Source organism: Amycolatopsis decaplanina DSM 44594 (genome assembly GCF_000342005.1).
In the GTDB taxonomy this organism is placed as follows: domain Bacteria; phylum Actinomycetota; class Actinomycetes; order Mycobacteriales; family Pseudonocardiaceae; genus Amycolatopsis; species Amycolatopsis decaplanina.
This window is the reverse complement of sequence record NZ_AOHO01000028.1, coordinates 1-115,343: the sequence shown is the minus strand read 5'-3', so window position 1 is coordinate 115,343 and position 115,343 is coordinate 1. Positions and strand designations below refer to the sequence as shown.

General features: G+C 68.8%; 106 protein-coding genes, 1 tRNA gene and 1 pseudogene (1 of these 108 running past the window's edge). 50 read left to right on the top strand and 58 right to left on the bottom strand.

Features of this window, described 5'->3' with window-relative positions:
* From H074_RS05925 to H074_RS05915, 3 genes are all read right to left on the bottom strand, one after another.
* A protein-coding gene (locus H074_RS05925; RefSeq protein ID WP_007029113.1) for an amidohydrolase crosses the window boundary here: on the bottom strand, positions 1–392 show its 5' end (the start). It extends 1,243 nt beyond the left edge of the window; the window shows 392 of its 1,635 coding nt (coding positions 1–392); it begins with the start codon at positions 390–392; its stop codon lies beyond the left edge, outside the window.
* 3 nt (positions 393–395) lie between these two features.
* Positions 396–1,187: a molybdenum cofactor biosynthesis F family protein gene (locus H074_RS05920; RefSeq protein ID WP_007029112.1), complete on the bottom strand. Its 792-nt coding sequence runs from the start codon at positions 1,185–1,187 to the stop codon at positions 396–398.
* 180 nt (positions 1,188–1,367) lie between these two features.
* Complete coding sequence (locus H074_RS05915; protein ID WP_007029111.1) at positions 1,368–3,233, bottom strand: primary-amine oxidase; 1,866 nt, start codon at positions 3,231–3,233, stop codon at positions 1,368–1,370.
* A gap of 122 nt (positions 3,234–3,355) precedes the next feature.
* Between H074_RS05915 and H074_RS05910 the strand changes: the two genes are divergently transcribed.
* Together H074_RS05910 and H074_RS05905 are read left to right on the top strand one after the other, a co-directional pair.
* On the top strand, positions 3,356–4,075 hold the full coding sequence (locus tag H074_RS05910) for an SDR family NAD(P)-dependent oxidoreductase (protein ID WP_039921615.1): 720 nt from the start codon (positions 3,356–3,358) through the stop codon (positions 4,073–4,075).
* A gap of 14 nt (positions 4,076–4,089) precedes the next feature.
* Positions 4,090–4,887, top strand: coding sequence for an SDR family NAD(P)-dependent oxidoreductase (locus H074_RS05905; RefSeq protein WP_007029109.1), 798 nt, complete (start codon positions 4,090–4,092; stop codon positions 4,885–4,887).
* 77 nt (positions 4,888–4,964) lie between these two features.
* Here H074_RS05905 and H074_RS05900 read toward each other — a convergent pair whose 3' ends face one another.
* The 9 genes from H074_RS05900 to H074_RS05860 form a co-directional block, all read right to left on the bottom strand.
* Entirely contained in the window at positions 4,965–5,660 is a 696-nt protein-coding gene (locus H074_RS05900) for an ABC transporter ATP-binding protein (RefSeq protein WP_007029108.1), read from the bottom strand.
* On the bottom strand, positions 5,657–7,360 hold the full coding sequence (locus H074_RS05895; RefSeq protein ID WP_007029107.1) for a branched-chain amino acid ABC transporter ATP-binding protein/permease: 1,704 nt from the start codon (positions 7,358–7,360) through the stop codon (positions 5,657–5,659). Before H074_RS05895 ends, H074_RS05900 begins: the two co-directional genes overlap by 4 nt.
* On the bottom strand, positions 7,347–8,207 hold the full coding sequence (locus H074_RS05890) for an ABC transporter permease subunit (RefSeq protein WP_039921673.1): 861 nt from the start codon (positions 8,205–8,207) through the stop codon (positions 7,347–7,349). The genes H074_RS05895 and H074_RS05890 overlap by 14 nt, the downstream gene beginning before the upstream one ends.
* Positions 8,208–8,264: 57 nt before the next feature.
* The gene (locus H074_RS05885) at positions 8,265–9,443 is read right to left on the bottom strand and encodes an ABC transporter substrate-binding protein (protein ID WP_007029105.1); all 1,179 of its coding nucleotides are present in this window, start codon (positions 9,441–9,443) and stop codon (positions 8,265–8,267) included.
* Positions 9,440–9,841 carry a nuclear transport factor 2 family protein gene (locus H074_RS05880; RefSeq protein WP_007029104.1) on the bottom strand — a complete coding sequence of 134 codons (402 nt, stop codon included), beginning with the start codon at positions 9,839–9,841 and terminating at the stop codon, positions 9,440–9,442. Before H074_RS05880 ends, H074_RS05885 begins: the two co-directional genes overlap by 4 nt.
* A gap of 9 nt (positions 9,842–9,850) precedes the next feature.
* Positions 9,851–10,618, bottom strand: coding sequence for a MoaF C-terminal domain-containing protein (locus tag H074_RS05875; RefSeq protein ID WP_007029103.1), 768 nt, complete (start codon positions 10,616–10,618; stop codon positions 9,851–9,853).
* Positions 10,619–10,658: 40 nt separating this feature from the next.
* Positions 10,659–11,657: an AraC-like ligand-binding domain-containing protein gene (locus H074_RS05870; RefSeq protein ID WP_007029102.1), complete on the bottom strand. Its 999-nt coding sequence runs from the start codon at positions 11,655–11,657 to the stop codon at positions 10,659–10,661.
* A 62-nt stretch (positions 11,658–11,719) separates the two neighbouring features.
* Entirely contained in the window at positions 11,720–12,202 is a 483-nt protein-coding gene (locus H074_RS05865) for a hypothetical protein (protein ID WP_007029101.1), read from the bottom strand.
* 112 nt (positions 12,203–12,314) lie between these two features.
* Positions 12,315–13,649 carry a cytochrome P450 gene (locus tag H074_RS05860; protein ID WP_007029100.1) on the bottom strand — a complete coding sequence of 445 codons (1,335 nt, stop codon included), beginning with the start codon at positions 13,647–13,649 and terminating at the stop codon, positions 12,315–12,317.
* Between the two features lie 127 nt (positions 13,650–13,776).
* Here H074_RS05860 and H074_RS05855 point away from each other — a divergent pair, with 127 nt between their 5' ends.
* The 4 genes from H074_RS05855 (at position 13,777) to H074_RS05840 (ending at position 19,308) form a co-directional block, all read left to right on the top strand.
* The gene (locus tag H074_RS05855; protein ID WP_007029099.1) at positions 13,777–15,057 is read left to right on the top strand and encodes a hemolysin family protein; all 1,281 of its coding nucleotides are present in this window, start codon (positions 13,777–13,779) and stop codon (positions 15,055–15,057) included.
* A 62-nt stretch (positions 15,058–15,119) separates the two neighbouring features.
* Positions 15,120–16,799, top strand: coding sequence for a dihydroxy-acid dehydratase (ilvD, locus tag H074_RS05850; protein ID WP_007029098.1), 1,680 nt, complete (start codon positions 15,120–15,122; stop codon positions 16,797–16,799).
* 50 nt (positions 16,800–16,849) lie between these two features.
* Positions 16,850–17,602, top strand: a complete 753-nt coding sequence (locus tag H074_RS05845) for an NPP1 family protein (protein ID WP_007029097.1) — start codon at positions 16,850–16,852, stop codon at positions 17,600–17,602.
* 587 nt (positions 17,603–18,189) lie between these two features.
* Positions 18,190–19,308 carry a helix-turn-helix domain-containing protein gene (locus H074_RS05840; RefSeq protein ID WP_007029096.1) on the top strand — a complete coding sequence of 373 codons (1,119 nt, stop codon included), beginning with the start codon at positions 18,190–18,192 and terminating at the stop codon, positions 19,306–19,308.
* Between the two features lie 3 nt (positions 19,309–19,311).
* On the opposite strand, the gene H074_RS05835 is transcribed toward H074_RS05840, so the two are convergent.
* Together H074_RS05835 and H074_RS05830 are read right to left on the bottom strand one after the other, a co-directional pair.
* Positions 19,312–21,573, bottom strand: a complete 2,262-nt coding sequence (locus H074_RS05835; RefSeq protein ID WP_235096668.1) for a LuxR C-terminal-related transcriptional regulator — start codon at positions 21,571–21,573, stop codon at positions 19,312–19,314.
* 141 nt (positions 21,574–21,714) lie between these two features.
* The gene (locus tag H074_RS05830; RefSeq protein WP_007029094.1) at positions 21,715–21,948 is read right to left on the bottom strand and encodes a hypothetical protein; all 234 of its coding nucleotides are present in this window, start codon (positions 21,946–21,948) and stop codon (positions 21,715–21,717) included.
* Positions 21,949–22,127: 179 nt separating this feature from the next.
* On the opposite strand from H074_RS05830, the gene H074_RS05825 reads away from it, so the two are divergent.
* From H074_RS05825 to H074_RS05805, 6 genes are all read left to right on the top strand, one after another.
* Positions 22,128–23,312, top strand: a complete 1,185-nt coding sequence (locus tag H074_RS05825) for a sensor histidine kinase (RefSeq protein WP_007029093.1) — start codon at positions 22,128–22,130, stop codon at positions 23,310–23,312.
* Positions 23,313–23,984 carry a response regulator gene (locus tag H074_RS05820; RefSeq protein WP_007029092.1) on the top strand — a complete coding sequence of 224 codons (672 nt, stop codon included), beginning with the start codon at positions 23,313–23,315 and terminating at the stop codon, positions 23,982–23,984.
* Between the two features lie 196 nt (positions 23,985–24,180).
* A complete protein-coding gene (locus tag H074_RS05815) occupies positions 24,181–24,756 on the top strand; it encodes a dihydrofolate reductase family protein (RefSeq protein WP_007029091.1) in 576 nt (191 codons plus the stop codon).
* A 172-nt stretch (positions 24,757–24,928) separates the two neighbouring features.
* On the top strand, positions 24,929–25,072 hold the full coding sequence (locus tag H074_RS41405) for a hypothetical protein (RefSeq protein ID WP_007029090.1): 144 nt from the start codon (positions 24,929–24,931) through the stop codon (positions 25,070–25,072).
* Positions 25,073–25,203: 131 nt separating this feature from the next.
* Positions 25,204–25,716 (top strand): DUF4232 domain-containing protein, encoded by a 513-nt coding sequence (locus tag H074_RS05810; protein ID WP_007029089.1) that lies wholly within the window; start codon positions 25,204–25,206, stop codon positions 25,714–25,716.
* A gap of 25 nt (positions 25,717–25,741) precedes the next feature.
* Positions 25,742–26,287, top strand: a complete 546-nt coding sequence (locus H074_RS05805; RefSeq protein ID WP_007029088.1) for a DUF4232 domain-containing protein — start codon at positions 25,742–25,744, stop codon at positions 26,285–26,287.
* A gap of 6 nt (positions 26,288–26,293) precedes the next feature.
* Here the strand turns inward: H074_RS05805 and H074_RS05800 are convergent, their stop codons facing one another.
* On the bottom strand, positions 26,294–26,707 hold the full coding sequence (locus H074_RS05800) for an ATP-binding protein (protein ID WP_007029087.1): 414 nt from the start codon (positions 26,705–26,707) through the stop codon (positions 26,294–26,296).
* Positions 26,708–26,861: 154 nt separating this feature from the next.
* On the opposite strand from H074_RS05800, the gene H074_RS05795 reads away from it, so the two are divergent.
* A complete protein-coding gene (locus H074_RS05795; RefSeq protein WP_007029086.1) occupies positions 26,862–27,212 on the top strand; it encodes an STAS domain-containing protein in 351 nt (116 codons plus the stop codon).
* A gap of 13 nt (positions 27,213–27,225) precedes the next feature.
* Here the strand turns inward: H074_RS05795 and H074_RS05790 are convergent, their stop codons facing one another.
* The 3 genes from H074_RS05790 to H074_RS05780 form a co-directional block, all read right to left on the bottom strand.
* Entirely contained in the window at positions 27,226–27,666 is a 441-nt protein-coding gene (locus H074_RS05790) for an STAS domain-containing protein (RefSeq protein WP_007029085.1), read from the bottom strand.
* A 430-nt stretch (positions 27,667–28,096) separates the two neighbouring features.
* Complete coding sequence (locus H074_RS05785) at positions 28,097–28,306, bottom strand: hypothetical protein (RefSeq protein WP_235096667.1); 210 nt, start codon at positions 28,304–28,306, stop codon at positions 28,097–28,099.
* Between the two features lie 112 nt (positions 28,307–28,418).
* The gene (locus H074_RS05780) at positions 28,419–29,405 is read right to left on the bottom strand and encodes a LysR family transcriptional regulator (RefSeq protein WP_007029083.1); all 987 of its coding nucleotides are present in this window, start codon (positions 29,403–29,405) and stop codon (positions 28,419–28,421) included.
* Positions 29,406–29,495: 90 nt separating this feature from the next.
* On the opposite strand from H074_RS05780, the gene H074_RS05775 reads away from it, so the two are divergent.
* Positions 29,496–30,911 (top strand): aminopeptidase P family protein, encoded by a 1,416-nt coding sequence (locus tag H074_RS05775; protein WP_007029082.1) that lies wholly within the window; start codon positions 29,496–29,498, stop codon positions 30,909–30,911.
* 78 nt (positions 30,912–30,989) lie between these two features.
* Here the strand turns inward: H074_RS05775 and H074_RS05770 are convergent, their stop codons facing one another.
* The gene (locus H074_RS05770) at positions 30,990–32,123 is read right to left on the bottom strand and encodes a hypothetical protein (protein WP_007029081.1); all 1,134 of its coding nucleotides are present in this window, start codon (positions 32,121–32,123) and stop codon (positions 30,990–30,992) included.
* A 236-nt stretch (positions 32,124–32,359) separates the two neighbouring features.
* Here H074_RS05770 and H074_RS05765 point away from each other — a divergent pair, with 236 nt between their 5' ends.
* From H074_RS05765 to H074_RS05730, 8 genes are all read left to right on the top strand, one after another.
* Positions 32,360–32,959 (top strand): XRE family transcriptional regulator, encoded by a 600-nt coding sequence (locus tag H074_RS05765; RefSeq protein ID WP_039921669.1) that lies wholly within the window; start codon positions 32,360–32,362, stop codon positions 32,957–32,959.
* Positions 32,960–33,037: 78 nt separating this feature from the next.
* Complete coding sequence (locus H074_RS05760; RefSeq protein ID WP_007029079.1) at positions 33,038–34,210, top strand: NAD(P)/FAD-dependent oxidoreductase; 1,173 nt, start codon at positions 33,038–33,040, stop codon at positions 34,208–34,210.
* Complete coding sequence (locus H074_RS05755; RefSeq protein ID WP_007029078.1) at positions 34,207–34,515, top strand: (2Fe-2S)-binding protein; 309 nt, start codon at positions 34,207–34,209, stop codon at positions 34,513–34,515. The genes H074_RS05760 and H074_RS05755 overlap by 4 nt, the downstream gene beginning before the upstream one ends.
* A complete protein-coding gene (locus H074_RS05750) occupies positions 34,512–35,879 on the top strand; it encodes an FAD/NAD(P)-dependent oxidoreductase (protein WP_007029077.1) in 1,368 nt (455 codons plus the stop codon). Before H074_RS05755 ends, H074_RS05750 begins: the two co-directional genes overlap by 4 nt.
* Positions 35,876–36,787, top strand: a complete 912-nt coding sequence (locus H074_RS05745) for a dihydrodipicolinate synthase family protein (protein ID WP_007029076.1) — start codon at positions 35,876–35,878, stop codon at positions 36,785–36,787. The genes H074_RS05750 and H074_RS05745 overlap by 4 nt, the downstream gene beginning before the upstream one ends.
* On the top strand, positions 36,788–37,789 hold the full coding sequence (locus tag H074_RS05740) for a proline racemase family protein (RefSeq protein WP_007029075.1): 1,002 nt from the start codon (positions 36,788–36,790) through the stop codon (positions 37,787–37,789).
* Positions 37,790–37,927: 138 nt separating this feature from the next.
* On the top strand, positions 37,928–39,370 hold the full coding sequence (locus H074_RS05735) for an amino acid permease (protein ID WP_007029074.1): 1,443 nt from the start codon (positions 37,928–37,930) through the stop codon (positions 39,368–39,370).
* Entirely contained in the window at positions 39,367–40,737 is a 1,371-nt protein-coding gene (locus H074_RS05730; RefSeq protein ID WP_007029073.1) for an aldehyde dehydrogenase (NADP(+)), read from the top strand. Before H074_RS05735 ends, H074_RS05730 begins: the two co-directional genes overlap by 4 nt.
* 58 nt (positions 40,738–40,795) lie before the next feature.
* On the opposite strand, the gene H074_RS05725 is transcribed toward H074_RS05730, so the two are convergent.
* From H074_RS05725 to H074_RS05715, 3 genes are read right to left on the bottom strand one after another with little or no spacing between them, the layout of a single operon-like run.
* The gene (locus tag H074_RS05725; protein WP_007029072.1) at positions 40,796–42,010 is read right to left on the bottom strand and encodes a metal-dependent hydrolase family protein; all 1,215 of its coding nucleotides are present in this window, start codon (positions 42,008–42,010) and stop codon (positions 40,796–40,798) included.
* Positions 42,007–42,447, bottom strand: coding sequence for a GAF domain-containing protein (locus H074_RS05720; RefSeq protein ID WP_007029071.1), 441 nt, complete (start codon positions 42,445–42,447; stop codon positions 42,007–42,009). The genes H074_RS05725 and H074_RS05720 overlap by 4 nt, the downstream gene beginning before the upstream one ends.
* On the bottom strand, positions 42,444–43,835 hold the full coding sequence (locus tag H074_RS05715) for an MFS transporter (RefSeq protein WP_007029070.1): 1,392 nt from the start codon (positions 43,833–43,835) through the stop codon (positions 42,444–42,446). Before H074_RS05715 ends, H074_RS05720 begins: the two co-directional genes overlap by 4 nt.
* A 135-nt stretch (positions 43,836–43,970) precedes the next feature.
* Between H074_RS05715 and H074_RS05710 the strand changes: the two genes are divergently transcribed.
* The 4 genes from H074_RS05710 to H074_RS05700 all read left to right on the top strand — a co-directional run bounded on the left by H074_RS05710 (position 43,971) and on the right by H074_RS05700 (position 46,678).
* Positions 43,971–44,897: a MurR/RpiR family transcriptional regulator gene (locus H074_RS05710; RefSeq protein ID WP_007029069.1), complete on the top strand. Its 927-nt coding sequence runs from the start codon at positions 43,971–43,973 to the stop codon at positions 44,895–44,897.
* A 79-nt stretch (positions 44,898–44,976) separates the two neighbouring features.
* Entirely contained in the window at positions 44,977–45,141 is a 165-nt protein-coding gene (locus tag H074_RS40925) for a hypothetical protein (protein WP_167333160.1), read from the top strand.
* A 96-nt stretch (positions 45,142–45,237) separates the two neighbouring features.
* Positions 45,238–45,540, top strand: coding sequence for a hypothetical protein (locus H074_RS05705; protein ID WP_007029068.1), 303 nt, complete (start codon positions 45,238–45,240; stop codon positions 45,538–45,540).
* Positions 45,533–46,678: a VanZ family protein gene (locus H074_RS05700; RefSeq protein ID WP_007029067.1), complete on the top strand. Its 1,146-nt coding sequence runs from the start codon at positions 45,533–45,535 to the stop codon at positions 46,676–46,678. Before H074_RS05705 ends, H074_RS05700 begins: the two co-directional genes overlap by 8 nt.
* Here the strand turns inward: H074_RS05700 and H074_RS05695 are convergent.
* Positions 46,607–47,302 carry an SDR family oxidoreductase gene (locus H074_RS05695; RefSeq protein ID WP_235096666.1) on the bottom strand — a complete coding sequence of 232 codons (696 nt, stop codon included), beginning with the start codon at positions 47,300–47,302 and terminating at the stop codon, positions 46,607–46,609. The genes H074_RS05700 and H074_RS05695 overlap by 72 nt on opposite strands.
* Positions 47,303–47,393: 91 nt before the next feature.
* Here H074_RS05695 and H074_RS05690 point away from each other — a divergent pair, with 91 nt between their 5' ends.
* The 3 genes from H074_RS05690 (at position 47,394) to H074_RS05685 (ending at position 49,447) form a co-directional block, all read left to right on the top strand.
* Positions 47,394–48,287 (top strand): LysR family transcriptional regulator, encoded by an 894-nt coding sequence (locus H074_RS05690; RefSeq protein ID WP_007029065.1) that lies wholly within the window; start codon positions 47,394–47,396, stop codon positions 48,285–48,287.
* 500 nt (positions 48,288–48,787) lie between these two features.
* A complete protein-coding gene (locus H074_RS40665) occupies positions 48,788–48,934 on the top strand; it encodes a hypothetical protein (protein WP_161630670.1) in 147 nt (48 codons plus the stop codon).
* Between the two features lie 84 nt (positions 48,935–49,018).
* Complete coding sequence (locus H074_RS05685) at positions 49,019–49,447, top strand: hypothetical protein (RefSeq protein WP_039921611.1); 429 nt, start codon at positions 49,019–49,021, stop codon at positions 49,445–49,447.
* Here H074_RS05685 and H074_RS05680 read toward each other — a convergent pair.
* Positions 49,420–50,511 (bottom strand): S1 family peptidase, encoded by a 1,092-nt coding sequence (locus H074_RS05680; protein ID WP_039921664.1) that lies wholly within the window; start codon positions 50,509–50,511, stop codon positions 49,420–49,422. The two genes, H074_RS05685 and H074_RS05680, sit on opposite strands and share 28 nt — an antisense overlap.
* Before the next feature lie 402 nt (positions 50,512–50,913).
* Here H074_RS05680 and H074_RS05675 point away from each other — a divergent pair, with 402 nt between their 5' ends.
* Positions 50,914–52,083 carry an LLM class flavin-dependent oxidoreductase gene (locus tag H074_RS05675; protein WP_007029062.1) on the top strand — a complete coding sequence of 390 codons (1,170 nt, stop codon included), beginning with the start codon at positions 50,914–50,916 and terminating at the stop codon, positions 52,081–52,083.
* Between the two features lie 3 nt (positions 52,084–52,086).
* On the opposite strand, the gene H074_RS05670 is transcribed toward H074_RS05675, so the two are convergent.
* The 6 genes from H074_RS05670 to H074_RS05645 form a co-directional block, all read right to left on the bottom strand.
* A complete protein-coding gene (locus H074_RS05670) occupies positions 52,087–53,022 on the bottom strand; it encodes a M56 family metallopeptidase (protein ID WP_007029061.1) in 936 nt (311 codons plus the stop codon).
* Complete coding sequence (locus H074_RS05665; RefSeq protein ID WP_007029060.1) at positions 53,019–53,381, bottom strand: BlaI/MecI/CopY family transcriptional regulator; 363 nt, start codon at positions 53,379–53,381, stop codon at positions 53,019–53,021. The genes H074_RS05670 and H074_RS05665 overlap by 4 nt, the downstream gene beginning before the upstream one ends.
* 37 nt (positions 53,382–53,418) lie before the next feature.
* Entirely contained in the window at positions 53,419–54,465 is a 1,047-nt protein-coding gene (locus H074_RS05660) for a C40 family peptidase (protein WP_007029059.1), read from the bottom strand.
* 312 nt (positions 54,466–54,777) lie between these two features.
* The gene (locus H074_RS05655) at positions 54,778–55,344 is read right to left on the bottom strand and encodes a vitamin K epoxide reductase family protein (RefSeq protein ID WP_007029058.1); all 567 of its coding nucleotides are present in this window, start codon (positions 55,342–55,344) and stop codon (positions 54,778–54,780) included.
* Entirely contained in the window at positions 55,341–56,009 is a 669-nt protein-coding gene (locus H074_RS05650) for a DsbA family protein (RefSeq protein ID WP_007029057.1), read from the bottom strand. The genes H074_RS05655 and H074_RS05650 overlap by 4 nt, the downstream gene beginning before the upstream one ends.
* A gap of 58 nt (positions 56,010–56,067) precedes the next feature.
* The gene (locus H074_RS05645; protein WP_007029056.1) at positions 56,068–56,436 is read right to left on the bottom strand and encodes a hypothetical protein; all 369 of its coding nucleotides are present in this window, start codon (positions 56,434–56,436) and stop codon (positions 56,068–56,070) included.
* A gap of 426 nt (positions 56,437–56,862) precedes the next feature.
* Between H074_RS05645 and H074_RS05640 the strand changes: the two genes are divergently transcribed.
* Together H074_RS05640 and H074_RS05635 are read left to right on the top strand one after the other, a co-directional pair.
* Positions 56,863–57,693 (top strand): AraC family transcriptional regulator, encoded by an 831-nt coding sequence (locus H074_RS05640; protein ID WP_007029055.1) that lies wholly within the window; start codon positions 56,863–56,865, stop codon positions 57,691–57,693.
* Between the two features lie 73 nt (positions 57,694–57,766).
* The gene (locus H074_RS05635; protein ID WP_007029054.1) at positions 57,767–58,378 is read left to right on the top strand and encodes a dihydrofolate reductase family protein; all 612 of its coding nucleotides are present in this window, start codon (positions 57,767–57,769) and stop codon (positions 58,376–58,378) included.
* A gap of 196 nt (positions 58,379–58,574) precedes the next feature.
* Here H074_RS05635 and H074_RS05630 read toward each other — a convergent pair whose 3' ends face one another.
* Both H074_RS05630 and H074_RS38715 read right to left on the bottom strand, forming a co-directional pair.
* A complete protein-coding gene (locus tag H074_RS05630; RefSeq protein ID WP_007029053.1) occupies positions 58,575–58,841 on the bottom strand; it encodes a GlsB/YeaQ/YmgE family stress response membrane protein in 267 nt (88 codons plus the stop codon).
* A gap of 276 nt (positions 58,842–59,117) precedes the next feature.
* A complete protein-coding gene (locus H074_RS38715; protein WP_007029052.1) occupies positions 59,118–59,624 on the bottom strand; it encodes a hypothetical protein in 507 nt (168 codons plus the stop codon).
* A 375-nt stretch (positions 59,625–59,999) separates the two neighbouring features.
* Here H074_RS38715 and H074_RS05620 point away from each other — a divergent pair, with 375 nt between their 5' ends.
* The 3 genes from H074_RS05620 (at position 60,000) to H074_RS05615 (ending at position 62,390) form a co-directional block, all read left to right on the top strand.
* Complete coding sequence (locus tag H074_RS05620) at positions 60,000–60,260, top strand: hypothetical protein (RefSeq protein WP_235096664.1); 261 nt, start codon at positions 60,000–60,002, stop codon at positions 60,258–60,260.
* A 770-nt stretch (positions 60,261–61,030) separates the two neighbouring features.
* Positions 61,031–61,264, top strand: coding sequence for a three-helix bundle dimerization domain-containing protein (locus tag H074_RS40115; protein WP_200865751.1), 234 nt, complete (start codon positions 61,031–61,033; stop codon positions 61,262–61,264).
* 571 nt (positions 61,265–61,835) lie between these two features.
* Entirely contained in the window at positions 61,836–62,390 is a 555-nt protein-coding gene (locus H074_RS05615; RefSeq protein WP_007029050.1) for a lamin tail domain-containing protein, read from the top strand.
* Between the two features lie 199 nt (positions 62,391–62,589).
* Here H074_RS05615 and H074_RS05610 read toward each other — a convergent pair whose 3' ends face one another.
* The 4 genes from H074_RS05610 to H074_RS40660 form a co-directional block, all read right to left on the bottom strand.
* Positions 62,590–63,087: a hypothetical protein gene (locus H074_RS05610; RefSeq protein ID WP_007029049.1), complete on the bottom strand. Its 498-nt coding sequence runs from the start codon at positions 63,085–63,087 to the stop codon at positions 62,590–62,592.
* A 158-nt stretch (positions 63,088–63,245) separates the two neighbouring features.
* Positions 63,246–64,079, bottom strand: coding sequence for a class I SAM-dependent methyltransferase (locus H074_RS05605; RefSeq protein ID WP_007029048.1), 834 nt, complete (start codon positions 64,077–64,079; stop codon positions 63,246–63,248).
* A gap of 37 nt (positions 64,080–64,116) precedes the next feature.
* Positions 64,117–64,986: an EamA family transporter gene (locus H074_RS05600; RefSeq protein WP_039921607.1), complete on the bottom strand. Its 870-nt coding sequence runs from the start codon at positions 64,984–64,986 to the stop codon at positions 64,117–64,119.
* 101 nt (positions 64,987–65,087) lie between these two features.
* Positions 65,088–65,243 carry a hypothetical protein gene (locus tag H074_RS40660; protein WP_161630669.1) on the bottom strand — a complete coding sequence of 52 codons (156 nt, stop codon included), beginning with the start codon at positions 65,241–65,243 and terminating at the stop codon, positions 65,088–65,090.
* Positions 65,244–65,799: 556 nt separating this feature from the next.
* On the opposite strand from H074_RS40660, the gene H074_RS05595 reads away from it, so the two are divergent.
* Genes H074_RS05595 through H074_RS05585 form a run of 3 tightly spaced genes read left to right on the top strand, consistent with a single transcriptional unit; the run spans position 65,800 to position 69,332 of the window.
* Positions 65,800–66,798, top strand: coding sequence for an NAD-dependent epimerase/dehydratase family protein (locus H074_RS05595; protein ID WP_007029046.1), 999 nt, complete (start codon positions 65,800–65,802; stop codon positions 66,796–66,798).
* Between the two features lie 18 nt (positions 66,799–66,816).
* Positions 66,817–68,130, top strand: coding sequence for a glycosyltransferase family 4 protein (locus H074_RS05590; RefSeq protein WP_039921605.1), 1,314 nt, complete (start codon positions 66,817–66,819; stop codon positions 68,128–68,130).
* The gene (locus tag H074_RS05585; protein WP_007029044.1) at positions 68,127–69,332 is read left to right on the top strand and encodes a cytochrome P450; all 1,206 of its coding nucleotides are present in this window, start codon (positions 68,127–68,129) and stop codon (positions 69,330–69,332) included. The genes H074_RS05590 and H074_RS05585 overlap by 4 nt, the downstream gene beginning before the upstream one ends.
* Positions 69,333–69,347: 15 nt before the next feature.
* Here the strand turns inward: H074_RS05585 and H074_RS05580 are convergent, their stop codons facing one another.
* The 4 genes from H074_RS05580 to H074_RS05565 form a co-directional block, all read right to left on the bottom strand.
* On the bottom strand, positions 69,348–70,397 hold the full coding sequence (locus H074_RS05580) for a methyltransferase (RefSeq protein ID WP_063705339.1): 1,050 nt from the start codon (positions 70,395–70,397) through the stop codon (positions 69,348–69,350).
* A gap of 11 nt (positions 70,398–70,408) precedes the next feature.
* A complete protein-coding gene (locus tag H074_RS05575) occupies positions 70,409–71,626 on the bottom strand; it encodes an aminotransferase class V-fold PLP-dependent enzyme (RefSeq protein ID WP_007029042.1) in 1,218 nt (405 codons plus the stop codon).
* Entirely contained in the window at positions 71,623–72,711 is a 1,089-nt protein-coding gene (locus tag H074_RS40655) for an adenine nucleotide alpha hydrolase family protein (RefSeq protein ID WP_161630668.1), read from the bottom strand. The genes H074_RS05575 and H074_RS40655 overlap by 4 nt, the downstream gene beginning before the upstream one ends.
* 325 nt (positions 72,712–73,036) lie before the next feature.
* Positions 73,037–73,390 (bottom strand): hypothetical protein, encoded by a 354-nt coding sequence (locus H074_RS05565; RefSeq protein ID WP_007029040.1) that lies wholly within the window; start codon positions 73,388–73,390, stop codon positions 73,037–73,039.
* Positions 73,391–73,555: 165 nt separating this feature from the next.
* Here H074_RS05565 and H074_RS05560 point away from each other — a divergent pair, with 165 nt between their 5' ends.
* Entirely contained in the window at positions 73,556–74,434 is an 879-nt protein-coding gene (locus H074_RS05560; RefSeq protein ID WP_039921600.1) for an MBL fold metallo-hydrolase, read from the top strand.
* Positions 74,435–75,192: 758 nt separating this feature from the next.
* Positions 75,193–75,960 (top strand): dioxygenase family protein, encoded by a 768-nt coding sequence (locus H074_RS05555; RefSeq protein ID WP_039921599.1) that lies wholly within the window; start codon positions 75,193–75,195, stop codon positions 75,958–75,960.
* Between the two features lie 282 nt (positions 75,961–76,242).
* On the opposite strand, the gene H074_RS05550 is transcribed toward H074_RS05555, so the two are convergent.
* Positions 76,243–76,485 carry a hypothetical protein gene (locus H074_RS05550; protein WP_007029037.1) on the bottom strand — a complete coding sequence of 81 codons (243 nt, stop codon included), beginning with the start codon at positions 76,483–76,485 and terminating at the stop codon, positions 76,243–76,245.
* 413 nt (positions 76,486–76,898) lie between these two features.
* Positions 76,899–77,147, bottom strand: a complete 249-nt coding sequence (locus H074_RS40110) for a hypothetical protein (protein WP_152521353.1) — start codon at positions 77,145–77,147, stop codon at positions 76,899–76,901.
* Between the two features lie 520 nt (positions 77,148–77,667).
* Here H074_RS40110 and H074_RS05545 point away from each other — a divergent pair.
* A pseudogene (locus H074_RS05545) lies at positions 77,668–78,219 on the top strand (helicase-related protein); the annotation flags it as partial.
* Between the two features lie 314 nt (positions 78,220–78,533).
* Here H074_RS05545 and H074_RS05540 read toward each other — a convergent pair.
* Positions 78,534–78,974 (bottom strand): hypothetical protein, encoded by a 441-nt coding sequence (locus H074_RS05540; protein ID WP_007029035.1) that lies wholly within the window; start codon positions 78,972–78,974, stop codon positions 78,534–78,536.
* Positions 78,975–79,503: 529 nt separating this feature from the next.
* Between H074_RS05540 and H074_RS40920 the strand changes: the two genes are divergently transcribed.
* Positions 79,504–79,650 (top strand): hypothetical protein, encoded by a 147-nt coding sequence (locus H074_RS40920; RefSeq protein WP_167333159.1) that lies wholly within the window; start codon positions 79,504–79,506, stop codon positions 79,648–79,650.
* Here H074_RS40920 and H074_RS38710 read toward each other — a convergent pair.
* Positions 79,645–79,944 (bottom strand): hypothetical protein, encoded by a 300-nt coding sequence (locus tag H074_RS38710; protein ID WP_051071889.1) that lies wholly within the window; start codon positions 79,942–79,944, stop codon positions 79,645–79,647. The genes H074_RS40920 and H074_RS38710 overlap by 6 nt on opposite strands.
* Entirely contained in the window at positions 79,944–80,303 is a 360-nt protein-coding gene (locus H074_RS38705; protein WP_051071888.1) for a hypothetical protein, read from the bottom strand. The genes H074_RS38710 and H074_RS38705 overlap by 1 nt, the downstream gene beginning before the upstream one ends.
* 266 nt (positions 80,304–80,569) lie before the next feature.
* Between H074_RS38705 and H074_RS41980 the strand changes: the two genes are divergently transcribed.
* The 3 genes from H074_RS41980 to H074_RS05525 are packed head-to-tail and all read left to right on the top strand — an operon-like array spanning position 80,570 to position 81,944.
* Positions 80,570–80,701, top strand: a complete 132-nt coding sequence (locus tag H074_RS41980) for a hypothetical protein (protein WP_007029034.1) — start codon at positions 80,570–80,572, stop codon at positions 80,699–80,701.
* Complete coding sequence (locus H074_RS41400) at positions 80,701–81,129, top strand: hypothetical protein (protein WP_235096663.1); 429 nt, start codon at positions 80,701–80,703, stop codon at positions 81,127–81,129. Before H074_RS41980 ends, H074_RS41400 begins: the two co-directional genes overlap by 1 nt.
* Entirely contained in the window at positions 81,018–81,944 is a 927-nt protein-coding gene (locus H074_RS05525) for a tyrosine-type recombinase/integrase (RefSeq protein ID WP_235096676.1), read from the top strand. Before H074_RS41400 ends, H074_RS05525 begins: the two co-directional genes overlap by 112 nt.
* Positions 81,945–82,166: 222 nt before the next feature.
* On the opposite strand, the gene H074_RS05520 is transcribed toward H074_RS05525, so the two are convergent.
* From H074_RS05520 to H074_RS05505, 4 genes are all read right to left on the bottom strand, one after another.
* Positions 82,167–82,240 (bottom strand) — tRNA-Pro (locus tag H074_RS05520).
* A 131-nt stretch (positions 82,241–82,371) separates the two neighbouring features.
* Positions 82,372–83,442 carry an alginate lyase family protein gene (locus tag H074_RS05515; RefSeq protein WP_007029033.1) on the bottom strand — a complete coding sequence of 357 codons (1,071 nt, stop codon included), beginning with the start codon at positions 83,440–83,442 and terminating at the stop codon, positions 82,372–82,374.
* 239 nt (positions 83,443–83,681) lie between these two features.
* On the bottom strand, positions 83,682–84,707 hold the full coding sequence (locus H074_RS05510) for a lactonase family protein (protein ID WP_007029032.1): 1,026 nt from the start codon (positions 84,705–84,707) through the stop codon (positions 83,682–83,684).
* 73 nt (positions 84,708–84,780) lie between these two features.
* Positions 84,781–86,997, bottom strand: a complete 2,217-nt coding sequence (locus tag H074_RS05505; protein ID WP_007029031.1) for a glycosyl hydrolase family 18 protein — start codon at positions 86,995–86,997, stop codon at positions 84,781–84,783.
* Positions 86,998–87,216: 219 nt separating this feature from the next.
* On the opposite strand from H074_RS05505, the gene H074_RS05500 reads away from it, so the two are divergent.
* Complete coding sequence (locus tag H074_RS05500; protein ID WP_039921595.1) at positions 87,217–87,819, top strand: RNA polymerase sigma factor; 603 nt, start codon at positions 87,217–87,219, stop codon at positions 87,817–87,819.
* A complete protein-coding gene (locus tag H074_RS05495; RefSeq protein ID WP_007029029.1) occupies positions 87,812–88,717 on the top strand; it encodes a CU044_5270 family protein in 906 nt (301 codons plus the stop codon). Before H074_RS05500 ends, H074_RS05495 begins: the two co-directional genes overlap by 8 nt.
* A 6-nt stretch (positions 88,718–88,723) precedes the next feature.
* On the opposite strand, the gene H074_RS05490 is transcribed toward H074_RS05495, so the two are convergent.
* Together H074_RS05490 and H074_RS05485 are read right to left on the bottom strand one after the other, a co-directional pair.
* A complete protein-coding gene (locus H074_RS05490) occupies positions 88,724–89,503 on the bottom strand; it encodes an enoyl-CoA hydratase/isomerase family protein (RefSeq protein ID WP_007029028.1) in 780 nt (259 codons plus the stop codon).
* 35 nt (positions 89,504–89,538) lie between these two features.
* Positions 89,539–90,429 (bottom strand): PaaX family transcriptional regulator, encoded by an 891-nt coding sequence (locus tag H074_RS05485; RefSeq protein WP_007029027.1) that lies wholly within the window; start codon positions 90,427–90,429, stop codon positions 89,539–89,541.
* 146 nt (positions 90,430–90,575) lie between these two features.
* On the opposite strand from H074_RS05485, the gene H074_RS05480 reads away from it, so the two are divergent.
* Entirely contained in the window at positions 90,576–92,213 is a 1,638-nt protein-coding gene (locus tag H074_RS05480) for an ABC-F family ATP-binding cassette domain-containing protein (protein WP_007029026.1), read from the top strand.
* A gap of 81 nt (positions 92,214–92,294) precedes the next feature.
* Here the strand turns inward: H074_RS05480 and H074_RS05475 are convergent, their stop codons facing one another.
* From H074_RS05475 to H074_RS05445, 7 genes are all read right to left on the bottom strand, one after another.
* Positions 92,295–93,125, bottom strand: coding sequence for a carbohydrate ABC transporter permease (locus tag H074_RS05475; RefSeq protein WP_007029025.1), 831 nt, complete (start codon positions 93,123–93,125; stop codon positions 92,295–92,297).
* Entirely contained in the window at positions 93,122–94,009 is an 888-nt protein-coding gene (locus H074_RS05470) for a carbohydrate ABC transporter permease (protein WP_235096662.1), read from the bottom strand. The genes H074_RS05475 and H074_RS05470 overlap by 4 nt, the downstream gene beginning before the upstream one ends.
* 7 nt (positions 94,010–94,016) lie before the next feature.
* Entirely contained in the window at positions 94,017–95,288 is a 1,272-nt protein-coding gene (locus H074_RS05465) for an extracellular solute-binding protein (RefSeq protein WP_039921591.1), read from the bottom strand.
* Between the two features lie 126 nt (positions 95,289–95,414).
* Complete coding sequence (locus H074_RS05460) at positions 95,415–97,532, bottom strand: alpha-galactosidase (protein ID WP_007029022.1); 2,118 nt, start codon at positions 97,530–97,532, stop codon at positions 95,415–95,417.
* 128 nt (positions 97,533–97,660) lie between these two features.
* Positions 97,661–98,098 carry a PPOX class F420-dependent oxidoreductase gene (locus H074_RS05455; protein ID WP_007029021.1) on the bottom strand — a complete coding sequence of 146 codons (438 nt, stop codon included), beginning with the start codon at positions 98,096–98,098 and terminating at the stop codon, positions 97,661–97,663.
* Between the two features lie 4 nt (positions 98,099–98,102).
* Positions 98,103–99,065, bottom strand: a complete 963-nt coding sequence (locus H074_RS05450; RefSeq protein ID WP_007029020.1) for an RNA polymerase subunit sigma-70 — start codon at positions 99,063–99,065, stop codon at positions 98,103–98,105.
* A gap of 100 nt (positions 99,066–99,165) precedes the next feature.
* Positions 99,166–100,113, bottom strand: coding sequence for a methionyl-tRNA formyltransferase (locus H074_RS05445; protein ID WP_007029019.1), 948 nt, complete (start codon positions 100,111–100,113; stop codon positions 99,166–99,168).
* 137 nt (positions 100,114–100,250) lie between these two features.
* On the opposite strand from H074_RS05445, the gene H074_RS05440 reads away from it, so the two are divergent.
* On the top strand, positions 100,251–101,594 hold the full coding sequence (locus H074_RS05440; RefSeq protein ID WP_039921590.1) for a lysine N(6)-hydroxylase/L-ornithine N(5)-oxygenase family protein: 1,344 nt from the start codon (positions 100,251–100,253) through the stop codon (positions 101,592–101,594).
* Positions 101,595–101,638: 44 nt separating this feature from the next.
* The coding region (locus tag H074_RS05435) for a non-ribosomal peptide synthetase (RefSeq protein WP_007029017.1) at positions 101,639–115,343 on the top strand (13,705 nt) is incomplete at its 3' end.

The following is a 115,343-nucleotide window of genomic DNA, read 5'->3' as shown; positions in this document are numbered from 1 at the left end:
CCGGCGGCTTCGTCGAGCGCGTGCCGGGCCGAAGCCCGCGAAAGGGCGCTGACCAGGGTGGACGCCCAAGCGCCGCCGACCACCCACTCGTCCGGCCCGAGCCCGGCGGCCCGCGCGCGGACCGCGGCGAGGATGTCGTCCAGGCCGGCGTCGAGACCGAAGTTCAGCTCGAACAGGGCCGCGCGCCCGGCCAGGGCGTGGTGGTTGTGCACGTCGACCAGACCTGGCATCACGAACGCGCCGCCGAGGTCGACGACCTCGGTGTTCGGCCCGCGTTCGATGTCCTCCAGGGACAGCACCTTGCCGTCCTTGATCGCCAGTGACGAGGCCCAGGGCCGGTGATCGTCCACTGTGTACACAGTGGCGTTGGTCAGGACGATGTCGGCGGTCAAGGCTCAGCTCCCGGCGGGGTCGTAAGCCTCGGGGTGCACGGTGGTGCTCAGCAGCCTGCCGTGCGCGCCGAAGGTGAAGTGGGTCGGGGTGTTCCCGGTGGCGTCCAGTCCGAAAAGGACACCGTGCGAGCGCAACCGTTTCGCGTCACGGTGGTCGGCGACGGTCACCGAGGCGCACGGGATCACCTTCTCCCGCCAGGCGAAGACGTAGATGCCCGGCCGCAGCTCGTAGACCGAGTTCTCGTCGGTGTCCGCGAGCCCCTTCTCCGGCCCGGCCAGGCACTGCCAGGTGTACCAGTGCGGGCTGAGGTACACGTGCTCGTAGGCGTGCGCGGTGCTGTACACCCACAGCACCCGGCGCCCGACCAGCGACGTGGTCGGGGCGAGCGACTCGCCGGTGGGCTCGATGCCGCCGATCGTGGCGGCCAGGAAAGTCTGCGTGACCCGGGGCGAGGTGTCGCCGATCCGGCTCAGTACGAGGAGGGCGCGGCCGCGGCGCAGGTCGAGCAGCAGGGTGAACGCCTCCTCCTGCCGTGCCCGCGGGTGGAACTGGACGTAGTACAGGTCGTCGTCGACCAGGAACGTCTCGCAGCGGTCGGTACCCGTGCCGTGGTAGGTCCATTCGATCCGGGTACCGGAGAAGGCCGCGGTGAACGTGGTGCCGTCTTCGCAGGCGAGTTCGAAGGTGCGGCCGTGCAGGTCGCCGACCGTGGGGGCCTTGTTCGCGTCGAAACCGGGGGCGAGGCCGTCCAGCGGCAGCCAGGTGGACGTGTCGGACAGGGTCAGTTCGGGCATCGAGAAGTCCTAGTGTCTGGTGGTGAACCCGCGTCCGCGATCGACGTCGGCAGGGCGGTCTGATGTCCATCTCAAGTTGGTCGATAAGGCGCCCTGCCACCGCGATAGCGGGGCCTTCGGCCGGGCGGGTTCACCCGTTGGTCATTTTTCGGGGTCGTCTTCAGCTCCGCCAACAGGCCTTCAGTGATCGTGGGCGGAACAGTGATCGTCGGTGGCGCCGGACGGCAGGTCGAGTGCCGGGTTTCGGTCCAGGAAGCCATAGGGGCGCAGGGAGAAACCGGAGTAGTCGACCGGCATGACCGGCCAGTCCTCCGGACGAGGGATGTGGGTCGGGCCGAACACGTGCCACAGCACGAGATCGGTGTCGGTGAGGTCGCGGTCGGCGGCCGTCCAGGCGGGCAGGCCCGCGCCGCCCGGATGCGCGTTCGGGCGGTCGCCCGCCGGAAAGCGTTCGTCCGCGCGGTACGGCGTCGCCCACAGGTGACGGGTGGCGAACGTCGCCCGCTGGTGGACGGTCGATTCCGGCTGCGCCATCAGGGTCGCGGACGGCCGGGGCACCAGCTGGTACGCCGTGGGCGTGCCGAGCCGGTTGGTCCGCTCCGCGCTGCGGATCTCCCAGACGCGCGCCTTGGCCGGATCCGCGAACCGCCGCGCTTCCAGCTCGGTCCGCAGCGGCGTTTCCTTCCAGGTGAACGCGTTTCCGTACGGGTTCTGCTCGCCCATCGGCACGCGTTCGACGTCGACCTCGACGAGCGAATTGCGCTTGCCGTCGATAGCCACGTCCAGCCGCGCGCAGAACAGGTGCTGGTGCACCGGTGCGAACAGGCCGGGCGCGATCTCGTTGGCGTGCGGGTGCTTCGTGCCCGCAGGCGCGGCGCCGGCGAACACGATGCCGGTGGCCTTCGCCTCCAGTTCCACGGTGCCGTCGAGGTAGAGGTACCAGAAGAAGCCGTAGTCGTAATTGCCGATGGTGGAGATCGACGAGATCACCAGCCGCCGCGAGCGGCGGACCTCGGCACGGCCGTCGAGATCCGTGTGCTTCCAGAGGATGCCGTAGTCCTCCTCGTGCATGCAGATCGCGCGCGGGATCTCGACCGGATGGCCGTGGTCGTCGGCGACGAAAGCGGGGAAGTAGTGGATGACGCCGAGGCAGTCACAGCCCAGCCGCAGGTCGTTGCCGTTCTTGCCGAGCAGGTACTCGCCCGCGTCGAAGTAGCTGATCCAGAACCGGCCGGGCGCGGTGTCGCCGTAGGGCACCACCATCTCGGGCACCGACGCGCGGTGGAGCACGGATCGGTCCTGGAAGCTGATCCGGTGCAGCGTCAGGCCCTCGCGGGCGTTGAAGCCGACCCGGAGCTTCCAGCCTTCCCAGGTGACCTCGTTACCGTCGACGGTGAAGCTCGGCCCCTCGGGCTGGGTGATCTCGATCGGTTTGAGGGTGGTGCGGGCCGGGCCGTCGCCGTAGCGGCCGTGCTCCGGCGGCACGGGCACGTCGCCCTCGTCCTCCACCCGGATGACGCGTTGCTCGGTCAGGTCGATGTGCACGATCAGGCCCTCGACCGGATGCGCCCACGGGCTGTCCGACGCGTCGTCGCGCAGGAACGTCAGCGAGCGGATCACTCGGCCGGTCTCGTCGGGCCTGCCGAAGAAGCCGGGCGCCAGTGGAGCGCAGAAGGCGTGCTCGATCCGGTCGGCGAGCCCGCGCCGCTCCATCGCGGTGTGCCATTCCGGTGACGCCTTGGTGATCGACGCGGCGAGGTCGTACTCCTCGAACAGGTACGCGGGCTGACCTTCGCCGCAGTCCTCGGTGGAAACCACTTCGCGTTTCGCCAGCGAGACGACCACGTCGCGAGCCTGACCGGTCGCGGTGTCCAGCAGCGTGTACTGGACGCGGCGGTCGGGGGCGGCGTCGCCCTTCTCGGGCTCCACCGGCAGTACGGCCGGGAACCGCGTGGTCGCGGTGAGCAGGCCTTCGGCGGCCAGGATCTCGCGGCCTGCGGTGAGTTCGTCGGCGGTCAGCGGGTCGAGCGGATGCGGCCTGGTCATGCTTCGCAGTCTTGCCGGTCCGCACCCGGGTGGAAAGACCGCGCGGCCGTCATGCGGCTGCCGACAAGAAGGATGCACTGATGGCCAACCTCCGGGAAAGGTCCGGACCGGAGGATGGCGTCATGGGACTGGATCTCGCGGGCAAGGCCGTGCTGGTGACCGGCGCGGCATCCGGTATCGGCCTTGCCTGCGTCCATGCCTTCCTCGCCGAGGGGGCGCGGGTCGGCGCTCTCGACCGGGCACCCGTGCCCACACTGGCGGACGGTCTCCTGGCGGTCCACGCCGACGTGACCGACGAGCCGTCGGTCGCCGCCGCCGTCGACGCCGTCGCGAGCCGGTTCGGCGGACTCGACGTCGTGGTCGGCTGTGCCGGGATCTCCGGTCCGGTGGGGACGCCGGTCACGGAAACCTCGGCGGTGGATTTCGCCGCGCTGATGGCGGTCAACGTCACCGGCCAGTTCCTGCTGGTCAAACACGCCGCGCCGTGGCTCACCGCGTCGGGTGGCTCGGTCGTGCTGCTGGCCAGCGACTCGGCGTTCACCAGCGCGCCCGGCATGGTCCCGTACTGCGCTTCGAAGGGAGCAGTGGTCGCGATGACCAGGGCGCTGGCGGTCGATCTCCCCGGCGTCCGGGTGAACTGCGTCTGCCCGTCGGTGGTCGACACCCCGATGGCGCGCGGCGATCTCGGCGAGGTGCTCGACGATCCCGCCTTCCCGGTGCAGGCTCCGGAAGAAGTCGCCTGGCAGGTGCTCCATCTCGCGTCCGCGCGTTCGCGGGCGGTCAACGGCCAGGCCGTGCTCGCCGACTTCGGCGTCTCGGCCCGCTCCGGTTTTCCCGCTTAGAAAGGACTCCGCAAGTGAAGAAGGTTGTCGCGATCACGGGTGGCGGTACCGGTATCGGCGCCGCGGTCGCCCGCCGGTACGCCGACGAGGGGGCCCAGGTGGTGGTGCTCGGACGGCGGCTCGAACCGCTGGAGAAGGTGGCCGCCGAAACCGGCGCGCACGTCATCGCGTGTGACGCCAGCGATCGCGAAGCCGCCGAGAACGCCGCGGCGGAGATCGTCGGCAAGTTCGGCAGGCTGGACGTCGTGGTGGCCAACGCCGGTGGGCACGGCCTGTCCTCGGTCACCGGCACCGGCGACGAGGAATGGGAACTGGCCCTGCGCTCGAACCTGTCCAGCGCTTTCGTGTTCTGCCGGGCCACGCTGCCCTCGCTCATCGAAACCGGCGGCCAGGTGGTCATCGTGTCCTCGCTGGCCGGGCTGTTCGCCGGGCCGAACGTCGCCGGCTACACGGTCGCCAAACACGCGCTGATCGGGCTGACCCGGTCGATCGCCCGCGACTACGGGCCGAAGGGCGTGCGTGCGAACGCGGTCTGCCCCGGCTGGGTGCGCACCCCGATGGCGGACGGCGAGATGGACCAGTTCGCCGCGGCCGCGGGCTTCGACGGCGGCCATGACGAGGGCTACCGCCGTGTCACCGCCGAGGTCCCGTTGCGCCGTCCTGCCGAACCCGAGGAGATCGCGTCGATCGTGCGGTTCCTGGGGTCTCCGGAGTCGTCGTACATCACCGGTGCGGTGATCGTGGCCGACGGCGGCGCGCACGCGGTCGATCTCCCGACGCTGGCCTTCGAACGCGCCGGCATGGGTTCTTAGGCACGCGACATTCCGTGAAGGCCTCCTTGAGGGACCCTGGGTCCCTCAAGGAGGCCTTCACGGACCACGGAAGCGCGTCAGGATTCCCCGAGGTAGGCCGCGTGCAGTGTGCCGGGGGAGTCCAGCAGGCCCTGCGCGGAACCCGCATAGGTGACGTGCCCCGAAGAGACCACAAGCGCGTCGCTCGCCACGCCGAGGGCCAGATGCGTGAACTGCTCGACCAGCAGGATCGCCGCGCCCTCCTCGGCGAAGCGGGTCACCATCGGCAGCAGCCGGGTGAACACCACGGGCGCGAGCCCCAGCGACATCTCGTCGATCAGCAGGAACGACGGCCGCGCGGCGAAAGCGCGGGCCAGCACCACCATCTGCTGTTCGCCGCCGCTGAGCAGCGCGGCCGGTGAGTCGCGGCGTTTCTCCAGTTCGGGGAACATCTCGAACAACTCGTCGGCCCGCGCGCGGGTGCGCGCGGTCAGCATCAGGTTTTCCAGCACCGTCAGGCCGCCGAACACCGCACGGCCCTGCTCGATATGCGCCAGGCCCCGCCGCGCGCGGGAGACCCTCGACTGCTTCGTGATCTCGTCGGATCCGATGTGGACGGTCCCCGCCGAGGCGGGCACGACGCCGGAGACGGCCTCCAGCAGACTGGTCTTCCCGGCGCCGTTCGGGCCGACGAGTGCGGTGATCCGGCCTGGCTCCAGGGTCAGGTCGACGTCCCGGATCACCGGCCCGGCGCCGCGGGTGACCGTCAGCCCCGCTATCCGCAAAGCGTTCACAGCATCTCCGTTTCACCCATGTACGCCTTGAGCACGGCCGGATCCGCGAGCACCTCGGCCTGGGGGCCGGAAGCCAGCACCCGGCCGAAGTCGAGGACCGTGATCGTGTCGCAGACCGAACGCACCAGGTCGAGGTCGTGTTCGATGAGCAGCACCGAGACCCCGAACCGGGCGGGGACCTGCCGCAGCCGTTCCCCGAACGCGACGTGCTCTTCGTGCGGAAGCCCGGCGGCCGGCTCGTCGAGGAGCAGGACGCGCGGTTCGGCCAGCAGATGCCCGACGACCTCGACCAGCCTTCGCGCGCCGACGTCCACTTGCGACAGCGGGGTGCGGGCGGCGGGGCAGCCGAAGAAGTCCAGGGCGTCGCCGATCTCGTCGGCGGTCAGCCGCCGCCTGGCGAGGAACTTGAGGTACGCCCCGACCGTCAGCCCCGGCGGGACGCGGTCCTGCTGGAACGTCCGGCGCAACCCGGCACGGGCCCGGTTCGACGGCGACCCGGTGAGCGGGCTGCCGCCGAGTTCGACCTCGCCTTCGGCGTTCGGCAGGAATCCGCTGATCGCGTCGACCAGCGTCGACTTGCCCGCGCCGTTCGGCCCGATGACGCCGAGCACCCCGTGTTCCGGCACCGATATGTCCACTGAGGACAGCGCGGCCACGTGTCCGAAGTTCACGCTCAACCCGCGGACGGTGAGCACCGGCGGGCCAGGGGAGACCGGTTCGACATCGCCCGCCCCGGCGGCGAGATCGAGCTTCGCGGGTTCCTTCTTGGACCGCCGGTACCAGACCTGCCGCACCGTGGTGCCCAGGTTCCCGCCGCCGGCCAGGGCCTGGACACCGAGCACACCGAACACCACGAAACCCCAGTCCTGCGGGATTCCCCAGCGCTTGAGCAGTTCCGGCACCCCGACCCACAGCACCGCGCCGAACACGGCCATGTCGATCAGATGCGCGCCCGACATGATCGCCAGCACGTACAGCGCCAGCGACTGGATCGCGGTGAAACTGGCCGGGAACGCCAGCCCGACCTGACCGGTGAGCAGGCCGCCGCTGATCCCGCCGAGGGTGGCGCTCACCGCGAACGCGGTCAGCTTCGACGTCCGCACGCTCGTACCCGCGGCCGCCGTGCCGCGTTCGGAGAACGCCACCGCCTGCCAGGCGCTGCCCCAGCGCCCGCGGCGCAGGAAGTACACGGCGAGACAGCACAGCACCAGCACCACGACGGCGAGCTGGAAATAGGACCGGTCGTCGGAGAAGGCGTCCGGCCGTTCGACCGAGATCCCGCCGGAGACACCGGGAAACTGGAGCTGGACCAGCGCGAGGTCGGCCGCGGCGGCGAGGCCCAGCGTGACGACGGCGAGGTTGATCCCGCGCAACCGCAACGCCGGGAGCCCGACGAGCACCCCGACCACTCCGGCGGCGAGACCGCCGAGCACCAGCCAGGTGAGGAACCCGCCGGGGGCCTGTGCCTCGTTCAGCGCCGATACCGTCCAGGCGCCGACGGCACCGAAGGTCAGCTGGCACAGGGAGATCATGCCCGCGCTGCCGGTGACCACGCCCAGCCCCAGCAACGAGATCCCGGCGACGACGGCGCTCATGCCCAGGTAGACGAAGTACCCGTCGAGCCCGACGCTCAGGCCGTAGCCCACCGCTATCGCCGCCAGGGCGACCACGAACGGTATCCCGCGTTCAGCGAGCCGCATCCCACACCTCCTTGCGCTGCGACCAGAGCAGCAGCGCGACGATCACTGCGAACGGCAGGAAATACCGCACCACCGAAAGGCCGTCGACCTGCGCGGCCGCGCCCTGGATCAGGCCGAGGCCCAGCCCGCCCGCGACCGCGAGGTCGAGACGGCGGAACCCGCCGAGCAGGGCCGCCGCCGCCGCGGGCACCACCAGCATCGCCAGCGAAGTCGCGTCGTTGGACTGCGACGGCGCCACGATCGAGATGACCAGCGTGCTGACCACCCCGGTGACCGCCCACACCGCGACGCTGAGCCGTTTCGCCGGGATGCCCAGCAGTTCCGCCGTCGTCGGGCGTTCCGACAGCGCCCTGAGCCGGACACCCGCCGGGGTCCGGCTCAGCACGATCCGGCTGGCCACCGCCACCAGGACGGCCAGCGCGACGGTGACCACGGTGACCTGGCTGATCACCACCCCGCCGATGGTGACCGCCGGACCGTCCAGGATCGGGTGGAACGGCTGCGGTTTGTTGCCGAACAGGATGAACGACAACGAGATCAGCAGGAGCAGCACCGCCACGGTGACCGCCGAGCGGGTACCGGTGTCCGCCTCGGCGAGCCAGGTGGAGACGATCCAGCCGAGCAGCGCGCTGAGCAGGCCGCCGAGCAGGATCCCCGCGACGGTGGCGAGCCACATCGGCAGGCCCAGATCGACGGACAGGAACACCGCCACGTAGCAGCCGGACATCCCGGTGGCCGACTGGGCGAAGTTCACCACCCGCACCAGGCGCGACATCAGCGTCAGGCACACCGCCAACACCGCGTACAGTCCGCCGGCGGCCAAGCCTGCCAGCGCTCCCTGCAGCATCATTTCCTCCTGTGTGAGGGGGAGAGAGGCGCGACCCAGTACGCACCTTGCCTCCCGTTATTTCTTGGGAATCCGCAGCCAGTCGTCGGCGACGAGCTCCCATTTGCCGGTGCCGGAGGCGAGCTTGATCGGCCAGCCCGCGGTGTTGTCGTGGTGGATCCGGCCGGGACCGAAGACGTACGGCGTGCCGACCATCGGATCGGTGATCGGCTTCATCTCGCGCAGTGCCTTGGTCACCGACTCGCGGGTGATGTCACCGCTGATCCCGCGAACGACGTCGAGGAAGTACTTCGCCGCCAGGTAACCGCCCTGGCTGAACGAGGTCAGCGGGATGTTGTTCTTGGTCATCAGCTCGCGCCAGTCCTTGTTCTGCGGGCTGGTCGCGTCGGTGAACGGGTAGAACTCGGCGGGCACGTACACCCCGGCGCCGGCGTTGGTGATGGCCTTGGCGTAGTTCTCGCTGTAGACGCTGGTGAGCAGCAGCCACGTGACGTCGTTCCAGCCCTGCGCCGCGGCGGCCTTGAGCTGCCCGATGGAATCCGGCTCGACCGGGTTCACCGTGATCGCCTTGCAGCCGGCGTTGCGGGCCTTGACGATGTAGGAGGTGTAGTCGGAACCGCCGTAGGGCACGGTCGCGTCGAGGTACTTGAGCTTCTTGCCGGTGATGGCCGACCACTCGTCGATGGCCGCCTGATACGACGGCAGCGTGTTGCCCGCGATCTCCAGCAGCGCGCAGATGTCGTTCAGCTTCAGCGTTTCCGAGCCGTAGAGCAGCGTCAGCGTCATGTCGTGGTATGGACCGACGTTGACCGGGGCGATGTTCGGGCTGGAGAAACAGGCCGGGTCCACGCCGATGCCCTGCATGGACAGGATCTTCTGCTGCTCGTAGTACTTGTTGTTGATTTCGCATTCGATGAGGCTGGACGAACCGACGAGCGCCACCGCCTCGTCGCGGCCGACGACCTCACGGGCCGCGGCGGCCGCGGCCGCCGGGTCGCCCTTGTCGTCGAGGGCCTTGTACTGGATCTGCCTGCCGTTCACACCGCCGCTCGCGTTGGCCGCGTCGAAGACCGCCTTGGCCGCCTGGGAGGCCTCGGGGAACGTGGCCGCGCCGCTCAGCGCGTTGACCGAACCGACCACGATCGGGCCGCTCGAACCGCTTTCGGATCCGGCGCAGCCCGCCGTGGAGAGCAGGACGGCGGCGGCGAGGGCGACCAGGCGCCGCGCCGGTCTCACCGGTCCTCCGCGGCGTTCGCGGCGTTGACGACGGGGACGGAGTCGACGATCTGCTCGAACGAGACGACCTTGCCGCCGTCGAACTTCCATACGTGCGCGACACGGGCGGTGAACGAGCGACCGGTCTCGCGGTGCTTGCCCCGATAGGTCCCGAGGCCGATCACCGTGTCACCGGCGTCGAGGAGGTCATCGAGGGAGAAGGTGTAGCCTTCCCAGTCCCTCGCGATCGCGCCGAAGACGTTGTCCCGGACTTCTTCCGGGCCGGTGTAGGTACCGGCGTAAGGGAAACCGGCCGCCTCCGTCCAGGTGGTCTCCGGACCGAGCGGGGCGAGCATGCCCGCCAGGTCGCCCCGGTCGCTCGCGGCGTAGTGCGCGGCGATGATGTCTGAATTGGACACTGAAGCTCCTTAAACCGGTTGCGCGTCGGGATAGGCGACGGCGCCGAGTGGGTAGATGTGCCCGCCCGCGCGGGAATGTTCCGACCGGCCGTCGCCGGTCAGGCCGAGGAAGACACCGGTGGTCTTCAGCGCGTAGCCGAGGTCGTGCAACCACACACTGGCCACGGCGATGCGGAATTCGCGGAAACAGAACAGGTAAAGCCCGTCCTGGAACTTCCACACCGTCGACAGGTCCATGTCCCCGTGGCCGCGCTGCACGCCTTCGAGGCATTGCCAGGCGTAGCGTTGCGAGGACACGTACACGTGCTCGTAGAGGTGTTCCGGGCTGTAGCGGTAGATGTTGCGCTTGCCGATCAGATCGCGCGACGGCCCCGGTTCCTCACCGGTCGGCGTGCCCGCGTCGGTCGTTCCGGACCAGAAAGTCTGGGAGACACGGGGAACGCCTTCGACGTCCTCGGCGCCGATCACCGAACGCACGGCGAGCGCGCGATGCGTCGTCGTGGAGAAGACGACGGTGAGCGCTTCACCTTCGACGCTGGTGTGGGGGAGATTGACGAAGAAGACGTCTTCCCGGACGGCGACCGCGTCGTACGGATCCTTGATGCCGTTGCAGGTGACGGTTTCAGCGTCCTCGAACCGCAGCGCGAGCGTCGTCCCGTCGTCGAGGGTGACGGTGAGCTCGCGTCCCGACAGGTCCGCGTTCGGCAGGCGGTAGGTGGCTATTCCGGCGGCGAACTCGTCATAGGTGCGCCACTGTTCCTCGGGTGCTTCGGACATGCGGTCATCGTTCAGGCGACCGCCCGGGAAGGGCCAGCTGTCACGCGCTGGGCGGCAACAACCGATCGCTCACGGTCAAGCCGCGGCGCAGTTCGCTCGGCGAGCAGCCGAATTCCGTCTTGAACACCCGGCTGAAATGCGGCGCGTCCACGAAACCCCACTTCGCCGCGATGGCCGCGACGGGCCGCGAAGTGTGCACGGGGTCGAGCAATTCGCGGCGGCAGTGTTCGAGGCGCCGGGTGCGGATCCAGCCCGAGACGGTCGTGCCCTGTTCGTGGAAGAGGCCGTGCAAATGCCGGGTGGAGATGTAGTGCTCGGCGGCGATCTGCGCCGGGCCGAGGTCGGTGGAGGAGAGGTTGGAGTCGATGTAGGCGAGGACGCGGCGCATCAGTTCGTGGTGCGGCCCGGCCGTCGCGCGGGCGAGGTCGAGTTCGCTGGCGAACAGCGTGGCGAGCAGATCGACCGCCGTATGCGCGAGCCGGACGCCCGCCGGCCCGCCGAGCTGGTCGAGGTTGCTGCCGAGCTGCGCGAGGAAGGGCACCACCACGTTGCCCATGCCCCGCTTGCCCGACATCGGGACCGCGGTCAGCTGGCCGACCAGGTCGCGGGGGAGATCGATGAGCCGCTGCGGGAACATCACCACGAGCGTGCGGAAATCCTCTTCGAACGCCAGGGAATACGGGCGGTGCGTGTCGTACAACGCCACGTCACCGGGGCGCAGCATCGCTTCCCGGTCGTCCTGGATCAGCAGCCCGGTCCCGGACAGGATCAGGCTCAGCTTGTAGTAGTGCCTGTCCGCCCTGGCGATGAGTTCGGGCGTCCGCTCGACCACGTGCGCCGACGCGGTCACCTCGGTCAGCTGCACGTCGTCGGCGCCGCACGAGCGGATGCGGCCGCGAAAGTGGTCCCGGTGCTCGCTCGTCACGTGCAGTGGCACGAAGGACTGCGACACCACCGTGCGGAAATCCGTGAAATCTCGCGCGACCGTGGTGGTGGTCGGGTCGGCGGTGGCGGTGGTCACGAGGTCACCTCGCAGCATCGGGGGGTGAATTTCATATACGATAAGCGATACGATGCTGCCGGGCAATGATCGCGGCGAGGTCAGTCGGCGAGGCGGAACAGGAGCGTCCTCGGGTCCACGTCGACGGGTACCACCGTGCCCGTTTCGTAGCGGCCGACGTCCTCGGTGAGGACTCGCGCACTGAACGGAGTCACTCCCGGGCCGGTGACGACGAGGTCGACGTCGTCCGTCGGCGTGCTCACCTCGCCGACCCAGATCCGCTTGCTGGAAACGACTTCGGCGTTCGCGCGGACACCCGTCCGGTCGAGTCCACGGTGGGCCTCGCGGGCCTTGGCGTTCTGCCGGAGATGCGAGCCGACCGTGCCGAGCCCGCCGAGTGTGAAGACGGCGCCCATGGCGATGACGACCAGGCGGTCGTCATCGCCGGGATCGAAGCGGGTGCTGATCCAGAGCAGGGCCGGGCCGATCAGGACCAGCACGGTCATGAAGAAGCCCAGGAGGCACCCGATGACGGTGAAGGCAGGTAGCTCCGGGGCTTCCCTGCCTTCGCGGTCCGTCTTCACCGGCGTGAGGTTACTGACCGGTTTCCGTCGCTGGTCCGGTAAAAATGCCCGCGCGGTGGGTCACCCCTCGTGAGTGGTAAGGACGGTTCTAACCGTCCTTACCACTCACGAGTCAGGTGAGCGCGGCGGGAAGCGTTTCGAAGCCGCGCAGGATCCGGGTCTCCCGCCGTCGCGCACCGCCGAGCAGCCGCAGGCCGGGGAAGCGTTCGAAGATCGACCGCAGGCCGATCTCGCCTTCCATCCTCGCCAGTGAAGCGCCGAGACAGTAATGCCGTCCGGCGCCGAACGACACGTGGTCCCGCGCGTTCGCCCGTCCGACATCGAAGGCGGCCGGGTCGTCGAAGATCTCCGGATCCCGGTTGGCGCCCGCGAGCACGGTGCTGACGATCGCCCCGCGCTCGATGCGTGTCCCGCCGATCTCGGTGTCGCGCGCGCACAGCCTTCCGGTGAGCAGGACCGGCGGGTCGTAACGGAGAATCTCGTCGACGGCGTTGCTCCACAGGTCCGGATTCGCGCGCAGTTTCCCGAGTTCGGCCGGGTGCCGGGTGAGCAGGGCGATGCCGTTGCCAAGGAGGTTCACGGTCGTTTCGAAGCCGGCCGCCAGTACCAGTCCGGCGGTGGCCTTGAGTTCCCGCTCGGTCAGGCCGACGCCGTCCTCGCGGGCGGCGATCAGCTTGCTGAGCAGGTTGTCGCCGGGGTTCTTCCGCAGCTTCTCCAGATGCACGGTGAGCCACAAGTCGAACTCGGCCAGCGTCGCCTCCACCGTCCGGAAGGTCCGCCACGACAGGCCGAGGTCGAGGCTCGGGGCCGCGGCGCCGCCCAGCGCGAGCACTTTGTCGCGTTCTTCCGGCGGGACACCGAGGATCTGGCTGATCACCGTGACCGGCAGGAGCCCGCAGTACTGCTCGATGAGATCCACGGGGTTCGCCGGGTCGAGGCCGTCGAGCAGTTCGTCGGTGATCGCTTGTGTGCGCTCCCGTAGCTGCTCGACCGCGCGGGCGGTGAAGACGCGGGTGACCAGCTTCCGGTAGCGCGTGTGGTCGGGCGGTTCGCTGGCGAGCAGCGACGGCGGTTCGATCGGGTGGATCAAACCGGACGACGACCAGGCGACGAGCCGGTTGAGCAGTGGGTTGTCCGGGACGAACCGCACGGTTTTGAACGCGTCGTCGGTCAGGATCTCCTTGCACGCCGAATGCCGGGTGGTCACGTGCCCGACCCGGGTGGTGGCGATGGCGCCGTGCGAGCGGATCTCGTCGAACAGCCCGGTCAGGTCCGCGCCACCGCTCGCCTCGACGGACAGCCTGCCCTGGAGATCGCCGCGGCGCGCCGCGGCCCGCAGGGCGACCCGGGGGATGGCGTGGCCGATGCTCCAGCGGGTGACCGGCTTGGCGATCTTTTCCGCCTTGCGCCGTAACGTCCGTGCGGGAGCGGTCTTGAGTGCGAACATCAGGACTCCGTCCGTGCTGGTCCTTCGAAGGTATCGGAACGACGTGTCAGTAGCCAGCAGCCGCACTCTCTGCGGATTCGCTTCGCCCTCGGTAATGTCTGCACTTCCGGCGGGCCGGGGAGTGCTTGTGGGCGGCTACGGGTTCGACATCGCGCTGGTCGCGGTGCTGGTGGTGCTCAACGCGGTGTTCGCGGGCAGCGAGATGGCGCTGATCTCGTTGCGCGAGGGGCAGTTGCGGGCCTTGGAGCGAGATGGCCGCGCGGCCGCTCGCACGCTGGTTCGGCTGGCGCGCGACCCGAATCGGTTCCTGGCGACGATCCAGATCGGCATCACGCTCGCCGGGTTCCTGGCTTCGGCGACGGCGGCGGTGTCCCTCGCGCAACCCTTGGTGCCGCTGCTGAGCTTCCTGGGCAACGCCGCGGGGGCGGTGGCCGTCGCGCTGGTGACCATGGTCCTCACGTTCCTGACCCTGGTGCTCGGGGAACTGGCGCCGAAGCGGCTGGCCATGCAGAACGCGCTGCGGTGGGCGTTGCTGGTGGCGCGTCCGCTGAACCTGTTGTCGGCGATCTCGAGGCCCGTGGTGTGGGCACTGAGCGTCTCGACGAACTTCGTCGTGCGCGCGCTGGGCGGCCGGGCGGAAGCCGATCCGGACCAGATGTCCCCCGAGGAGCTGCGGGAACTGGTCTCGGCGCAACGCGGCCTGAACACCGAGCAGCGCATGATCATCAACGGCGCCTTGGAGATCCACGAACGGCGGCTGCGGGAAGTGCTCGTCCCCCGCCGGGCGGTGCTGACCCTGGCCGCCGAGCAGGATCTGCCCTCGGCGCGCAGGCAACTGGCCGAGTCCGGGCACTCACGGGCGCCGGTCGCCCGCGGCGGCCATCTGGACGACGTCGTGGGCGTGGTGAGCCTGCGTGATCTGCTCGAAGACCGTGAAGATCTCGCGGAAGTGGTCAGGCCGGCGGTGGTGTTCCCCGACTCGCTGCGGGTGTCGGACGCGCTGCGGAGTTTCAAGGCCGAGCGAGAGCAGATGGCGCTCGTCGTCGACGAGCACGGCGCCGTCGCGGGCATGGTCACGCTTGAGGATCTGCTGGAGGAGATCGTCGGCGAGATCTATGACGAGACCGATCGTGACGTGCTGGCCGTCCGCGACGGCAAGGACGGTTCCCTGGTCCTGCCCGGCACCTTCCCGGTACACGACCTCGTCGACGTCGGGGTCGAACTGGCCGACGCGCCGCCGGGGGAGTACGCGACGATCGCGGGACTGATCCTCGTGATCCTCGGGCGGATCCCGGAGAAGCCGGGCGACCGGGTGGTGGTCTCCGGCTGGACGGCCGAGGTGCTCGGCGTGGAGCATCACGCGATCACGCGGGTGGCGTTGCACCGTGGAGCGAAACAGGCGGGGTGAGTTGCGCGGGGCGCGCCGGGTTGGCAGCGTGCGCGATGTCCCGCCACGAAGGAAGGTGCCCGATGTCGCAAGACCAGCCGGATTTGAAACCGCGTTCGCGCGACGTGACCGACGGCCTGGAGCGCGCGGCGGCCCGCGGGATGCTCCGCGCGGTCGGGATGGGCGACGACGACTTCGCCAAACCACAGATCGGGGTGGCGTCCTCGTGGAACGAGATCACCCCGTGCAATCTGTCGCTCGACCGGCTGGCCAAGGCGGTCAAGAACGGCGTGCACGCGGGCGGCGGCTACCCGCTCGAGTTCGGCACGATCTCGGTGTCCGACGGCATTTCGATGGGACACGAGGGAATGCACTTCTCGCTGGTCTCCCGCGAGGTGATCGCCGACTCGGTCGAGACGGTGATGATGGCCGAGCGGCTGGACGGCTCCGTGTTGCTGGCGGGCTGCGACAAATCCCTGCCGGGCATGCTGATGGCCGCGGCCCGGCTCGATCTCGCTTCCGTCTTCCTGTACGCCGGCTCGATCATGCCCGGCCAGGTCGACGGCCAGGACGTCACGATCATCGACGCCTTCGAGGCGGTGGGCGCATGTCTGGCGGGCAAGATCAGCCGTGCCGAAGTGGACAGGATCGAACGCGCGATCTGTCCCGGCGAAGGGGCCTGCGGCGGGATGTACACCGCGAACACCATGGCGTCGGTGGCCGAGGCGCTCGGCATGTCGCTGCCCGGATCGGCCGCCCCGCCCGCCGTCGACAGGCGCCGTGACGGTTTCGCCCACCGGTCCGGGGAAGCCGTCGTCGGGATGCTCCGCCAGGGCATCACCGCGCGGCAGATCATGACCATGGAGGCGTTCGAGAACGCCATCGCCGTCGTGATGGCGCTGGGCGGTTCGACCAATGCCGTCCTCCACCTGCTCGCGATCGCGCGCGAGGCGGAGGTCGATCTGCGCATCGACGACTTCAACCGCATCGGCGACAAGGTCCCGCACCTCGGCGATCTCAAGCCGTTCGGAAAGTACGTGATGAACGACGTCGACAAGGTCGGCGGCATCCCCGTGGTGATGAAGGCACTGCTCGACGCCGGGCTCATGCACGGCGACGTGCTCACCGTGACCGGCAGGACGATGGCCGAGAACCTCGAAGGCATCGCGCCCGCCGGGGTCGACGGCGAGATCATCCGCCCGCTCGACCGCCCGATCCACAAGACCGGCGGGCTGACCATCCTCAAGGGATCGCTGGCGCCCGAAGGCGCGGTCGTGAAGTCGGCGGGCTTCGACGACTCGACGTTCACCGGCACCGCGCGGGTGTTCGACGGCGAACGAGCCGCTCTCGACGCGCTCGCCGAGGGCCGGATCATCGCCGGGGACGTCGTCGTCATCCGGTACGAAGGCCCCAAGGGAGGGCCGGGAATGCGGGAGATGCTCGCCATCACCGGCGCGATCAAGGGCGCCGGGCTCGGGAAGGACGTCCTGCTCATCACCGACGGCCGGTTCAGCGGCGGCACGACCGGGCTCTGTGTCGGCCACATCGCCCCGGAAGCCGTCGACGCCGGGCCGATCGCGTTCGTCCGTGACGGGGACACGATCACCCTCGACGTCGCGAACCGGACGCTCGAAGTCGAGATCGACGACATCGAAGCCCGCCGGGAGGGCTGGACCCCCAAGCCGCCGACGTACACGCGCGGCGTGCTCGGCAAGTACGCCAAGGTCGTCCGGAGCGCCGCGCACGGAGCCGTCTGCGAGTAAGCCGACCAAGGAGGGTTCCGTGTTGAATCAAGCCGTGAATAAATAACTGCATGCGACGGTTCACCACGGTCCTCCTCGGTACGCTCGCCGCCCTCCTCCTCGTGACAGGAACAGCCTCCGCGGCTCCGCCGCAGGCACTGGACTGGTCGGCGCCCTGGCCCGACCGGATCTACGAACCCGCCTTCGACTACGACGGCGACGGTTGCTACCCGACCCCGGCGATCGGCCGGGACGGCACTCTCGCGCCGGGACTCGCGCTGGGCGGCGACGTCAACGGCCAGTGCCGCGACCTGTCCGATCTGGACAACACCAACGCGTACTCACGGGTGAAGTGCAACAACGGCTGGTGCGCCTACCTGTACGCGCTCTACTTCGAGAAGGACCAGGCCTCGCTCGGCCCCGGGAGTGCCGGGCACCGGCACGACTGGGAGCACGTCGTCGTGTGGGTCCAGGGGGAGTGGGGCATGTACGTGTCGACGTCGGCGCACGGCAAGTACACGACCCGCCACCGCGACCAGGTCCCGTGGGACGAGACGGGCAAGCATCCCAAGGTGATCTACCACAAGGACGGGATCAGCACGCATTGCTTCCGGCACGCGAACTTCGGTGAGGAACCGGAGAACCACAAGAAGCAGTGGCAGTACCCGCCACTGGTCGGCTGGGACGGCTACCCGCCGGGCCTGCGCGACAAGCTGACCGGGCACGACTTCGGCAGCGCCCAGCTGGGGATCAGGGACTCGTCGTTCAACGGTGAGCTCGCGAAGGCGAAGCCTGCCGGGATCCCGTTCGATCCGTACGCCTGAGGGGTGGCGCCCAGCCCCGGGGCTGAAGGGCCCTTCACCGCATGCGATGCCAGGGTCCCGGCAAAGTCGCATAAACGCTGGCCGATGTCGCTCTTGGTGATTCGAGGTGGACCTCCGAACGGGGCAGATGACAGAGGGCTTGAACCGACGATGTCCACAAAGGTCACTAAATGACAGGTGAATGTCCGTTCTGTGCTTATCTGTACGATTTTTGACCGGGGTCGTGAGTGATAAGGGTCGTTCTAACGACCCTTATCACTCACGACCCCTTCGCAAAATGCCCGAATCGGACACGGTCACCTCGAAAGTGTCCCCTGTGGACAGCCGAGAAGGTGTCGGGCCACCGTGACGAGCCCCCTCCATCACCCAATTGACCAGCGGATAGACAACTTTGCCGTGCCCCTGGCATGCGATGCGGTGAAGGGCCCCTTTGTCGCATCGGACGCGGGAAGAGTCCCCTTCAGCCCCCACGATCGGGTGATGCGTAGGCCGGATAGGCGCGAGTACGTAATTCACCCGATGTGCCCGGCTACTCCGCAGTAGCAGACTCGGCGGCCCGACGATTCCCGCTGCTCCGGAGGTCGACGATGACCGCGTCCCCCGCCCCTGCCCGCTCCGCCGCCCTCGTGATCGCCCGCGTGGTCGTCGACGGGATCCGGCGTTCACTGCCCGAACACGCGCCGCTGTTCGACGCGCGCGCCACGGAGTTCGTCGCCTCGGTACTTGAGCACGACGGGATGAACTCCGCGCTGGGGATCGCCGCCGGTGCGGACGCCTTCCGGCAGGTCGGTGTCGCCGAATACGCCGCCGGGAAGGAACTGGAGCGGCTCTCCCGGACCTACCACTCGGCGGGCCGGTGTGCCCTGCCCGTGCTGGCCTCGCTGTCGCGGCAGCCCGGGGCGGGGGCTGCCCTGATGGACACCGGGGTGGAGGCCTTGCTCCGCTGCGCGGACGTCCTCATCCGGCTGTCCACCGCCGCCTACCGCGCCGCGCACACGCCTTCGGTGGCCGAATTGCGTCAAGACCTGCTGAAGGAGATCTTGAGCGGCCGCCCGCCCGCGAAATGGGCGGGACTCGCGGCCGAGGCGGGCTGGGTGCCGCCCGCCCGGGTGGTGGCCATCGCGGCGGAGCCCGGCGCGGTCCGCGCCTCCTTCGGTCCGGAGGTGCTGGCCGCCCTCACCGGCGAGTACCCGCATCTGCTCGTGCCCGACGACGTCGAGATCGGCGGTGTACTGGCGGGGACGCGGGCGGCGGTCGGGCCCGCGGTGGCGCCCGCCGAAGCCGCGGTGTCCCTGCGGTGGGCGCGCCGGACGCTGGAGCTGGTCCGTCGCGAGGTGATCGAGGACGGCCCGCTCGTGCGCTGGTCGGACCACCTGACCACGCACTGGCTGTTCGCCGACGAGGTGCTCACCACCGCGCTCGTCACGCGCAGCCTGGCGCCGATCGCCGGCCTGCCCGCGAACGAGCGGGCCAAACTCGCCGAAACCCTCGACGCCATGCTCTCCGCCCGCGGCGGGGCACCCGAGATCGCGGACAACCTCGGCGTCCACCCGCAGACGGTCCGCAACCGCCTGCGCCGTCTCAGGGGCCTGTTCGGCGCCCGGCTCGACGACCCGCAGGCGCGGCTCGACCTGCGGATCGCCTTGCGCGCGGAGTTGTTCACATCCGAAGACGACCGGCAGGCCTCCCCGATGAAGGTGGCGTGAGCGTCAGGCGGGATCCGCGGACCGGGTCACCCAGGTGGCGACCTGGACGCGGTTGGAGTAGCCGAGTTTGGTGAGGATGTGGTCGATATGGGTGTCCACCGTGCGCCGGGCGATGCCGAGCCGGTCGGCGATCTCCTGGTTCGTCAGCCCCTCGGCGATCACGTGCGCGATCTCGGTCTCGCGTTTGGTGAGTAGCTGCGCGGCCCGTTTCCGCGGTTCGGGGGGCCGTTCTTCGAGGGCGTACGCGATGGCGTCGGCGATGGGCATCGCCGCGCCGTCGGCGAATTCCTTGACCGCGACCTCCCAGCCCAGCGCCGTCGTCACGACGTCGGTGTCGGCGAGCAGCGGTTCGGTGAACGCCTCGTACCGCGTCGGCCACGCGCCCACCGTGCGCCAGACGTCCATCGCGGCGCCCTGCAGGATCGCGGCCCGGTTGGGACGTCCCGTGCGGGTCGCGCAGCCTGCCAGGACGGTGAGGGTGAACCCGACGACGACGCGGTCGTCCACCCGTTCGTGCAAGCGCAGGACCTGCTCGCAGCAGCGCTCGGCGACAGCGAGGTCACCTTGCAGGTATTCGGCGGCGGCGCGCGACCACAGCGCCCAGCCCCGCCAGAAGACCTCGCCCCGCCGCTCGCAGCGCTGGACGGCTTCGGCGAGCACCGCACGGCCGCGGTCCATGTCGCCGTCCAGCCAGACGGCCAGCCCGTGGTTGTAGCTCGCCCAGAGGTCCGCGCCTTCGTCGCCGTGGGCGCGGAAAAGGTCGATGGCCGTGCCGAACAGGCGTGAGGCCTCGGCCATGTCGTTACCGATCAGCGCGGCGTAGGCACGGACGTGGAGCACGTACGCGGCGGCGAGTTCGTCGCCACTGGTCTCGGCTTCGGCGGCCGCCCTGTCCAGCATGTGCCGATGAGCGGGCAAGTCTCCCTGCACCAGAGCCAGGAAACCGGAGAGCCACAGCACGTGTGCCCGCTCCGGGGCATCCGGCGCCGCGGCCTCGTCGAGACGGCGGACCCACATCCGGCCTTCGGTGTTCAGCCCGCGGACGATCCAGAACTCCTTGACGTCGCGCAACATCCGCAGTCCGACGGCCGCGTCGCCGGGAGCGCCGGCGCAGTAGTCGAGGGCGACCCGCAGATTGGCGTGTTCGCGCCGCAGCCGTCCGATCCAGCCGAGCTGGTCGGTCTCCAGCCATTCGGTGGCATACCGGCCGGCGAGTTCGGCGAACCAGTCCCGATGCCGTTTCCGGAACTCGGCCGTCCCGCCCGTCTCGCTGAGCCTGCCGACGCCGTACTCGCGTACCGATTCCAGCATGCGGTATCGCACGCCGCCGGGATACTCCTCGCGCAGCAGGATGGACTTGTCGAGCAGTCCGTCGACGACTTCGAGGACCCGTTCGCGCGGCAGTTCGCCGCCGGAACAGACCTGTTCGGCGGCGTCGAGGTCGAAGCTGCCGGAGAACACCGACGCGCGCGCCCACAGCAGGCGTTCGGGTCCGGTGCACAGGTCGTGGCTCCAGTCGATCAAGGCCCGCATGGTCTCGTGCCGTTCCGGCCGTCCCCGCCGGTCCTTCGTGAGCACGGAGAACTGCCGGTCGAGGCGGTCGGCCAGCTGGCGCAGGGACAGCGCCCGCGCGCGGACCGCGGCCAGCTCGATGGCCAGCGGCAGCCCGTCGAGCCTGCGGCACAGCCGGATCAGCGGCTCGGTGTCCTCCTCGGTGAGCCGGAACGACGGCGCGACCGCGGTCGCGCGGTCCACGAACAGGCGCACGGACTCGTCGTTCATCACGCGTTCGAAGGAGTCGCCCTGTTCGGGGATCGCCAGCGGCGGGACCGGCAGGACCCGTTCACCCGCCACGCCGAGGGACTGCCTGCTCGTGGCGAGCACGGTCACCTGAGGGCAGGCCCGGACGACGGTGTCGGCGAACCAGGCGCAGCTGTCGACCAGATGCTCACAGTTGTCCAGGACCAGCAGCAACCGGCTCGCCTGAAGCGCCTCGACGACGACCTCGATGGCCGGTTTCGCCGAGCGGTCGCCGAAGCCGAGGACGTTCGCCACGGTCGGCACCAGCAACGCGGGTTCCCGCAGCTCGGCCAGCGACACGAACGCGACCTCGTCGGCGGTCGCCTCCCGGTGGGCCGCGGCGACCCGCCACGCCAGCCTGGTCTTGCCCACGCCGCCCGGTCCGGTCAGCGTGACCAGCGACGAGGCTTCCAGCAGGCGTCGCGCCTCGCCGGTCTCGGCGTCGCGGCCTACGTAGCTGGTCACTTCGGTGGGATCGGCCGACCACCCCGCAAGCGAGCCAACTCCGTCCGCCATGCACTCTCCCGCGATCGACCAGACCCCGCGATCTCCGTCCGATGTAGACGGAAATCGCCCGGCTGCGGATACTAGCGGACCGGCATGCCGCTAGCGGGACGCTTGCTTCCCGCGGTCGTGCGCCCAGCCCGCCAGTACCGTTCCGGCTGCCGCGAGCAGCAGGAATACGATCAGCCTGCCGCCCCAGTCACCGGGTACCCAGTCGAAAGCTCCCCACAACTGGGTCGCGGAAGGATCGAAGAGGCTGCGGATGGCGGCCTGCGCGAAGACGGCGACGGCCACCATCCCGGTGATCTGCAGCCCCAGACAGCCGCCCTTGGTCATGTTTCCTACCTCCTGTTTCACGGTCGGACCCAGCCTCGCCGTCGTGGGTCCGGCCGCACATCGGCAGCGCGTCGCGCGTCACGTTCGACCAAAGTCGAACCCCGTCGCGACCGAGGTCGGGGCCGGGATCGTCCCGGGTCCGGCTGCGCCATCGCCGGCGGGTCGACCATGATGGGGCCGTGATCACCGACGCCGGCGCCCAGCCGCTTCTCCGTCCGGGGGGACAGGCCTGGCGCCTGCTCTCCGCGGCCGCGCTGGGCGTGCTGCTCTGGATCGTCACGGCGTCGCAATTGCCGGTTGGGGCGGCGGGACCGAGGGTCGAATGGATGATCACCGGTGATCCGCTGATCGCGCTCGCCTGCCTGATCGCCTTGTTGTGGCGCCGTCGCTTCCCGGTCACCATCACGCTCGCGGTCATCCTCGCCTCGACGGCTTCGGTCTTGGCGGGCGGCGCGTCGTTACTGGCGCTCTGTTCGCTGGCCGCCAGGCGGCGACCGGCCGAAACGGCGGTCGCCGCGGTGTTGTCCGTGGTCACGGCGGTGCTAGGCGCCGACCTCTACCCGCATCGCGAGACGCTGGGGCCGCTGTGGCTGGTGATCAGCCTCCCCACTCTGATGGTGGGCATCGTGGTGGCCGTCGGCGCCGCGATCGGCGCGCGCCGCGAGGAGGTGCGCTCCCTGCGACAGCAGGTCGAGAGCGCCGAGCGCGAGCAGGCCGCACGGGCGGCGGAGGCACGGATCATGGAGCGGCACCGGATCGCCCGCGAGATGCACGACGTCCTCGCGCACCGGGTCTCGCTGGTCGCGATGCAGGCCGGGGTGCTGGGGCACCGCCCGGACCTGCCCGCCGACCAGGTCGCGGAACTCGCCCGCGGGATCGCCGACGGCTCCCATCAGGCGCTGGAGGAACTGCGGGACGTCCTCGGCGTACTGCGGGCGAGCCCGGAGGGGCTGGAACCGCCACAACCTTCGCTCGCCGACCTGCCCGCGCTCGTCGCGGACGCGCGGGCGCTGGGATTGGACGTCACTTTGACGACCACGACGTCGGGCGAGCCATCCGACGCGATCGCGAGGACCGTCTACCGGATCGTGCAGGAAGGGCTGACCAACGCGGGGAAACACGCACCGGGCGCCACGGTGGTCGTCACCGTGGACGGAAAGGCGGGTGACGGCCTGCGGGTGACGGTCCGGGATTCCGGTGCGGCGCGCGCGATCGCGGGGCCGCCCGTCTCGGGATTCGGGTTGCTCGGGCTCTCCGAGCGGGTCGGACTGGCAGGCGGCGAACTGGACCACCACCCGGAACCCGGCGGCGGATTCGTCCTCGCCGCGCGGTTGCCCTGGCCGGTCCGCGAAGGGAGCGACTGAATGGGCAACGAGCGGGTGCGGGTCGTGCTCGTCGACGACGAGCATCTGGTCCGGATGGCGTTGCGGCTCATCGTCGACGGCGAACCCGACCTCGTCGTGGTCGGCGAGGCCGCCGACGGCGACGCCGCGGTCACCGTGGTGGGGGAGCAGCGGCCCGACGTCGTCCTGATGGACGTCCGGATGCCCGGGCGCGACGGCCTGAGCGCGACCGAGGAGATCCTCCGCCTCCCGGAAGCGCCCCGGGTCCTGGTGCTCACGACATTCGACTCGGACGAGATGGTGCTGGGCGCGCTCCGTGTCGGCGCGCTCGGGTTCGTCCTCAAGGACACCCCGCCGCCCCGGCTGCTCGCGGCGATCCGCACGGTCGCGACCGGGGAACCCGCGCTCTCGCCGGCCGCCACGTCCAGGCTGATCGCCGCGGCCACCGGACCGCACTCGTCCGACGCGCGCCGGGCGTCCCGGGACACCGCCCGCGGGCTGCTGGCCACCCTGACCGACCGCGAACGCGAGACCGCGGGCGCCATCGCCGAGGGCTTGTCCAACACCGACGTCGCGCGGAGGCTGGAGATCACCGTCGCGACGGTGAAGGCCCACACCAGCAGCATGCTCTCGAAACTCGGTGTCGAGAACCGGGTCCAGATCGCCCTGCTGGTTCGCGATGCCGAAGGCTGACCGGTGGCCGCGAGCGGGACCTAAACCTCGTGAGTGGTGAGGATGGTTCTAACCGTCCCTACCACTCACGAGCCCAAACCACAGCCGCAATCCCCTGACCACCCGGCTGAAACTTTTTTCCGGCGCCGTGTCGAATCCGTCGTCGCCCGGTCGACGCAGTGTCGAAAGCAGTTCGGAACAACCAAGGAGAAACCAGATGCGCACCCTGATCGCCACCGCGTTCGTCTCGCTCGACGGCGTCGTCGAGGGGCCTGGCGGGGAGCCGGGCTACCGCAACTCCGGCTGGACCTTCAACGGGATCGAGTTCGACGAAGTGGCCTACGAGCTCAAGGGCCGCGAGCAGGGCGAGGCCACGGCGATGATGATGGGCCGGGTCAGCTACCAGACGTTTTCGCCGGTGTGGCCCGGCATGACCGTGGAATTCGCCGGCTACAACGCGATGCCGAAGTACGTCGTTTCGACCACGCTGCGGGATGAGGACCTCGTCGGCAACTGGGGCGAGACCACGATCCTGCGTTCGCTCGACGACGTCGCGAAGCTCAAGGAGACCGAGGGCGGGCCGATCATCCTCCACGGCAGCGCGGAACTGAACCGGAACCTCGCCGACGCCGGTCTGATCGACCGCTACCACCTGCTGCTGTTCCCGGTCCTTCTCGGCGCGGGCAAGAAACTGTTCAGCGACACCGACAAGGACAAGCAGAACCTCAAGCTCGTCGAGAGCGAGTCCTACGGCAACGGTGTCCAGAAGCTGGTCTACGACGTCATCCGATGATCTGACCCCGGCCGGGACCCGGCCGCGTGCCCTGCGATCACGCACCGCGTGAACAAGCCCGTCTTCGTGCAGCCGGACCTCGACGGACCGGCGGTGCGCGTGCGCTCGCAGGGCGAACGCGCCCGGGTCCGGCTCGCCAGGGCGCTGATGGCCGACGCCCACGCACGCCCTGATGGTGCGCCGCGGCAAGGTCACCGGCGCGGGGCCGATCGACGAGGTCCTCACCGACGAGGGGCTTTCCGCCTGTTACGAACGGGACGTCGAGGTCCACCGCATCAATGGACGCTGGGCCGCGCACGCGGTCCGACGTTCTTGAAGACGCACGTCACTCCCCGGGGTTGCTTTCGAGCGATCAACATCATCTTCGCGCATCTTCCCGGCTCCCGTGGGCATCTCTCCCAGTGAGTGCGATCGACGTGAATCGATCACCGAACGGGAGGAGATGTCATGAACGTCCAGGCGAAACGAGCCGCCGCCGCGATGACCGTGGGAGGACTGGTCGCGGGCGGGCTCCTGGTCGCGGGCGGCGCCGCCGGAGCGATGCCGAGTGACAAGCTCTGCGGCGCCTCCGACGTCGAGGTGACGGTGTCGCCGGATCCGTCGCACGCGACGGGTCACGAGGCTTATGTCCTCACCTACACCGCGGCTTCGCCGACCACGAACTGCAAGCTCCAGGGCGCGCCCACCGCCTTGACCTTCATCGCGGACGGGCAGCGGATCGACGACGTCGCCGTCGTCCCGGACGCCTCCGCGGCGAACGCGGCCCCGGTGAACCTCCGCGACGGGCACCCTGCCGTGTCCCGCATCGTGCAGGCCTCCGCCGGTGCGCCGAACCCGCGCACGCCGACGACGATCACCTTCGACCTGCCGACCGGGCCGGGCGGCGTTCCCGTCGTCGCGGACTGGCCGGCGGGCGAGCCGCTGAAGGGCGCCACCGTCCAGGTCACCGCCGTCGGCTGAGTGCGTCGATCGAAGGAGGAAATCCATGTCCGGCAAGCAGATCAAGCGTGTTTCCCTGGGGATCGCCGCGGTGACCGGAGCGCTCGCGCTGACGGCCACCGGTCAGGCCGAGGCCGCCACGCCGCGGTGTGCGACCGCGGATCTCGCGGTGTCCTTGGGCGAGCCGAAACAGCTCGAAGAGGCGACTGGTCAGTACGACGTTCCGCTGACGTTCGAGAACGTCTCGCCGCACACCTGCGGCCTGTACGGGGTCCCCGGTGTCGACCTGGTCGGCCCCGACGACCCGAATGGGCCCGTCTACCACCTGCCGCGGGTGGACGACGGCGTGCGCGTCAACGAGGTCCCGGCGGGTTCGACGGCGACGGCGACCGTCACCGTGCTGTCCCAGGTGCCGGACTCGATCGGCAGCGGGGGCTCCACGTCGTGGACACCGTCGAAGCTGGTGACCATCCCGCCGGGGCAGACCGACGCCTTGAGCGCGGACTGGCCGTCCGGCCTGCCGGTGCTCCGCCAGGACGCCGCCACGCGTCCGGGCAGCTGGGTCAACGGGATCCTCGCCGATCCGAGCTGAGGAAGATCAGGCGGAAGGGCAGGGCCAGGAGAGCCGGACGATGGTCCCGGTGGGCGTGCTCGTCACCGATGCCTCCGGCGCGAAGGCGCGGATGATCGGCAGGCCGCGTCCACCGTCCGGGCGACGCCCGTCGCGCCAGCGGCCCTCGTCGGCGACGCTGATCTTGAGCTGACCGTCGGCGTGGACGGCGGTGACCGTCATGACGTTGTCGTCGGTACCGTCCGGATAAGCGTGCTTGACGACGTTCGTCATCGCTTCGTAGGCGGTGAGCTTGAGATCCTCGGCCAGTTCCCGGGGAAGACCCCGTTCGAGGGCCCACTTCGCCAGGACGTCCCGCAAGGCGGCCGCCTGGGCGGGGACGGCGGCGACCTCGAGGACCAGCTCGTCGGCGATCTGGTGCGCCGGCTCGTCGATCGGCATCACGAAGCTTCTCCTCGTCGTCCGCCGCGGTCCTCGACCGCCGGATCCACCGTCTAGGCTAAGGCACCGCCGGGACCGGGACACGAGTGCCGCGCGCGCCGGGGCCGTCATCCGATATCTTCGGGACTCTCGGGGTGTCGATCGTGAGAGGTGGATGACGGTGACGAGCGGAGACGGTGACGACCGGGAGGTTCCGTTCTCGGTGACCGTCGCCAGGCCCGATGGCGCCGAGGTCGTCATCGCGGTGACGGGGGAGATCGATCTGACGACCTCCGAAGAGCTCAAGGAGACGTTCGAGGAAGCGCTGGAGCCCGTGCCCCGCAGGCTCGTCGTCGACCTCGAAGGTGTGGAGTTCTGCGATTCCACCGGTTTGGCGACCCTGGTCAGGATCAACGACCGGTGCGGCACCCAGGGCGTCGACCTGAGTTTCCTGCCGTCGCCCACGATCCGGCGGCTGGCTTCGAAGACGGGACTTTCCACGCTCCTGCCGCTCGCCGGATCCTGAGCGTCCGGCCGCCTCAGTGGTTCGGCACTTCGACGATCGCGTGGTCGAGGTGCCGGTACACGGGGATGTGGGTGTCGACGCCGAACAGGTGCAGCAGGCGCAGCACCGGCCGCGTGCCGGCGACGACCCCGGTGGTGCGGCGTTCGGAGCGGGCACGTGCCGCCGCGGATTCGATGACCCGTAACCCGGCGACGCCGAGGAAGCCGACCTCGGTGAGATCGAGCACCGTGGCGGCGGGGAGGTGACCCCCCAGGGCGTGTTCCAGCCGTCCCGCGGTGGCGAGGTCGATCTCCCCGGCCGCCGCGACGACGAGCAGGTCTTCACTCCACCGGATCCGCCGGACGCGCAACAGGTTTTCGGCCGTCGGGCGTGGTCGCGGAACGGCCGGGTGGGCAACGGTTCGGAAGGCGGGGCCGTCGCGGCTGCTCCGCGTGAAAGGAATGCGTTCGATCATGATGCTGTCTCCCGGATAGCCGGGGACGAGACGGACAACGGGTAAGCCTGCACAACGGCTGCACAAGTCAACTCGCCTCCGCGTCGCCCTGTGAAAGTGCTGGGCCGCGGACATGCGGGTCGTTCGCGCGGGCTGGTGGACTCAACCTCACGTACGTCCCACCGTACGCCGTTCGCCGCACCTGGCAAGGCCGTGTGCGGTGAATGGCGGGATTCACGGTCGCGTATGGTCACTCGCGCAACGCCTTTTCCCAGGCGAGGCCCCACTTTTCCAGGGGGTGCCACGTGTCTCCCGGGGGTGCCACGCGTCGGGAAGTCGTTCGCCCAATGGTGTCAGCCGGTAACCTTCCCCGCCGGTTTCGAGCCGCTGACCGGCCGTCCGGGCCGCGGGATCGGATCGTCGGGCATGCCGTCCTTCCGATCACGCGACACTAGGGCCGGTGCGAGTCGATTTCCCTTGTGCCACCCCGTTCTCGTCTCGGAGCCTTCCACGCGGCGAGGCCGCACAGGAGTGCCGCCACGAAGCCGACCGCGGTGAGTGTCCCGGCCCAGACGGCGCCGGTGCTGGCGAGAAGGTAGAGCTGGACCACGGCGGTGCACGTGTAGACGACCGCCAGTCCCAGCCACAGCCGTTGCGTCATCATCCCCCGTCTCAGTTCGCCCGGTACGGGGGGTCAATCGCGGCGAGGCGGGATCGGGTTACAGGCCGTTCGAAACCGGTGGTTCACAGCTTTCCAAGTACCTGAAGGCCGCTCACGAGCCGGCGACCCGGAAGAAGTCCACCAGCCCGTCCCACGACTGGGACGTCCGCCGCCGCTCCCACCAGGTCCGGAACGGCGCCGACGCCATCGCGTGCCGTGTATACGACGTCATCACCGCGCGGTACACGTTCTCCGCCTGGTCCCACGTCAGCCTTTCCTTGCGCCACGCCAGCACGAGCCGCATCCGCATGGGGTCGCCCTTCAGCGGCCGGACGACCATGCCGGGCAGTTCGGGCGCGGTGGGTTCCACGAGCTGCACCGCCTGCCCGGCGGCTATCAGGTGCCGTCCGCCGCCGTTGGGGCATTCGAAGCGGATCCGCGGCGTGAACCCGGCGCGATGCGTCGCCGCGCGCAGTGACGTCAGCGAGCCGTCCTCGGGGCCGGGCGGGCCGATCCACGCTTCGTCCGCGAGGTCGGCGAGGTCGACTTCGAAACCGCCGGCGAGCCGGTGCCCGGCGGGAAGGCCGATGAAGACGGGCACCCACGAGAACAGCACCCGGTGCCCCAGCTGTTTCGCCAGCGGCACTTCCTGGTCGTCGGACATGGCGATGACGGCGATGTCGAGGGTCGCGCGGGCCAGTGCCTGCGCCAGCACCGCACTGGAGGGTTCCACGTGGACGGTCACGTCCAGCCCCGGCAACGCGTCGTCCAAGCGCTCGACGAAGGTGGGCAGACAGTCCATTTGGGACGATCCGAGCCGGACCGGGCCGTCGCCGAGCGCGCCGAGGAGATCGCTTTCGAACCGGTCGAACTCCACGAGGAGGGTCAGCGCCCGGCGCAACGTCTGCTCGCCGACCGGGGTCGGGGTCACGCCGGTGTGGCTGCGGACGAACAGTGGCGCGCCGATCTGCCGTTCGAGCCGCTGGAGCAGGGAGGTCAGCGACGGCTGGGACATGCCCAGCGCGGCGGCCGCCTGCGAGAGGCTGCCCGCTTCGGCGATGGCGCAGATCGCCCGCAGGTGCCGGATCTCCAGGGCCATAGGCGGAGTCTATCGCCGCCGGTCATTACGCCCCGGATCTTCGTGGTGCGAAGGTGCGGCCAGAACCGCGACTACCTGAAAGGGGAGCCGATGACCGGCGACCGAACCCGGCCTGATCTGCACGCGCTGCTGGCCGCCAAGGGGTTCCGGAACTGGATCAGCGACGGCTGGGAGCCCGCCGACGACGTGGTCGACCTGCCGGCCGGCACCGCCGAGGCGGCCGCCGCCCATCGCGGCAGGCTGTCGGCGGAACTGCCCGGTCAGCGGATCGCGCTCGCGGCGGGCCGCGCCGTGGTGCGGTCCAACGACACCTTCCACGGCTTCCGCGCAGACAGCGACTTCGTCTGGCTCACGGGCTGCCGGCGTGAGGGCGCGATCCTGGTGATGACCCCGGCGGGGGACAGCCACCACGCCACGCTGTACGTCCCGCGCCCCGCCGAGCCGGACGAGCCCGACTTCGTGGGCGACGCCGACACCAGCCCGCTGTGGGTCGGCTCCGCCGCCGGACCGGCCGCGTACGGGGAAGCGCTCCGCATCGAATGCCGTCCGCTGGAGGACCTCCCACACGGCTTGCGCGGGCGGAACCCGGCCTTCCTGGTCGGTGCCGGGGTCGATCCCGCGCTCGACGCGTACGGTTTCGGCCACAGCGAACGGCTCCGGACGGTCCTCGCCCAGTTGCGCCGGATCAAGGACGACTGGGAGATCGGCCAGCTGCGCGACGCCGTCGACGCCACCGCGCTCGGGTTCGCCGACGTGCTGGCCGCGCTGCCGGAGGCGGTCCGCGGTGGCGGGGAACGCTGGCTTCAAGGCACCTTCGACCGCCGTGCCCGCACCGAGGGCACCGGTCCCGGCTACACCTCTATCGTGGCGGCCGGGCCGCACGCGCCGATCCTGCACTGGACGCGCTGCGACGGGCGGGTGACCGAGGACAGCCTCCTGCTGCTCGACGCCGGAGTCGAGCTGGATTCGTTGTACACCGCCGACATCACCCGCACCTTCCCGGTCGGCGGGGAGTTCACGAAGGCTCAGCGCGACGTCTACGACCTGGTTCACAAGGCGCACATCGCGGCCTTGGGTGAGGTCCGTCCCGGCCAGGACTACGGCGCGTTCCAGGCGACGGCGCTGCGCGTGCTCGCGGAGGGGTTGCACGATTGGGGCCTGCTCCCGGTGTCGGTGGACGAAGCGCTGTCGCCGGACGGGCAGCAGCACCGGCGGTACATCGTCTGCGGTACCGGCCATTTCCTCGGACTGGACGTTCACGACTGCGCCGCCGCGCATCCCTCCACGTACCGGGAGGGCACGCTCGCCGAAGGGATGGCGCTGGCGGTGGAACCCGGTCTGTACTTCCACGCCGGCGACCGCACCGTGCCGCCGGAACTGCGCGGCCTCGGCATCCGTATCGAGGACGACGTCGTGGTCACCGGATCGGGGCATGACCTGCTCTCCGGCGGCTTCCCCTCGACCGCCGACGAGATCACCGCCTGGGTCCGGGCGGCCAGGAGCTGAAGGACGCTTTCCCCGCGTCTCACGCGGTGAAGGGGACTTTCCTCGCATGGCATGCGAGGAAAGTCCCCTTCAGCCCCCTCAGTAAGAGATGGTGTGCCCGGCGAGGATCCGCTCGGCGGCACCGGTCGTGGACAGGCCCGCGGCGGGCCGGTCCACGGTGAAGTATTCACGGAAATCCTGGCTGAAATCGCGGGTCATCAGCGCGATCGTGCGGTTCCAGCTCCCGCCGTCCGGCCCGTCCGCCGCCCACAGGTCCAGCAGGGACGAGCCGACCCGCCCCTGCACCGTGTCGCCGTCGTCCCATCCGGGCGTCGAAGCGCCGTTCTCGAAGCTGTACGAGCTGCCGTTGTCGTAGACGTAGCGGTAGTCGCCGAGGGCGTAGGCGGCGACGGCGTCGGCGAAGCCTTCGGTCCACGCGCACGATTCCGAACTGTGCTTCTCGATGTAGTGCGGGTTGCAGTTGTCGACGACGGGGAAGTCACGACCGTAGAGCTGCCACTGCAGCCAATGCCCGGCCTCGTGGAGGATGAGGTGCTTCGAGTCCGGCATCGTCGCGCCGAGGAAGACGTAGTTCGTGTTCGGGTAGTCCCAATAGCCGCCATCGGCGACTTTCGGATCCCAGACGAAGGTGATCCGGTCGCAGCGCCCGTCGGACTGACGGGCCGTCCAGCACGACGAAGCCGGGTTGGCGCGTTTCCAGTAGAGGACGTTGAGCGTGTCCACCACCTTCCACGCCCGTTGCAGCGTCGAAGGCACCTTCACCGTGCCGAGGTCGAGGATGCCGGAGACGTTCGTACGGCGTGCCGAGTCGAACGTGTAGTCGGTGGTGTTGTTCGCGGCCTTCACGACTCGCCACATCGAGGTGCTGCTCGACCGGAACCTCACGTACGCCTCGGCGAGGGACGCGGTGTGGCAGGCGGTGAACCGGCCGTCGGACGCGCCGGTGATGCCGGCGGCGAGCCGGGTCGCGGAGCCGGAACCGGCGCGGCCCCACAGCTCCCAGTTCGCGTTCCGCGCCACCTGCGTGCGCACGGGTTTGCTCGTCCCGGCTTCCGCGTCGTAGTGGTCGAAGGCGAGTGTGCCGGTGAGACAGGCGTTCGCGGCCGCTGTAGCCGGCACGGTGGCCACGGCCGCGGTCAGCCCGAGGGTGGTGATGAGCACCGCGCCGAACGCCCGAAGTCGTCGGCCTGCGGATCTGCGGATCAGCTGCACGGGGATCTCCTCGCTGGAGGGAACGACGGTGCGCCCGTGACCCTGTGTCGACGGTGACACACCGGATGGTGAAGGAGTTTCATCGCGGCTCGCGCCGCCCACCATCGCGTCGCCCCATCGGCCGCGGCTATGCCCCCGGCGGTGGGAGGCGTGTCATGATGTCCGCGAACTCGATCGGCAAAGCGAACGATTCGCCCATCCGGTCGTACGGTTTGTCGAACGACAGGGGAGAAGCGGTGGAGGACGAGACGCCCTCGATCCGGGACATGCTGGCGGTCAACCTGCGCGCGGCCAGGGCGGCGAGGGGGATCTCGCTGTCGGAGCTCTCCCGGCGGTCGGGCATCGGGAAGGCGACGCTGTCGCAGTTGGAGTCCGGCGGGGGCAATCCGACCATCGAGACCGTGTTCAGCCTGTCCAGGGTCCTGGAGGTGGCGATCTCCGACCTGCTCGACCACCGGGCGGGCGGCGCGCTCACCGTCGTGCGGGGCGCCGACGTCGAGGTGCTCAGTGGCGAGGGCGTGGATCTCCGGCCACTGCGGAGGATCGAGACCGGTGACGGTGTCTTCGAGGTGTACGACCAGGTGGTGCGCGGGGACGCGCCGCAGCGTTCACAGGGGCACGTCGGGGTCGAGCACACCATCGTGCAGTCCGGATCGCTGCTGGTCGAGGTGGCCGGCCGGAGCGTAGAGGCCGGTCCAGGGGACTACGTGGCCTTCGATGCCCGTGAGCCGCATTGCTACACCGCTTCGGACGGGCCGGTGCACTCCGTCCTGCTGCTGCAGTACCGCGCCGACGAACGGCTCGACGGCAGACCGCATCCGGTACTGAAGGGCTGACGGCTCCTCGGGTATTGACACTTCTCCGGGGCGGAACCTACTCTCCGATCGTTCGCTTTACCGAACGCTGGAGGGTCGATGAACCGAACACGTGTGGTCGTCCTCGGTGCGGGCATCGTCGGCGCCGCGTGTGCCCGTGAGCTGAGCCTTGCGGGTTTCGACGTCGTGGTCGTGGATCGCGGCCGGCCCGCCGGGGGGACCACGTCGCACGGCGAGGGCAACATCCTCGTCTCCGACAAGGGGCCCGGAGCCGAACTCGAACTCGCGAAACTTTCGACCGGACTGTGGCCCCAGGTGGTCGCCGACATCGCAGACGAGGACGCGCGTGCCGCTTCGGGGATCGAGTACGACCCCAAAGGCGGCATCGTGGTCGCCACCACGGATGACGGGGCCCGCGCTCTCACCGCGTTCGCCGCGTCGCAAACCGGTGTTCGCGCGGAACCTTTGTCCCACAGGGAACTCGCCGACGCGGAGCCCGCGCTGACCCGCGAGGTGACGGCCGCGTTCCACTACCCGGAAGACGCTCAGGTCCAGCCCGCGGGGGCGGCGCTGGCCCTGCTGGGCTCCGCGCTGCGCCACGGTGCGCGGCTGCGCTCCGACACCGAGGTCGTCGGCGCGACCGTCCACAACGGACATATCACCGGGGTCCGCGTGCCCGGCGAGGTCATCGGGGCCGACCTCGTCGTGAACGCCGCGGGCCCGTGGGCCGGTCAGGTGTCGGCGCGCCTCGGCGCCCCGATCGCCGTCCGTCCCCGCCGTGGCGAGGTACTGGTGACCACTCCGATGCCGTGTGTCATCCGGCACAAGGTCTACGACGCCGACTACGTCGGTGCGGTCGGTGCCGATTCGGGCGAGTTGCAGACCTCCGCCGTCGTCGAGTCGACCTGGGGCGGCACCGTGCTGATCGGCTCGTCCCGCCGCCGGGTGGACTTCGACGACACGATCCGCCCGGACGTGCTGAGCGCCATCGCGGTCAAAGCGCTGCGACTGTTCCCGGCCCTCGCCGACGTCGCGGTGATGCGGGCGTACGGCGGCTTCCGGCCGTACGTGGACGATCATCTCCCGGTGCTCGGCGAGGATCCGCGGCTGGGGAACCTCTGGCACGCCACCGGACACGAGGGTGCCGGTATCGGGCTGAGCGTCGGCACCGCGCGGTTGCTGCGCGAACTGCTCACCGGGACGACGCCCGCGACGGGTGTCGAAGAGTTCACAGTGGACCGTCCGGCGGTACTGGCGGAGGTGGCCGCATGAGTGGATGGCTGCTGCCGCGCGACCGTGATCCGGTGGGCCGCACCGACCGGCCGATCCGGATCACCGTCGACGGCGAACCCCTGACCGGGATCTCGGGCCAGAGCGTGGCGGGTGTGCTGCTCGCCGCGGGCCGGACCTCCTGGCGCACCACGCGGTCCGGCGCGCCGCGCGGGGTCTTCTGCGGGATCGGCGCGTGCTTCGACTGCCTGCTCACGGTCAACGACGTGCCCGACGTCCGCGCGTGCCGCCGCCCGGCCGCCGACGGCGACGAGATCCGGACCCAGTCCCGTGAGGAGAGCGCGTGAGCACGAACGTGGTGATCGTCGGCGCCGGGCCCGCCGGGCTCGCGGCGGCCGAGCACGCGCTGCGGGCCGGTGCCCGCGTCACGGTGCTGGACCAGGCGGAAACCCCCGGCGGCCAGTACCACCGGATGCTTCCCGAGGCGTACGCGGCGCGGCGCCCGGACCGGATCCAGCACGGCCGGGCGGAATTCGACCGGCGCCGCCGGGTGCTCGCGCATCCGCGGTGCCAGTGGTGGCCCGGTTCCACCGTCTGGGCGTTCGACCGCGCGGAGAAGCGGGTGCACGTACTGCGAGGACGGTCCGACGGCGGCGGACGGCGGCGGCTGTCGCTCGTTCCGGACGCCTTGATCCTGGCGACCGGCGCGCACGACCGCACCCTGCCGTTCCCCGGGTGGGAACTGCCCGGCGTGTACACCGCGGGCGCGGCTCAGGCACTGGCGAAGGGGGAGCGGGTCGCGATCGGCCGGCGGGTCCTCGTCGCCGGTGCCGGACCGTTCCTGCTGCCGGTCGCGGAATCGCTGCTGGGCGTCAGGGCGGAAGTGGTCGCGGTGCTGGAGGCGAACCCCTTCGCGACCGTCCGAAAAGGATGGTCTTCCCGCCCGTGGCGCCTGGCGGCCCACGCCGGAAAGGCGGGCGAACTGGCCCGTTACGCCGCGACGCTGGCCCGGCACCGGGTCCCGTACCGGCTGGGGCGGGCCGTAATCGAAGCGCGCGGCGCCGACCGCGTCCGCGAGGTCGTGACCGCGAAGGTCCGCGCTGACTGGTCCGTCGTCCCCGGCACCGAGCGCACCTACGAGGTCGACGCGGTCTGTGTCGGGCACGGCTTCGTCCCGCAACCGGAACTGGCCGTCGCGGCGGGCTGCGTCCTGGACGAGGGATTCGTGCGGGTCGACGCCGCGCAACGGACCACGGTGGACGGTGTCTTCGCCGCGGGCGAGATCACCGGGATCGGCGGCGCGATCACCGCCGCTGCCGAGGGTGCGGTGGCCGGATGTGTCGCCGCGGGCGGAAAGCCGAACCCGGCACTCCTCCGTGCCCGCGACCGCGCCCGCACCTTCGCCGAACGCCTCGCCACGGCTCATCCGATCGGCACTGCCTGGCGCAGCTGGCTGCGCGAGGACACGATCGTCTGTCGCTGCGAGGAAACGACGTACGGCGAATTGACACGTGCGGCCGAGGACGCGTCCTGTCCCGGCCCGCACGCACTGAAGCTCGGCACCCGGGCCGGCCTCGGCCCGTGCCAGGGCCGGATCTGCGGCCCTACCGTGTGCGAACTCCACGGTGGTACCGAACGGCACCACCGCCCGATCGTCCAGCCGATCCGGCTGGGTGAACTCGCCGCCCGAACCGAAGGAGAACCTGGATGAGCACCCCCGACCTCGGTGGCGTCGTCGTCGCGACCGCCCTCCCGTACCGGGCGGACGCGTCGGCGCCCGCCGGGCTGGCCGTGGACTACGACGCCTACGCCGCGCATTGCCGGTGGCTGGTCGACAACGGCTGCCGGGGCGTCGGCCCGAACGGCTCCCTCGGCGAATACTCGTCGCTGACCGACGAGGAGCGCCGCCGCGTCGCCCGCACCGCGATCGAAACCGTCGGCGAGGACGGGATCGTCGTCGTCGGCGTGCACGGCCCCGGATCGCACCAGGCCAGGTACTGGGCCGAGGTCGCGGCCGAGGACGGTGCCGACGGCCTGCTGTGCCTGCCGCCCACGATGTACCGCGCGAACCGCGGCGAGGTGCTCGCGCACTTCGAAGCGGTGGCGTCGGTCGGCCTGCCGGTGATGGTCTACAACAACCCCATCGACACCAAGGTCGACCTCACGCCCGCCCTGCTCGCCGAGATCGCGCAGATCGACAACGTGGTCGCGGTCAAGGAGTTCTCCGGTGACGTCCGGCGGGTGCTGGAGATCCGCGAGCAGGCACCGGGCCTGGACGTGATCAGCGGCGCCGACGACGTCGTGCTGGAGAGCCTGCTGATGGGCGCGACAGGCTGGTTCGCGGGCTTCCCCAACGTGTTCCCGGCCGAGTCGGTGCGCCTGTTCGAACTGGCGCGGTCCGGCAAGCTCGAGGAGGCCAGGGCGCTTTACGAACCGCTGGTGGCCGCGTTCCGCTGGGACTCGCGCACCGAGTTCGTCCAGGCGATCAAGCTCGGGATGGACCTCGTCGGCCGCTACGGCGGTCCGTGCCGCCCGCCGCGCGGACCGCTGACCGAAGAGCACCGTGAGCAGGTCACCGCCGACATGCGCCGCGCGCTCGCCTCGCTGGGGGTGGAGTAGGTGCGGTCGATCCGGTCGATCACCGCCGTCGACTCGCACACCGAGGGCATGCCGACCCGGGTGGTGACCGGCGGGGTCGGCGTCATCCCCGGTGACACGATGGCCGAACGCCGCCGGTACTTCATGGAGCACATGGACCACCTGCGGCGGTTCCTGATGAACGAGCCGCGCGGTCATGCGGCGATGAGCGGCGCGATCCTGCAGCCGCCGACCAGGCCGGACGCCGACTGGGGCGTGGTGTACATCGAGGTGTCCGGCTGCCTGCCGATGTGCGGGCACGGCACGATCGGCGTGGCGACCGTGCTGGTGGAGACCGGAATGGTCGAGGTGACCGAACCGAAGACCGTGGTACGCCTGGACACCCCGGCCGGGCTCGTACACGCCGAGGTCGAGGTCCGGGACGGCCGCGCGGAACGCGTCAAGCTCCGCAACGTCGCGTCGTTCCTCGCTGAACGAGACGCCGTCGTCGAGGTGCCCGGCCTCGGCGAGGTGCGCTACGACCTGGCCTACGGCGGCAACTTCTACGCCATCCTCGAACTGTCCCGAGTGGACATCCCGTTCGACCGGGCGGAGAAGGACCGGATCCTCGCCGCGGGACTGGACATCATGGCGGCGATCAACGACCAGCGCCCGCCGGAACATCCGGTCGACCCGCTGATCGGCGGCTGCAAACACGTCCAGTTCCTCGCTCCGGGTTCGGACGCACGCGCGTCGAGGAACGCGATGGCGATCCATCCGGGCTGGTTCGACCGGTCGCCGTGCGGCACCGGCACCTCGGCCCGGATGGCTCAGCTGCACGCCCGCGGCGAGCTGCCGTTGCACACGCCGTTCGAGAACAGTTCGTTCATCGGCACCACGTTCACCGGCGAACTGGTCGCCGAGACCAGCGTCGGCGGCGTCCCCGCCGTGGTGCCGGAGTTCTCCGGACGCGCCTGGATCACCGGCAACGCCACCTATCTGCTCGACCCGGACGACCCGTTCCCCGCGGGGTTCGTCCTCTGACGGGGGCTGAAGGACGCTTTCCCCGCATAGGACGCCGGTAAAGCGCCCTTCACCGCGTGGCATGCGGTGAAAGCGTCCTTCAGCCCCTCCCACCACCGCCGACCCGGCCCGCCCCGCGCGGTCCGGAAGGGATTTGTCATGCCCGAATCAACGACGATCCGGCCCCATCCCAAGCTCTTCTCCCGTTCCGGGCTCTTCCGCCGGAAATCCTTCGAAGGCCCTGACGAGGGCGGTCCCGGCGGTCTGCCGCGCACGATGGGCCTTTGGCAACTGGTCTCGCTCAGTCTCGGCGGCCTGGTCGGCGCCGGTGTCTTCTCGCTGGCCGGTGTGGTCGCGAACCAGCAGGCCGGACCCGGCGTGATGATCTCGTTCCTGATCGCGATCATCGCCAGTTCGGCGGCGGCCCTGTGCTACGCGGAGTTCGCCGGGCTCATCCCGCGTGCCGGATCCGCGTACACCTATTCCTACGCGGCGCTGGGGGAGATCGCCGGCTGGCTGATCGGCTGGGATCTGCTGCTGGAGTACACCGCGATCGTCGCCGTGGTCGCGATCGCGGTGTCCGGCTATCTGTCGTACGTCGTGGAGCAGGTCGGCCTGGACCTGCCGTCGTGGATGCTCGGGGCACCGGGAACCGGGCCGGGGCACCGGGTCGACCTGTTCGCCGCCTTGCTGTGCCTGCTGCTGGCGTTCGTCCTTTCCCGGGGCAGCAAGCAATCCGCGCGTTTCGAGACGGCGCTGGTGGTGATCAAGCTGGCGATCGTGGCACTGGTCGTGGTCGCCGGCGCGTTCCACCTCTCCGCGGGGAACTTCAGCCCGTTCCTGCCCTACGGCCTCGGTGGCGCGGTCGCGGGCGCGGCGACGACGTTCTTCGCGGTCTACGGCTACGACGCGATGACGGCGGCCGCGGAGGAGAGCGTCGAGGCGAAACGGTTGCTGCCCAAGGCGATCATCGTTTCGCTCGCCATCGCGGCGGTGATCTACCTGCTGGTGTCCATCGTGCTGGTGGGCATGCAACGCTACGACCGGATCGATGTGCACAGCCCGTTCTCGAGCGCGCTGGCCGCGGTCGGGCTCGCCGGACTGGGCACGGTCGTCGCGGTCGGCGGCATCCTCGGGATCACCACGTCGGCGTTCGCGAACATGCTGGCGGTGTCGCGGATCTGGTTCGCGATGAGCCGGGACGGTCTGCTGCCCCGCTACTTCGCCCGCACCCACCCGCGACGCCGGGTGCCGACGCGGGTGATCTGGCCGGTCGGGATCGGCTCGGCGGTCATCGCGGGCTTCCTGCCGATCAAGGAGGCCGCGGATCTGACGAACATCGGGATCCTGGCCGCGTTCATCGTCGTGTCGATCGCGGTGGTGGTGCTGCGGCGCACCCGGCCGGACCTGCCGCGGTCGTTCCGCACCCCGTGGGTCCCGTTCGTGCCGCTGGTCGGGGTGGCGTTCGCGGTGTGGCTGATCGCGAACCTGGACGCGCTGACCTGGCTGCGGTTCGCGGCCTGGATGGTGCTCGGTCTGGTGGTGTACGCCCTGTTCGGTTTCCGGAACTCGGCGGAGAACCCGGAAAGGAAGGAAGCATGAAGATGATCGAGAGGGCGGCGGAGATCGCCGGCGCGTGGGCCGCGGTTTCGCCGAAGACACGAGCCGAGGTGATCACCGGTGTGGCCGACGCGCTGGACGCGGCAGGGACGTCCTTGATCGAGATCGCCGACGCCGAAACCAAGCTGGGGACGAAACGGCTGACCGGCGAGCTGGCGCGCACGACGTTCCAGATGCGACTGCTCGCGGCCGAGAGCGGCTCCTACTACGACGTCCGGATCGACCGCGCCGATCCGTCGTGGCCGCCAGGTCCCCGGCCGGAGCTGCGCCGGTACCGCACCGCGGTGGGGCCGGTCCTGGTGTTCGCCGCGAGCAACTTCCCGTTCGCGTTCAGCGTGGCGGGCGGGGACACCGCTTCGGCGTGGGTGGCCGGATGCTCGGTGGTGGTCAAGGCCCATCCCGGACATCCGGAGTTGTCCCGCCGGACGGCGTCGATCATCGAAGACGCTCTCGGGCGGTGGGGTGCTCTCCTCGGCCTGATCGAAGGGGAAGCCGCCGGCGTGGAGGCGTTGCGCCATCCGGCGATCGCGGCCGCCGCCTTCACCGGTTCGGTGGCGGGAGGGCTCGCGCTGGCGCGGATCGCGGCCGAGCGGCCGGTCCCGATCCCGTTCCACGGCGAGCTGGGCAGCGTCAACCCGGTGATCGTCCTGCCCGGCGCCGCGCGGACGCGGGCCGATGAACTGGCGGCGGGCTACGCCGGTTCGCTGACCATGGGTAACGGCCAGTTCTGCACGAACCCCGGCCTGGTGTTCGCGCCTTCCTCAAGCCCGTTCGTGGATCTCGTCGCCGAACGGTTGCGCGGGATCCCGGCGACGCCCTTCCTGAACGACCGCATCGCGTCCGGGTTCCACACCGGTGCGGAGCGGCTGACCGCGATCCCCGGGGTCCGGGAGGTCGTCTCGGGAGCCGGGGCCCGGCTGCTCGAAATCGATCTGGCCGATTTCGTGCCAGATGTGGCCGAAGAGTGCTTCGGCCCATTGGGCGTGATCGTGCGGTACTCGCGGCTCTCCGATGTCCTGCCGGTTCTCGCGGCGCTGCCCGGTCAGCTCACGACGACCGTGCACGCCCAACCCGAAGAGGCTTCCGACGTCGAGGCGCTGCGCCCGGTGCTGGCCGGCCGCAGCGGGCGGATCCTGTGGGGCGGCTGGCCGACCGGGGTCGCGGTGACCGCCGCGATGCAGCACGGCGGACCGTTCCCGGCGACGACCTCACCGGCGTCGACTTCGGTCGGGACAGCGGCGGTGGAACGCTTCCTTCGGCCGGTGTCCTATCAGGACTGGCCGTCGCAGCTGCTGCCGGAACCGCTGCGCGACGACAACCCGTGGAATGTGCCTCAGGGCTTCTCCTGACCCGCAATTCGTCACCTACTTGCGTCGGACAGGGATCGCAAGTAGGTGACGAATTGCGTCAGGCGGAGACCACCGTCCCGCCTTGGATGACGTGCCGGAAGGATTCGGGCTCGGCAAGGACGCCGATGTCCTCCAGCGGATCCCGGTCCACGACCAGCAGGTCCGCGTGCGCGCCGGGGGCCAGTGTGCCGATCTCGCCGGTCAGGTTCAGCAGGTCCGCCGCCGTCGACGTCGCGGAGCGGATCACCTCCAGCGCGGACTGGACCTCGCCGCGCAGCCGGAACTCGTGGTTCTGGTGCCGGTGCATCCCGCCGAGGAGATCGCTGCCGTACACCAGTTTCACCCCGCCTCTGGCCGCCCGCTCGAGTGCGGCCATGCCCGCGCCGAGCACCTCGTCGACCTTGCGCCAGCTGGATTCCGGCAGCCCGTGCTCGCGCCCTTCCTCCTTCAAAGCCCAGTACGTGACCAGGGTGGGCACGAGGTACGCGTCGTGCCGGAGGAACAGTTCGACACTGAGGTCGTCGATCAGGTTGCCGTGCTCGATCGACCGCACGCCCAGCTCCAGCGCGCGGTTCACCGCGCGGGCGGTGTAGGCGTGCGCGGCGACGTAGCGGTTGGCCGCCTCCGCCTCCTCGACGATGGCACGCAGTTCCTCGCCGGAGTACTGCGTCGAGTCGATCCTGTCGGTGGGGGAGGCGACACCGCCGGAGGCCATCACCTTGATGTGGTGCGCCCCCTTGCGCAGTTCGTCGCGCGCCGCCGCGCGGACCGCGTCGACCCCGTCGGCGACCCGGCCGAGACCGGCGCAGCACGGGTGGTCGTCGCTGGCGTTGGCACCGCGGGTCCGGCTGTCGCCGTGCCCGCCGGTCTGGCTCAGCGCGCGACCGCAGAACAGCAGCCGCGGACCGCGGAACAAGCCTTCGGCCTGCGCGTCGGCGAGACCGTAGTCGGCGCCGGACGCGTCGCGGACCGTGGTGAAGCCCCGATCCAGCATCCGGCTCATGGTGCGGGCACTGTGCGCGGCCACATAGGACGGTGACGACGCGGGCAGCGATCCCAGATCCGCGGTCGACGCGGTGACGTGCACATGGGCGTCGACGAGCCCGGGCAGCACGAACGCGCCACGCAGGTCCTCGGTCCGCGCGTCGCCCGCGGTGAGACCGGTTCCGATCTCGACGATCCGGCCGTCGGAGCACCGGAGGTCGCCCTCGGTGTACTCGCCCTCGGCCGGGTCGAGCAGGCGGGCGTTGCGCAGCAGCAGCGAGCCGGTCATCGGGTCTCCTCCAGGAGTTCGCGCAGGGCCGGGACCGCCAACGGTGCCAGGGAACGGGCCATCGCGACGGAATCGTCGTCGTAGCTGCCTTCGGCGTCGAGAAGGTTGAGGACACCGAGGGTGCGGCCGTCGTCCACCACCGGCACGTTGATCACCGCACCGCAACCGAGACTGTCGATGAGTTCGTGGTCGGCGAAGATCTCCCGCACCGCCGCGTTGTCCGCCCCGAAGTAGGGCTCCTGCCCGGTGATGCACCGCTCCAGCCAGCCGGCGGCGACCTCGACGGTCTTCTCGCCGCCGACCGGGTATTCCGCCGGGTGGCTGCTGTGCACCCGCCGCAGGGCCCGCCGTTCGGGCACCCAGGCCAGCACGGTGAACAGCCGTACGCCGATCGTGGCTCGGGTCTTGTCCTCCACAGTGGACAGCGAGACGGTCACTTGGTCATCTCCTCAGCGGTCTTCACGGGCGCGCCGTGTTCGGTCAGTTCTTCCAGGGAGCGGCCGGCGGTGGACAGGCCGAACACGACCACGCACACCACCCCGGCCGCCAGGACGGCGGTGGTGAGGCCGAAGACGCCCGCGAAGCCGAGGCTCGCCGCGGACAGGCCGATGATCGTCGGGGCCAGGATGCTGCCGACCCGGCCGAACGCGCTGGACAGTCCGGTACCGCTGGCGCGGATCCAGGTAGGGAACACCTCGGGGGTGTAGGAGTACACGCCGGCGTAGGTGCCGTTGAGGAAGAACGACAGCACCGCCCCGGCGAGGGTGATCGACCACGGCGCGTCCATCTGGCTCAGCCAGAACGCGCTCACCGCCGAGCCCGCGAGGTACAACGCGATGGTGTGCTTGCGGTCGAGGCGTTCGGAGAGCCACGCGGCGGAGAAGTATCCGGGGATCTGCGCCAGGTAGATGATGATGGAGAACTCGAAGCTCTTGGTCACCGTGATACCGCGCTCGACGAGCAGCGTCGGGATCCAGGAGAAGAAGCCGTAGTAGGAGAACGTGATCACGAACCACACGGTCCAGATCACCGCGGTGCGGCGTGCCATCGCCGGGCTCCACAGGAACTTGAGCGCGCTGAGGAGATTGACCTTGGGGGTCTCCGTCGCGGGCTGGGCGTCGGCCTCGGCGATGGCCGGGAGTTCCCGTCCCGTCGCCTTTTCGACGTCCCGCTCCAGTTTGGTGACGATCTTCTCGGCCTCGGCGTGACGTCCGTTCGCGACGAGGAACCGGGGTGATTCCGGCAGCGAACGGCGCCACCACAGCAGCATGACGATCGGCAGCGCGGTGATCAGCTGCGCGACCCGCCAGCCTTCCGGCACGGTCGGGACGACGAACCGCCCGATCAGCGCGGCGGCGACGAAACCGAACGAGAAGAACCCGGCCAGCGCGCCGACGAACCAGCCGCGCCGTTTGGCGGGGACGAATTCCGACAGGAACGGCGCGATGATGGCGCTTTCGGCGCCGGCGCCCGCCCCGGCCAGCACCCGGGCGCCCAGGAAGATCTCGTAGTTGGGGGAGAAGGCGGCGAGCACCGAGAACACCGCATAGAAGGCCAGCGCGTACATCATGACCTTCTTGCGGCCGATGCGGTCGCCCAGCAGACCGGCGGCGATCGCGCCGAAGAGGAAGCCGAACGGCGTCGCCGAACCGATCAGGCCGAGCTGGCCGTTGTCGAGGCCCCAGGCGGCTTTCGCGCTCGGCAGGAGGAAGGCGACCACGGCGGAGTCCATACCGTCGAACGTGTAGCCGAGCCCGCCGATGAGCAGGAGTTTGTAATGGGGACGGCTCAGCGGGAGCCGGTCCAGTCGTGCCAGAAGCGTCATGGGGAACGCCTTCCGTGGTTCGGGCGACGAGGAGTGCGGACAACGTATACTGCGTTTCGGCAAAACTGCAATGGTTGTTGCAGGTGGTCCGATGGGCACGATGCGTTACCGTGACGCGGTCGAGGGAGGGTGCGCGTGACAGGGACGGGAACCGACGACGGTTTCGAGGCGTGGCTTCGGGATCGGACACCGGAACGCGGCCTGCGGCCGAAGTCGGCCGCCGTGCTGGAAGTGCTGGTCTCGCAACCGCGCCGGGCGTCGTTCGGCTCGACGGCCGAGCTCGCGCAGCTGGCCGGGGTCAACGTCGCCACCGTCACCCGTACGGCGCAGGCGCTGGGTTTCGCCGGATGGCCGGCGCTGCAACAGGAGTTGCGGGCGCGGTACATGTCGTCGCTGAGCGCGCCGCAGGTGGCCGAGGAGCACCGGGACGTCGACTCGCCGGGATCGGCGTCGCTGCGCCGCGACCTAGACAGCCTCGCTCTGCTCAACCGGCGGTTCGCCGAGGAGGAGATCCGCAACGTCGCGGAGGCCGTCGCCGCCGCGCGCCGCACGGTCGTCATCGCCGACGGCAGTTACGCCGCGGTCGGGATCGCCTTCGCGCACAACGCCCGGCTCGCCGGGTACGACGTCCACGCGATCACCGCGGGCGACGCCGAACTCGCCAACGCCACGGCGAAACTCTCTTCCGAGGACGTGCTCATCGCGATCAGTTTCTGGCGGCTGTACGAAAGCACCGTGCTCGCCGCGAACGAGGCCAAGGCCAGGGGGGCGCGCGCTTTCGCCATCACCGACGCGGCCAGTCCCGCGCTGGCGGGCGCCGTCGAACAGGTGCTGATGGTGCCCGCCGAGGGCGTGACGTTCTTCCCGTCGCTGACCGCGGGCATGAGCCTGGTGCAGGCGATCGTCGCGCAACTCGCCGCCGTCGATCCTGTCCGCACCGGCGAGTCCATCGAGGCGGCCGAGGCCATGTGGTCGCGGTTCGATCTGCTGCACCGCCGGCCGGGGTCGGCCGATCGGACAGTGCCGAAAAGGCCGACCGGTCGAGGCACCTCCGCCGGATGACCGATCCGCCACCCCCTGCCGTCGGGCGATCCTGGTTCCAGGCCGCCGGAACAGGCGGTACGGGATCGAGGAGGCCGAAATGACGATCATCGCGACTGTGGGCGCCTACGCCGGACTCGCTCTGCTGGCACTGATGGCGGCGACCCCGCTGCTGGTCGAACTCGACCAGCGCTTCCCTGTCACCCGCCGGGCGAAGGCGGCCGAACGGGAACGCCGGATGCCTGCGGGGCTCGCATCGGCGTGACGCAGAGCACAGAGAATCCAGTGGGTCTACCTCACGTGAGTGATTCCGAGCCTGTCGAGTCGTAACGTTGTGTCGCGTTATGGAACGCTGAGTGATGTGACCGTGGACTGCTGCACCAACGCCCAACCCGCCGACGCCTTCGCGGAATTCCGGCGGAACGTCGACGAGCTGACCCAGGCGTACATCGACGCCTGCCGTCAGGGCCGCACTCCGGGCGACGCCACTCTCGATCTGCTGCAGCGGGTCCATCGCGAGGACCGCAACTGGGTCGTCGTCCATTTGACCTTCGCCATCGCCGCGCTCGCGCATCAGCGGGCCCTCGCTTCGGCAGGCGTCACCCGGCCAGGTGGCGTAACAGGTGCTCCTGAGCGAGCGTTGTTAGCTTCCGCGAGTGACTGATCCGACCATCTCCGCGGTCATCGCGGTGTTCGCGGGCTTCGTGCTCGCGGGCTTGTTGGCCATCCCGTACGTCGCGGCGAGTTACCGGCGACGCGGCGAACTCGGGTTCTGGCGGGTCCTACTGGTCTTCGGTTTCCTGATCTACGCCATGTCCTTGTGGACGTACACGCTGCTCCCCATCCCGGAGACGACGGCGTCGTGGTGCGCCGCGCACGCGTCCGGTCACCTGCAACCGCACCCGTTCCAGTTCGTCGCCGACATCCGCCGCGAACAGACCGGGGCCGGCCTCCGGGCGTTCCTGCGCAATCCGGCGGTCCAGCAGGCGGTGTTCAACGTCGCCCTCTTCGTGCCGCTGGGCATGTTCGTGCGGCACCTCTTCCGGCGGGGTTTCGTCACCACCGTCGCCATCGGGTTCGCGGTCTCGCTGTTCATCGAATGCACCCAGCTCACCGGGGTCTGGTTCCTGTTCGAATGCCCGTACCGGCTGGCCGACGTCGACGACCTGCTGATGAACACCCTCGGCGCCGCCGTCGGCTTCGGGCTCGCTCCCTTGCTGCGGCTGCTGCCGGGAAACGAGCCGTCCGCGCCGCCGGGAACGCCGCGGCCGGTCACCGCGCGCCGCCGTCTGCTCGGGATGACCGTCGACGTCGTTTCGGTCGTCTTGCTCGGCACGACCGTCGGGATCGTGACGACCTTGGTCGCGGGCGAACCGGACACCGTGGTCACCGCTCTGATCGCCACCCTGCTGCCCGCGGTGCTCCTCCTGTTCGTCATCCCTGTCGCGGGCAACGGCGCCACCTTCGGCCAGCGGGTCGTGCTGCTGCGCCCCGCCGGACCGGACGGCGGGAAACCGGCGCTGTGGCGGATGATCGTGCGCTTCCTGACCGGTTCCGGCGGCTACTTCACCCTGCTCACCCTGGCGTCCGCGGTGAACGGCGGGTTCGAGCCGCTGGCGAACCTGTTGTTCTTCGCCAGCGGCATTCTCGCGATCCGGCCTCAAGGTCACCAAGGACTGTCCGGGCTTCTCGCCGGACTGCGGGTGGTCGACGCGCGGGCGAACGACGGCTCAGACGAGCCGCCCGCCGCCGTCGACGTGCACCGTGGTGCCGGTCAGGAAGGGATTGGCCAGCGTCAGTAGCGCCGCCGAGGCGATGTCCTCCGGTCGCCCCACCCGGCGGGCGGGATTCCGGGCCGCGGTGTCGGAGAAGAACGCGTCGCGGTCCGCGCCGAGCCTGTCCCACGAACCGGAGTCCACGACCCCCGGCGAGAGCGCGTTGACCCGGATCGGGGCGAGGTCGACGGCGAGTGCCTCGGCGAGATGGGCGACGGCCCCGTTCGTCGTGGCCATCACGGCCAGGCCGGGCGCGGGTCGCCAAGCCGCGAATCCGGAGAAGAACAGCATCGAGGCGCCGTCGTGGGCGGTCGGAGCGAAGTGTTTCGCGAGCAGGAGCGGGCCGATCACTTTGGCGTCGAAGGCCCGCGCGATCGCGTCCCGATCCAAGCCGGTGACCGCTCCGTTCGCGGGATTCGAGGCCAGCGACACGAGGTGGTCCCAAGGCCCGGCTTGCGCGGCGAGGGCACGGATCGAGTCCTCGTCGCCCAGGTCGACGCGGGCGGTGGTGATCGCCGGATGCACGGTCCCGGCCTGATCGGTCGTGCGTCCGGCGAGGACGACGGTCGCGCCCGCCTCGGCGGCGTCGGTGGCGAGCCGCCTGGCGATCCCCGAGCCGCCACCGACGAGGACGATCTTCTTGTTTCGCAAGTTGTAGGTCATATCCCCTTCAGCGCCAGAGGGTCTCGGAACAATCCCGTCGTGATATGAAGGCTTTCTCGCTTTGCGATAGATTTGGCGAATGCCTACGCTGCGTTCGCTCGAGTGCCTGGTCGCCGTCCTGGACGCGGGTTCGGTCACCGAGGCGGCCGCCCGTCTGCACCTGTCCCAGCCCGCGCTGTCGCATCAGCTGGCCGCGCTGGAAAAGGAGATCGGGACGCCGCTCGTCGAACGGCTTCCTCGCGGTGTCCGTCCCACCACCGCCGGACGCGCGGTCGCCGCGGACGCGCGGGCGGCACTCGACGCGGCGGATCGGGTCGTGACCGTCGGCCGGGCGGTGGCGAGCGGATCGGAAGGGATGCTGCGGGTCGCGTGCGCGGAGTCGATGACCGTCGGCCTGCTCGCGCCGGTGCTGCGGGAATGGCGGCGCCGCCGCCCCGGGGTGCGCATCGCGCTCAGTGAACTGAGCAGCGCGGACGAAATCGCGGCGCTCGTCGAGTCCGGGGCGGCGGATCTGGCCGTGGGACCCCGGCCGACCCGCTGGACCGGACCGGCGGAGCTGATCGGCCGCGAGGAGATTCTCGTCGCGGCCGCGCGGAATCACGGGTTCACCGGGGACGTGACCTTCACCAGGCTCGCGGCCGAACCGATCGTGCACTACCACCCGGACAACGGTCTCGGTGGCTGGCTCGACGCGCTCGCCGCCGAGCACGGTGTCACGCTGACCGCGGCCACCCGCACTCGCAACGTGGCCACCGCCGCGCAGCTCGCGGCCGCCGGGCTCGGCGTCGCACTCGTCCCGGCCACCGCGATCACCGGGCCGTTCCACGGCGGTTTGCACCGCCTCGCCCCGTCGTCGAGCCGCGACGTCGTCACGCTCACCCTGACCCCGAACGACCCGTTCGTCCGGCGTTTCGGTGCCGATCTGCGCCGCCGCGGTATCTCGCTTCCCGCGGCGCTCGGCGGTATCGGATAGTCCTGGTATCGAGGGGTAAGACGAACGTGTCGTGCTCGAGGTCGGTTCAGTGACGCTGCGCGACACCGGGCTGAGAATATCGACTGTGTGGATTTCGGGACGTTGGATGTCCCGAAATCCACACAGTCCCGCGCGATCGGTCCGGTCACGCAGGCCAGACCTGCGGAGACGTGAGGGGGTGTGTGGAAACAGGGACAGTGAACGTCCCTATTTCCACACCCATCACTCCGAGTGACAAATCGCGCTCTCATCGGCCACGTCGACCCGACACCTTTGCCTTACCCCTCAATAACAGGATCCGCACGACCTGGTCGCGCCGTTCCCAGGACACGAGGCTCGATGACGACAAGCGACAGGAAGGAATCGCGATGCGCCTTCGTCGACGTCTGGTCCTGCCGGTGCTTCTGGCGGCCGTCGTCGCCGGGATCGGGACGGTGCCCGCGGAAGCCAGGGGAGCGGCGGCTGAGGTCACCGCGCCGTCCCTCTAGCCGGACGGATCCGTGCTCACCGTCCTGTACAGCTCGGGCAGGATGTTCAAAGTGGACATGGACTCGGGGAAGGTCGGCGCCGTCGCGCTGACCGGCCACCTCGACGCGCTGCTCGCGGGTGACACGTTCGTCCGGACGTTCGAGCTGCGCCGCTTCTGACACCGGGCACCCGATCGGGTCGATCCTGCCGTTCACGCGAGTCATTCCGCCTGGCAGCGGGCGCGCGCCGGAACACTCCGCGCGGTGAACGTGGAGTCGATGGACGACGTGGCGGACTGCCTGCTCTCGGTGGCCTGGAACATCTTCCCGTTGATGGGGAAACCTCCCTCGAGCCCGGAGAGCCGGCCGGAGGAGATCCGGTCCCTCCTCGTCGACGCGTGCCACGACGCCGGGATGCGGGCCCGTGAATGGGCGGCGGCGCACGGAGCGGGAACCGAGGAGGACCGCCTTCCCTTCCTGCGGCTCGCGGAGGTCGGGACGGACGCGAACCTGTTCTTGGGCATGGTCTCCGGCACGCTGGTGGTGGATCACGAGAGGGTCCGCCGTCGGTGGGCCGAGATCGAGGCGCTGGTCCATGAGGCAGGCGAACTCACCGGGCTGATCAGGGGCGGCCGAGGGATCGGCCGCCCCTCCCGGCTGGGTGATCAGTCCTTTTCGAGGGTCAGGCCGTAGCGGTTGAGCACCTCCTTGACGGGCTGGAAGAAGGTGGTGCCCCCTTCGTCGCAGTCACCGGAGCCACCCGACGTCATTCCCTGCGCCTGCACCAGCTTCGTGCCGGAACCCGACGAAGGGCGGCTGACGAACGAGCCGCCGGAGTCGCCCGGTTCGGCACAGGCGTCGGTCTGGGTCAGGCCTCGCACGACGTTCCCGTTGCCGTAGTTGACCGTCTGGTCCAGCGCCTCGACCCGCCCGCACTGCCAGTGGGTGGTGATCCCGGACCGGCAGATCCGCCCGCCGACGCCGACGACGTCCGCGCCCTCGATCCGCACGTCGGTACCGTCCTCGTAGCGGTCGACCCGGGGCGGGGTCGAGACGTCGGAGTGGGTCACCTCGACGGTCCCGTAGTCGTTGCCGGGAAAGGACGACCGCGCGACCCTGCCGATCGTGCCGTCGACGCCGCGTACGGTGCCGCCGAGCTCCGTGCAGTGGCCCGCGGTGATCACGTAATGGTCGTCATCGTCGTAGGCGGTGAACCCGACCGAACAGGCACCGCCGTCGAAATAGAGCCCCTGCCCGCCGACCACGCTCCACAGTGGTCGCGGCGCGCTCTTCACCTGCTCCACCCGGACCGGGACGCCGGCGGAGGCCGCCCACGCCCGGCCCGCGGGGTCGCCACCCACGACGCTGACCACGACCTCGTTCGAAGGCGCGTCGACGTACCAGCCCGCGACCGAGCCGGGCAGACCCGCGGTTCTGTTGTCCAATATGGACTGGATCTTCTTCAGCTCGGCGGCACTGCGCCGCATCACCTTCGGGACGGCGCCTGCCGCGCGGATTCCGGCAGAGTGGCTCGCGTCGGTGGTGCCGACCACCAGGTCGCCTGTCGTCGCGTCCAGCCAGGAGCCGGCGAACGCGGCGCCGAGTGAAGTGCCGAGCTTCTGCTGCGCGGCGGCCAGCGTGGCCGGTCCCGCCGCTTCGTTCAGCGCCGGTACCGCCGAAGCCGGGGCCGCGAAGGCGGTGACGGCTGCCGCGGCGCCGATGAGGACGGTGAGGGTGCGCAGAGGACGTCGTATCACGAAAACCTCCATGGGATAGCGGAATTCGATGCGGGATGTGTGGCGGGAATCGACGTTACGACAGCGCGGCCCCGCTCGAATGCCGCCATTTGAGTAGCGCTGACAATTCCCCTTTCCGGCGCAAAGGAACGGTCCTTTACCGGGTGCTGCTCACTCTTGTGAGTGGATCATGCCCGATTTACCGTCCCCGATGTGTTGTCGGTTCCACGACAATCCGCGACGAGTGTGTGGCATTCGGGAAAAGGCTCGTTCGGTACTGGTCACCTGATTGTGTGCGACTCAACTCGTTTGCCCGCTTTGATCACGAACGGGTCTCGTTGCGCCGAACGTGCGACTCCTGTAACGCCGCGCGCACACCCGCTGACTGATCTCTCGACGACCCGGAGCAGACGGAGGCCGTGGATGAAGATCGACCTGTTCAACGAGATCCAGAACCCGCGGCCCTGGCACGAAGGGCACGAGCGGCTCAGGTTCTCCGAGGCGATCGAACAGGCCGTCCTCGCCGACGAACTGGGCTACGACTGCTGGTGGCAGGTCGAACATCACGGGGCGGGGGAGTTCAGCCTGTCGTCCGCGCCCGAGCTGATGCTGGCCGCGCTCTCGCAACGCACCAGCCGGATCCGGCTCGGCCATTCCGCGGTTCTCGCGCCCGGCCGGTTCAACCATCCGATCCGTGTCGCCGAACGCGCCGCGACCCTCGACCACCTGAGCGGGGGCCGGGTCGAACTCGGCCTGACCCGGTCGACGATCCCGGAATGGCGCCTGTTCGGCATCGAACCGGACGAGGCCCGCGCCCAGACGCAGCAGGCGTTCGAAATGGTCCCGCGGATGTGGACGTCCGAACGATTCTCCTACGAAAGCGACGCCTATCGCGTCGACGACGTGCCCATCTCGCCGAAACCGGTCCAGAAGCCGCATCCGCCGCTCTGGCAGGCGGCGGCGAGTCCGGCGTCGTTCGAAGAGGCGGGACGGCGCGGGGTCGGGGTCCTCGGTACGACGATGTGGGAATCACTGGAGCGCGCGGGCAGGCTGATCAAGCTGTACCGGGACGCGGCCGAACGGTGCGCCGATCCGGTCGGGGCGTTCGTCAACAACCAGGTGGGGTTCTTCACCTTCGTCCACTGCGCCGACACGGACGAGGAGGCGATGCGCAACGGCGCCGCCGCGGCCGCGGCCTGGTACACGGTGACGGCGCTGACGTTCTTCGAGGCGGCGAGCGAGTTCGTGCGCCTGAACGCCCGGCAGGAGGAGATCGTCGCCGCGCCCGACGGTGGCGGGCTCACCGGCGACTTCCTGCGCGGTGAGGCGAAGAACGCCCCGACGGAGGCGAATCTCCTGATCGCCCGGATCCTGCAGGGCGAGTCCGTGCCGGACGACGAGATCTTCACCGTGCTGAGCGCGCAGGACTCGCTGATCGTGGGCAGTCCGGAGACCTGCCGCAAGAAGCTGCGGGCCTACGCGGAGCTGGGCATCGACCGGATGATGTGCCTGCAGCAGATCGGCGGCATCCCGCACGAGAAGGTGCTGAAGAGCATCCGCCTGATCGGCGAGCTGATCCCGGAGCTGGTCTGACGCTCACCGGCAGGAAACGAGTCCGGTCGCGAAAAGCAGTCCGACGGTGAGGGCGGGCGGCGCCAGCAGCGCGAGTGTCCCGCCCGCCACCGCTTTCGCCCGGGCGGGGAGGCGGGACGCCCCCGTGGTGTGCGACGCCAGCACGCGCAGCCGGATCTCGGTGTCGCCTCCGGCCATGCCGAGAGCGCGGCGCGGCCCGTCCGCCGCGTGGATGGACAGCAGGGCCGACCGCACGGTCTCGGGTCCGTGCCGGGTGGCGGCGACCCGGTCGGCGGCCAGTTCGACGAGCAGCCGGGTCGCGCCGGGGAGTTCGCGCATGAGCGGGACAAACCGCAGCGTACGGCCCAGGACGTCGGCCGAGGCGGTCAAGAGGTGGTGCCTGCCGCGCAGATGAGCCCTTTCATGGGCGAGCACGGCGTTCAGTTCGGGGCGCGAGAGACGCGCGGCCAGGCCCTCGCTGGCGACGATCAGGCCGTCGCGGCCGCCGAGACTGTAGGCGATCGGACGGTCGTCGGGCAGCCACAATGTCGGCCCCGACCTGGCACCGGACAGCCGCTGCACGTCGAGATGACGCCGGTGCAGCAGCGTGCTGCGTTTCCGGCGCCGCGCCGAAGCCACGGCCAGCCGGGCTCCCGCGATCACGACGGCGGCGCCCGCGAAAGTGCCGGCCACAGGGTCGAGGGCGGGAACGTCACTGTGGCCGACAGCGGCCCAGCAGTAGTGGAGGACTCGTGTGATGGCCGTGGCGGGACCGTGGTCCGGCAGCACGAGGAGCAGGACGGCGCCGAAGGTGCCGGCGATGACGCCGACCGCGGTCAGCAGCCACCACGCGAGCGCCGTGCCGGGGCTGATCCCGCCGGCGGTCAGCCTGCCGAGCACCCTGGGCGAGAACCAGCCGATCACCACGACCCCGAACAGGAGCACCGCCGCCAGGATCATCGCTTGCCGGGCTTCCGCCGCAGCGCCCGCCGCAGGATGTCCGACTCCTCTTCGGTGACCGAGCGCGCGAAATGCAGCAGTACCGATTCCCGGTCTTCGGATGCGTCGAGGAGTTCGCGCAGGCTTTGCGCGGTGGCCTCCTCGCGGGTTGCCACGGCGCGGTAGCGGTACGCGCGATTCTCCATCTCGCGCACGACCCATTCCTTGCGGTGCAGATTGTCCAGCACCGTCATCACCGTGGTGTAGGCGAGATCGCGGTGCCGGTTGATCGCCTCGAGGACCTGGCGCACCCGCAAGGGTTCCGCAGCATCCCAGAGCACGTCCATCACCGACGCTTCGAGCTCGCCCAGCCGCTGCATGACACCTCCGCCGGGAAGGATACTGCGTGCGTCTCGCTCAGCCGACGATGCGCCGGGCGCCCATCAGGTGCCCGTCGCCCTTGACCGACCGGACGTCGACCAGCTGGCCCTCGGTCGGCGCGTCGACCATCTTGCCGGGCCCGACGTACATGCCGACGTGGTGGATCGCGCCGGGATCGCCGGTGCCGTCGTCGTAGAAGACGAGGTCGCCCGGGACGAGCTGGTCGAGCGGAACGGGCTTGCCGACGGTGTACTGCTGGCGGCTGGTCCGCGGGAGTGAAATGCCCGCCTGCTTGTACGCCCATGACGTCAGGCCGGAGCAGTCGAATTCGCTCGGCCCGGTGGCACCCCATTCGTACTGTGAGCCGCGTTTGGACAGTGCCGCCTGCAGCGCGTCGTTCGCGGCACCGGGCGGGCCGAGATAGGAACCCTTGTCCTGGACCTTGCCGAGTTTCGACCTGTCCGCGGCGGGCAGGTCGCCGAGCGCCACTCGCACCTTGGCGATCTGGTCGTCGAGGTCCTTCTTGCGGGTGCGGACCTGGTCCAGCGCCAACGTCGCGTCGTTCGCCGCGAGCTGGGCCGTTTCCCGCGCGTCCGCCGCGGTGGCGCGCGCGGTCCGCGCCTTCCCGAGCGCGTCGCGCAGGCCGTTCAACGCCTTGGCCTTCTCGTCGGCCAGAACCGACAGCGCCGAGGAGCGGTCGAGGAACTCCTGTCTGCTGCCGCTGTCGAGCAGCAGGACGGCGTTGCCGAGTCGCTCACCGTTCATCGCCGATCGCGCGATCGCCTCGACCTGTGGCCGGAAGCGATCGATGGCCGACTGTGCCTGCGTGAGGTCGCCGTCGGCCCGGCCGAGCGCGGCCGTGGCCTGGTCGCGCTCGGTCTCGCGGGCCTTCAGCCGGTCCTGGGATTCCTGCAGGTCCTCGTCGGCCTTGGCCGCCTGGGCACCGAGTTCCTGGTAGCGCCGCATCGGATCCTGGACGTCCGGCGCCGGTTGCGCGCTCGCGGGGAGCGTGCCGAAGCCGAGGGCCATGAGGGCGGCGGTGGCGGCGAGGGGGTGCCGCGACGAGCGCCGGTGTGGGGTCACGGGTGCCGAATCTCCTGTCGCACAGGTTCAACTATCGCGCTTAGTAGTACGGGGACGGTTGTGAGCGCCCGGTGAAGTCCTACTAAGATGACTAGTACTAGTTCTTATGGGAGACGAAGCTGATCTTTGCTACGGTGGGAACCGTGAGTATCTTTCCGGCTACTCTTCGTCGGCTCGTGGTGGCTTTGCTGCTGCTGATCGTGGCGGGTTCAGGGGCCGTCGGCTGCCTGGACGGGCACGGCGAGTCGATCGCCGTCACATGATCGGTGCCGTCTGTGCCTTGGGGTTGCGTGGTCCCGACCGGAGCCGTCTTCAGACGAGCGTCTTCCAGTAGCTCCAGAAGGCCTGCAGGACCGCGACGGTGATGGCGGCGTACCAGACCACGAGCACTGCACTGTGGTACCGGATCACCGCCTTCACCTCCGGTCCTTTGTGGAGGTTGCGCAGGGTCGTGTACCAGAAGACGGCGATGGTGACCGCCCAGACGACCATGCAGTACGGGCACAGCGCGCCGATGACGTAGAGACTCTGGAACATCAGCCAGTGCACGAACACGACACCGAGCGACGAACCCGCTTGCAGGCCCAGCCAGTACCAGCGAGGGAGCCGTGCCCCGCTCAGCACCACGACACCGGTCGTCATGACCACGGTGAACCCGACGATCCCCAGCAGTGGATTGGGGAAGCCGAACAGCTCCGCCTGCGGCGTCTTCATGATCGACCCGCAGCTGAGGACCGGATTGATGCTGCACGTGGGGATGTAGGAGAAGTCCTTGAGCAGCTTGATCTTCTCGATGGTGAGGACGAATGAAGCCAGCAACCCGATCGCGCCGCCGATCAGCAGCACCCACGACGTCGTACGGACCGCGAAGGGCGTCATTTCGCCAGTTCCAGGTCGATGACGGCCTTGAGGGCCTGATAGGACGGTGACGCCGGGAACTTGACGCCGTTGACGAAGAACGTCGGCGTGCCCTCGACGCCGATGTTCGCGCCGTCGGTGCGGTCGGCCAGAACGCGGCCGAGGGTGACGGGGTCGTCCAGCGCGGCCTCGAAAGTGGCCGTGTCGAGCCCGAGCTGGCGGGCGAAGCCGACGAAGGTCGCACGGTGGGAGACCTGCTGGTCGCCCCACTCCGGCTGCTTCTCGAACATCAGGCGGTACATCGGTTCGAGCTTGCCCTGCTTGCCCGCCGCCTCCACGGCCCGCGCGGCGAGTTCGGCGTTCCGATGGCTGGGGATGGGGAAGTAGCGCATCACGAAGGTGACCCGATCGCCGTACTCGGCACGGAGCCGTTCGACGCCGGGAAACGCCGCGCCGCACGCCTCGCATTCGAGGTCGAGGAACTCCACGACGGTCACCTTGCTGCCCGCGGGGTCGGAGAGCCGATGGCTGTCCGGCCGGACGAGGATCGACGCGGGCACCACCGGGGGCGCGTCCGCCTGCGCGGTCGGGGTCTCCTCACCCAGATTGATGAAGACGAGCAACGCGGCCACCGCCGCGATCACGACGGCCACGACCGTCAGGGAAACCTTGGCGTTCTTGGTCATTCTGCTTCTGTCCTTGGCTCGGTTCCGGCAACTGAAAACGGCATGGGGCTTTGCCGGATCAGGTGCGGGAAACGCAGAGCTGGACGAGCGGTGGCGTGCTCGTCGAACGCCTTGCCGGGGAGGACGGCGGCACTCCCGTCTCACCGGGGCGATGGTGCCGGACGAGCAGGAAGAGCGCGGCCAGCAGCGCCACACCGATGCCCGTGACGTCGTCGAGGTGGTTGTCCGGAAGGGGCTGTTCCGCCGGGCTCAGCCGGGGCGTCGCCGGTTCGCATTCGCCGACCGGGTTCGTCGCGTGCGCGGCCTCGGCGGCGAACAGGGGAGCGCAGGGTGAGGAGGCCGCCGCGGCGCCGTCACTGCACAGCGCGCCCTGCAGCAGAGCGACAGCGGTGAGCACGGCCAACACGGCGAAAAGCCGCGCTGTCATCCTCACTGTCCTTCTGCCGGTCACGCGGAGCAGGGTAGAGGCGACCTTGTAAAGCCGGGGCGAATTCGGACGAATCGACCTACAGTGGGCCGCGGCTCCGTGTCTGTGAAGGGACCCGCCGTGCCGAGCTTCAAGGATGTCGCCCACGCCCCGGAAGCCGTTGGCAAGAGCACCGTGGTCATCGTCGTCGAGGACCCGCTCTGTCCGTCAGACCTGCCGGCGGACACGTGAAGACGGTTTTGGCAGGAAGTCCGTCAAGCCAGGGCACCTGATGAGCAAGGACTCGCCTGGGCAGGTGATCATGATCGGCATGTGATGATCATGGTCTGGTCGAGGTCGGCATCCGCACGGTCGACCAGACAAGACCGGTTTCGGGCGTGCTCGGGTTGATGGCCGAAGCCGTGCCGTGATGGCCACACTGGGCCCATGGACTACGTCGGTCAGGTGCCCGCCCCACCACTGGATCGGTTCATCGACGACGTCTACTGCCTGACCGGCGTGCCGTATCACCGGCGGATGAATGTCCCGCCGATGCCGTCGGCGCATCTGTTCATCAACCTCGGCGACCCCGTCCGCCTGTGGGATTCCGACCCTTCGGTGCCGGTCGCGGTGTTCACCGACGGCTGGTTCATGGGCCTCTGGACCAGGCGTTTCCAGGTCGAGTACCCCGCATGGGTGCGGCTGGTGGCGGTGCATTTCAAGCCTTGGGGGTTGTCGCCCTTCATCGACCTGCCCGCGACCGAACTCCGTAACCGCTGGGTGCCGGTCGACGCCGTCTGGCGGCGGTCACTGGACCGGATCCGTAACCGGATCGGCGACCTGACGTCGCCTGCCGAAACACTGCGGGTGGTGGAAGCCGAGCTGCGCTCTCGGCTCGCCGACGCACCGGCGCGTGGTCTCGGCCTCGTTCTCCATACGGCCGGACGGCTGGAGGTATCCCACGGTGCGATCCAGGTCGGGGCGCTGACCGAGGCCGCCGGGGTAAGCGCCAATCACCTTGCCGCGCAGTTCAAGTCCCATGTCGGGGTCACCCCGAAACGGGTGGCGCGAATCTACCGCTTCGCCCGGCTGATCCTGTCCGTCGACGCACGGCTTTCGGTCGACTGGTCGGAGCACGCGCACGCGGCGGGCTATTTCGACCAGGCCCACTTCGGCAAGGAGTTCAAGGACTTCACCGGCCACACCCCGACGGAATTCCTGGCGTTGCGGCGCCGGTTCCCCGCCGAGCAGCAGTTCCCGCCGATGCCGGCCGAGTGATTTTTTTACAAGCGTGTCCGTCCGCGGGACGACAAGATCGGGACGGACGCGCAAGAGATCCGAGGAGGGCCCTGTGGGCACAGTGATCATGCACAACGTGATGTCGGTGGACGGTTTCATCGCCGACAAGAACGACGACGTCGGCCCGCTCCACGAGTGGCTCTTCAGTGGGGATGTCCCGCTCCTCAGGAATGAAGTCGGGGAGTACGACCATTCCGGGACCGGGGGCGGGATCAGGGTTTCCGGCAAGTCGGCGGGGTACGTCCGGCCGATGTGGGAGTCGATCGGCACGATCGTGATGGGCAGGACCCTGTTCGACCTGGTGAACGGCTGGGAGGGGAAGCCGCCCGCGGGTGACCACGTGGTCGTGGTGTCCCATCGGCCCAAGCCCGAGGGCTGGCATCCGGAGGCGTCCTACCACTTCGTCGACGACGTGACCGCCGCGATCGCCAAGGCTCAGGAACTCGCCGGAGAGCGGACCATCGCGGTGAACGCCGGCGAGGTGGGCGGCCAGATCCTCGCGGCGGGCCTCGTGGACGAGGTGGCGATGGACGTCGTGCCGGTGGTGTTCGGCTCGGGCAAGCGGTTCTTCGGCGGCATCGACGGACAGCATCTGCTGGAGGATCCCGACGTGGTCATCCAGGGTGACCGGGTGCTGCACCTGAAGTACAAGGTCCGTCGCTGAGCCACTCACCGAGACTGCGGTTGAACGCCGTGACCGGTTCGCTCGTGTGCGACGGTGACCAGATCGTCTTGCTGGAGAACGGAAAAGAGGCCGAGTGGGGGGCTTACGACGAACTGCTCGCGCGAGACGGTGCCTACACCGGCCTCGTCCGCTTTCATGCTCTGCCGAGGAGAAGCCCTGCGCCACCGGCGGCCGGTCAGGTGCGGGTCTTGCGACCGGTCACCTTGTTGTAGATGACCAGGACGATGACCGCACCGATGATCGATCCGATCCATCCAGCGGGCTGGAAGCCACGGAAACCCACGGTGAGCAGACCGAACAGCAGGCCGCCCACGACCGAGCCGACGATGCCCAGCACGATCGTGCGCAGCAGGCCGATGTCGTCCTTGCCTGGCACCAAGGCTCGCGCGATGAAACCGGCGATCAGGCCGAACAGGATCCAGCCCAGGATGGTCCAGAACATCGCGTCCCCTCGTGGTCGGCCGGGCGAACAGCCTCACGATACGGAGAATCGCGCGCGGGCGCCAAACGGCAGCGATCAGTCCCTTCACCGGTCCGGCACGACCACCAGATGACCACCTCAGCCCGGCCCACGGAAATTCGGTCAGGTGCGACCTGTCCCTGGCGGTGCGGGCCGGTGTCCGTCGAAGGGCGTGCCGAAGCGGTCTTTGTGCGGCGTGCTGATCACGTCGCCGTCATGCGCATACGGTCGAACACGGCCGTTGGCGGGCATGCGTTGTCAGCGCACGCGTCGTTCGTGCGAAGGCGGGTCCTTGACGCCCTTGACCTGTGTCCAGCCGCGGCCGAAGACGAAGCCTCCGCGGACCAGGCGCTTGCGCTGCCCGCGGGGCGCTACGGCGGGGTTGTAGGACTGGCTCAGCACGTCCCCGTTGTCGCTGAACTTCCAGATTTCGGCGTAAGGCTGACCGTGGTGGTTGTGCCGGCGCTCGAAGCCGACAGGTCTGCGCAGGATCGTCTCGAACCAGGCCGCGCACTCGGCGGCCACGTGCTCTGGGGCGCCGCTGACGTCGAGGGAGAACGGCGTCGGCTCGTCCGGCAGTTCATGCAGGCAGCCGTGTAGCAGGTCACCTCGCGCGTGCTGGTCTTGGTAGTGGACGCCGAACTCGCCCAAACTGACGCGTTTGAGGGAATCATTGAGCGACACGACGGCGATCAGACAGGGATGCTCCTCCTCGTCCCGGATCGCCCAGCTGGCGGCGTGGCCGACGTCCCACAGCGCGGCCACCTAGCCGCCGCGCACACGGCTGCCTGAAAGGCTGGTTACGTGCGCGTCACCGCCCGCTTCCCGGTGATACCGACGTCACCGCACTTGGAGTACGTCGACACGCCCGGCGGCGCCATCGCCAAGACATGACACCGAGTGGCCAGCTCACCAGAAGATCGCTGCGTGCCATCTCGGCCCTACGGTTGATACTCGCGGTCTACACCCACTGTCCGGTTTCTCGGCGGAACCGGCCATGCTGCCGGACCGGGCACGGTCTCGACACCGAACGCCCCAGGGGTAACCGGGCACTGACTCGGGTACTCCTGGGCGACGGTCCGCACATCGGAACGAGGGGAGCGGGTAATGGGGGATCAGTGGTGGTGGGGAGCGGTGGGCGTGGCGCTGGTCGTCGGCGGCATACTTCTGCGGCCGTCCGCCGACCGGAAGTGGCGATCGTTCGTTCTCGAGATCTTCACTCTGGCGGGCTGGATGCTGGTCGCGATGTCCGTGATCAAGCCCTTGGTGCCGGCGAACGTTCTCGGAATCACGATTCTGGTCGTGATCGTTCTGTGCGTCATGGCAGTCCCGTTGGCCGCTCGACGCATGGGCAGACAACGCGAATCCAGGCGGAGACCGCTCCGGAGTCGTCACAGGTGATCCACGCCGGCGAACGCAGCTATCTCGGTGCCATCAGGAAAAACTGTCGACCTGCACGATATGCGCGCCTGGGTTTGTGACGTCCGCCGCGAGGTGAGAGGCCATTGCTAGGTGGGTGTGATGGACAGGTCGGCGATGCCGGCCTGGCGGAGGGCGTCGACGACCCGGCCGGCGGTGGCGAAGTTCCAGAACTTGACTCCGTTGGGGAAGTAGAGATCTTTGCTTGTGCCGGCGTCGTCGATGGCGACGATTGTGGTGTCGCCGATGGTCCAGAGCAGGTCTCCGAGCTGGTTCCCCGGTTCGCGTGCACGAACCGGGCAACGAAGCCGAGATGCTAGGTGTGACCGCCGTCGATCAGCTGACGTATGTCGGTGCAATCGGGCGGCTCCCAGGGGATGGGTGGGGTTTCCCGTCGTGTTCGATCAGGACCCAGACATCATCGGTCTCCGGGAAACCTCGATCGCCACGGCGGCGATGATGGTGCCGGCCACGGTCACACTTCGCTGCCAGAACATGAATCCTCCTGACACTGGATACGCCGGGCCGGTGTAAGCAAGGAAGTACCTCATTATGGCCGCGACCAGACGTCTCATGTATCACCTTCATCTAGTTCGTGATCTGGGGAAAAAGGAGCGCGTACACCGATCTTGAGGCGAGTTTCGGCCACTGGCAGATAGTGGCCATGAAGGATGACGATCGCACTCGCGATAATAAGCTGAGTCAATTTCGTGGCTTACTGGTCCTGATGGGCGCAAGAGAGGGCGACTTCGATGACCGATGCGCGCACGATTGGTGACATCTCATCCGGTCGGCTCCATGGCCACCCGACTGCGCTGGCCGACAGGCTGGCCCGCAGCTATCCGGCGGTGTCGCCGGAAACGGTGAGTCGGCTGGTGCGAAACGAGTTCGACCGCTTCGCCCGCGCGCGGGTGCGAGTGTTCGTTCATATCCTGGTCGAACGGGCGGCACGGCAACAGCTCGATCGTTGGCCAATCAGTTCATGAGGCCGTTCGCCGGCGGTATGGCCGACTGGCGCCGACAAGTAGAGGCAGCCATCGGGCTCTCCGTGCCGGCGCCAGGAACCCAGCGGAAGACAGGGGTGCATATCGAGCCGTTCTCGGCGTGCCCCGTAAGCGGTGTCCGGCCTGCGCTGGTTCAGCAAGTCGCGATTTTTCGCGCTTACGCGTGACCATGGCATTTCTCGTGCCAGTGTTATCGCCGCTTGCCCGAGGTAGGCGACGTGCGGGCCACGCCCGCGGGCAGGCGCGCCAGGTGACGGCGCTCAACTTCACCCATCCGGCCTCCTGTCGCAGAACTGCGGCACTCAGGTAGCCCGATAAGGCGTCGCTTAGTCGCTTTCCTGTGTGGCCCGATTCTCGGGGCCGCGTCAACGGCCCCTTTCCTAAGGGGGGTGCTCTCAAGGCACAGTTTAGTGCAGAACTCCTCGGTGGCGAGAATATCAAAGCTCCGCATTCGAGTCGCCGCAGGGGTCCGCCAATGCCTGGCTGGGTTTCCATCCATCCTGGCTGGGTTTCCATCCATTGAAGTTGTTTCAACCTGACAAAGGAGAACTTTGTGAAGCGCATTGTTTCCGCACTTGCCGTGGCGGCCAGTACTGGCGCGCTGGTAATGGGGGCTTCCGGCCCCGCGACCGCGGCGGAGAAAGCGGTCCAGCAGCAGGTGCCCACCGTCTACATCAGCGAGGTCGCCACCCGTGGTACCGGCCCCGCCGCGGCGTTCCAGGACTACATCGAGATCGCGAACCCCAGCTTCGCCCGGGTGCCCATCGGGGGCCTGCAGCTGCAGGCGATGGTCGGCCAGCAGGTCGTGACGATCCCGATTCCCGTGGGGACCACCTTGGGGCCGCGGCAGGTGTACACGATCGCCAACGCCGCGTTCACCGGCTGTGTGCCCGACCAGATCTTCACCGAGAACCTCCCCAGCGCCAGGGCTCTCAAGATGGTGCTGGGCACGCCGGGGGGTGCTCGCGTGGACGCTGCGACGACTCCTCGTGTGCACCTGGCCAGGTTGTCGCTTCATCGGGTCGGGTTCTCCGGAACTCCCACCGACTTCGTCCCGGGTCCGCGGACTCCGTGCGTCTTCGACGCCACTGCTCCCTCCGCTCCGTGACGCACGGTCGACCACATAGTTGAGATTTTAGCTATCGGTTCATAGTCATCTTCTGGCTTTAGGAATGGTAAAGCTCGGGGTCGCCAACACGACCCCGAGCTTTACTCGTAATAGCCCGGGGCGCCGGCAGTCTTGTCGTGATCGGGCCTGGCAACGTCAATCTGGATCAAGTTCAGAGAACCGCGGACACGTTCGTGAATCAGGCACGAGGGCTCGGTGCCGGGATTTTCACCGGTCGTTTCCCGCATCTGCTTGCAGGTTCGGCGCGGTTGGAGTGGGAGCACCTGCTGGGCCCGCGCTGGCTGCTCTGCGGAGTCATCGGCTTCGATGATTCCGACGATGACGTCTTCTGGGCGGTGTGTCCCGAGATTGAGGTGGTCATCGGCCGCAGGACAACGCCGTCAGACAGAGAGATCTCGGCCATGCTGGCTGTGAAGTCGTTGAGCGGCAACAATCCGACGAGGCGGACGGTGTCAGCCGGCAGACCGGCTTCGAGCCGCTCGGAGGGCAGGTCGAATACCGCCTCGTCGAACTCGTAGGTACGCGTCGTGGCGATCACGGGTTCGAGGAGGCACTCGACCGGCACCCAGTCCAGCCTGCGCTGTCGAAGGGAGAATTCGGTGCCGGCCATGGTGTCGACACGGGTGCTCAAGACCTGCTGATGCGCCCGGATGTTCGTGGAGTCGACGCTGATCACGAACGCGACGTTGTCCTCGACGTGCCTAGGGAGTCGTCCTTGACGATCACGTGCTCCAGGATCCGGTCCCACGTCCCGTCCGCGGCGCACCAGGGTCGATAAGCGTGGTGGACCTACTCGACCTGTTCCGGTCGGATAAGGACGTTGGAGTACGGCGATCAGCAGCGGGCGACGAAGTACCGCACGGGAGACGGGATTTCGAGGACGCCGGATTCCGTCACGTACTCGGCTGCTTCGGCAGCGATCTCTTGTGCGACCGTCTCGTGGTGCTCCGCGGGCATCGTGTCCCACATCATCCGCATACCGTGCGTCCAGGTCCAGCTGACGAGCTGATCCGGTGAGTCCGCCCGCAGGAGGACGTCCTCGACGTGGACGGCGACATCGGAGAAACCGGCGCGCCGGAGGTCCGCGGTCGCCCTTTCCGTGCCGCCGAAAGCTTCCTCTTGCGGGTAGACGCGGGGCGAGACGGAGAACCTGGCTGCGGCCGCCGCGATGGACCGCAGCCCGAACACCCGGGGCTCTGGTTCGAGTACTGACGCCGGCGCACAGACCGCCAGGCGTCCGCCGGGAGCCAAGAGGGTCCGGTACCGGCCGTAGGCGGATTCCAGGTGCGGCACCATATGCACACTGTTGCTGCCGATGACGGCGTCGAAGTAGCCGGGTCCGAAGCCGGGAGCGGCGCCATCCATGACCGCGACGACCGCTCCGTTGGCGTGTCTGCGCCGCAGGTTCGCCGCCGTCTTCGCGATCATGGCCGGAGAGACGTCAATCCCGACGACCTGCCCGGAGGGGCCGACCGCATCGGCCGCCGCGAACAGCGCCGCGCCACGGCCGCAGCCGATGTCCAGGACGTACTCACCGGCACTGAGCGCGGCTAGCTCGACGAGCCGTGCTGCGATCGGGCGGAAGTACTCGACGCCGTTCTGGTCGTAGGACCCTGCCACCGTGTCGAAGGTCTGCCGCACCGCTGTCTCGGGTGACGACGTGTTCATGGTCTTGTTCCTTTCGAAACCGTGAGCGGGCCGGGCCTCAAGCGAAGGTCAGCATGGCCACACCACCCATCACAACCAGCGCGCCGGTGACCCGGCGGCGAACATGGCCTTCCCCGAGGAAGTACCAGCCGAAGATGACCGCGGTCACGATGCTCAACTCCTTCACTGGAGCGATTACGCTGACCGGTGCCCACCGGATCGCGAAGAGCACGAGGACATACGCGGTAGGCACCAGCGTGCCGACCACCACGATTTCGCGCCGGTGCGCCGACCAGAGCTCTCGCAGCGCTCGGGTGCGCGCGAGCGCGACCGGAGCCAGGACGAGCACCTCCCCGACCGACACGCCCCAGAAGACGAGCAGCGGTGAAAGACCGAAGCCGCTGACGACGTTCTTGTCCCACAACGTCGCCAGCGCGTTGGCAAGACCGATCAGCACCCCGAACCCGGACGCGGACACCCTCGCGGCGCGGCCGATCGGGCCGGGCGACCGGTCCACGGTGATGACCAGGACCCCGCCGATCACCGTGGCCGCGCCGAGAAGGGCCAGCGGGCTCGGCCGCTCGCCGAGCAGCAGCACGGCCGCGGCGATCGCGAATACCGGTGCCGCGCCACTGGACAGCGGGTAGACCACCGATAGATCCGACGTACGGTAGGCGCGTTGCAGCAGCAGGTAGTAGCTGAGCTGCAGGCAGGTGCCGACCACGGCCGACAGCACCCAGTGCCCGAGGTCGACCGGGCCGCCGAGGATGAGGGTGCCGATCCCCAGTGGCAGTACCAGCACGCTACCCACGGCCATATAGGAGAAAACGAACAGCGAACCCGACATGCCCATTCTCTTCGCGATCACGTTCCAGCCCGCATGGGCGAACGCCGCGACGAGCACGAGCAGCACAGCCAGAACTATCAACGGGGCACCTTTCGCGTTTTTCGATGCGGGGCGCCTCCTGCCCCCAGGTACGGCCGACGCGGCCGATCATGCGCTTTGACCGGCCGCGCCGGCCTGGTCGGCTAGACCGAGACCAGCTCGTAGACACCGGCCGACGCGCGCGGCGCCCGGTCCGAAACCCACTCACTGCGGTCCGAAACCCAGTTCGCCCGGTCCGAGACCCAGTTCGCCCGGTCGGACACCCAGTTCGCCCGGTCCGAAATCCAGTTCATCTCCATTGTTCCTCCTTTCGCTGAATCGAATCGGCTCCCGGCCGCCAGCCCCGGCACGAGGAGTGCGGGAATGGTCTCCCGTCACGCGGACGGGAACGAAGGCGCCCGGCAGTGGCGCGAGCGCGGAATTCCTTTGTGGACGAAAGGCGGTTGGCGCAAGAATGGCCGTCAGCCCCCCAATCCCCGCTTCCGGTGGATCGCGCCACAGCATTTCTAACACGCGGATTCGGTGTCGATCAATCGGCCGCCGGTGCCCGACTTCGTCGCCCTCTGTCGTCAGCGCGCGGATCCGTGTCCACCAAACGGGTTCTGGTACCCCGGTCCGCAGGCCAGGCGACCGGCGGATCCGCGCTACGGATTCCTCCTTGCCGCAGAAACAAAACTACCGATTTGTGCTACGAATGGAAAAACAAGCAAGCACTTTCCAATCGATGATCGTCCACTCGATCAGCGGATTCCCCCGCCTTTCGCGGTCTGCTTCCATGGAGAAGGTAAATTCTCGCCGGTGTCACCCTGGGGGGCTGGACACCGGCTCTCGCAGCGAGTTCCCCCGAGGAGCGATATGGCTTCCTACAAGGACGTCCTCGTCACCGGCGGCGCCGGATTCATCGGACGCAACATGATTGCCGGAATGGTCCGTGACGGGTACGCCATCACGGCGCTGGACAACTACAAGATCGGCGGGAAGGAGTTCGTCGACGACGAGATCCGCAACGAGGTCAATTGGGTCGAAGGCGACTCCCGCGACTATTCCCTGGTGGCGAAGCTGACCAAGGGGATGGACGGGGTCATCCACCTCGCCGCGCCGTCCTCCTTCCTGATGTACGAGGAAGACCCCACCGACGGCGCGTCGGTCACCACACAAGGCTTCCTCAACATCCTGGAGGCCGTGCGCCGCAATGACGTCGGCAAACTGGTGTACGCCAGCACGAGCGCGGTGTACGAGGGGAACCCGGTGCCCTACACCGAGGAGATGACCCTGGCCCCGCCGGATCTGAAAGCGCTTTCGAAGAAGTGGAACGAAGAGGCGGCCCGGCAGTACTCCGACCGCTACGGCATCACCGCTGTCGGGCTGCGCCCGTTCAGCGTCTACGGGCACGATGAGTTCAGCAAGGGCGGCTACGCGAACGTCATCTCGCTGTTCGTCTGGGCCGCGCTCAGTGGGCAAACGCCCGTGCTCTGGGGAAACGGGCAGCAGACCCGCGATTTCATCTACGTCACCGACGCCGGTCGCGCCTTTCAGCTCGCGCTGGAAGCCGACCTCAAGACCGACGAGTTCAACGTCGGGACCGGGCTGGAAACGACGTTCAATCGCACCCTCGACCTGATCGGCGCCGAACTGGGCATGGGCCTCACGCCCCGCTACGTACCGACGCCCATCGCGATCTACGCGGAGCGGCTGTGGGCGGACACGCGCAAGGCCGAGAACCTCCTCGGTTTCCACCCGTCGGTCACGGTCGAGGAGGGTATCCGCCGCGTGATCGCGTCCGCCAAGGAAGCACGCGACCGCTGGCCGGAACTCGGTACTCGGCAGATGTACTTCGAGAGCCTGCCGTCCTGACGGCGCGGGTGGGACGGGATGACGACGATGAAGCGGGTACTGGCACTGACCGACGCGCCTGACGACGTCAGTATCTTCTGTCAGGACACGGAACTGCTGCTGTTCCGGATCGAGCAGCTGCCGGCGGCCAGACACGGCTTCGAGTTCTTCGAGCAGGTGTACGCCAGACTGCGCGAAGCCTGCGATCTGTCCACTGTGGACATGGTCGTGGCGGAGTACACCGAGGCGCTGCCTCTGCTGTATCTGATGAGGCGGGACGGCCACTCGTGCCCGGCGCTGATCATCCCGCACACGAACCCGTACCCGCTCAATATCCTGTGCCACCTGATGCTGGTCGCCGAGACCGCGCATCCCGGCGACCTGGTCCTGTGCGGCTCGACCAATGCCGCGGCCGCCTACGAGCAGGTCGCCGGGATCCCCGCCCGCAACATCTGCACGTTCGGCATCCGCGACATCTACCGGCCGGGGGACCGCGCGGCGGCCAGGGCCCGGTTCGGGCTGCCACCGGACCGGCCGATCCTGCTCTATACCGGCCGGTTCATGACCGACAAGGGAATCGGCGCCCTGCTCGAGGCGTACCACCTGCTGCGCCGGAGCGTGCCGGACGCACTGCTGACGATGTCGGTGACACACATCGACGCGGTGCTGTACAACCAGCTCGCCGTACAGCTCGAGCACGTGGTGCTGTTCCAGCGTCTCTCGCGGGAGGAGACGGTGAGCCTGTACAACGCGGCGGATCTCTACGTCTCCGCTGCCACCAGCATCTTCGAGACCTATGGGAAAGCGCCGCTGGAGGCGATGGCCTGCGGGCTGCCCGCGGTGCTGCCGCGCTGGGACGGCTTCCCGTACTTCGTCGGCGAGCACAACGGCGCACTGGCCGCGGTCCAGCACGGGGACACCGGCCGGACCAGCCCGTTCGACTTCGCCGCCGTCGACCCGGCCGACCTCGCCCGGCAATGCCGCCGGGTGCTGGACCGCGGCAAGCTGACGGACTACCGAACGCCGGCCTGGGCGACCTACGAGGAGACCATGCGTGTACTCCGCGACGTGGTCGGCGAGCTCACCGCGCGCCCGCGGCTGACGGTACCCGTGAACCCGTCCGCGGCGTTACACCGTGAGCGCTACTCGCCCGCCGTCCGCGCCTTCCTCGACCATTACCGGTTGGAAACGCTGGAAGACCTGACCGTCCGGACGACGGAGCTGGGCCTGATCGACCGCCGCGATCCGGGTGACCGGACTGTCCTCAGTGGACTGCATGATGAGATCTTCGGCATCATGGCCGCCGATCCCGGCCGTGCTGGTGACGACGAGAAGGCCGGAGTGACCGGATGACCGCGGGGCTGGGACTGGCCGACCAGCGCAGCGACTATGCCTCCCTGGTGCGCTGGTGGACACGGATGCGGGACTCGAAGCCGGTGCATTACGACGCGGAGCTGGGGAACTGGCACGTGTTCCGCTACGACGACGCGGTGCGCGTCATCGGCGACCACGAGACGTTCTCGTCGGACCTGCGCTCGGCTGTCCGGCAGCCGGAGCAGTTCGCGATCGTCGCGCGCGGCGCGTTCAACGGTTTCGACCCGCCGGAGCACACGAAACTGCGGGCACTGGTCAGGACCGCGCTCACGCCCCGGATGATCGCCGGTCTCGCGCCCCGCATCACCGCCATCGCGCACGAGCTGCTCGACTCGATGGACGGGCGGCGCCGGGTGGAGCTGGTCGGCGACCTGGCCTACCCACTTCCGCTGATCGTGATCGCCGAGCTGATGAATATCCCGCTGGCCGATCGGCACCGCTTCCGCGCCTGGGCCGACGCGCTGTTCTTCCAGGGCCGCGGGGACAAGCCGGTGGTGGTGCCGACCGAGGAGATGTTGCGCTCGGTCGAACCGCTGATCGGCGAGATGAACGCCTATTTCCTCGACCACATCCGTTACCGGCGGCGGCATCCGGGCGGCGACCTGATCAGCAAGCTCGCCGCCGTCGAGGTGGCCGGTACCCGGCTTGCGGACGAGGAGGTGCTGGGCGTCTGCGGCTTCCTGCTGGTAGCCGGGCACATCACCACCACACTGGTGCTCGGCAACGCCGTGCACCTGCTGGCCACCCGGCCGGACCTCGCTGCGGCACTGCGGCGCCGGCCTGGCCTGATCCCTGCCGCCGTCGAGGAGGTCCTGCGCTTCCGGGGGCAGCTGCCCGCGACCCCGCGCCGGACCACCCGCGAAGTCACCCTCGGCGGCCAGGTCATCCCGGCGGGTGAGGTGCTGCTCATCTGGATCGCCTCCGCGAACCGGGACGAACGCCAGTTCGCGCAAGCGGACCGCTTCGACCCGCGGCGCGAACCCAACCGCCATCTGGGATTCGGGCGGGGTATCCACTTCTGCGTCGGTGCCCCATTGGCCCGGCTCGAGCAGCGCATCGCCCTGCGCGCGGTGCTCGAGCGGTGGGACTCGTTCTCACTGGACGGCCGCGTGCGACCCGAGGACGTGCGCAAGGCCATCGGGTTCCGGGTCCTTCCCCTCGAAGTTTCCTGGGCCGGCTGAGCCTCCTGCCGGCAGTCAGCCGACGTCGAAGCAGACCAGGAACAGACCTTGCTCCGGCAACAGTTCGGCGACGCCGTCCGGCCGCAGCCCGGCTTCCCGGCCGAGCCGGGCGAACTGCGCTTCGGTGCGCTCGGCAGCGTCCAGCAGGAGCAGCATGGCCAAGTCTCGCTGGCTCGCCACGAACTGACCGGGATCGTCGCCGGCGGCGGGCACCTCGTCCAGCACCCGCTCGACGAGCACGACCTGCCCGCCCGCGACCACCGCGGCCCCGCAGCGGCGCAGGATCGCGACCGCGGCCTCGTCGGGCCAGTCGTGCAGGATGTTCGCCAGCAGACAGACGTCCGTCCCGCCGGGCAGCGGATCGAAGAAGCTGCCGCCCACCACCGTCACCCGATCCGACACCCCCGCCGCCCGCAACACCGTGTCCGCGGCGCTGACGGTGCCGGGCAGATCCACCAGAGTTCCGGTGAGCCCGGGGCGAGCGGCCAGTACGGCCGCGAGGACGTGCCCGGTCCCGCCGCCGACGTCGGTCACGTGCCGGACCCCCGACCAGTCGTACCGACGCGCCACCTCGGGGCCGAGCGCGGCGGCGTGCGCGGCCATCGCCGCGTCGAAGGACCGGCCGAGCACCGGATCGGCGGCCAGGTCGTCCCAAAAGCCGCGTCCGAACAGACCGGCCCACACGCTTTTGCCCGTGCGCACCGCTTCGGGCAGTGAGGCGATCGCCTCGTCACCACGACGGGCAAAGGCTTCGCGCTGGTCCAGTGCCTTCGCCAAGCCTGCCGGGTGACCGCTGCACAGGACCGCCCCGAGCTCTCCGAGTTCGACGCGATCTGCGGCGGGCGCGCGGAACACCTCCAGCAGCACGAGATACCGGACCAGCCGCCGAAGGGCGGTCACATCCGCACCGGACCGGCGCGCCAGGTCGGCGAGGTCATTGACGCCGTCGACCACCAGGTCCGGCAGTCCGAGCGTAACCGCGGCCCGCAACGCCCACGGGGTGAACAGGGTCGCGCCGCGGGCCACCCTGACCACCGCATCCCGGTCGGCATCCCTGTTGCTCAACGTCTCTCCGTTCAGGTGTGGTTTTCGATGATCCGGCCCAGTGCCTCGGCTCCGCGGTCGATGTCGCCGAAGTCGTTCAGCACGCCAGGGGCGAACCGGACCGCGCTGCTGCGATACGGCGTCTGCCCGGCGACGACCCCTTCGGCGAGCAGGAGGTCGACGACGGTGGCCGGGTCGATGCCGGGAACGTCGAAGCACACCATCCCGGACGTCAGCCCGCCCACGTCGGGCGTGCGCACGTGGACACCGGCTACGTCGGCGAGCGCACCGCGGCAGTGCGCGTTCAGGTCGTGGATGCGGGCGGCCACCCAGGGCTTTCCCAGCTCCTGTTGGAAGTCGAAGGCTTCGGCGAGCGCCCACCGGTGTTCGTAGGCCGGGAACCCGCCCGGGGTGCAGAACCGTGCCGCCGGCGCCTTGCCGTCCGGCACGGAGCCCAGGTACCACGGCCAGAACACCTCGACGTCGAACGAGGTGATGATCGGCCGGATCGCGGCCCAGCCCCGCTCACTGCCCCAGACCAGGCCCGTACCCCGTGGTCCGAACAGCCATTTGTGGCAACCTGTGGCAAAGAAGTCGCAGCCGAGCTCGGTCACCTCGAAATCCTCGACGCCCATACCGTGCACCCCGTCGACGCAGGTCAGGACCTCGGTGCCGGGTGTACGCCCGGCGTTGACGGCCGCGACGACCTCCGCGATACGGGTCAGCGGCAGCTTGACCCCGGTCCCCGAGTGCACCCAGGTCAGTGCCAGCAGCCTGGTCCGGTCCCCGATGCCGCGGGCCACAGCAGCGACGATCTCGTCCTCGGTCGCCGCCCGAGGGTCCTCGTAGAGCTCGATGGTCCGGTGGGACGCGCCGCTCGATTCGGCCTTGAACCGCAAAAGTTCCCTGGCCGCGTAGTGCTCGTGCGCGGTGCTCAGGATCTCCTCGCCGGGCCGCAGCATCATGCCGGTGAACACGACGGCGAGGCCCATGGTGGTGCTTTCGGTGAGCGCGATCGTGTCCGGCTCGGCACCGAGGTAGCGTCCCGCCTTCTCCAGGACGCGGCGCTGGAGCTCGTCGCGATGGTGGAAGTACAACGCCGGGTTGCTGTCGAGGCCCTGCCGGTGCCGTTCGATCGCCTCGCGGACTGGCCGCGGGTGTGGGGCCAGCACTGAGAGTCCCAGGTGCACGTAGGCCGGGTCGAGGTCGAACTGGGCCCGCAGCTCGGGCCAGTGGGGTTCGGCAGTCACTTTTCGATGCCCCAGCGGCGGGACTCGACCGGTGTCAGCTCGATCAGCTTCGCTCCGCGTCGGATCGCCTCCTCGTCGAGGGTGGCGATGTTCGCGGGCGACGGGTTGGGCGAGAGTCGCCGCTCGTGGGCTTCGGCGATCTGGTAGATGTCGAAACCGTACTGATTGCGCATGATGCGGTAGCCAAGTTCGTTGATCATGCAATTTGTGCTGCAGCTGCCGGTGTTGTGGGGTACCTCCCAGCCGATGGCCTCGAGGTCGGCGATGATGCGCTCGGTCGGCGGCTTCGGCACGAACTCATAGAAGGGCACCAGAGCGGTTCCGCTGTCCCCGGCCCGGAGCAATTCCGCGGCTTCCGGCGCCTTGCGTTCGGCGTGTCTGCGCAACAATGAGACCTGGTCCTCGACGACGCCGGCCAACGGCGTCAGTCCGTCTACCTTCACGATCGGCCGGTCACCGGCGGTAGTGCGGTTCTGGCCTTTGTGCGTCCCGACGAAACATAGCGGTATCATATTTTCCAGGCAATAGAACGACGCCTGGGCGAGAATGGTGGAAAAACAAGGCCAGCACGCCGACCCCCACGACATCGCCGCGCGGAGAAGATCTGGGTCGTCCTCTTCGTTCATCGCGAAACCGAGCCGGAACAGAGTGTTCATCGGATCGCGTTCCGGACGCGCGATAACCAATTCGATGTCGAGTTTCTCGCACAGTGAACCGGCGTTGCGGATCGCCAGCGGCGATTGATATCCCTGGTCGAGCATCCAGGCCACGACCCGCACGTCCCTGCCTGCCAGATCGTGCAGCATCCAGCTGGAATCCTTGCCGCCACTGTAGAGAACCAGCGCGTCGGCCTTCGCCTGCGGCCGCCGCGCCGGCACGCTGGCGACAAGTTCGCCGAGCTCGGCCGGTACTTCTCCCACCGCTTCGCCACGGGTCACCCGGAAGACCAGGTCGAGTAACCCGCCGCGGTCTTCCTGAGCCGGCAATTCCGCTGGATCCGGCGGATTCAAACAATGAGTGCACAGTGCGGGATCAGGCGATGGATCCCTGTCATCGAGGCAGGCGATGAATTTGTCGTACCCCATGGGCATACCGCATCGAGTGCAGACCGAACCGTCCGGAGCGACCGACATAACCATTCCTTCCGCGCGACTGGCATATTTGTCCCCACGGCCGCCGCGCCTGCGAAAACCCCCGACAGGCCGGACGCCGGAGTGCGACGAATTTTCACGGCCGTGCAACTACCCTAGAAATGGGTGAGGTGCACGACAAGGGACCACTCGGGTATCGTGTGATCACAGCGGGTGGGCGTTGACGAAGGGGTGCCTGACACATTTTGGATCTCTTGATCTTGCCGTGCGAGTTCGAACACCTGCGTTGATCGAGTCGTCCACCGCGGGAAGCGGACAGTCACGTACGCAGGAAGTTGTCCTGCAGGGCGAAGGTCGGTTGAGTCTGCACGCACGTCCGGCCGCGGCAGCCTTCTGCGTAGTACTCCAACGCGACGACGGGCCCAGTCTCGTGAGCCTCAATCGTGAGAAGGGCCGCCTGTTCGCGGTAGACATCGACGACGACCTTCGATGACTGCTCGTACCGGACGCGGACGCTTCGCCCGATCACATCCCAGGTGACGTGAAGCTCTTCGGTCACGGAGACGGGGACGCGCACCTCTCGCACCCAATCGTCGCCCGACGCCTTCTCAGCCTGCGGGAGAACGCCGAACGCGGAGAGCCGCACCTCGTCCTCGGCAACCACGAACTCCACGCGGGCAGCCTACCCATCCGCCTGAGAAACACCCTGATCGCGCCCTGCGCGAACGTTCAGCGTGCTCCTGCCGCGATCATGGTGGGGCGCGTCCGTCAGGCCGTCCCCTCTCGGTGCTCCAGGGGTCGCGATGCGAGCGCGTGTGCGGCGTGCCACGGTGACCGCATGAGTGCAGCTCGCCCGGGCGTGACGTCCATCTTCTTCGGCGCTTCGACCGTGCACGTCTTTGACGGCGTCACGAGCATCCTGGTCGACGGGTTCTTCTCCCGCCCGTCGTGGGCGCGGATCTTGGCCGGGAAGGTCGCTCCCGATCAAGAGCGCATCACCGCCGCGCTCGAGCGCGGCGGCATCGACCACCTCGATGCCCTGTTCGTGGCTCATTCCCACCACGACCACGTCATGGATGCTCCCGACGTCGTCCGCCTTCGTGGTGGCACCTTGTACGGTTCGCCGTCCACGCTCAACGTCGGCCGCGGAGCGGGCCTGCCCGACGACTCCATGTGCGTGATCGCCGACGGCGACCAGGTCAAGCTGGGAGACTTCACCGTTCGCGTCTTCGAAGGGCGCCACAGCCCGGGCGATCACTACCCGGGCACCATCGACGAGCCCTTGACCACACCGGCCAAGGCGTCCGCCTACCGCACCGGAGGCTGCTACTCGTTCCTGCTCACCCACTCCGCTGGACGGATGCTCGTCCACCCGAGTGCCAACTTCGTCCCTCACCAGTTCGACGGGCTCGACGTCGACTTCCTCTACCTGGGAGTCGGAGCTCTCGGCGCCCAGGACAAGCAGTTCCAGGACGACTACTGGCATCACGTCGTCGAGGCCACCAGCCCGTCGTTCATCGTTCCGGTGCACTGGGACGACTTCTCGCGCCCCCTCGGCCGCCCCCTGCGAACCATGCCGTTCTTCCTGGACAAAGCGGCTCGCACCAAGGACGTCTTGATCCGCAAGGCCGGCGAGTCCCGCATCCCGTGGCGGTTCCAGGACGCTTTCGAGATCATCCGGCCCTTCGACGGGCCCAACGCGGCGAACGACGCCTGACCAGGGCCTCGCGACGAGCAGCCGCCCCGACCGGTTATGGGCCGGTCCACCGGCACGTCCGCCAACCAACGCACGACCATCGGCATGACAGGACGCGGGCTCGTGTCCTCCGCTCGACGACCGCTGCCGTCCGGTGATGGCGCCGGTTTCACCGAGGCCGATCGGGCCTCTCCGTTGAGATCACCACCACGATCGAAGGGCCGGTCAACTGGGGCACCGTGAAGGCAGCCTTCGCTGCGGAGGGCCGGACCATGCCTGCCAGGCTCCGCTCACAGATCCTGGCTGCGGTTCGCGCAACACGAGCGGGACTGTGGCCCTGGATGCCCGTGAGCCCTCTCGTCCCGGCGACCGCGCGACGACAGCTGCCGGTATGTGACACCGTCCCGAGTGAAATAACGGCGACGCCTTCGACTCCCGCGACGCCTGCCGCAGGCTGGCCGGCACGTAGGACTACGAGAGGCAAGTCGACCAGACCTGCCGAGACCTTCAGCGAGCTCGTCCGGCGGTGAGCGGAAAAGTCGCTGTGGTCGGACTTTCTCAAGCTGAACCTCGAGTCGTCGTAGGCGAAATGCCGTAGCAGAGGTTCGAGAATTTGGCCCATCAAAGGATACTGCTCGCTTCGAAGTATGATGCGCGAGAGTGAACTTTCTCGACAGCGGACGAGTCCTGGCGGAAAATCGGATGCGCGCGGCACCCTGCAAGCAAAGCCCTTGTTGCGCTCAGTTCCCTGCTCCCGTCATTTGGCGAAAAGGAAAACTATGCATGACGATGATGAGCCGGTAGGCCGGGTGCTCGGCAGGCGGCAGGCGTTGATTCTCCTCGGCGCCGCTGGTGCGACACTCACTGTCGCTGGATCCGTCACGGCGAGTGCCACCACCTCCACCGCGGGCACACCCGATGTCTGCGCACTGGATTGTGTGGTCAAACCAGAGCAAATGGAGGGCCCGTACTTCGTCGACGAGCGACTCAACCGCTCCGATATCCGCAGTGAGCCGGCCACCGGACAACTAGTTCCCGGCACCGCGCTGGTAATCAATTTCACCGTTCAGCAAATTCGTCAGCAGCTGTGCACGCCACTACCGGGAGCGATGATCGACCTCTGGCAGTGTGACGCGTTCGGGCTGTACTCTGACATTCCGTCTCAGGGAAGTTACGGTCGCCGCTTCCTGCGTGGTTACCAGAACACCGACCAATCGGGGGCGGCCCGGTTCACTACCATTCTGCCAGGCTGGTATTCGGGGCGCACGCTGCATATCCACGTCAAAATACGCACCGTCGGAACCAACGGCCGGCCGTACGAGTTCACATCGCAGCTTTACTTCACGCCCGAGTTCGGCGCGGCCTATCTGCGGACCGAACCGTACCGGCGGAAAGGTCCGGCCGACACGACCAACAACCGGGACTCGATCTACCGCAGCGGCGGAGCCCAGATGCTGCTGCGTCCACAGCAGGCCGGAAACGGCTACACGGCGGACTTCGCGATCGGTCTCGACCTGTCGAACACCCAAGTCGGCCGTCCCGACTAGAGCAAGCCCTGTAAGCCGCCAGGCCCAGAGATCGTCGGCGGCGCGTGTGACATGGCGAGCGTCCGGTCGCGACGCTGTTTGGGCTGGTTGAAGCAGCGTTCAATGGCGCTGCGCTGCTAGGCAACTGAGAGGTCGCAGCGGGCATGCCGTCCGCCGCGTCAGCCTGTGGCTGCGCGGCGGACGAGTCTCGGCGAGTTCGATACCGTCGCAGCGCAGGCCCCAGGGATGGCTATCGTCCGCTGAGTGCAACGCCACGCTCCCGAAACCGGAGTTGTGCGTCCGTCATTCGACTCTGGAGGGCGCGGACCCGCTCGTACTGCGTGGCCCGACGTCGGTGGGGTCATGGGACGCGTCGCTGTCGTCGTCGGCCGGCATGTCCATCTTCTCGAGGAACTCCGGCAGGTCCGGACCGCCGAGGAAGTCTGACAGCTGGGTGACGGCTAGCTCGTAGTTGTAGCGGGTCGTGTGTGGACGGTTCGCCGCACGCAGACTGCGGTCCCATTCCTCGACGTAGGAGCGCCACACGGCGGGGTGAACCCCTGTTGGTCAAATTCTTGGTCATGAGGAGAGCAGCCGGTCAAGGTGTCACCGAGCGCTGTGCTGAACCGGAACGACACCTCTGACCATATGAAAACGGGCCTCCGCAGCTGGTGAGCTGCGGAGACCCGCTTCGTCCGTCGGGCTGAGAGGATTCGAACCTGCGACCCCTTGCCTCTCAGGACTGTGGGGTAGGTGTTTTCGCAGGTCAGGAGCCATGCATATGATCAACTGGCGTGTCAAGAACGCTTGGTCGTCCGTCGATGTGTGGGACGGGTGGTCCCCTCGTGGTCCCCAACGTCGGGCCTAGTCAGGGCTTGTCCTTCGTCTGTAAGGGCTCTAACTTGCCCCGCCGTCCGACAGATCAAAGTGCGGAGGCAGCCATCACTCACATTGTCAGATCACGGAGCGCGGAAGTTCTTGAACGCTTCGTCGAGGAGGAGAAGGGAGTGTTCCTCCATGCGTTCCTTGTCTTCCAGGGGTGGTTCCTGGTTGACAGCAACGATGACGAAAACCCTGCCGTCGTCGCGATCTTCCGGCTTGCTCTGGAAAGTCACTATTTTTAGCTGGAGTTCGCGTCCCGCTCGGCGGCCTGCTGCCCGTGCCTCGGCGATACCGTCGACGTTCGTTGGGCAAAGTGTCGCACCCATTGCTGGTCTATCTCGAGGTGGCGCATGATCTCAAGTGTCAGCTCATCGGTTGTTCTCCAGCCATAAAACGATCCTGCAGGGCCGCATTGGTTCCGGCCAAGCGGCGCGCAGCGCACTCAACCGGTCGAGGTGTGGCCGTCCCGGCGCGGCCGGGCATATCTGGCGGCTGTCCTCAGGTGTCCCACGCGGTGGTAACCGCTCTTATCAGGGCATGGAGGCGCCGGGCCGCCGCGTGACCCGGAGCCGGGAAATCCGGCCGACGCGAGGCTGCTGCGCGCCGGATGACGCTGATGTCCCGACAGTCATGACTGCTGCTGAACGCGGGGGAGCGGCGGGACCGAGAAAGCGCGCGGCTGCACTGCGGCCAGGGGGCCGGCCGCCGGCTCTGGGTCGGGGTCGTCGCGACATACAAGCAGGTGGAACGCCGAGTGTCCCGCTGCGTCAGGGCCCCACGACAGGCGCCTTTACGGTGCCTGATGCAAGACTCACGCAAGTGATGCCGGACGGGAGCTCCGGGCACACGCTGCGCCGGGTCGAGTTGCTGCGGCAGCTGCGCGCGGGCGATTTCGACGTGCTGGTCGGCATCAACCTGCTCCGTGAGGGTCTCGACCTGCCCGAGGTGTCGCTGGTCGCGACCCTCGACGCGGACAAGGAGGGCTTCCTCCGCAGTGGCACGTCGCTGATCCAGACGATCGGCCGCGCGGCGCGAAACGTGTCGGGCGAGGTGCACATGTACGCGGACAAGATCACCGACTCCATGCGGCATGCCATCGACGAGACCGATCGCCGCCGCGCCAAGCAGGTCGCCTACAACAAGGAACGGGGCGTCGACCCGCAGCCGCTGCGGAAGAAGATCGCCGACATCCTCGACCGCGTCTACAGCGAGGCCGAGGACACGGAGTCCGTCGCCGGGATGCCGCGCGCCGAACTGGCCGACCTCATCCAGCAGATGACCGACCAGATGATGCAGGCCGCGCGCGATCTGCAGTTCGAACTGGCCGCCCGGCTGAGGGACGAGGTCGCGGACCTGAAGAAGGAACTCCGGGGAATGGACGCGGCCGGCATCAAGTAGCTGTCCGCAACTACCGCAACCAGAGGACGAATCGCGAGGGTTGCTGGGGTGAGCGATGACGGTCGACGAGGTGATCGAGTACTGCCTGGCCGTCGGACAAGAACCACGCGGCGGCGATAACGTGAAAACCCCTGGCCACTCTCGCGACCAGGGGGTTCCCGTTGCGACGCGCCCCGGCGGGCCTTGACGTCAGCGGAAGCCGCGACACCGCTGCGTGTCGCGGCTTCTCGGCGCTACCAGAAGCGTCCATTGCGGACAGCGAGCTTCACATTCACCTTCGATCGGTGGATCGTCATGAATCCGCGAGCGCAGGGTCAACGGCAGCGAATACGGACGCTCTCGCTCTCCTTGCGGTCGCGGTAGTCATCCTTGCCATCGCGTGCGAAGTGCTCGGATACTGTCCGGTAGCGGCCCCGCTCGCACTGAGCTTCGGCGTCGGCGCGCACCCACCTGGCGTCCTCCCGCCTTCCGAGATCCTCCTCGACGTTCTTCCACTCGCCGTCATCATATTTCTGCAGCCACGTTCGTACCCCGATCACCTCCACCTCGTCGCGGCAGCGGGTTACGGCGCGGGCACGCACGATGTCGCCGTCTTGCGTCGGGCGCTCCACCCGGCCCTCGCACTCCAATCGCGGCAGCGCCTCAGCCGTCCCAGTGACCACCTCGGCGGCGGACGCGCCCCCCGCGAGGAGTCCGGAAATAAAGAGTGTCACACTCGCCGCGGCCAGCGAGCGCCGAATAATTGAATTCGACAAAACAATTCTCCTCACATATCAAGAAAAGAAAAGGCCGATGTCGCTCATTGTCAGGTCGAAAATCAGGTGAGGACAAGTAGCCGCTTTCCTGGCCCTGGAACCGGCAGCAAGACAGGCGGACAAGCCTCGCCCACCACAGCTCCGGCCGTCCCCTGGCGCCCCCGCCCCGCCGTACGGTCGATGCGCTGCTTCGACCTCCTGGAGCAGAGCAAGCCCTGTCCCTCATAGTGACGGGGACTGACAATGCAACCTATCCGAGGCGTGGTTCTCGTGACTGCAACGACTACTGCTTGCGCTATGCCGGACCACCACGCAGCTATGCGGCTGTTGTTTCGCAGGGCGTGTCTCAATGCGGTTGAGGATGATCGCCAGTGCCTGGATCTGCTCGTCGGTGATCGGTGACCAGCCGGCGACGATGACGGCCACGGCTGGCACCGGAACGGGATGGTCGCACCAGGGTTCCGGCGGAGGCGGGTAGCTCCCCGGCCACGCCCGTCTCCGCCGGGCGCCACGCGTTGCGGGAGGCGCGTTGACGGTACGGCTGTTCTTCGGGCGCCCGCGTCCCGGCACGGTGGGCGAGTCCCGCCGCGTGGTGTACGTGTTCGCGGTGCCGGACACCGACACCGTCCGGAGTTATGTGGACAGGCGAAGGTATTGGCGGCTGGAACGCTTATAGCGGGCTGCCGAAAATCATGGCCGATGGCGTCGCGTTCCCGGGCGCCAGGTCCCAGCCGATGGAATACCGCACCGTCCGCCATGGTGAGCCGTGCAGGGCCGTGATGTGGTCGACCAGACCGTGGGACGAGCCCGCACCGTCCACAGTGATCAGCAGGTCGCGGCGATAGCGGGCCGGAATCTGGGCGATGGCCTCATCCAGGACCTCGATGTGATCGGCCACCGTGTTGGAACCCGTGCTTCCCTTGCGCAGCAACAACGCCAGCGACTCGCCGGTGTTGTCACACCAGGCCATCAACGGATGATGCACCAGGAACCCTTATACGTTCCCGTCGCCCATTCCTTGTCCGAGTGCGCAGGCATCAGCGAGGCGTCCATCCTGACCACGATCGTCTTGCCCAGGTCTCGGTCGGCCACCTTCGACGGCGGGATCCGGCCATGCCGTTCGCTGATCAACGACCAGACATACTCGCGGGTTTTCGCGCGAGCCTGGGCGATTCTGCGCCGCTGCGGTTCGCCGATCTCGTCCAGAGCGCGCCACAACGTGAGATCCGAGGCGATCGGCCCATACAACTCGCCCTGGTCGCCGCTCGTTGTTTCCACGGTCGCCGCGCTCTCCGAGAACAGCGGTCGCGTCCGCCCTGCGACTTCCACGCATCTGACGAATCTTGCCCGCACATCACGCGGAATCCGTTGCCGCGTAAGCAATGCCGGAGCGCGCAGCCCGCAACGCCTGATCCTGCCTCCCGGCCGTGGGCGACCCGCTGGCCACGGCAGCGCCGTAGCCAGCCGGGACTTCCGCGGCGTGGTTCGCGGCGTGGCGGGGAAGTAGGCATGGAGCCACGGCTGGTGGACGGGAAATGGCTCACGACCGAGGATTTGGCGGATCTGCTCAACGTGGATGCGTCGACGGTGCGCCGGTGGCGGACCGCCGACCCGCGCAGGGCCCGCCGTTCGTGCCGCTGTCCGATCGGATGACCGTGTACAGCGCGTCGGATGTCGAGGCGTGGCTGCGGAGCCGGCGGGTCGATCCGGAGAAGGTGACGGCCTGATGGCGGGCGCGATCATGCTGCCGATCGGGATCTCGCTGTCGACGGACATCGAGTACCGGGAAGGCCGCGCCAAGCCGTACAAGGCGCGCGTGCGCTGGGTCGACCCGGTGACCAAGAAGCGGCCCAGCAAGTCGGAATCAGTCGCCGAGGAGGACGAGGCCCGGAAATGGCTCGAGCGCATCGAGGCGGAAGCCGAGAACGGCGTCGACCCGCGCACGGCGACCATGTCGCTGGCCGAGTACGGCGAGGCCAACATGCCGCTCGTCATGCGTGCCTGGAGAAGAAGACGGTGGACCCGTACATGGCCGGCTGGCGGATGCGGCTCGTGCCGACCCTGGGGCACCTTCCGGTCCGGAGGATCTCGCACGGTGTCGTCGACCGGGCGGTGCACGCGTGGATCGCGGACGAGTACAGCCGATCGGTGGTGAAGAACACCATCGCGCCGCTGGTCAAGGTGATGGAGCAGGCCTACCGGGACGGCATCGTCGACCACAACCCGGCGCGGGTGACCGGCTGGCAGAAACAGTACAGGCAGGCCGAGGACGAACTGGAAGACCCGCGGGCCCTGGCGCTGCCGGACTGGCACACCCTGACCAGACTCGCGGACGCGCTCGTCGCGCGCTCGCACGGTGAGTACCGCGGCTGGGGCGACGTGGTGCTGTTCGCGGCGTGCACCGCCGCCCGGATCGGCGAAGTCTCGGGCTGCCGGGTGAAAGACATCGACACTACGACCTGGACGTGGAACCTCCGGCGGCAGACCACTCCCGGGCCCGGCGGGCTGCTGGACAAGGGCACCAAGGGCAAACGCGCCCGGAGAGTACCCCTGATCGAGGACATCCGGGAACTGGTCGAGCACCGGATCGCCCTGGCCGACGGGAATCCCGACGACCGGCTCTTCCGCGGGCCCCGCGGCGGCCGCATCACCACCGTAGTGTTCCGCGACGCGACCTACTGGGACGACGTGGTCACCCGGCTCGGGTACGAGCACCTCCGCCGCCACGACCTGCGGCACACCGGGCTGACCTGGATGGCCGACGCCGGCGTTCCCGTGCACCACCTGCAGAAGATCGCCGTTTTAGGACCGGATGGAAGCGCGTACCGGCCGACGGCACGAATGCCGGAAGCCGCCGGCGCCGCCGTATTCGGGCGTGCCCGTAAACACGTTCTTCACGCTGCCGCACGCACCGCCCCGCCTATGGGGTCGTACACACCGTTCTCGTGGCCCTACCGGCTCCGCGGTTGACCAGATCCCAGCCACCAGCCCGCCGCCTGGTCCACAGCCAGCCCCGGCGACCTGGCGCTGTTTTGCCCGGGTCAAGTGCGCCAGAGACGCCCCAGAACGTGACTTGGTCCCCACGTGGTCCCCAAACAGCTGCTTCGGTATTCACCGAAGAATTTTGTTCGGTGGAACGAAAAAACCGCTTGGCCTGGGTCTTCACCCAAGCCAAGCGGCTTCGTCTTCCGGTCGGGCTGACAGGATTCGAACCTGCGACCCCTTGACCCCCAGTCAAGTGCGCTACCAAACTGCGCCACAGCCCGGACCCGCGCTCCGTGGAGTGCGATGTGAGTACTTTAGCGGGTCGCGAACAGGGGCTTGCAACCAGGGGTCACTGTGTGTCTGAGCTGGGAAAACGGACCGTGAGGGCCGCCCTGCCGCATTCGGGCGGCCCTCACGGGGTCACTGGGGGGTTGTCGGCGTGCGTGAGGGTCTGCCAGGAGACGAACAGGTTGTTGGTGCCGGCCGGGCGCTGGCGCAGGGTGAGGGCTTCGGTGTTGCTCATGGTGTGGCCGAGGCGGGTGTGGAGGTGGTTGTACCCGACTTCGGTGATCGGTCCGAGGCCGAGCTTCAGGCTGCCGCCGCACAGCCAGGACGGGACGGCAGCGCCCATCTGGTACTTCGCGTGGAAGCCGAGGCCTTCGCGGAGGCGGTCCGCGATCTCGGGGTAGAGGTCCTGGCCCTGGATGCGGGTGGTCTCGGCGAAATTCGCGATGGCGGCGAGGCCGTAGCCGGTGTGGGTGAAGTCGCGGCAGGTCTCCTGGGAGAGGCCGTTGACGAACGTCGTCTGGCCTTGCCAGTACTTCACGATCTTGTCGCGGGTGTCCAGGCCGCTGCCGGGCGCGGTTTTCGGGAGCGCGCCGTCGCTCGTCAGGTAAAGGTAGGCGGGGACGCGGGTGCGGAACTTCGCGACGGCCTTGTCGTAGGCCGGCTTGTCGTCGAGGAACACGGCGATGCCGATCGCGGCCTCGGTCATGCTGAGTTCCCAGTTCCCGTTGCTGTGACTGCCGTTGATCACCTCGGGCAGGTACACGTTCCGGAGCATGGTGCCGAAGCGGCCGGAATTCGGCCAGTTCGGGTAGGTGTGTTTGATGATCTCCGCCGCGCGTGGCCACGAGGAGGCCGACCACGCCGACTGCAGGGGAGCGTTGCTGTTCGTGTGATCCTTCAGTACCGCGGACCAGGCGTCCATGATCTCGATCGCCTTGGTCGCGTATTTCGCATCGCGCGTGATGTACCAGGCGAGGGAAAGGGAATACGCGGCGATCGCGTCTTGCCGTTCATCGGTACAGCCGATGTCCGGATTCGAATAAGAACCGCATTCGACGATGGCGCGTGGTTTCGGTGACCGGGACAACGAGGCGTACGAACTCGACATCATCGCGTCGTAGGCCTGTTTCCACGGTTGCGCGCCCGCTTGGACCTTGGCGCGCACGAAGTCCAGTTGCGGGCGGCTGACCAGCACGCCGGGATGGGTGAAGGTGGCGGGCGCGGCCTGGGCGGGCGCTGAAAAGGCCGAGTGCCAAGGGGATGAGCGTGGTCAGGGCGAGCAATTTCCTCGGTAGGGACATGGTTCTCCTCGGGCGGGTGTGAGCCAGGTCACCGGCGGCATGCGATTCAGTGTCATGGTCTGAACCAGTTGCGTCAAGACCTTTATTCGCCTCAAAAAGAAAGAAGCCCGCCCCGTTCAGCGGGCTGAACGAATCAGTGCGGCCAAAGGCCGACGAAGGCCGGGCTCCCGACCGGATAAGTGCCGATCAGGCGCCACGTCGCACGTTCGTAGGCCTGGATCGCGTCACTGCTCTGCGCCGCGACATAACAATGCTCGCCGACAACGGAGAAGTGCCGCGGCCATTCGCCGGTCCCATGGTCGGCGACGGCCCGGGGGAGGACACCGTCGAAAGTGAACTCCGTGATCCTTTCGGGGCCCCGGTTTGACAGGAGCAGCCGGTCATCGTGCAGGACGAGCTGCGCCGGGAGGTTTTCGCCATCGGGTTCGAGCGTCGCGGGAACCGAGTTCTCCACGGCGAACGTGCCCGGCGGCTCTTCGCGCATTGTCATCAGCGAGGCGGCCAGTTCGCCGACGACGTACGCGTGGTTCGTGCCGGTGCGCCGGACCAGCTGCCGCGGACCGGTCCCGGCGGGCAGCGTCGACACCGACACGGGGATCAGTTCGCCTTCCTCACCGAGGCGGTAGCTGCGGATCTCGTCGGTGCCGAGGTCGACCGCACTGACGAGGGTGCCGGTCTCGTCGACCACGGCCATGTGGACGTGTGCCGCTTCCTGTCGCTCGGTGTTCGGGCCGGTGCCTTCGTGTTGGACCAGTGCCGTCCGCACGGTGGGAACCCCGTCCGGGCCCAGTGCGAAAGCGGCCAGGCTCCCACCGCTGTAGTTGGCGCACAACAGGTACCGGCCATCGGGAGTGACCGCCAGATGGCACGGATCCGCGCCGCCGGTCGGCAGCGAGTTCAAGGCCGACAGGGTCCCGTCTTCGCCGACCGCCACGGCGGTGATCGCGCCTTCGGCGGTCTCGTTCACGGCGTAGAGCACCGGAAGTGCGGGATGCGGGGTCAGCCAGCTCGGTGAGTCCAGTGCGAGCGAGCCCGCCGGGGTCAGCTCCCCGGTCCGCGCGTCGCGCCAGAAGGTGCCGATGCCCTCGCCGCTGCCGTCGCTCACGGCCGTGTAGGAGCCGACGATGAGCAGAGTGCGCTCGTCGTTCGCAGAAGTCACGAGACACAGTGTGCAGCAAGCAGCCTCGTGAGTGGTAAGGACGGTTCTAACCGTCCTTACCACTCACGAGCCGCTACTTCAGCGAGTTGTCCACTGTGGTCATGAGGGTTCCGGTGTCACCGGACATCTCCCAGGCCATGACCCCGAGCAGTCCTCTTGTCTTGAGCCAGGCGACCTTCTGCTGGATGGACCAGGCGTCGTCGAAGGTCCACCATTGCCCGCCGTTGCCCGTGTAGCACGACGTGGCCACGGCCGCGGTGTCGTGCTGGACGGCGCAGTTGGGGACACTGGCCAAGAGATTCGCGTAGCCACGAGTACCTGCTTCCTCGGCGAACTGGCCTGGCGCGGCTCCGGTCGCGCTCTGCCATTCGCCCTTCTTCCCGCCGTCCGCGACCCCTTGCCAGCCTCGCCCGTAGAAGGCGAGGCCGAGTGTCAGTTTCCGTGGATTGGCACCGGCTTCGGTGTAAGCGTTGATCGCCGACTCCACACTGAACTTGAAGTTGTACGGATCGTCCGCGTCGGCGTAGAGGTTCCCCTGGTGGCCGGTGCGGTTCGGCTCCCACGAGTTGTCGCTGCCCGAGCCGTGGAAGTCGTAGCCCTGCACGTTCGCGACGTCGAGGTAGTCGAAGATCTTCGGGATCTCCCAGCCGCCCTTCACCTTCGCCGGGTCGGCGGGGGTGAACGCCTGCAGTTCGTAGCGTTTGCCGGTGGTCGCGCCGTAGGCGTCCATCTGCGTGCGGAACTCGGCCAGCAGAGCGGTCAGGTTCGTCTTGTCGTTGGCGCTCCAGTGGTTTCCGGGGTGTCCGTCGGGGCTGCCCGGCCACTCCCAGTCGATGTCGATGCCGTCGAAGATGCCCGCGGCCGTGCCCGGCCCGCCGGCGCCGCCGTACGCCTTCACGTTCCCCTTCAGGTACGTGTCGATGCACGACGCGACGAACTTCTGCCGCGACTCGGGCGTGGCCGCGACGTCGGAGAAGTACTTCGAGTAGGTCCAGCCGCCCAAGGAGATGAGGACCTTCAGGTTGGGGTACTTGGCCTTGAGCTTCTTCAGCTGGTTGAAGTTGCCGCGCAGCGACTCCCAGCCGGTGTCGCCGACACCGTCGACCGACTGCGCCGCGGACATCGGCCGCGAGTAGTCGGCTTCCGCGTCGCCCGCGCCGTCACCCTGGCTCGGGTCCTGCGGGTTGGACGTCGTTCCCTTGGTGACACCCGAAAGACAGGTGTGGTCGACCGGGTCGATGTTCCCGAAGGCGTACAGCAGATGGGTCAGCTTGGCGGCCGATCCGTTGGTCACCAGGTTCTTGACGAAGAACTGGCGGCCGTAGATGCCCCATTGGACGAAGTAGCCGACGCGGGCGTACCCGTTCACGATGTCGCCGGTGCGAGCGCTGACGGCGGCACTCGCCGCGGAGACGTTGTCGTACCCGTCACGGGCTTTGACCGTGAAAGAGTACGAAGTGGACGGTGAAAGCCCCGTCACCGTCGCGGTCGTCCCGGTCACCGTGGTGGCGAGGGTCGTGCCGCGGTAGACGTCGTAGGAGACGACGCCGGTGTTGTCCGTGGACGCGTTCCAGGCCAGTGTGACGGAGCCCGACGTGACCGCGGTCGAGCGGAGGTTCGACGGCGCGGTCGGCGCTTGGGTGTCTTCGCTCGGGTTGTTGGTGGTCACCGCCAGCGCCGGGGTGGGCGGGGACTTGGCGTCCTTCCTGTCCTTGGCGACGACGGTGAAGCTGTAGGCCGTGTTCGGTCTCAGCCCGGTGATCCTCGCTTCGGTGCCGGTGACCGAGGCCGCCAGCGTGGTGCCCTGGTAGACGTCGTAGCCGGCGACGGGCAGGGACCCCGGGGCCGAGGCGTTCCAGGCCAGCGCGGCGGTCGTGGTCGTCTTCGCCACGAGACGCAGGTTGGCCGGGGTCGACGGCGGCGTGTCACCCGAACCGTCGCAGTTGGCGTCGTCGATCCGGCACGTGGTCGGGTTGACCGCGGAACTGAGCTGGAACGACGGGCTGTAGGGATAGGTCGAACGGCCCGGCGCGAGCGACTTGATGTAGAACGCCGGGGTGAGGGTGACCTGGTTGCCCGACTGGGACACCGTGGCGTGGGAGCCGCTCGTGGCGGTCACGCCGGCGGGGACGGTGAAGGTGATGGACCAGTCGGCGACGGTTTCGCTGCTGGGGTTGGTGACGGTGTACTCACCGGTGGTTCCGGCCAAGGTGAACGCGGCGCGGAGGCGGCCCGCCGCCAGCGCCGGAGTACCTGCGGCCACGAGGAGCCCGGCAGCGAGGAGTGTCACGGTGAGTGCGCTGAGTAGTCGTTTTCTGGTGCGTCTCATGGCGGTTCTCTCCAAAAGAGGCGGCGAGACTGACCTGCTCTGAACTGGCGCGTGTGGTCTAGACCACAGATGAATGTAGCGCGGTGCGCATAAAAGGTCTAGACCGATTCGTCGGTCGTGAACCCATCGGGGCCCGAATGCGGACAACAGGTGACACTGACGAACGGTGAAGGGCGGTCCATGAGCATATCTGGAGCGGATCCGGGCGATGCGGAGGACGCGGATGTGATCGCGAGATCGGTGACCAGGCCGGACTGGTTCTCCGTCATCTTCGACCGGCATGCCGCGCATATCCACCGGTACCTGGTCAGACGTATCGGGCCCACGGCCGCGGACGACATGCTGGGGGAGGCGTTCCTGATCGCTTTCCGCAAACGCGACGGATACGACACCGAGCGCCGCGACGCCCGGCCGTGGCTCTACGGCATCGCGACCAACCTGGTGGCGCAGCGGCGCCGTGACGAGGTCAGGGAGCTGAAACTCCGCGAAGCCCTCGGCCCGCCACCCGACGAAGAAGGACACGCCGAACGCGTCGCCGATCAGGTGACCGCCGAGGCGATGGGGAAGCTGCTGGACTCCGCGCTGGCGGAACTGGCCGACGGCGACCGGGACACGCTCACGCTGTTCGCCGGGGAAGGCCTCTCCTACGAAGAAATCGCCGCGGCGCTGGGAATCCCGCTCGGCACCGTCCGCTCACGGCTGAACCGCGCCCGCCGGAAGGTCCGCGAGGCGCTGGGGTGCCCGGACACCACGATTTCGAAGGAGATCTCCACCCATGGATGAGCTGCAGTTGATCGCCGAGCGGACCGGCTCGGTCCCTCTCGCGGAATCCGGCGCACTCGGCCCGGCCCGCGCGCGATTGATGGCCGAGATCGCCGCCGCCGAAACGGAAAACGTGGTGCCGCTGAGGAACCGGCGACGCTGGGCGTGGACCGGGGCGGGGGCGCTCGGGCTCGCCGCGGCCATCACCGCCGTCGTCGCGCTGGCGCCGGTCGAACAGGTCGGCCTCGAACCTCCCGCGGCCGCTGCGGATCCCGTGACGGTGCTCCGGAACGCCGCCGCGGCCGCGCTGAAGTCTCCCGCCACGCCGCCGAGGCCCGACCAATTCCTCTACACCAAGACCAAGGATCCCGAGGGCGAACGGGAATCGTGGTACTCGGCCGACGGCACCCGAGACGGCGTGATCAAGATGGCGGATGGATCCCTCCTGCCGCTCCCTGGCTGCAGAGACGGGAAAGCGCAGGTGTACAAGGGCGACGAGCCGCTGAAGGGACTCACGGAGCCGTGCGAGCCGACCGTCCGCGATCGCCGCGACCTCCCCGTCGACGCCGACGCGGTGTTCGCCTACCTCAACGCCCACCACTCCGGTGAGGACGGCGACTACAACGCGATGGGTAAGGACATTCAGGAGCTTGCGAGTGGGTACTACCTCTCGCCCGCGACCCGCGCCGCCCTGTTCGAAGCCGCGGCCAAGGTGCCCCGGCTTCGGGTTCTGGAGACCGCCCACGACGCCGCGGGAAGGCCCGGAGTCGGGATCACGTGGCCGTTGAAGCCAAGTGACGGTCCGGATGCGGAGCCGATGGTGATCGTCTTCGCTGCCGACACCTTCCTGTACCTGGGCACGAATTCGACCGCGGTGACCGCGTCCGGCGTGGTGGACCGGGTCGGACAGCGTCCCTGACACGGCTCAGCGGCCGGTGAAGGTCGCCTTGCCCGGGCCGTCGGCGAGGAACGACTTCACCGCGCCGCGCAGGTCCTCGGTGTCGAAGAGCCCGGCGGCGATGGTCGTGATGTGCTCGTTCGCCTCGGCGACACCACCGTGCTCGTAGTGCTCCAGGACCTTCTTGGTGGCGGCGTGCGCCCGCGTCGGCCCCTGCGCGAGGTCGGTCGTGAAGGCACGGACGGCCTCGTCGAAGCCGTCCGCCGGGAACACCCGGTTGACCACGTTCCAGCGTTCGAGCGTCGCGGCATCGTAGGTCGCGCCCGTCATCACGAACTCCTTGGCGCGGCCGACGCCGGCACGGGCCGCGAGGCGCTGCGTGCCGCCCATGGTCGGGGTCAGGCCGACGACCCGTTCGACCAGGCCGAATTTGGCCTTCTCGCTCGCGAGGATGATGTCGCAGGCGACCGCGACCTCGAAGGCCCAGGTCAGGCACAGACCGTGGGCGGCGAACACGGTGGGGAACGGGAGTGTGGCGATCCGGTCGGGGATCGCCAGCATCTCGTCGAAGAGCACCTTCGCTTCGGCCGCGTTCGTCTGGGCGTCGAACAGGGAGACGTCCACGCCGCCACTGACGATCTTCCCTTCGGCGCGGATCAGCGCCGCGCGCGGCGGCGTGGCCTCCAGTTCACCGATCGCCTCACTCAGTTCGCCCTGCAGTTCCGCCGTGTAGAGGTTCAACGGCGGCGAAGCGATGGTCAGGACGGCGAGGTCGTCTTCACGGTCGAGGCGGATCGAGGTGGCCAAGGCGGGTTCCCTCCGATGGGTCGTTTCCCGTGACCCTAGCCCGAGGTCGCCACGAGTTCGTCCCATTGCGCCTGTGCTTCTGGTCGCCATTCGACGTGCTTGCGGTGGAAGAGGTCCGCCGCGCGCACGCCGCTCCAACCGTCGGGGAGAAGTTTTAGCGGAAGCCGGGGATCGAGGAACGGGAAGCTGCGCCATTCGTGGACGAGTTCGGTCTGGGCGCGCAGGACGCCGCGCTCACCGGAAGGGTGTAAACCGGTGAACCGGTCGATGAAGTCCTCGTAGCGATCTTTGAGGTCGCTGAGATCCCACGACCGCGCGACCATCGTCTCCTGATCGCCGACGTCGCCGTAGGCGGCGGTGAACGACATCGCCTGGGCGTCAAGGCCGAGTTCCTGCACGATCTGCTGGGCCTCCCGCTGGCGGCTCAGATCCGGGCTGACCCAGACGCCCGCCACCGGCGAGCCGAACCCGGCCCACGTCAGGCGTGTGCGGAGCCGATGCCGGAGATCCCGCTTCGCTTCGGGGACCGACACGATCAGCATCAGCCAGCGCCCGTCCCAGGCCTTCTCCTCGTTGCCGAACGCGTAGATCCGTTCCGCGCCTTCGGTCAGGAGGCGCCTGCCTGGTGGAGTGAGCGACCAGCGCACTCTTCGCCCGACGCGTTCGGAGACGACCCAGCCCTCGGCGGAGGAACGGGCCAGCGCCTGCCGTGCGGACTTCTCCTCGATGTCGAGCACTCGCAGTGCCTCGACCAGCGTCGACGTCCAGATCGATTGGTCGCGGGGCAGGACGTACTCGCCGAGGATCGTCATCAGCAGCGACCGCGCGCTGGCATGACCGACTTCCCGCCGCCTGCTCAACGTCGGCCTACGGGTACCGCCTTTCTGCTGGTGGACGACGGGGACCGGGGTGGCGGAATCCGCCATTTGCTGTCACCGACCTCAATGCTCGGGGATTCGTTCGGGTCCAGAAGAACAATCAGGTTACCCACGTTCCGTGATCGCTTGGATACTTGCCACTCTTCCGAGGGACCACGAGCTGTTCAATCGGTCCCCGTAGACTTACCGATCTCATGAGCGCCACACTCGTTGCCAAGGATCTCGCCGCCGGCCACGGCGACCGTGTTCTGTTCTCCGGTCTCGACCTGGTCGTCGCCCCAGGCGAAGTGATCGGTCTCGTCGGTGTCAACGGCGCGGGCAAGTCGACCCTGCTGAAGACCCTCGGCGGCCTCGTGCCCCCGGAAGAGGGCACCGTCCGGCTGAACCCGCCGACGGCCACCGTCGGTCACCTCCCGCAGGAGCCGGAACGCCGCGAGGGTGAGTCCGTCCGCGCGTTCCTCTCCCGGCGCACCGGCGTCACCGCCGCCCAAGCCGCGCTCGACGCCGCCACCGAGGCGCTCACCGCGGGCGAACCCGGCGCGGACGACGCCTACGGCCTCGCCCTCGACCGCTGGCTCGCGCTCGGCGGAGCCGATTTGGACGACCGGGCGGGGGAGGTCGTCGCGGACCTCGGGCTCACCGTCAACCTGGACCAGCCGATGGTGTCGTTGTCGGGCGGACAGGCGGCCCGTGCGGGAATGGCCTCGCTGCTGCTGAGCCGGTACGACATCTTCCTGCTCGACGAGCCGACCAACGACCTCGACCTCGACGGACTGGAACGGCTCGAACGGTTCGTGACCGGGCTGCGCGCCGGGACCGTGCTGGTCAGCCACGACCGGGAATTCCTCGCCCGCACCGTGGACCGCGTCGTCGAACTCGACTACGCGCAGCAGCAGGTGCGGACCTACGGCGGCGGCTACGAGTCGTATCTGGAGGAACGCGCCGTCGCGCGGCGGCACGCCCGCGAAGAGTACGAGGAATACGCGAACACCAAGGCCTCGCTCGAAGCCCGCGGCGCGATGCAGCGGTCGTGGATGGAGAAGGGTGTCAAGAACGCCCGGCGCAAGGCGACCGACAACGACAAGGTGGGCCGCAAGTTCCGGAGCGAGGCGACGGAGAAGCAGGCGTCGAAGGCCCGCCAGACCGACCGCATGATCGAGCGGCTCGAAGTCGTCGAGGAACCGCGCAAGGAATGGGAACTGCGGATGGAGATCGCCGCGGCGCCCAGAGCTGGCGCGGTCGTGGCGACCCTGCGCGGCGCGGTGGTGCGTCGGGGCGAGTTCACCCTCGGCCCGGTGGACTTGCAGATCGACTGGGCGGACAAGGTCGCGATCACCGGGGCCAACGGCGCCGGGAAGTCGACGCTGCTCGCCGCCTTGCTCGGACGGGTCCCGGTCGACGAGGGCGCCGCGTCGCTCGGCTCCGGTGTCGTGGTCGGCGAGGTCGACCAGGCGCGGAAGCTGTTCCTGGGCGACCTTCCGCTCGTCGAGGCATTCGCCCGCGAGGTCCCGGAACTGGCCGATGCCGACGTGCGGACGCTGCTGGCGAAGTACGGGCTCAAGGCCGCGCACGTCCTCCGGCCGGCGGCCACGTTGTCGCCGGGGGAGCGGACCCGGTCGGCGCTGGCGCTGCTGCAGGCGCGCGGGGTGAACCTGCTGGTGCTCGACGAGCCGACGAACCACCTCGACCTGCCCGCGATCGAGCAGCTGGAGTCGGCGTTGTCGGAGTACCCGGGGACGTTGCTGCTGGTGACGCACGACCGCCGGATGCTGGACGCGGTGGCGACGACGCGGCGGCTGGAAGTGGCCGACGGGAAGGTCACGGAGTTCTGAACGGTGGTGGGTCTCGTGAGTGGTAAGGACGGTTAGAACCGTCCTTACCACTCACGAGAAGTGGTGGGCATCTGCCGCAGGTCAGCCCTTGGTCGCGCCGCCGGTCAATCCCTTCACGAACTGCTTCTGCAACGCCAGGTAGAAGATCAGCACCGGAAGCGTCGCCAGGAACATCAGCGCGAACACACTGCCGAGATCCGCCTGGTACTGGCCGATCGAGCGGTAGATCCCGGTGGTGATCGTGGTCCCCTGGCTGGGGCCGAGGATGATCAACGGGTCGATGAAGTCGTTCCAGATCCACACCCCGAGGAAGATCAGCACACTCGCCGTGGCGGGACGAAGCAGTGGGAAGACGATCCGCCAGAACACTTGTGTCCTGCTCGCGCCGTCGAGCCGGGCGGCCTCTTCGAGTTCCACCGGCACCCCGCGGATGAATCCGGTGAACACGAAGACCCCGAACGGCACGTAGTAGCCGACGTTGAACAGCACCAAACCCTGGATCGTCGCCATCAACCCGGTCAGCCGCAGGACCTCGGTGACCGGGATCAGGATCACCTGGGGCGGGATCATCAGGCCCGCCAACAGGATCAGCGCGAGCACCTTGGTCCACCGCTTGTCCGAGCGCGCCAGGTAGTGCCCGAGCATGGCCGAGAGCACGGTCAGCACCATGATCGACAGCAGGGTGACGAGCATGCTGTTCGCCAGGCTCACCCAGAACAGGCCGTCGGGGCGGGTGAGCACGGCGTGGATGTTGGTCAGCGTCGGTGGCAGCGGGACCGACGCCGGCTTCCGGGCGATCTGATCGCCGGGTTTGAAGACGTTGACGAGCACGTAGTACAGCGGTACGGCGAAGATCGCGCTCACCAGGATCGCCACGGCCGGCCGGAGCCACGAGCCGCCCTTCGTGGTCACAGGTCGACCTCCCGCCGCCGCAGGAACCGCAGCACGATCGTGGTCAGCGTCGCCACGATCACCAGCATCACCACGGCCATCGCGGACGCGTAGCCGACGTGGTTCGCGTCGAGACCGGTGGCGAGGACGTCGAACGCGATGGTGGCCGTGGTTCCCGAGCCCGGCCCGCCGTTGGTGACCACTTTGACGTAGTCGTAGGTCTTGAACGCCGAGATCAGCAGGACGACGGTGTTGATCGTCAGCGACGGCGCGAGCAGCGGCCAGGTCACCGCGCGGAACCGGCGGACCGTTCCGGCGCCGTCGATCTCCGCCGCCTCCAGCAGTTCGGCCGGGACCCCCTGCAGGCCCGCGAGATAGACGACCACACAGAACCCCAGCATCTGCCAGCACACGATCGACGCGACCGAGTACAGCGCGAGATCCGGGTCAGAAAGCCAACCCGGCGGGTGCTCGACGCCGAGGGCGCGGAGCGCGTCGTTGACCGGGCCCCGGTCGTCGAGCAGTTTCGTCCAGATGATGCTGACCACGACCGAGCTGAGGATCACGGGGGTGAAGAACACGCTCCGCAAAGCGTTGTACAGCCAGCCTTTGCGGTCGAGCAGCAACGCGACGCCGAGCCCGAGCACGTTCGGCACGACCACGACGATCACGGTCAGGATCGTGGTGACCCGCAGCGCGGCCAGGAACTGCTCGTCCTGGAACAACAGCCGGTAGTTCTTCAGGCCCACGAATTCCGCGGGCGGGTCGAACGGGTTGTGGTTCGTCAAGCTGTAGCCGAAGCTGATGAGGATCGGCGCCATGACGAAGCAGAGGTAGATGACGACGCCGGGTGCGCCGAACGAGGCGAAATGCCACACCCGCGGCAGTGTCGGTTTCCTTCCCATTCTGGCGTCAGCGCGCCTTCGCCCACTCGGTGTCCAGGAACGCGCACGCGTCGGCCACCGTCTTGCGGCCGGTGATGACGTCCTGCGCGGCCTGGTAGACCTTGTCCTTCATCCCCGGCAGGAGCCCGTCGTCCGCGGTCTCCCAGCTGAAGGCGTTCACGACCGAGTTCTTCGCGACGGCTTCCTTGTAGAGGTCGTAGCCCGCCTTGAAGACCGGGCCGACATCGGGCGGCGGCGTGTAGCCCTTGATGGCGGGGAACAGGCCGTCGGCCCTGACCGAGGCGTCGATCTGCTCCTTGTCGAGCTGGAACGCGAGCGCGAACTTCCTCGCCGCGTCGAGGTTGCGCGACTTCGCGTTGACGACGATGCCGCCACCGGTATAGGCGGGCACGACGAGTCTCCCGTCCTCGGAAGGGAAGTTGAAGACGCCGATCTCGAACGACGGTTTCTTGGCGTCGGCGCTGGCGGCGAACCAGTTGCCCATCGGGTACATCGCGCCTTCGCCGTTGAGGAAGGCGGCCTCGGTCGCCGAATAGTCCCGCGAGACCTGTGTCTTGTCGATGTAGCCCTTGGCCACCAGATCGGCGAACTTGCCGAACGCCTGCCGGAAGGCCGGGTCGGCGAATTTGACCTTGTCGCCCCGCCGCTGGGAAAGCCAGTCCGGTGTCTTGCCGTAGACCTCGACGCTGACCAGGCCGTCCAGCAGCATCGCGGACGGGAACCCTTCCTTGCCGCCGCCGATGGTGAACGGAGTGATGCCCTTCGCCTTCAGTTTCTCCGACGCGGCGAGGAGTTCGTTCCACGTCGCCGGCGCCGACGTGATCCCGGCGTCGGCGAAGAGCTTCTTGTTGTAGTAGATCGGCGGGATGGTCTGGGTGTTGGCGGGTAGCTGGTGGTGCCCGCCCTTGATCGGGTTGGCGGCGGGGAACTGGAAGTCCTTGAGCTCTTCGGGCGTCCACGCGTAGAGGTTGCCCGATTCGGCGAAACCGGCCGAGTCGACGGCGATCGCGACGTCCGGGAACTGGCCGGACTGCAGCAACTGCTTGGCGTAGCCGGTGCGGTCGGTCGAGGGGGCGACCAGTTTCTTCACGCTCAGGCCGGGATCGCGGTCCGTGACGCGTTTGATGGCGGAGTCCCAATAGGACGGTGGCAGGTTCGGCGTTTCGAACGTCAGGAAGGTGATCTCGTTGCCGGAGGCGTTCGTCCCGCCGCCGACGGTGCATCCGGTGAGGCTCGCGGCGAGGAGTAGTACGGCTCCCAACGCGGAGGACCTTCTCATGCCCCAGTCACCCTTCTCGCGACGATGCACGGCGTCTCATATACGACGGCATTCGATCGGATGTCTGTGGGGATGTCAAGCCGCTTGGGGCGCCCTGTAAGGGCAGAACCGGGCGATACATCTGATCTATCGTGGCGCTCGGACCCTCGTCAGCCGGATCATCGCACTGGCGAAATCGCCGTCCGGCAAACCCGGGAACAGGCCGTGTGCCAGGAGCGCGGCACCGTGCCAGACCTTTCCGGTGTCCTCGTCGCGGTAGCGGGCGGCGGGGTCGAGCCCCTCGAGCCGGACCGGTCGTTCGTGAGTGTGGAAATGTGCCGCTTGCCGGAACACGAACACGACCGCGCGCCCGCCGTCGGCCGCCACGTACTGCAGCGCGCAGACGCCGTCGGTGGTCGGCGGCACGAGCCGGTGGAGCCTGCCGCGCTGCACGATCGGCCGGATCTCCTTGTACAGCGCGATCTGTTCGCGCGCGTAGGCCAGATCCTCCTCGGACCACTTCACGATGTCGCCGCCGATGCCGAGCACTCCCGCCATCGCGACATGGAACCGGAAGCGCAGTGGCGTGGACCGCCGGGTGACGAAGTTGGGGTCGTCGGTGACCCAGGCCGCCATCGCGCGCGCCGGGTACACCTGGCCGTAGCCGTGCTGGATGACGAGCCTGTCGAGCGCGTCGGTGTTGTCGGAGGTCCAGACCTGGTCCGTCCTGGCCATGATCCCGAGGTCGATCCGGCCGCCACCGCCGCTGCACGCCTCGATCCGGAGCCCGGGATGACGGGTGCGCAGCCGGTCCATGATCGCGTGGACCGAGCGGGTGTGTTCCACCCACAGCCTGTCCGGATCGTTGTCGGCGGGCCAGCCGGCCTCGCTGAACGGGCGGTTCATGTCCCATTTCAGGAAGTCGATCCCGTGCTCGCCGACGAGGGAGTCGAGCGTGCCGAACGCCCAGTCGGCGACGTCCGGGCGGGCGAAATTGAGCACCAGCTGCCTTCGCAGTTCCGAACGTGTCCGATGTGGATGGTGCAGCACCCAGTCCGGATGGGCGCGGTGGAGATCGCTGTCCGGGTTGACCATCTCGGGTTCGACCCAGAGCCCGAACTTCATGCCGAGCCGGTGCACTTCGCCGACGAGTGGTTCGAGGCCGTCGGGGAACTTCTCGCGGTTGACGTGCCAGTCGCCGAGGCCGGCGTGGTCACCGGTCCGGGCGCCGAACCAGCCGTCGTCCATCACGAACAGTTCCACGCCGAGCGCCGCCGCCTTTTCCGCCAGCGCGCGTTGACCGGCTTCGGTGACGTCGAAGCCTGTTGCCTCCCAAGAGTTGTAGAGCACCGGCCGGAGTTCACCGGGATGCGGAAGCACGTGGTCCAGCGTGTACGCGTGCCAGGCGCGGCTCGCGGCGCCGAATCCGCCCTCGGTGTACAGCCCGGCGAAAACCGGAGTGGTGAGCGTGTCACCGGGAGCGAGCCGGGGGACGACGCCGTCTTGGCCGAAGCCGCCGGTCACGGTGAGGCGGCCGGTGGACGAGCGGGTGGTGGTGATCCGCCACGAACCGCTCCACGCGAGCACGGCGCTGTAGACCTCGCCGTGCCGCTCGGTCGTTTCGCCGTCGTCGAGCATCACCCACGGATTGGCGTGATGGCTGGTGATGCCGCGCCTGCTGCCGAAAGTGGTCTCGCCATGGGGGACAGGTTCGCGGAGCAGTTGGCTCTCGGCGGCCCAGCGGCCGGTGACGTGGCTGATCCGGTAGTCCGGCCGGTCCGGCACGACCCAGGTCGCCGAGTCGGCCCTGATGATCTCGATCGGGCCGTCCGTGCCGTCGTGGCCGAGTTCGGTCCAGCGCTCGATGACGTCGGTGCCCGCCGGGACGCGGTAGCCGAGCGTGACGCGCAGGGGGTAGTGGCGATCGCGGAAATGGACGAGCAACCGGCCGTCGTCGATGTCGTGTGAGACGTACCGCCATTCGAAGGCCCGGGTCCCGTCGGCGAACCGGACCTGGAGGGCCGGGGTCCAGTATCGGGTACCGCCGTCGGCGGCGAGCTCGTCGAGTCCCTCGTTGGGATCGTTGAAGGCGTCCCAGCGTGCCTTGGTCCGGGGGAGGACGTCGGCGAGCTGGCCGGCGGTGAGCGCCGGACCCCAGTGGACGTGGGAGGGCGTGTCGTCCTCGGTCAGCCTGAGCGCGTAGCTCGTGGTCGCGGTACGGATGAGCCAGGAACGGATGCTCTCGTCGTGAACGATCTCTGCCACGTCGCCATCCTGACGCCGGACGGTGGCGGAGGCCAGACGGCTCCCGCTCGGCGGTACATCGGGTGGTGGGTCTCGTGAGTGGTGAGGACGGTTCTAACCGTCCTCACCACTCACGAGACCCGACGCCTTCAGCCGCCCACCTTCGCGATCGCCACGAAATGCTCCGGCCGCACCCGTGCGATCACCTTCCCCGGAGACGTCGCGTACGCCAGCCAGCCCTCGATGGCTTCCTGCCCGGCCTCGCCGAGGTACCGCCGCGCGATCAGCTCCGAACCGGCGCGGACTCCCTCAGGGTCCGAAACGATCTCCGCCACGCCCTCGACACTCACGAACGAGTACGGCGGGCGCGGGTCGTCGGCGACCACCGAAACACGGGGATTCTCCTTGAGCGCCTTGCCTTTGACGGTGTCTTCACCCAGGTTGACCAGGATGTCGTCCCCGTCGAGGGCGAACCAGACCGGTACCGCGTGTGGCCTGCCGTCCGGGCGGACGGTCGCGAAGACGGCGGTGCGGGTGCCTTCGGCGAGAAAGGCGCGGCGCTGTTCGTCGGTCATCTTCTCCGGCATTGCTTCATCCCTCCAGAGTGGCGTCCAGGCCGAAGGCCGGGAACAGGTGGTTGTCGAACGTGGTGAGCTCGGCGGCCTTGCCGTCGACGACGCGGACGAGGTCGAGTTTGAAGGCGCGGAAAACGGTGTCGCCGGGGCGCCGCAGGTAGGAGGCGAAGGCGGGCATCCGGTTGGCGTCGACCGCGACGGCGCGCCATTCGCCCATCTCTTCGGCGATCCTGCCGTGCCGCGCGAGGTGTTCGAGTCCGATGTAGCAGTGCGGCTCCGGCGGCATGGTGACCCGGACGTCGTCGCGGACCAGGCTGCTCATCGTGCTGAAGTCACCGTTGTCGTGGGCCTCGACGAGCCGCCGCACCAGCGCTCGTTCCTCTTCGGACGGTGCCGCCGCCGACCATTCGCCCCGCTGCTGCGGAAGGCGTTCGCGCAGGGTCGCGCGGCCGCGCTGCAGCGCGCTGTTGGCGGCGGCGACCGAGAGGTCGAGCAGGGAGGCGGCTTCGGCGGCCTGCCAGCCGAGCACGTCGCGCAGGATCAGCACCGCGCGTTGCTGCGGCGGCAGCATCTGCAGGACCGCGAGGAAGGCGAGCTCGATGGTCTCCCTGGCGACGGCGAGTGCGTGCGGTTCGGCTTCGGGCGGCGCGATCTCGTCGAGCAACCGGTCCGGATACGGCTGGATCCAGGGAACTTCGGCGAACGAGCGCAGCGACGGTACCCGCCGGTCGCTCTTGCGGATCGCGTCGAGGCAGGCGTTGGTGGCTATCCGGTACAGCCACGCGCGGAAGTTGCCGCCGTCGAACGTGTCCAGTCCGCGCCAGGCGTTGAGGAGCGCGTCCTGGACGACGTCTTCCGCCTCGTCGAACGAGCCGAGCATCCGGTAGCAGTGGACGTGCAGTTCCCGCCGGTGCCGTCCGGTGAGGGCGGCGAAGGCGGCTTCGTCTCCCGCCTTCGCCGCGGCGATCGTGTCGGTCATGGCGCCTCCCATCGAGTGTTCTTACCCGATGTAACGGCGCCCTTCGGCCGAACTCATCGGTCTCGCGACGACTTTTTTCGCGGGACCGCGAAATCGCAGGTCAGGGGCGGGTCGTGAGGTAGCCGCCCATGGTGCGGAAGTACTCGTTCGCGGCGAGTTCGGTGCCGTCCTCGGTCCGGACCCGCTCGATGACGAGCCCGTGCGACCGGCCCCGGCGCGACTCGGGGCCGGCGACGATCACGACGCCTTCACCCTCACGGATGAAGATCCGGCCGGGCGTTCCGCCGTAGTGACCCACCGACACCGAGGAGCGGATCACGCGCAGTTGCTTCCCGCGGTGGTACGTGAAGGCGTTGGGATACGGGTCGGACTGCGCGCGCACCAGCCGCTCGATCTCGTCCGCGGGCCAGGACCAGTCGATGAGACTGTCTTCGAGGGCGCGCTTGTGGAAGAAGCTGGCCTTCGACCTGTCCTGTTTGACCGGGGTGAAGTTCCCCTTCGCGATCAGCTCGATGGCCTCGGTGGTGATCGGCGCGATGAGGTCGACCGTCCGATGGAACAGATCGGTGGTCGTGTCCTTCGGGCCGACCGGGACCGAACGCTGCAGCACGATGTCGCCCGCGTCGAGGTCGGCGTCCATCATGTGGGCGGTGAGGCCCACTTCCTTCTCGCCGTTGATGAGCGCCCAGATCAGCGGCGAGAAGCCGGCGTAGGCGGGCAGCAGCGAGTCGTGGACGTTCAGCGTGCCGTACCGCGGCATCTCGAAGATCTCGGGCGGCAGCCAGGTGCGCCAGTTGTTGGCGACGATCAGGTCGAGATCGGCTTCCTTCAGCTCCGCCAGCAGTTCCGCGTCGTCGGGACGCTGCCGCAGCAGCGCGCGGATCCCGTGGGCCTCGGCGAGGTCCGCGACGGAGTCGGACCAGATCTTCTCGTAGGCGTGGTCACTCTTCGGGTGGGTGACCACGAGGGCGACATCGTGGCCCGCGTCGATCAAAGCCCGCAGGGTGCGGTGTCCCCAGGTCTGGTATCCGAACATGGCGACCCGCATGGGACCGGCCTCCTCCTGGTCGAGGGATGAACATCACCACTGAAAGTACTAGTTGAGCCTCACCTAACTTAGGTTAGGGTTCCCTGGTCTTTGTAACGAAGTACCGAGATGCGGCCGAGCCGCGCAAGGGGTTCAAGATGGCACGAGCAGTGGTCGGTGAACGGGTTCCGGTCTACGACGTGGTCGGGGTCGGGTTCGGTCCCTCGAACCTCGCGCTCGCCATCGCCGTCACCGAGCACAACGCCGCGCCGGGAGCCGAGACCGTCACCGCCCACTTCCTCGAGCGCCAGGCCCGTTTCGGCTGGCACCGCGGGATGTTGATCGACAACGCGACCATGCAGGTCTCCTTCCTCAAGGACCTGGCGACGATGCGGAACCCGACGAGTTCGTTCAGTTTCCTGTCGTATCTGCACAGCAAGGACCGGCTGGTCGACTTCATCAACCACAAGAACCTGTTCCCGTTGCGGATCGAGTTCCACGACTACTTCGAATGGGCGGCGGAAAAGGTCGACGACCTGGTTTCCTATGGCACGGAAGTACTTTCGGTCACGCCGGTCTTCGACGGCGACGAGATCGTGTTCTTCGACGTGCACGCTCGCACGGACGGCGAACTGGTGAATCTGCGCGCCCGCAATCTGGTGATGGGCACCGGGCTGCGGCCGAATCTCCCCGAAGGTGTGACGCCGGGCACACGTATCTGGCACAACAGCGAACTGCTGCACCGGCTCGAGGGTATGGCCTCCGAAGAGCCGCGGCGGTTCGTCGTCGTCGGCGCGGGCCAGAGCGCGGCGGAGGTCAGCGCGCTGCTGCACGACCGCTTCCCTCAGGCGGAGGTGTGCGCGGTGTTCGCGCGGTACGGCTTCAGCCCGGCCGACGACAGCGCGTTCGCCAACCGGATCTTCGATCCCGAGGCGGTCGGGCGGTTCTACGAAGCGCCGGAAGAGGTCAAGGACCGTCTGATGCGCTACCACGGCGCGACCAACTATTCGGCGGTGGACATCGATCTCATCGACGAGCTGTACCGGCGCGTCTACCGCGAGAAGGTGCAGGGGATCGAGCGGCTGAAGCTCATCAACGTCTCCCGTCCCACCGAGGTCACCGACACCGGCTCCGAAGTGCGGGTGACCGTCGAGGCGCTGGAGAGCGGGGAGCGTACCCGGCTCGACGCCGATTTCGTCGTGTACGCCACCGGGTACAGCCCGGCGGACCCGACGCCGTTGCTCGGCGAGCTCGCCTCCGCCTGCGCGCGCGACGGCGAGGGCAGGCTCCGCGTCGAACGCGACTACCGGATCGTCACCGAACCGCCGCTGGACGGCGGGATCTACCTGCAGGGCGGCACCGAGCACACCCACGGCATCACGTCGTCGCTGCTGTCCAACACCGCCGTCCGGGTCGGCGAGATCCTCCGGTCCATTGTGGATCGCCGTGCCGCCGGGGCGTCCCGGCCCGAGTACGCGGTGAGCGGGACCGGGCCCGCCTGACCCGCAGACGACGTTTCACGCTCTTGAACGGTGGAGGCAACCCGATGAACCGCGGCTTTCCCCTGACCCCGGCACAGTGGGGGATCTGGCTCGCCCAGCAGCTCGATCCGGCCGATCCGGTCTACACGATCGGCTGGGTCGCGGAGCTTCGCGGCGATGTCGATGTCGCCCGGCTGGGTGAGGCCGTTCGGCGGGCCGTCGCGGAGGCGGAATGCCTGCACGTCACGATCGGACTGGACGGCGACACGCCGGTCCAGCGTCCGGTCGCTCCCGGTGAGGTCGCGGTCCTCGACTTCACCGGCGAGCCGGATCCGGAGGCGGCCGCCGACGAGTGGGCGCGGGCCGAACTCGCCGTGGTGACCGACCCCAGCCGGGGGCCGCTCACCGCGCACACGCTGCTCGTCCTGGCCGGGGACCGGGTCCGCTGGTTCCAGCGTTATCACCACCTGGTGATGGACGCGCACGGGCAGGCCGTCCTGACCCGCCGCGCGGCGGCCCTCTATTCGGGCACCGCCGAGGAGGTCTCCTGGCCGCTCTCGGGGTTGGCCGAGTCCGGCTATGACGGGAAAGCCGACCGTGCGTACTGGCTCGGCGAACTCGCGGGCAGGCCGAACCCGGTGCGGCTGCTCGGCCGCGCGTCGTCCGGCCCGGTCCGGCTGCGACGGCATACGTGGGAACTGCCCGCGGCGAAGACCGGCCGCCTGCGGAAGTTCGCGCTCGACGCGGGAACGAGGCTGTCCCGGGTCGCCATCGCCGCGGTGGCGGCGTACGCCCATCGAGTGACCGGCGCCGAAGATCTCGTCCTCGGCCTGCCGGTCACCGCACGCACCACGCGCGCCCTGCGTGAGCAGCCGGGCATGGTCTCCAACGTCCTGCCGTTGCGGCTGACGGTGCGGCCCGAGACGACGCCGGCGCGACTCGTCGCCCAGGTCGCGGAGAAGGTCTCCAGGTTGCTGGAACACAGCCGGTACCGCGGCGAAGACCTCGCCCGTGAACTCGGTGCCGGCGGCGGAGTGCACGAACTCGTCGGGCTGAGCGTGAACTACATGGCCGTGGACGGCGAACTCGCGTTCGGCGAAGCGAGCGCGACGGTGCGCAACCTCGAACTCGGGCCGCTCAGCGACGTCGCCATCGCCGTGTACGACGATGGCGATGGCCGGGGCCTCCGCTTCGACTTCGACGCCGACGAGGCCGTCTCCTCCGACGACGAACTCGCCGACCACAGCCGCCGGTTCGCCGCGGTGCTGGATGCCCTGATCGACGGACCGGAGCTGCCGCTGGCCGCGATCGACCTGCTCTCAGCCGAAGAGCGGGACCGGGTCTTGGCACTCGGGGCCGCGGTCGCGGATTCGCCGGAAGTGTCCTGGCCCGAGGCGTTCGCCCGGATCGTGGCGCGGAAACCGGACGCGGAAGCCGTCGTCTGCGAAGGCGTCCGGATGACCTATGCCGAGGTCGACGCCGCCGCCAACCGGCTCGCCCGGCTGCTGCGGCGACGCGGTGTCGGTGACGAGGACGTCGTCGGCGTGGCGATGCCGCGTTCGGCCGATCTCGTCGTCGCGCTGCTCGGCGTCATGAAGGCCGGCGCCGCGTACCTCCCGCTCGATCTGGACCATCCCGAGGATCGCCTCGCGTACATGCTTTCGCACGCGGGCGCGGGGATCGTCGTGTCCACCAGGGAGGAATCCGCACAGCTTCCGTCCGGTGTGGACGTCGAGCGGATCCTTCTCGACGACCCGGCGATCACCGCCGAACTCGCGGCTCTCGACGCGTCCACTGTGGACGTGAGCGGGATCGCTCTGGACCAGGCCGCGTATGTCATCTACACCTCGGGTTCGACGGGGAAGCCGAAAGGCGTGGTCCTGTCCCACGACGGGATCGGCAGCCTGATCAGCACGGCGACCGAACGGATCGGCATCGGCGAGGCCAGCCGGGTGGTGCAGTTCGCCTCCACCGGGTTCGACGTGACGGTCTGGGATCTGGTCATGTCGCTGTGCGTCGGCGGAACGCTGATCGTGGTGCCGTCGCATCGCCGCGTGGCCGGCGTCGAGCTGACCGGCTACATCGCCGACAACGCGGCGACGCACATGATCCTGCCGCCGTCACTGGTCGCGGCGCTGCCGCCGGACTGTGAACTGCCCAAGGGCGCGGTGCTGATCGTCGGCACCGAGACGGTCCCGCCGGAGCTGATCGCGCGCTGGGCCGAAGACCTGAAGGTCGTCGCCGCGTACGGCTTGACCGAGGCGACGGTGAACTCGACGCTGTGGGCGGCCGAGCCCGGCTGGACCGGGCCGATTCCGATCGGCGTTCCGGATCCGAACACCCGCTGCTATGTCCTCGACACCGCGCTGCGGCCGGTCCCTGTCGGCGTCGAGGGGGAGCTGTACGTCGGCGGACGCGGTCTCGCGCGGGGTTACGCGGGACGTCCGGGGCTGTCGGCGGAACGTTTCGTCGCCGATCCGTTCACCGGTGGCGGCGAGCGCATGTATCGCACCGGCGACCGGGTCCGCTGGCGCGCGGACGGCAACCTCGACTTCCTCGGCCGCACCGATCACCAGGTCAAGATCCGCGGGTTCCGGATCGAACCGGGGGAGGTCGAATCCGCGCTCGCCGCGTACGCCGGGGTCGAGCGGATCGCGGTCGTGCCACGCGAGGTCAAGCCGGGAGACCGGCGCCTGGTGGCGTACGTCGTCCCGGCAGGGGACGGCTCGCCGTCGTTGCTCAAGGAGTTGCGTGCCCACGCGGAATCGGCGCTGCCGCACTACATGGTGCCGTCGGCGTTCGTGGAACTCGACCGGCTGCCGACCATGCCGAACGGCAAACTCGACCGCACTTCGCTGCCCCTGCCGGACTTCGGTGCCGCCGCCACCGGCCGCGCGCCGCGCACCGAGCGGGAACGGATCCTGTGCGACGTCGCCGCGCGAGTCCTCGGCCTGGCCTCGATCGGTGCCGATGACGACTTCTTCTCCCTCGGCGGCGACAGCATCCTGTCCATCCGGCTGGTGCTCGGGGCGGCGGATCACGGTCTCGCCATCACCCCGCGCCAGGTGTTCCGGCATCGGACTCCGGAGGCCCTGGCCGCCTGCGCGGACGTCGTTCCCGTCGAGTCCACTGTGGACGAGCGACCGCTGCTGGAGCTGACCGGCGCCGAACGCGCGTCGCTCGCCGAGTACGCCGACGTCCTGCCTGTGACGCCGTTGCAGGAAGGGTTCTTCTTCCACGCGGAGTTCGAAGGTGGTTCGGCCGCCGACATCTACACGGTCCAGGAGGTGCTGGACCTCGAAGGAGAGATCGACGCCGAAGCGCTGCGCCGATCGGCGCAGGCGCTGCTGGACCGGTATTCCTCGCTGCGGTCCGGTTTCCGGCAGCTCGACGGCGGCCGGGTGGTCCAGACGGTGACCCGGCGCGCCGAACTGCCCTGGCGCGAGGTGGCCGCCGAAGACGCGACGGAAGCCTTCGAGGCCGATCGCGCGCGCCGGTTCGACTTCGCCCGGCCGCCGCTGCTGCGGGCGACCTTCACCCGGCTCGGCGACGACCGCGCCAAGCTGGCGCTCACGTTCCACCACATCATCGCCGACGGCTGGTCGGTCGTGGTGCTGCTCCGCGAACTGCTGGCGGGCTACGCGGGAGTGGACGCCTCGAGCCCGGAACCGGACACCCGCGCCGATCATCTGCGGCGGCTCGCGTCGCGCGATCACGAGGTCTCGCGCGAAGTCTGGCGGACGGCGCTGTCCGGAGTGGACGAACCCACCCGGCTGATCGACGAACGGGCCGGGGTGCCGAGACGGCCGTCGCGGCTGCAGCTGAGCCTCGGCGAGCAGGTGACGACGGCGTTGTCCGCCATGGCCCGCGCACACGGGCTCACCCTCGGTGCCGTCCTGCACAGCGCCTGGGGTCTCCTGCTCGGCGGGCTCACCGGCCGGGACGACGTGCTGTTCGGCAGCACGGTCTCCGGCCGTGACACCGGCGCCGCCGGCCTCGAGTCGGCGGTCGGCCTGTACATCAACACCGTGCCGGTGCGGTTCCGCTGGGCACCCTTCGAAACCGTCGCCGCCGTGCTGCGCAGGCTGCAGGACGAGCAGGCGGCGCTGCTGGACCACCAGCATCTCGGCCTCGGCGAACTGCGGCGCCTGGCCGGTGCCGGGCAGGAAGAACTGTTCGACACGCTCGTCGTCGTCGAGAACTTCCCGCGTGACGACGAGCGCGTGGATCCGTCCGGAACCGTGCGCCTCACCGGTGTCGAGGTCACCGACGCGGTGCACTTCCCGGTCGCGCTGATCGCGACCCCGGGTGAGGACCTGGAGTTCAGCCTCAAATTCGACGCCGCCCGGATCGACGCGGTCGCGGCCGGACAGCTCGCGGAACGGTTCGCCCGGCTGCTGGAGACGCTGACCGCGAACCCCGGACTGCCGGTCGCCGCCATCGACCTCCTGTCCTCCGCCGAACGCGGCCGTCTGACCGAACTCAACGCGACCTCGCACCCGGTGCCCGAGCGCACGCTGGCCGGGGCCTTCGCCGAGCAGGTGGCCAAGACGCCATCCGCGACGGCGGTGATGTTCAAGGACACCGAACTGTCCTATGCGGATCTCGACGCCCGCGCGGAGAACCTGGCGCGCAGGCTGCGCTCCCTGGGCGCCGGTCCCGAAGAGGTCGTGGCCGTCGCCGTGCCGAGGTCGGCCGAGCTGATGGTCGCCCTGCTGGGTGTGCTCAAGGCCGGGGCCGCCTACCTGCCGATCGACCTCGACTACCCGGCCGACCGGCTCGAACACATGCTCACCGACTCCGGTGCCCGGCTCGTGCTCTCCGAACCCGGGACGGCCGCGCGGATCCCGGTCGTCGCCGGGCTGACGCAGGTCCCCGTGGCCGGTGCGCCCGCAGCCGACGACGTCAAGGGTACGGCCGCCGGACCGGACAACACCGCTTACCTGATCTACACCTCCGGATCGACGGGACGGCCGAAGGGCGTGGCCGTCACGCATCGCGCGATCGTCAACCGGCTCGCGTGGATGCAGCACGAGTACCGGCTCACGGCGTCGGACCGCGTGCTGCAGAAGACGCCGTCGAGTTTCGACGTGTCGGTGTGGGAGTTCTTCTGGGCGCTGTGCGAAGGCGCCGCGGTGGTGCTGGCCGAACCGGACGGCCACCGTGATCCGGCGTATCTCGCCCGGGTGATCCGGGACCGGGAGATCACGACCCTGCATTTCGTCCCGTCCATGCTCGCCGCTTTCCTCGGCAGCGAAGAAGCCACCGGCGATCTCGGGTCGTTGCGTCAGGTGTTCTCCAGCGGCGAGGCGCTGTCCGGCGAGACCGCCGCGCGGTGGCGCTCGCTCACCGGTGTCCCGCTGCACAATCTCTACGGCCCCACCGAGGCAGCCGTGGACGTGACGTTCTTCGCCGCCGACGGAGCCGAGGGCGCCGCCGTTCCCATCGGACGTCCGGTGTGGAACACCAGGCTCCACGTGCTCGACGGCTGTCTCCGCCCGGTGCCCGACGGCGTGGCGGGCGAGCTGTACCTCGCCGGCGTCCAGCTCGCCCGCGGCTACCACGGACGGCCCGGCCTGACCGCCGAACGGTTCGTCGCCGATCCGTTCGGCGAGCCGGGACAGCGGCTGTACCGGACGGGTGACCTCGTCCGGCGCCGCGCCGACGGCGAGATCGAGTACCTCGGCCGCACCGACCGCCAGGTGAAGATCCGCGGCAACCGGATCGAACTCGGCGAGATCGAAGCCGTCCTCGCCGCGCAGCCGGAGGTCACGGCCGCCACGGTCGTGGCGAAGGACGGCGCGCTCGTCGGCTACGTCGCCGGGAGTGCGGATCCGGAGAGGCTGCGGGCCGCCGTCAGCGAAGCGCTGCCCGCGCCGATGGTCCCGCAGGCGTTCGTCGTCCTCGACGAATTCCCCTTGACCCCCAGTGGAAAGCTCGACGTACGGGCCTTGCCCGCGCCCGAGGTCGGCCGTCCCGCGGTCGCGCCCGAGAACGACCGGGAACGTGCTCTCGCGCGGATCTTCGCGGACGTCCTGGGGCTGGACACCGTCGGCGCCCACGGGGACTTCTTCCTGCTGGGTGGCGACAGCATCTCGTCGATCGCCGTGTCGAGCCGTGCCCGGCGGGCGGGGTTCGAACTGAGCCCCAAGGACGTGTTCGAACTCCGGACCCCGGCCGCGCTCGCCGCCTCCGCCACGCCGTCCGGGCCGGTGGCCGACGCCGACGGTGTCGGCGCCCTGCCTCTCCTGCCCGAAATGCTGCGGCTGCGCGAGCTCGGTGACGCGGTTCAGCCAGAGTCCGTGCTGCTCACCGTGCCGTCCGGGGCGGACGCCGAGACGCTCGCCGCGGCCCTGCAACTCGTGCTCGACCACCACGACGGGCTGCGGCTCGAACTGTCGCGCGTCGCGTCGGTGCTGTGGTCGCTCGAAGTCCGTCCACAAGGGACTGTCCAGGCCGCGGACCTGCTTCGTCACGCGACCGGGTCCATCGAGGACGAGTACCAGGCCGCCGCGGACAGATCGGCGGACAACCTGCTGCAGGCCGTCTGGTTCGACGAACCCGGCAGGCTGCTGCTGGTCGCGCATCCGGTCCTGCTGGACGCGCGGAGCCTGACGATCCTGTCCACCGATCTCGCGACCGCCTGGCAAGCCGTGACCGACGGCCGCCCGCCGGTGTTCACCCCGGTCCGGGCGTCGCTGCGGACCATCGCCCGCCGGATCACCGACGCGGCGCAGGACCTGGCGCTGCTCGGCGAAATCGAGCACTGGGCCGAGACGCTGGCACCCGGCTCGTTCGAGATTCCCGCCGACGGCGAGGTCGCCGAACGCAGGATCACCCTGTCTGTCGAGGACACCCGGACGCTCGTCGGCGCGCTTCCGTCCACCGTGCACGGCGACGTGACCGACGTCCTTCTGACGGCGCTCAAGGCCGCTGTCGACGGTGACCTCCTCGTCGATCTTCACGGCCGGGTGGACACTTCGAGCACGGTCGGCGCGCTGACGTCGGTCCGCCCGGTGCGGATCACCGCGACCGGCGAACCGCTCGCGATGCTCAAGGCCGTCAAGGAGGCCGTCCGGAAGACGCCCGAGGGCTACGGCCCGCTGCGATACCTCAACGCCCAGACCGGCCCGCTGCTCGCCGGGCTCGCGAAACCGCGGATCGCCCTGCGGTACGACGGCCGGATCCCGGCCGGGCCGGGGGAGTGGCAGGTCGCCGGGTACGCGCCCGTGCCGCCGTCCGGAGACCACGTCCTGCGCATCGGGGTCGCCTGCGAGGAGACCGCGGACGGGCCGAGGCTGACGGCCACGTTCGCGGGCCCGGCCGGAGCACTCGCGGACCGTTGGGCCGCCGCCCTGGCAGACCTCGCGGCCGTGGACACGAACGCACCGGTGGGACTCACGCCGTCCGACCTCGAACTGGTCTCGCTGACGCAGGACGAGATCGCCCGCGTCGAGCGATTCAGCCCGGTGCCCGTCGCCGACGTCTGGCCGTTGTCGCCGCTGCAGGAAGGCCTGTTCTTCCACTCCGGCTACAACTCCGACCGGGTCGACATCTACACGATCCAGGAGGCGATCGACTTCGATCACCGCCTGGACGCCGGCAGGCTGCGGTCGGCGGTGTCCGCGCTGCTCCGCCGGATCCCGAGCCTCGGCGCCGGTTTCACCAGCGAGGGGTTGCGGGGGCCGGTCCAGTTCGTGGCGGCCGGGGTCGAACCCCCGGTGTCCGAAGTGGATCTTTCGGAGCTGCCCGAAGACGAGCGGCGCGAACGGCTCGACGAGCTGATGGCCGAAGACCGCGCGACGCGGTTCGACCTCGGTGTCCCACCGCTGTTCCGGCTGAAACTGGTGCGGCTCGGCGACGGACGTGACCGGGTGCTGCTGAACCGGCACCTGCTGCTCTGGGACGGCTGGTCCGCCTGGCTCTTCATCGAGCAGCTGTTCGCGCTGTACGACCTCGGCGGAGACGACCGGACGCTGCCCGCCGCGGGGTCCTATGCGGACTTCCTGCGCTGGCTGGACCGGCAGGACATCGAGGCGGCCACGAACGCGTGGCGTGAGGCGCTGTCCGATCTCGCGGAGCCGACCGTCATCGGACCGGAAGGCCGTGATCTGGTCCCGGCGACCCCCGTGAACCTGGACACCGTGCTGCCCACCGGTCTGGGCCGAGGGCTGCGTGAACAGGCCCGGAGGCACGGCCTGACCGTCAACTCCGTGCTCAACGCCGCCTGGGGCCTGGTCCTGTCGACCATGACCGGACGGCACGACGTCGTGTTCGGCGCCGCGGTCGCGGGCAGGCCCGCCGCCGTGCCCGAGATCGAGAACACCATCGGGCTGTTCCTCAACACCGTGCCCACCCGGGTGCGGCTCGACCCGGGCGAATCCGTGCTGGACCTGGTGCGGCGTCTGCAGTCCGAGCGGATGGACCTGACGCCGTACGAGTTCATGAGCCTCGGTGTCCTGCAGCGGGAGGCCGGGCACCGCGTCCTGTTCGACACGTTGTTCGTGCTGCGCAACGCGGACGGTGACGAACGGCGCGACGGCCTCCGTCACCGCCACGGCATCACCGGCCTGCTCAACATCGACGCGACGCATTACCCGCTGACGTTGGTCGTCACGCCGGGGGAGGAAATCCGGATCACGGTGTCCTACCGGGACGACGTGATCGATGCCGCCGAAGCCGTGTCGGTACTCGACCGGTTCACGTCGTTGGTCGCGCAGATCGTCGACGACCCGGCGAAACCGGTCGCCGCGCTCGCGACCGTCTCCGTTGAGGACCGTGCCGCGCTGGAGGCCGGCTGGGCCGAGGCCGAGCATCCCGTCATCGAGGACACGATCGCGGACCTGCTCGCCGTCCAGGCGGAGCGGACTCCCGACGCGACGGCCCTGGTGTTCGGTGAGGAAAAGCTGACCTACGCCGAACTCGACGCGCGCATCAACCGGATGGCCCGGCTGCTGCTGGCCAAGGGCGCCGCGCCGGAACAGGTGATCGCGCTCGGCCTGCCGCGGTCGATCGACATGGTCGTCGCGCTGTTCGCCGTACTGCGGACCGGCGCGGCGTACCTGCCGCTGGAACTCGACTACCCGGTCGACCGGCTCGCGGTGATGCTGGAGGACGCGAGGCCACTGTGCCTGGTGTCCACAAAGGATGTATCGGCGACGCTGCCCGACGCCACGCCACGGGTCCTCGTCGACGACCACGAAGACACGGCGTTCGGCGACGGCCCGATCTCCGACGCCGAACGCCCGTTGTTCGCGCGGAGCCGCGCGGACCGCATGGAGCACCCGGCGTACGTCATCTACACGTCGGGCTCGACGGGCAAACCCAAGGGTGTGGTCACGCCGTACCGCGGCCTGACGAACATGCAGCTCAACCACCAGGGCGCCATCTTCGCCCCGGCCATCGCCGCGGCGGGCGGACGGCGGCTGCGGATCGCGCACACCGTGTCGTTCGCCTTCGACATGTCCTGGGAAGAGCTGCTGTGGCTCGTCGAAGGGCACGAGGTCCACGTCTGCGACGAGGAACTCCGGCGGGACGCGCGGGCGCTCGTGGCGTACTGCGACGAGCACGAGGTCGACGTCGTCAACGTGACGCCGACGTACGCCCACCTGCTGATCGAGGAAGGGTTGCTGGAGGGACACCGCCCCGCGCTCGTGCTGCTCGGTGGCGAAGCGGTGTCGGAGTCGGTGTGGAACCGGCTGCGGGACACCGACGGGACCTACGGCTACAACCTGTACGGCCCCACCGAGTACACGATCAACACGCTCGGCGGCGGCACGACCGACAGCGACACCCCGACCGTCGGCAAGCCGATCTGGAACACCCGCGCCTACATCGTCGACGCCTGGCTCCGGCCGGTCCGCGACGGTGTCGCGGGTGAGCTCTACATCGCCGGTGAGGGCCTGGCACGCGGTTACCTCGGACGCCCCGGGCTGACCGCCGAACGGTTCGTCGCCGACCCGTTCGTGCCCGGTGGCGGGCGCATGTACCGCACCGGAGACCTGGTGCGCCGCCGTGCGGACGGGAACCTCGACTTCCTCGGCCGCACCGACGACCAGGTCAAGATCCGCGGCTACCGCGTCGAACTCGGCGAGATCGAGACCGCGCTCAGCCGGTACCCCGAAGTCGCGCAGGCGGCCGTCATCGCCCGGCCGGATCCGTCGGCGCCCGGTCTGCAGCGGCTCGTCGCGTACGTCGTCCAGGCCGAACTGAGCGGGGACGCGCGGGCCGAGGCGGAAGCCGACCAGGTCGGCGAATGGCAGCAGATCTACTCGGACGAGTACACCGAGATCCCGACCGCGCTGTTCAACGAGGACTTCGCGGGCTGGGACTCCAGCTACGACGGTGAACCGATCCCGCTGGAGCACATGCGGGAGTGGCGGCGGGCGACCGTGGACCGGATCGCCGGACTGAAGCCGGAACGGGTGCTGGAGATCGGCGTCGGCACCGGTCTGCTGATGGGGCAGATCGCACCGCCGGCCCAGGAGTACTGGGGCACCGACCTCGCCGCGCCGGTGATCGCGAAGCTGAACCGGGAGCTGGAACGGGATCCGGCGCTGGCGGCCAAGGTGAACCTGCGCGCCCAGCCGGCGCATGTGTTCGACGGCCTGCCCGCCGGCCGGTTCGACACGATCGTGATCAACTCCGTCATCCAGTACTTCCCGAGCGTCGACTACCTGACCGACGTCATCACCAAGGCGATCGGCCTGCTCACGCCCGGCGGCGCGCTGTTCGTCGGCGACGTCCGCAACCTGCGGCTCGCCCGCGCCTTCCACACCGCGATCCAGCTCACCCGCGCGGACGCCACTTCCGACGTCGCCCAGGTTCGGCGCGCGATCGAACGCGGTGCCGCGCTGGAGAAGGAACTGCTGATCGACCCGGACTACTTCACCGCGCTCGCCCGGCGGCTTCCGGGTGTCGCCGCGCAGGTCCGGATCAAACGGGCCCGGCTGCACAACGAGCTGAGCCGGTATCGCTACGACGCGGTCCTGGTGAAAGAACCCGCCGAGACGGTGTCGGTCGCGCAGGCGCCGCGCTTGTCTTGGGACGAGGTGGGTTCACTCGCCGCGGTGGAGGAGCGCCTCACCGGCGTGGAAACGCTGCGGGTGTGCCGGATCCCGGACGCCCGGCAGGCTCCGGAGGTCGAGGCGACGCGTGCGCTGGACGCCGGTGCACCGCTCATCGACGTCCTGGAGTTGTTCCGCACCCCTGCCGGAGTCGAGCCCGAGGACGTGCACGAACTCGGTGAAAGGCTCGGGTTCCGGGTGTACTGCACCTGGTCGGCCGACGGCGCTTTCGAGGCCGTGTTCGTCCACAAGGGACAGCCGGACGCGCTCGTCACCGGTGTGCACCAGCCGGTTTCGGCGGGTACGAACCTGGCCAAGTACGCCACGAGCCCGACCGCGGCCCGCGGTGGCGGCGAACTGGCGCAACGCCTGCGGGACAGGCTCAAGACGGAACTGCCGGACTACATGGTCCCGGCCGCGTTCGTCACGCTGGGCGCCCTGCCCCTGACCGACAACGGCAAGCTCAACACGCGGGCGCTCCCGGACGCCGAACAGACGGTGCGGCTCGCCGAAAGCCGTCCGGCCGAGAGCGCCGAGGAGGAGACGCTGTGCGCGCTCTTCGCCGAGGTCCTCGGGCTGGACGGCGTCGGAGTCGAAGACAACTTCTTCGATCTCGGCGGCCATTCCCTGCTCGCCACCCGGCTCATCAGCCGGGCCCGGACCGAACTCGGCGCGGAATTGGCCATCCGTGACCTGTTCGAGGCGCCGACGGTGGCCGAGCTGGCCGCTCGCGCGGGTGGCGGCGAACCGGCGCGGCCGGCGGTCGTCCGCGCCGAGCGCCCCGACCGCATCCCGCTTTCGGCGGCTCAGCGCAGCCTCTGGCTCGTGGACCGGATGGAAGCGAACGCGGTCGCCTACAACTTTCCGCTGACCTTCCGGCTGCGCGGCGACCTGGATCTCGAAGCGCTGCGGGCCGCGCTCGGCGACGTGCTAGGCAGGCACGAGGTGCTGCGTACCGTTCTCGTCGAGCACGACGGGGATCCCTGCCAGCGCGTTCTCGACGCGCCGGAGATCCCGTTCGCCGTCGAGGAGTGTGACGAGACCGGACTGGACGCCCGGATCGCCGAGCTCTCGCGGACGCCGTTCGACCTGGCGCGGGAGATCCCGGTCCGGCTGCGGGTGCTGCGGCTCGGCGACGGCGACCAGGTGATCTCGCTGGTCCTGCACCACAGCGCGACCGACGAATGGTCCGATCGGCCGTTCCTGGGCGACCTGACGTCGGCTTATCGGGCTCGGCGGGCGGGGGAGGCGCCCACGTGGACGGCCCTCCCCGTGCAGTACGCCGACTTCGCGTTGTGGCAGAAGGACTTCCTCGACCAGCGCGGAGCCGCTCAAGTCGCCTTCTGGGCCGACTCTTTGCGCGGGGCGCCGGACGAGCTGACCCTGCCGCTGGACCGCCCGCGTCCGCTCCAGCCGACGGGCAAGGGCGGAAAGGTGCAGTCCCCGCTCTCCGAAGAGCTGTCGGCCGCCGTGCGCGACCTGGCGGCGAAGGCGGGAGCGAGCCCGTTCATGGTGCTTCAGGCGGCGGTGGCCGCGCTGCTGCACCGAACTGGTGCAGGGGACGACATCCCGCTGGGTGCCCCGATCGCCGGACGTACCGACGCGGCACTGGACGACCTCGTCGGGTTCTTCGTGAACACCCTGGTGCTGCGGACCGACCTCTCCGGCGACCCGACGTTCGCCGCCCTGCTCGACAGGGTGCGCGAGGCGGACCTCGCCGCGTTCTCACACGGCGATCTGCCGTTCGAGCGCGTTGTCGAGGAGCTGAATCCGCCCCGGGTGCCGGGCCGCAACCCGCTGTTCCAGGTGATGGTCGGCTACCACCGGCAGACCGAGGCCCACGACGTGCTCGGGCTGTCCGCCGAGTGGTTCGAGATGGACACCGGCATGGCGAAATTCGACCTGCACTTCACGATGGTCGACAGCGCGGACACCGCCACGCTGATGCTGGAGTACGCCGAAGACCTCGCCGACGAAACGACGGCCGGACGGTTGCTCACCCGGCTCACGTCCCTGCTGGAGCAGGTCACCGCCGAGCCGGACCGGCCGGTCGCCGCGCTCGACGTCCTCGTCGGCGACGAACTCGCACGGGTGACCGAATGGAACCGCACGTCCCGGGATGTCCCGGCCGCGACCCTGCCGGAGTTGTTCGAGGCGCAGGTGGCGAGGACACCGGACGCTGCCGCTGTCGTGTTCGAGGACTCCGAGCTTTCCTACGCCGGGTTCAACGCGCGAGCCAATCGGCTGGCGCGGTGGCTGGTAAAACAGGGTGTGGGTGCGGAGTCGGTGGTGGCGGTGTCGCTGCCGCGGTCGATCGATCTCGTCGTCGCGCTGTACGCCATCCACAAGGCCGGTGGCGCTTATCTACCGGTCGACCGGGACTACCCGGCTGATCGCATCGCGTTCATGCTCGAAGACGCGATCCCTGCGGTCGTTCTCGATGAGTTGCCCGTTTTGGACGGCTATTCCGGCGAGAACCTGGGTCGTGTCGTGGATCCGTCGTCGGCGGCGTACGTGATCTACACGTCGGGTTCGACGGGGCGTCCCAAGGGTGTCGTGGTGCCTCATGAGGGCATCGTGAACCGGCTTCTGTGGATGCAGGACGAATATGGCCTGACGGCCGATGACCGGGTGTTGCAGAAGACGCCGTCGAGTTTCGACGTGTCGGTGTGGGAGTTCTTCTGGCCGCTCCTGACCGGTGCGA

Coding starts and splice junctions, on each gene's coding strand:
- H074_RS05690 (WP_007029065.1), top strand. CDS start 47,394: ATGCCTACGCTGCGTTCGCTCGAGTGCCTGGTCGCCGTCCTGGACGCG.
- H074_RS05790 (WP_007029085.1), bottom strand. CDS start 27,666: ATGATCGAACGCATTCCTTTCACGCGGAGCAGCCGCGACGGCCCCGCC.
- H074_RS05890 (WP_039921673.1), bottom strand. CDS start 8,207: ATGCTGCAGGGAGCGCTGGCAGGCTTGGCCGCCGGCGGACTGTACGCG.
- H074_RS05785 (WP_235096667.1), bottom strand. CDS start 28,306: ATGACGCAACGGCTGTGGCTGGGACTGGCGGTCGTCTACACGTGCACC.
- H074_RS05745 (WP_007029076.1), top strand. CDS start 35,876: ATGAGCACCCCCGACCTCGGTGGCGTCGTCGTCGCGACCGCCCTCCCG.
- H074_RS05650 (WP_007029057.1), bottom strand. CDS start 56,009: ATGACCAAGAACGCCAAGGTTTCCCTGACGGTCGTGGCCGTCGTGATC.
- H074_RS05830 (WP_007029094.1), bottom strand. CDS start 21,948: ATGACCAAGGGCGGCTGTCTGGGGCTGCAGATCACCGGGATGGTGGCC.
- H074_RS05640 (WP_007029055.1), top strand. CDS start 56,863: ATGGACTACGTCGGTCAGGTGCCCGCCCCACCACTGGATCGGTTCATC.
- H074_RS05800 (WP_007029087.1), bottom strand. CDS start 26,707: ATGCCGATCGACGAGCCGGCGCACCAGATCGCCGACGAGCTGGTCCTC.
- H074_RS05815 (WP_007029091.1), top strand. CDS start 24,181: ATGCGCACCCTGATCGCCACCGCGTTCGTCTCGCTCGACGGCGTCGTC.
- H074_RS05840 (WP_007029096.1), top strand. CDS start 18,190: ATGACCGCGTCCCCCGCCCCTGCCCGCTCCGCCGCCCTCGTGATCGCC.
- H074_RS05870 (WP_007029102.1), bottom strand. CDS start 11,657: ATGCTGCGAGGTGACCTCGTGACCACCGCCACCGCCGACCCGACCACC.
- H074_RS40655 (WP_161630668.1), bottom strand. CDS start 72,711: ATGGGGTACGACAAATTCATCGCCTGCCTCGATGACAGGGATCCATCG.
- H074_RS05630 (WP_007029053.1), bottom strand. CDS start 58,841: ATGTTCTGGACCATCCTGGGCTGGATCCTGTTCGGCCTGATCGCCGGT.
- H074_RS05910 (WP_039921615.1), top strand. CDS start 3,356: ATGGGACTGGATCTCGCGGGCAAGGCCGTGCTGGTGACCGGCGCGGCA.
- H074_RS05440 (WP_039921590.1), top strand. CDS start 100,251: ATGGCACGAGCAGTGGTCGGTGAACGGGTTCCGGTCTACGACGTGGTC.
- H074_RS05675 (WP_007029062.1), top strand. CDS start 50,914: ATGAAGATCGACCTGTTCAACGAGATCCAGAACCCGCGGCCCTGGCAC.
- H074_RS05860 (WP_007029100.1), bottom strand. CDS start 13,649: ATGTTCGCACTCAAGACCGCTCCCGCACGGACGTTACGGCGCAAGGCG.
- H074_RS05560 (WP_039921600.1), top strand. CDS start 73,556: ATGAGTGCAGCTCGCCCGGGCGTGACGTCCATCTTCTTCGGCGCTTCG.
- H074_RS05730 (WP_007029073.1), top strand. CDS start 39,367: ATGAAGATGATCGAGAGGGCGGCGGAGATCGCCGGCGCGTGGGCCGCG.
- H074_RS05470 (WP_235096662.1), bottom strand. CDS start 94,009: ATGGGAAGGAAACCGACACTGCCGCGGGTGTGGCATTTCGCCTCGTTC.
- H074_RS05915 (WP_007029111.1), bottom strand. CDS start 3,233: ATGACCAGGCCGCATCCGCTCGACCCGCTGACCGCCGACGAACTCACC.
- H074_RS05455 (WP_007029021.1), bottom strand. CDS start 98,098: ATGCCGGAGAAGATGACCGACGAACAGCGCCGCGCCTTTCTCGCCGAA.
- H074_RS05760 (WP_007029079.1), top strand. CDS start 33,038: ATGAACCGAACACGTGTGGTCGTCCTCGGTGCGGGCATCGTCGGCGCC.
- H074_RS05755 (WP_007029078.1), top strand. CDS start 34,207: ATGAGTGGATGGCTGCTGCCGCGCGACCGTGATCCGGTGGGCCGCACC.
- H074_RS05555 (WP_039921599.1), top strand. CDS start 75,193: ATGCATGACGATGATGAGCCGGTAGGCCGGGTGCTCGGCAGGCGGCAG.
- H074_RS05820 (WP_007029092.1), top strand. CDS start 23,313: ATGGGCAACGAGCGGGTGCGGGTCGTGCTCGTCGACGACGAGCATCTG.
- H074_RS05670 (WP_007029061.1), bottom strand. CDS start 53,022: ATGATCCTGGCGGCGGTGCTCCTGTTCGGGGTCGTGGTGATCGGCTGG.
- H074_RS38710 (WP_051071889.1), bottom strand. CDS start 79,944: ATGGCCTGGTGTGACAACACCGGCGAGTCGCTGGCGTTGTTGCTGCGC.
- H074_RS40110 (WP_152521353.1), bottom strand. CDS start 77,147: ATGGGTGCGACACTTTGCCCAACGAACGTCGACGGTATCGCCGAGGCA.
- H074_RS40660 (WP_161630669.1), bottom strand. CDS start 65,243: ATGGAGATGAACTGGATTTCGGACCGGGCGAACTGGGTGTCCGACCGG.
- H074_RS05920 (WP_007029112.1), bottom strand. CDS start 1,187: ATGCCCGAACTGACCCTGTCCGACACGTCCACCTGGCTGCCGCTGGAC.
- H074_RS05735 (WP_007029074.1), top strand. CDS start 37,928: ATGCCCGAATCAACGACGATCCGGCCCCATCCCAAGCTCTTCTCCCGT.
- H074_RS05480 (WP_007029026.1), top strand. CDS start 90,576: ATGAGCGCCACACTCGTTGCCAAGGATCTCGCCGCCGGCCACGGCGAC.
- H074_RS05805 (WP_007029088.1), top strand. CDS start 25,742: ATGTCCGGCAAGCAGATCAAGCGTGTTTCCCTGGGGATCGCCGCGGTG.
- H074_RS05525 (WP_235096676.1), top strand. CDS start 81,018: ATGCGGCTCGTGCCGACCCTGGGGCACCTTCCGGTCCGGAGGATCTCG.
- H074_RS05715 (WP_007029070.1), bottom strand. CDS start 43,835: ATGACGCTTCTGGCACGACTGGACCGGCTCCCGCTGAGCCGTCCCCAT.
- H074_RS05875 (WP_007029103.1), bottom strand. CDS start 10,618: ATGTCCGAAGCACCCGAGGAACAGTGGCGCACCTATGACGAGTTCGCC.
- H074_RS05595 (WP_007029046.1), top strand. CDS start 65,800: ATGGCTTCCTACAAGGACGTCCTCGTCACCGGCGGCGCCGGATTCATC.
- H074_RS05775 (WP_007029082.1), top strand. CDS start 29,496: ATGACCGGCGACCGAACCCGGCCTGATCTGCACGCGCTGCTGGCCGCC.
- ilvD (WP_007029098.1), top strand. CDS start 15,120: ATGTCGCAAGACCAGCCGGATTTGAAACCGCGTTCGCGCGACGTGACC.
- H074_RS05485 (WP_007029027.1), bottom strand. CDS start 90,429: ATGGCGGATTCCGCCACCCCGGTCCCCGTCGTCCACCAGCAGAAAGGC.
- H074_RS05450 (WP_007029020.1), bottom strand. CDS start 99,065: ATGACCGACACGATCGCCGCGGCGAAGGCGGGAGACGAAGCCGCCTTC.
- H074_RS41405 (WP_007029090.1), top strand. CDS start 24,929: ATGGTGCGCCGCGGCAAGGTCACCGGCGCGGGGCCGATCGACGAGGTC.
- H074_RS05465 (WP_039921591.1), bottom strand. CDS start 95,288: ATGAGAAGGTCCTCCGCGTTGGGAGCCGTACTACTCCTCGCCGCGAGC.
- H074_RS05665 (WP_007029060.1), bottom strand. CDS start 53,381: ATGCAGCGGCTGGGCGAGCTCGAAGCGTCGGTGATGGACGTGCTCTGG.
- H074_RS05780 (WP_007029083.1), bottom strand. CDS start 29,405: ATGGCCCTGGAGATCCGGCACCTGCGGGCGATCTGCGCCATCGCCGAA.
- H074_RS05500 (WP_039921595.1), top strand. CDS start 87,217: ATGAGCATATCTGGAGCGGATCCGGGCGATGCGGAGGACGCGGATGTG.
- H074_RS05590 (WP_039921605.1), top strand. CDS start 66,817: ATGACGACGATGAAGCGGGTACTGGCACTGACCGACGCGCCTGACGAC.
- H074_RS05655 (WP_007029058.1), bottom strand. CDS start 55,344: ATGACGCCCTTCGCGGTCCGTACGACGTCGTGGGTGCTGCTGATCGGC.
- H074_RS05845 (WP_007029097.1), top strand. CDS start 16,850: ATGCGACGGTTCACCACGGTCCTCCTCGGTACGCTCGCCGCCCTCCTC.
- H074_RS05725 (WP_007029072.1), bottom strand. CDS start 42,010: ATGACCGGCTCGCTGCTGCTGCGCAACGCCCGCCTGCTCGACCCGGCC.
- H074_RS05795 (WP_007029086.1), top strand. CDS start 26,862: ATGACGGTGACGAGCGGAGACGGTGACGACCGGGAGGTTCCGTTCTCG.
- H074_RS05645 (WP_007029056.1), bottom strand. CDS start 56,436: ATGACAGCGCGGCTTTTCGCCGTGTTGGCCGTGCTCACCGCTGTCGCT.
- H074_RS40115 (WP_200865751.1), top strand. CDS start 61,031: ATGACCGATGCGCGCACGATTGGTGACATCTCATCCGGTCGGCTCCAT.
- H074_RS05495 (WP_007029029.1), top strand. CDS start 87,812: ATGGATGAGCTGCAGTTGATCGCCGAGCGGACCGGCTCGGTCCCTCTC.
- H074_RS05810 (WP_007029089.1), top strand. CDS start 25,204: ATGAACGTCCAGGCGAAACGAGCCGCCGCCGCGATGACCGTGGGAGGA.
- H074_RS05605 (WP_007029048.1), bottom strand. CDS start 64,079: ATGAACACGTCGTCACCCGAGACAGCGGTGCGGCAGACCTTCGACACG.
- H074_RS05895 (WP_007029107.1), bottom strand. CDS start 7,360: ATGCGGCTCGCTGAACGCGGGATACCGTTCGTGGTCGCCCTGGCGGCG.
- H074_RS05585 (WP_007029044.1), top strand. CDS start 68,127: ATGACCGCGGGGCTGGGACTGGCCGACCAGCGCAGCGACTATGCCTCC.
- H074_RS41400 (WP_235096663.1), top strand. CDS start 80,701: ATGGCGGGCGCGATCATGCTGCCGATCGGGATCTCGCTGTCGACGGAC.
- H074_RS40925 (WP_167333160.1), top strand. CDS start 44,977: ATGACGATCATCGCGACTGTGGGCGCCTACGCCGGACTCGCTCTGCTG.
- H074_RS05445 (WP_007029019.1), bottom strand. CDS start 100,113: ATGCGGGTCGCCATGTTCGGATACCAGACCTGGGGACACCGCACCCTG.